Source organism: Geomicrobium sp. JSM 1781026 (assembly GCF_041949955.1).
Classification (GTDB): Bacteria; Bacillota; Bacilli; order Bacillales; family Marinococcaceae; genus Geomicrobium_A.
On sequence record NZ_JBHFQF010000004.1, the window covers coordinates 1 to 115343 of the forward strand.

112 protein-coding genes, 1 tRNA gene, 1 pseudogene and 1 other annotated feature (1 of these 115 running past the window's edge) are annotated in these 115343 nt (G+C 43.8%); of the genes and pseudogenes, 19 read left to right on the forward strand and 95 right to left on the reverse strand.

From position 1 onward, the window contains the following. Window positions 1–159, forward strand: a 159-nt coding sequence (locus ACE1TF_RS07675; protein ID WP_375016289.1) for a transposase, incomplete at its 5' end; no start/stop codon positions are given. A gap of 304 nt (window positions 160–463) precedes the next feature. On the opposite strand, the gene ACE1TF_RS07680 is transcribed toward ACE1TF_RS07675, so the two are convergent. Continuing rightward, complete coding sequence (locus tag ACE1TF_RS07680; protein WP_193744677.1) at window positions 464–634, reverse strand: hypothetical protein; 171 nt, start codon at window positions 632–634, stop codon at window positions 464–466. 297 nt (window positions 635–931) lie between these two features. Between ACE1TF_RS07680 and ACE1TF_RS07685 the strand changes: the two genes are divergently transcribed. Further along, window positions 932–1663: a hypothetical protein gene (locus ACE1TF_RS07685; protein WP_042399031.1), complete on the forward strand. Its 732-nt coding sequence runs from the start codon at window positions 932–934 to the stop codon at window positions 1661–1663. Window positions 1664–1705: 42 nt separating this feature from the next. On the opposite strand, the gene ACE1TF_RS07690 is transcribed toward ACE1TF_RS07685, so the two are convergent. The 11 genes from ACE1TF_RS07690 to ACE1TF_RS07740 form a co-directional block, all read right to left on the reverse strand. Continuing rightward, window positions 1706–2179: a DUF4429 domain-containing protein gene (locus ACE1TF_RS07690; protein WP_375015689.1), complete on the reverse strand. Its 474-nt coding sequence runs from the start codon at window positions 2177–2179 to the stop codon at window positions 1706–1708. Window positions 2180–2290: 111 nt separating this feature from the next. Continuing rightward, window positions 2291–2629 (reverse strand): YxeA family protein, encoded by a 339-nt coding sequence (locus ACE1TF_RS07695; RefSeq protein ID WP_238544578.1) that lies wholly within the window; start codon window positions 2627–2629, stop codon window positions 2291–2293. Window positions 2630–3359: 730 nt separating this feature from the next. Next, window positions 3360–3436: transfer RNA gene (locus ACE1TF_RS07700), tRNA-Arg, on the reverse strand. A 119-nt stretch (window positions 3437–3555) separates the two neighbouring features. Then, window positions 3556–4074 carry a YfcE family phosphodiesterase gene (locus ACE1TF_RS07705; RefSeq protein WP_375015691.1) on the reverse strand — a complete coding sequence of 173 codons (519 nt, stop codon included), beginning with the start codon at window positions 4072–4074 and terminating at the stop codon, window positions 3556–3558. Window positions 4075–4091: 17 nt separating this feature from the next. Beyond that, complete coding sequence (locus ACE1TF_RS07710; RefSeq protein WP_375015693.1) at window positions 4092–4682, reverse strand: XTP/dITP diphosphatase; 591 nt, start codon at window positions 4680–4682, stop codon at window positions 4092–4094. Between the two features lie 17 nt (window positions 4683–4699). Beyond that, window positions 4700–5437, reverse strand: a complete 738-nt coding sequence (gene rph / locus ACE1TF_RS07715) for a ribonuclease PH (RefSeq protein WP_375015695.1) — start codon at window positions 5435–5437, stop codon at window positions 4700–4702. Window positions 5438–5532: 95 nt separating this feature from the next. After that, entirely contained in the window at window positions 5533–6591 is a 1059-nt protein-coding gene (locus ACE1TF_RS07720; protein WP_375015697.1) for a GerMN domain-containing protein, read from the reverse strand. Window positions 6592–6685: 94 nt separating this feature from the next. Next, the gene (gene racE, locus ACE1TF_RS07725; protein WP_375015699.1) at window positions 6686–7504 is read right to left on the reverse strand and encodes a glutamate racemase; all 819 of its coding nucleotides are present in this window, start codon (window positions 7502–7504) and stop codon (window positions 6686–6688) included. A gap of 23 nt (window positions 7505–7527) precedes the next feature. After that, a complete protein-coding gene (locus ACE1TF_RS07730) occupies window positions 7528–7959 on the reverse strand; it encodes a MarR family winged helix-turn-helix transcriptional regulator (RefSeq protein ID WP_042402940.1) in 432 nt (143 codons plus the stop codon). A gap of 80 nt (window positions 7960–8039) precedes the next feature. Further along, on the reverse strand, window positions 8040–9752 hold the full coding sequence (gene ptsP / locus ACE1TF_RS07735) for a phosphoenolpyruvate--protein phosphotransferase (RefSeq protein ID WP_375015701.1): 1713 nt from the start codon (window positions 9750–9752) through the stop codon (window positions 8040–8042). Next, window positions 9752–10015, reverse strand: coding sequence for a phosphocarrier protein HPr (locus tag ACE1TF_RS07740; RefSeq protein WP_042402937.1), 264 nt, complete (start codon window positions 10013–10015; stop codon window positions 9752–9754). Before ACE1TF_RS07740 ends, ptsP begins: the two co-directional genes overlap by 1 nt. 458 nt (window positions 10016–10473) lie before the next feature. On the opposite strand from ACE1TF_RS07740, the gene ACE1TF_RS07745 reads away from it, so the two are divergent. After that, a complete protein-coding gene (locus ACE1TF_RS07745) occupies window positions 10474–10698 on the forward strand; it encodes a helix-turn-helix domain-containing protein (RefSeq protein WP_042359623.1) in 225 nt (74 codons plus the stop codon). 129 nt (window positions 10699–10827) lie between these two features. Here ACE1TF_RS07745 and sdhB read toward each other — a convergent pair whose 3' ends face one another. From sdhB to ACE1TF_RS07760, 3 genes are read right to left on the reverse strand one after another with little or no spacing between them, the layout of a single operon-like run. Continuing rightward, on the reverse strand, window positions 10828–11589 hold the full coding sequence (gene sdhB / locus ACE1TF_RS07750; protein WP_042402934.1) for a succinate dehydrogenase iron-sulfur subunit: 762 nt from the start codon (window positions 11587–11589) through the stop codon (window positions 10828–10830). Next, window positions 11589–13367 carry a succinate dehydrogenase flavoprotein subunit gene (sdhA, locus tag ACE1TF_RS07755; protein ID WP_042426876.1) on the reverse strand — a complete coding sequence of 593 codons (1779 nt, stop codon included), beginning with the start codon at window positions 13365–13367 and terminating at the stop codon, window positions 11589–11591. Before sdhA ends, sdhB begins: the two co-directional genes overlap by 1 nt. A 15-nt stretch (window positions 13368–13382) precedes the next feature. After that, complete coding sequence (locus tag ACE1TF_RS07760) at window positions 13383–14012, reverse strand: succinate dehydrogenase cytochrome b558 subunit (RefSeq protein ID WP_042402931.1); 630 nt, start codon at window positions 14010–14012, stop codon at window positions 13383–13385. 508 nt (window positions 14013–14520) lie between these two features. On the opposite strand from ACE1TF_RS07760, the gene ACE1TF_RS07765 reads away from it, so the two are divergent. Continuing rightward, complete coding sequence (locus ACE1TF_RS07765) at window positions 14521–14928, forward strand: DUF2507 domain-containing protein (RefSeq protein ID WP_375015705.1); 408 nt, start codon at window positions 14521–14523, stop codon at window positions 14926–14928. A 32-nt stretch (window positions 14929–14960) separates the two neighbouring features. On the opposite strand, the gene uvrC is transcribed toward ACE1TF_RS07765, so the two are convergent. The 25 genes from uvrC to ACE1TF_RS07890 all read right to left on the reverse strand — a co-directional run bounded on the left by uvrC (window position 14961) and on the right by ACE1TF_RS07890 (window position 43326). Continuing rightward, complete coding sequence (gene uvrC / locus ACE1TF_RS07770; RefSeq protein ID WP_375015707.1) at window positions 14961–16733, reverse strand: excinuclease ABC subunit UvrC; 1773 nt, start codon at window positions 16731–16733, stop codon at window positions 14961–14963. A 61-nt stretch (window positions 16734–16794) separates the two neighbouring features. After that, a complete protein-coding gene (gene trxA, locus ACE1TF_RS07775; protein ID WP_042402928.1) occupies window positions 16795–17109 on the reverse strand; it encodes a thioredoxin in 315 nt (104 codons plus the stop codon). A gap of 222 nt (window positions 17110–17331) precedes the next feature. Beyond that, complete coding sequence (locus ACE1TF_RS07780; RefSeq protein WP_375015709.1) at window positions 17332–18312, reverse strand: electron transfer flavoprotein subunit alpha/FixB family protein; 981 nt, start codon at window positions 18310–18312, stop codon at window positions 17332–17334. A 13-nt stretch (window positions 18313–18325) separates the two neighbouring features. Continuing rightward, the gene (locus tag ACE1TF_RS07785; protein WP_375015711.1) at window positions 18326–19099 is read right to left on the reverse strand and encodes an electron transfer flavoprotein subunit beta/FixA family protein; all 774 of its coding nucleotides are present in this window, start codon (window positions 19097–19099) and stop codon (window positions 18326–18328) included. 21 nt (window positions 19100–19120) lie between these two features. Further along, a complete protein-coding gene (locus ACE1TF_RS07790) occupies window positions 19121–19882 on the reverse strand; it encodes an enoyl-CoA hydratase (RefSeq protein WP_375015713.1) in 762 nt (253 codons plus the stop codon). A 20-nt stretch (window positions 19883–19902) separates the two neighbouring features. Continuing rightward, entirely contained in the window at window positions 19903–20499 is a 597-nt protein-coding gene (locus tag ACE1TF_RS07795; protein ID WP_042402923.1) for a fatty acid metabolism transcriptional regulator FadR, read from the reverse strand. 155 nt (window positions 20500–20654) lie between these two features. Continuing rightward, window positions 20655–22373, reverse strand: coding sequence for a long-chain-fatty-acid--CoA ligase (locus ACE1TF_RS07800; RefSeq protein ID WP_375015715.1), 1719 nt, complete (start codon window positions 22371–22373; stop codon window positions 20655–20657). 300 nt (window positions 22374–22673) lie between these two features. Further along, window positions 22674–23087 carry a DUF350 domain-containing protein gene (locus ACE1TF_RS07805; RefSeq protein ID WP_375015717.1) on the reverse strand — a complete coding sequence of 138 codons (414 nt, stop codon included), beginning with the start codon at window positions 23085–23087 and terminating at the stop codon, window positions 22674–22676. Window positions 23088–23106: 19 nt separating this feature from the next. Then, window positions 23107–25458, reverse strand: a complete 2352-nt coding sequence (locus tag ACE1TF_RS07810) for an endonuclease MutS2 (protein WP_375015719.1) — start codon at window positions 25456–25458, stop codon at window positions 23107–23109. Between the two features lie 27 nt (window positions 25459–25485). After that, a complete protein-coding gene (gene polX / locus ACE1TF_RS07815) occupies window positions 25486–27210 on the reverse strand; it encodes a DNA polymerase/3'-5' exonuclease PolX (RefSeq protein ID WP_081829363.1) in 1725 nt (574 codons plus the stop codon). Between the two features lie 23 nt (window positions 27211–27233). Continuing rightward, on the reverse strand, window positions 27234–27776 hold the full coding sequence (locus ACE1TF_RS07820; protein WP_375015722.1) for a CvpA family protein: 543 nt from the start codon (window positions 27774–27776) through the stop codon (window positions 27234–27236). A gap of 3 nt (window positions 27777–27779) precedes the next feature. Beyond that, a complete protein-coding gene (zapA, locus tag ACE1TF_RS07825) occupies window positions 27780–28025 on the reverse strand; it encodes a cell division protein ZapA (protein ID WP_375015724.1) in 246 nt (81 codons plus the stop codon). A gap of 185 nt (window positions 28026–28210) precedes the next feature. Next, complete coding sequence (gene pheT / locus ACE1TF_RS07830; RefSeq protein ID WP_375015726.1) at window positions 28211–30625, reverse strand: phenylalanine--tRNA ligase subunit beta; 2415 nt, start codon at window positions 30623–30625, stop codon at window positions 28211–28213. A gap of 29 nt (window positions 30626–30654) precedes the next feature. Beyond that, entirely contained in the window at window positions 30655–31689 is a 1035-nt protein-coding gene (gene pheS, locus ACE1TF_RS07835) for a phenylalanine--tRNA ligase subunit alpha (protein ID WP_042402918.1), read from the reverse strand. Between the two features lie 51 nt (window positions 31690–31740). Beyond that, window positions 31741–31961, reverse strand: a binding site (T-box leader). A gap of 56 nt (window positions 31962–32017) precedes the next feature. Then, window positions 32018–32818, reverse strand: a complete 801-nt coding sequence (gene menB / locus ACE1TF_RS07840) for a 1,4-dihydroxy-2-naphthoyl-CoA synthase (protein WP_375015729.1) — start codon at window positions 32816–32818, stop codon at window positions 32018–32020. A 20-nt stretch (window positions 32819–32838) separates the two neighbouring features. Beyond that, window positions 32839–34461, reverse strand: coding sequence for an AMP-binding protein (locus ACE1TF_RS07845; RefSeq protein ID WP_375015731.1), 1623 nt, complete (start codon window positions 34459–34461; stop codon window positions 32839–32841). Window positions 34462–34476: 15 nt separating this feature from the next. Further along, window positions 34477–35262 carry an SDR family NAD(P)-dependent oxidoreductase gene (locus ACE1TF_RS07850; RefSeq protein WP_375015733.1) on the reverse strand — a complete coding sequence of 262 codons (786 nt, stop codon included), beginning with the start codon at window positions 35260–35262 and terminating at the stop codon, window positions 34477–34479. Between the two features lie 13 nt (window positions 35263–35275). Further along, window positions 35276–36949 (reverse strand): CoA-transferase, encoded by a 1674-nt coding sequence (locus tag ACE1TF_RS07855; RefSeq protein ID WP_375015735.1) that lies wholly within the window; start codon window positions 36947–36949, stop codon window positions 35276–35278. Window positions 36950–36963: 14 nt separating this feature from the next. After that, window positions 36964–38109: an acyl-CoA dehydrogenase family protein gene (locus tag ACE1TF_RS07860; RefSeq protein WP_042402913.1), complete on the reverse strand. Its 1146-nt coding sequence runs from the start codon at window positions 38107–38109 to the stop codon at window positions 36964–36966. A 27-nt stretch (window positions 38110–38136) separates the two neighbouring features. Beyond that, window positions 38137–38871 carry an SDR family NAD(P)-dependent oxidoreductase gene (locus tag ACE1TF_RS07865; protein WP_375015738.1) on the reverse strand — a complete coding sequence of 245 codons (735 nt, stop codon included), beginning with the start codon at window positions 38869–38871 and terminating at the stop codon, window positions 38137–38139. A gap of 40 nt (window positions 38872–38911) precedes the next feature. Then, entirely contained in the window at window positions 38912–39688 is a 777-nt protein-coding gene (locus ACE1TF_RS07870) for an enoyl-CoA hydratase/isomerase family protein (RefSeq protein WP_375015740.1), read from the reverse strand. An 88-nt stretch (window positions 39689–39776) separates the two neighbouring features. Continuing rightward, a complete protein-coding gene (locus ACE1TF_RS07875; RefSeq protein ID WP_375015742.1) occupies window positions 39777–40421 on the reverse strand; it encodes a TetR/AcrR family transcriptional regulator in 645 nt (214 codons plus the stop codon). A gap of 60 nt (window positions 40422–40481) precedes the next feature. Further along, on the reverse strand, window positions 40482–41783 hold the full coding sequence (locus ACE1TF_RS07880; RefSeq protein WP_375015744.1) for a TRAP transporter large permease: 1302 nt from the start codon (window positions 41781–41783) through the stop codon (window positions 40482–40484). Further along, window positions 41773–42276 carry a TRAP transporter small permease subunit gene (locus ACE1TF_RS07885; RefSeq protein ID WP_375015746.1) on the reverse strand — a complete coding sequence of 168 codons (504 nt, stop codon included), beginning with the start codon at window positions 42274–42276 and terminating at the stop codon, window positions 41773–41775. The genes ACE1TF_RS07880 and ACE1TF_RS07885 overlap by 11 nt, the downstream gene beginning before the upstream one ends. Window positions 42277–42297: 21 nt before the next feature. Then, entirely contained in the window at window positions 42298–43326 is a 1029-nt protein-coding gene (locus ACE1TF_RS07890) for a TRAP transporter substrate-binding protein (RefSeq protein WP_375015748.1), read from the reverse strand. Window positions 43327–43635: 309 nt separating this feature from the next. Here ACE1TF_RS07890 and ACE1TF_RS07895 point away from each other — a divergent pair, with 309 nt between their 5' ends. Together ACE1TF_RS07895 and ACE1TF_RS07900 are read left to right on the forward strand one after the other, a co-directional pair. Beyond that, on the forward strand, window positions 43636–44106 hold the full coding sequence (locus ACE1TF_RS07895) for a DNA glycosylase AlkZ-like family protein (RefSeq protein ID WP_375015750.1): 471 nt from the start codon (window positions 43636–43638) through the stop codon (window positions 44104–44106). Window positions 44107–44172: 66 nt separating this feature from the next. Continuing rightward, the gene (locus ACE1TF_RS07900; protein ID WP_375016291.1) at window positions 44173–44658 is read left to right on the forward strand and encodes a DNA glycosylase AlkZ-like family protein; all 486 of its coding nucleotides are present in this window, start codon (window positions 44173–44175) and stop codon (window positions 44656–44658) included. A gap of 319 nt (window positions 44659–44977) precedes the next feature. Here ACE1TF_RS07900 and ACE1TF_RS07905 read toward each other — a convergent pair whose 3' ends face one another. Next, window positions 44978–45709 (reverse strand): TrmH family RNA methyltransferase, encoded by a 732-nt coding sequence (locus tag ACE1TF_RS07905; RefSeq protein ID WP_375015752.1) that lies wholly within the window; start codon window positions 45707–45709, stop codon window positions 44978–44980. A gap of 85 nt (window positions 45710–45794) precedes the next feature. Between ACE1TF_RS07905 and sspI the strand changes: the two genes are divergently transcribed. Further along, a complete protein-coding gene (gene sspI / locus ACE1TF_RS07910; protein WP_375015754.1) occupies window positions 45795–46001 on the forward strand; it encodes a small acid-soluble spore protein SspI in 207 nt (68 codons plus the stop codon). A 36-nt stretch (window positions 46002–46037) separates the two neighbouring features. Here sspI and ACE1TF_RS07915 read toward each other — a convergent pair whose 3' ends face one another. Continuing rightward, complete coding sequence (locus tag ACE1TF_RS07915; RefSeq protein ID WP_375015756.1) at window positions 46038–47123, reverse strand: M42 family metallopeptidase; 1086 nt, start codon at window positions 47121–47123, stop codon at window positions 46038–46040. A gap of 202 nt (window positions 47124–47325) precedes the next feature. Between ACE1TF_RS07915 and ACE1TF_RS07920 the strand changes: the two genes are divergently transcribed. Continuing rightward, window positions 47326–47736, forward strand: a complete 411-nt coding sequence (locus ACE1TF_RS07920; RefSeq protein WP_042426849.1) for a hypothetical protein — start codon at window positions 47326–47328, stop codon at window positions 47734–47736. Between the two features lie 32 nt (window positions 47737–47768). Here ACE1TF_RS07920 and ACE1TF_RS07925 read toward each other — a convergent pair. Continuing rightward, window positions 47769–47950 (reverse strand): annotated as a pseudogene (locus ACE1TF_RS07925) (cytochrome d ubiquinol oxidase subunit II); the annotation flags it as partial. Between the two features lie 676 nt (window positions 47951–48626). Here ACE1TF_RS07925 and ACE1TF_RS07930 point away from each other — a divergent pair. The 4 genes from ACE1TF_RS07930 (at window position 48627) to brnQ (ending at window position 52600) form a co-directional block, all read left to right on the forward strand. After that, window positions 48627–49235, forward strand: a complete 609-nt coding sequence (locus ACE1TF_RS07930; protein ID WP_375015759.1) for a hypothetical protein — start codon at window positions 48627–48629, stop codon at window positions 49233–49235. A 2-nt stretch (window positions 49236–49237) separates the two neighbouring features. After that, window positions 49238–49996: a hypothetical protein gene (locus tag ACE1TF_RS07935; RefSeq protein WP_375015760.1), complete on the forward strand. Its 759-nt coding sequence runs from the start codon at window positions 49238–49240 to the stop codon at window positions 49994–49996. A gap of 74 nt (window positions 49997–50070) precedes the next feature. Next, window positions 50071–50778, forward strand: coding sequence for a hypothetical protein (locus ACE1TF_RS07940; RefSeq protein ID WP_375015762.1), 708 nt, complete (start codon window positions 50071–50073; stop codon window positions 50776–50778). A 499-nt stretch (window positions 50779–51277) separates the two neighbouring features. Beyond that, window positions 51278–52600, forward strand: a complete 1323-nt coding sequence (brnQ, locus tag ACE1TF_RS07945) for a branched-chain amino acid transport system II carrier protein (protein WP_375015764.1) — start codon at window positions 51278–51280, stop codon at window positions 52598–52600. Between the two features lie 372 nt (window positions 52601–52972). Here brnQ and rplT read toward each other — a convergent pair whose 3' ends face one another. The 19 genes from rplT to polA form a co-directional block, all read right to left on the reverse strand. Continuing rightward, window positions 52973–53326, reverse strand: coding sequence for a 50S ribosomal protein L20 (gene rplT / locus ACE1TF_RS07950; protein ID WP_042426839.1), 354 nt, complete (start codon window positions 53324–53326; stop codon window positions 52973–52975). Window positions 53327–53358: 32 nt separating this feature from the next. Further along, complete coding sequence (gene rpmI, locus ACE1TF_RS07955; protein ID WP_042398635.1) at window positions 53359–53559, reverse strand: 50S ribosomal protein L35; 201 nt, start codon at window positions 53557–53559, stop codon at window positions 53359–53361. A 47-nt stretch (window positions 53560–53606) separates the two neighbouring features. Next, window positions 53607–54116: a translation initiation factor IF-3 gene (infC, locus tag ACE1TF_RS07960; RefSeq protein WP_042398632.1), complete on the reverse strand. Its 510-nt coding sequence runs from the start codon at window positions 54114–54116 to the stop codon at window positions 53607–53609. Between the two features lie 278 nt (window positions 54117–54394). Further along, complete coding sequence (gene thrS / locus ACE1TF_RS07965) at window positions 54395–56326, reverse strand: threonine--tRNA ligase (RefSeq protein WP_375015767.1); 1932 nt, start codon at window positions 56324–56326, stop codon at window positions 54395–54397. A gap of 312 nt (window positions 56327–56638) precedes the next feature. Beyond that, entirely contained in the window at window positions 56639–57787 is a 1149-nt protein-coding gene (locus ACE1TF_RS07970) for an AimR family lysis-lysogeny pheromone receptor (RefSeq protein WP_375015769.1), read from the reverse strand. 147 nt (window positions 57788–57934) lie between these two features. Beyond that, entirely contained in the window at window positions 57935–58090 is a 156-nt protein-coding gene (locus ACE1TF_RS07975) for a DUF6019 family protein (protein WP_375015771.1), read from the reverse strand. Window positions 58091–59191: 1101 nt separating this feature from the next. Continuing rightward, the gene (locus tag ACE1TF_RS07980) at window positions 59192–60859 is read right to left on the reverse strand and encodes a sodium:solute symporter family protein (protein ID WP_375015773.1); all 1668 of its coding nucleotides are present in this window, start codon (window positions 60857–60859) and stop codon (window positions 59192–59194) included. A gap of 29 nt (window positions 60860–60888) precedes the next feature. Continuing rightward, on the reverse strand, window positions 60889–61197 hold the full coding sequence (locus tag ACE1TF_RS07985; protein WP_042398621.1) for a DUF4212 domain-containing protein: 309 nt from the start codon (window positions 61195–61197) through the stop codon (window positions 60889–60891). A 19-nt stretch (window positions 61198–61216) separates the two neighbouring features. Continuing rightward, window positions 61217–61396, reverse strand: a complete 180-nt coding sequence (locus ACE1TF_RS07990) for a hypothetical protein (protein WP_042398619.1) — start codon at window positions 61394–61396, stop codon at window positions 61217–61219. Between the two features lie 303 nt (window positions 61397–61699). Further along, entirely contained in the window at window positions 61700–62545 is an 846-nt protein-coding gene (gene ytxC / locus ACE1TF_RS07995) for a sporulation protein YtxC (protein WP_375015776.1), read from the reverse strand. A 150-nt stretch (window positions 62546–62695) separates the two neighbouring features. Beyond that, on the reverse strand, window positions 62696–63820 hold the full coding sequence (mqnC, locus tag ACE1TF_RS08000) for a cyclic dehypoxanthinyl futalosine synthase (RefSeq protein WP_375015778.1): 1125 nt from the start codon (window positions 63818–63820) through the stop codon (window positions 62696–62698). 86 nt (window positions 63821–63906) lie between these two features. After that, entirely contained in the window at window positions 63907–64848 is a 942-nt protein-coding gene (gene dnaI, locus ACE1TF_RS08005; RefSeq protein ID WP_375015780.1) for a primosomal protein DnaI, read from the reverse strand. Between the two features lie 3 nt (window positions 64849–64851). After that, the gene (locus ACE1TF_RS08010) at window positions 64852–66246 is read right to left on the reverse strand and encodes a replication initiation and membrane attachment family protein (RefSeq protein ID WP_375015782.1); all 1395 of its coding nucleotides are present in this window, start codon (window positions 66244–66246) and stop codon (window positions 64852–64854) included. Between the two features lie 54 nt (window positions 66247–66300). Continuing rightward, window positions 66301–66774: a transcriptional regulator NrdR gene (gene nrdR, locus ACE1TF_RS08015; protein ID WP_042398612.1), complete on the reverse strand. Its 474-nt coding sequence runs from the start codon at window positions 66772–66774 to the stop codon at window positions 66301–66303. A 128-nt stretch (window positions 66775–66902) separates the two neighbouring features. Next, complete coding sequence (locus tag ACE1TF_RS08020; RefSeq protein ID WP_042398610.1) at window positions 66903–67931, reverse strand: glyceraldehyde-3-phosphate dehydrogenase; 1029 nt, start codon at window positions 67929–67931, stop codon at window positions 66903–66905. A gap of 98 nt (window positions 67932–68029) precedes the next feature. Then, window positions 68030–68626, reverse strand: a complete 597-nt coding sequence (gene coaE / locus ACE1TF_RS08025; RefSeq protein ID WP_375015785.1) for a dephospho-CoA kinase — start codon at window positions 68624–68626, stop codon at window positions 68030–68032. Window positions 68627–68640: 14 nt separating this feature from the next. Further along, on the reverse strand, window positions 68641–69300 hold the full coding sequence (gene ytaF, locus ACE1TF_RS08030) for a sporulation membrane protein YtaF (protein WP_042398605.1): 660 nt from the start codon (window positions 69298–69300) through the stop codon (window positions 68641–68643). Window positions 69301–69384: 84 nt separating this feature from the next. Further along, entirely contained in the window at window positions 69385–70206 is an 822-nt protein-coding gene (mutM, locus tag ACE1TF_RS08035) for a DNA-formamidopyrimidine glycosylase (protein WP_375015788.1), read from the reverse strand. A 12-nt stretch (window positions 70207–70218) separates the two neighbouring features. After that, on the reverse strand, window positions 70219–72855 hold the full coding sequence (polA, locus tag ACE1TF_RS08040) for a DNA polymerase I (protein WP_375015790.1): 2637 nt from the start codon (window positions 72853–72855) through the stop codon (window positions 70219–70221). A gap of 131 nt (window positions 72856–72986) precedes the next feature. On the opposite strand from polA, the gene ACE1TF_RS08045 reads away from it, so the two are divergent. After that, a complete protein-coding gene (locus ACE1TF_RS08045) occupies window positions 72987–73355 on the forward strand; it encodes a YusW family protein (RefSeq protein ID WP_375015792.1) in 369 nt (122 codons plus the stop codon). A 912-nt stretch (window positions 73356–74267) separates the two neighbouring features. Here the strand turns inward: ACE1TF_RS08045 and pnpS are convergent. From pnpS to dnaE, 13 genes are all read right to left on the reverse strand, one after another. Continuing rightward, entirely contained in the window at window positions 74268–76058 is a 1791-nt protein-coding gene (pnpS, locus tag ACE1TF_RS08050) for a two-component system histidine kinase PnpS (protein WP_375015795.1), read from the reverse strand. Further along, the gene (locus ACE1TF_RS08055) at window positions 76055–76777 is read right to left on the reverse strand and encodes a response regulator transcription factor (protein WP_042398596.1); all 723 of its coding nucleotides are present in this window, start codon (window positions 76775–76777) and stop codon (window positions 76055–76057) included. Before ACE1TF_RS08055 ends, pnpS begins: the two co-directional genes overlap by 4 nt. A gap of 165 nt (window positions 76778–76942) precedes the next feature. After that, a complete protein-coding gene (gene tatA, locus ACE1TF_RS08060; RefSeq protein ID WP_042398593.1) occupies window positions 76943–77164 on the reverse strand; it encodes a twin-arginine translocase TatA/TatE family subunit in 222 nt (73 codons plus the stop codon). A gap of 199 nt (window positions 77165–77363) precedes the next feature. Next, window positions 77364–78308, reverse strand: coding sequence for a malate dehydrogenase (gene mdh / locus ACE1TF_RS08065; protein WP_042398590.1), 945 nt, complete (start codon window positions 78306–78308; stop codon window positions 77364–77366). Window positions 78309–78333: 25 nt separating this feature from the next. After that, window positions 78334–79602, reverse strand: a complete 1269-nt coding sequence (gene icd / locus ACE1TF_RS08070) for an NADP-dependent isocitrate dehydrogenase (protein ID WP_375015798.1) — start codon at window positions 79600–79602, stop codon at window positions 78334–78336. A 59-nt stretch (window positions 79603–79661) separates the two neighbouring features. Next, window positions 79662–80777, reverse strand: coding sequence for a citrate synthase (gene citZ / locus ACE1TF_RS08075; protein ID WP_375015800.1), 1116 nt, complete (start codon window positions 80775–80777; stop codon window positions 79662–79664). A gap of 520 nt (window positions 80778–81297) precedes the next feature. After that, a complete protein-coding gene (locus ACE1TF_RS08080) occupies window positions 81298–81690 on the reverse strand; it encodes an FxsA family protein (RefSeq protein ID WP_375015802.1) in 393 nt (130 codons plus the stop codon). A gap of 27 nt (window positions 81691–81717) precedes the next feature. Continuing rightward, the gene (gene pyk / locus ACE1TF_RS08085; protein WP_375015804.1) at window positions 81718–83472 is read right to left on the reverse strand and encodes a pyruvate kinase; all 1755 of its coding nucleotides are present in this window, start codon (window positions 83470–83472) and stop codon (window positions 81718–81720) included. Between the two features lie 18 nt (window positions 83473–83490). Further along, window positions 83491–84450, reverse strand: coding sequence for a 6-phosphofructokinase (gene pfkA, locus ACE1TF_RS08090; RefSeq protein ID WP_375015806.1), 960 nt, complete (start codon window positions 84448–84450; stop codon window positions 83491–83493). A gap of 34 nt (window positions 84451–84484) precedes the next feature. Next, the gene (gene accA, locus ACE1TF_RS08095) at window positions 84485–85429 is read right to left on the reverse strand and encodes an acetyl-CoA carboxylase carboxyl transferase subunit alpha (protein ID WP_375015808.1); all 945 of its coding nucleotides are present in this window, start codon (window positions 85427–85429) and stop codon (window positions 84485–84487) included. After that, a complete protein-coding gene (gene accD / locus ACE1TF_RS08100) occupies window positions 85426–86310 on the reverse strand; it encodes an acetyl-CoA carboxylase, carboxyltransferase subunit beta (RefSeq protein ID WP_375015810.1) in 885 nt (294 codons plus the stop codon). Before accD ends, accA begins: the two co-directional genes overlap by 4 nt. Before the next feature lie 104 nt (window positions 86311–86414). Further along, window positions 86415–87650, reverse strand: coding sequence for an NADP-dependent malic enzyme (gene ystJ, locus ACE1TF_RS08105; protein ID WP_042398578.1), 1236 nt, complete (start codon window positions 87648–87650; stop codon window positions 86415–86417). A gap of 185 nt (window positions 87651–87835) precedes the next feature. Beyond that, window positions 87836–91159 (reverse strand): DNA polymerase III subunit alpha, encoded by a 3324-nt coding sequence (dnaE, locus tag ACE1TF_RS08110; RefSeq protein ID WP_375015813.1) that lies wholly within the window; start codon window positions 91157–91159, stop codon window positions 87836–87838. Window positions 91160–91274: 115 nt separating this feature from the next. On the opposite strand from dnaE, the gene ytrH reads away from it, so the two are divergent. Both ytrH and ytrI read left to right on the forward strand, forming a co-directional pair. Next, window positions 91275–91613, forward strand: a complete 339-nt coding sequence (gene ytrH / locus ACE1TF_RS08115; protein ID WP_042398575.1) for a sporulation membrane protein YtrH — start codon at window positions 91275–91277, stop codon at window positions 91611–91613. After that, on the forward strand, window positions 91610–92113 hold the full coding sequence (ytrI, locus tag ACE1TF_RS08120) for a sporulation membrane protein YtrI (RefSeq protein WP_042398572.1): 504 nt from the start codon (window positions 91610–91612) through the stop codon (window positions 92111–92113). Before ytrH ends, ytrI begins: the two co-directional genes overlap by 4 nt. Here ytrI and ACE1TF_RS08125 read toward each other — a convergent pair. Beyond that, window positions 92097–93056, reverse strand: coding sequence for a DHH family phosphoesterase (locus ACE1TF_RS08125; protein WP_375015816.1), 960 nt, complete (start codon window positions 93054–93056; stop codon window positions 92097–92099). The genes ytrI and ACE1TF_RS08125 overlap by 17 nt on opposite strands. Before the next feature lie 73 nt (window positions 93057–93129). Here ACE1TF_RS08125 and ACE1TF_RS08130 point away from each other — a divergent pair, with 73 nt between their 5' ends. Next, complete coding sequence (locus ACE1TF_RS08130) at window positions 93130–93453, forward strand: YtpI family protein (protein ID WP_375015818.1); 324 nt, start codon at window positions 93130–93132, stop codon at window positions 93451–93453. 31 nt (window positions 93454–93484) lie between these two features. Here the strand turns inward: ACE1TF_RS08130 and ACE1TF_RS08135 are convergent, their stop codons facing one another. From ACE1TF_RS08135 to ACE1TF_RS08160, 6 genes are all read right to left on the reverse strand, one after another. Then, window positions 93485–94795, reverse strand: a complete 1311-nt coding sequence (locus ACE1TF_RS08135) for a DRTGG domain-containing protein (protein WP_375015820.1) — start codon at window positions 94793–94795, stop codon at window positions 93485–93487. A 122-nt stretch (window positions 94796–94917) separates the two neighbouring features. Beyond that, entirely contained in the window at window positions 94918–95169 is a 252-nt protein-coding gene (locus tag ACE1TF_RS08140) for a hypothetical protein (RefSeq protein WP_375015822.1), read from the reverse strand. A gap of 217 nt (window positions 95170–95386) precedes the next feature. After that, complete coding sequence (locus ACE1TF_RS08145) at window positions 95387–96067, reverse strand: metal-dependent hydrolase (protein ID WP_042398565.1); 681 nt, start codon at window positions 96065–96067, stop codon at window positions 95387–95389. A gap of 66 nt (window positions 96068–96133) precedes the next feature. Continuing rightward, window positions 96134–97252 carry an alanine dehydrogenase gene (gene ald, locus ACE1TF_RS08150; RefSeq protein ID WP_042398563.1) on the reverse strand — a complete coding sequence of 373 codons (1119 nt, stop codon included), beginning with the start codon at window positions 97250–97252 and terminating at the stop codon, window positions 96134–96136. Between the two features lie 69 nt (window positions 97253–97321). Continuing rightward, window positions 97322–97711 (reverse strand): hypothetical protein, encoded by a 390-nt coding sequence (locus ACE1TF_RS08155; RefSeq protein ID WP_375015825.1) that lies wholly within the window; start codon window positions 97709–97711, stop codon window positions 97322–97324. A 78-nt stretch (window positions 97712–97789) separates the two neighbouring features. Further along, complete coding sequence (locus ACE1TF_RS08160; RefSeq protein ID WP_375015827.1) at window positions 97790–98554, reverse strand: SDR family oxidoreductase; 765 nt, start codon at window positions 98552–98554, stop codon at window positions 97790–97792. Between the two features lie 244 nt (window positions 98555–98798). On the opposite strand from ACE1TF_RS08160, the gene ACE1TF_RS08165 reads away from it, so the two are divergent. Beyond that, on the forward strand, window positions 98799–99236 hold the full coding sequence (locus ACE1TF_RS08165; protein WP_042398556.1) for a universal stress protein: 438 nt from the start codon (window positions 98799–98801) through the stop codon (window positions 99234–99236). Window positions 99237–99267: 31 nt separating this feature from the next. Here ACE1TF_RS08165 and argH read toward each other — a convergent pair whose 3' ends face one another. The 4 genes from argH to ACE1TF_RS08185 all read right to left on the reverse strand — a co-directional run bounded on the left by argH (window position 99268) and on the right by ACE1TF_RS08185 (window position 103951). Next, window positions 99268–100647 carry an argininosuccinate lyase gene (gene argH, locus ACE1TF_RS08170; RefSeq protein WP_042398553.1) on the reverse strand — a complete coding sequence of 460 codons (1380 nt, stop codon included), beginning with the start codon at window positions 100645–100647 and terminating at the stop codon, window positions 99268–99270. After that, complete coding sequence (locus ACE1TF_RS08175) at window positions 100644–101849, reverse strand: argininosuccinate synthase (protein ID WP_375015830.1); 1206 nt, start codon at window positions 101847–101849, stop codon at window positions 100644–100646. Before ACE1TF_RS08175 ends, argH begins: the two co-directional genes overlap by 4 nt. A gap of 255 nt (window positions 101850–102104) precedes the next feature. Beyond that, window positions 102105–102938 (reverse strand): EcsC family protein, encoded by an 834-nt coding sequence (locus tag ACE1TF_RS08180; RefSeq protein WP_042398548.1) that lies wholly within the window; start codon window positions 102936–102938, stop codon window positions 102105–102107. A 20-nt stretch (window positions 102939–102958) separates the two neighbouring features. Then, on the reverse strand, window positions 102959–103951 hold the full coding sequence (locus tag ACE1TF_RS08185) for a class I SAM-dependent methyltransferase (RefSeq protein WP_375015832.1): 993 nt from the start codon (window positions 103949–103951) through the stop codon (window positions 102959–102961). Window positions 103952–104172: 221 nt separating this feature from the next. On the opposite strand from ACE1TF_RS08185, the gene ACE1TF_RS08190 reads away from it, so the two are divergent. Next, window positions 104173–104799 carry a hypothetical protein gene (locus ACE1TF_RS08190; protein WP_375015834.1) on the forward strand — a complete coding sequence of 209 codons (627 nt, stop codon included), beginning with the start codon at window positions 104173–104175 and terminating at the stop codon, window positions 104797–104799. 591 nt (window positions 104800–105390) lie between these two features. Here the strand turns inward: ACE1TF_RS08190 and tpx are convergent. The 9 genes from tpx to ACE1TF_RS08235 form a co-directional block, all read right to left on the reverse strand. Beyond that, window positions 105391–105897 (reverse strand): thiol peroxidase, encoded by a 507-nt coding sequence (tpx, locus tag ACE1TF_RS08195; protein WP_042398545.1) that lies wholly within the window; start codon window positions 105895–105897, stop codon window positions 105391–105393. 77 nt (window positions 105898–105974) lie between these two features. Next, the gene (gene ytfJ, locus ACE1TF_RS08200; protein WP_375015836.1) at window positions 105975–106418 is read right to left on the reverse strand and encodes a GerW family sporulation protein; all 444 of its coding nucleotides are present in this window, start codon (window positions 106416–106418) and stop codon (window positions 105975–105977) included. A gap of 6 nt (window positions 106419–106424) precedes the next feature. Then, on the reverse strand, window positions 106425–107102 hold the full coding sequence (locus ACE1TF_RS08205) for a DUF2953 domain-containing protein (RefSeq protein WP_375015838.1): 678 nt from the start codon (window positions 107100–107102) through the stop codon (window positions 106425–106427). Between the two features lie 213 nt (window positions 107103–107315). Continuing rightward, window positions 107316–107882: an RDD family protein gene (locus ACE1TF_RS08210; protein ID WP_375015840.1), complete on the reverse strand. Its 567-nt coding sequence runs from the start codon at window positions 107880–107882 to the stop codon at window positions 107316–107318. A gap of 15 nt (window positions 107883–107897) precedes the next feature. Beyond that, window positions 107898–108890, reverse strand: coding sequence for a signal peptide peptidase SppA (gene sppA / locus ACE1TF_RS08215; RefSeq protein WP_042427635.1), 993 nt, complete (start codon window positions 108888–108890; stop codon window positions 107898–107900). A gap of 14 nt (window positions 108891–108904) precedes the next feature. After that, complete coding sequence (locus tag ACE1TF_RS08220) at window positions 108905–110509, reverse strand: amidohydrolase (RefSeq protein WP_375015843.1); 1605 nt, start codon at window positions 110507–110509, stop codon at window positions 108905–108907. A gap of 74 nt (window positions 110510–110583) precedes the next feature. Continuing rightward, window positions 110584–111786 (reverse strand): tRNA uracil 4-sulfurtransferase ThiI, encoded by a 1203-nt coding sequence (gene thiI / locus ACE1TF_RS08225; protein WP_375015845.1) that lies wholly within the window; start codon window positions 111784–111786, stop codon window positions 110584–110586. Then, the gene (locus tag ACE1TF_RS08230) at window positions 111783–112937 is read right to left on the reverse strand and encodes a cysteine desulfurase family protein (RefSeq protein ID WP_375015847.1); all 1155 of its coding nucleotides are present in this window, start codon (window positions 112935–112937) and stop codon (window positions 111783–111785) included. The genes thiI and ACE1TF_RS08230 overlap by 4 nt, the downstream gene beginning before the upstream one ends. A 171-nt stretch (window positions 112938–113108) precedes the next feature. Further along, window positions 113109–114827 (reverse strand): septation ring formation regulator EzrA, encoded by a 1719-nt coding sequence (locus ACE1TF_RS08235; RefSeq protein ID WP_375015849.1) that lies wholly within the window; start codon window positions 114825–114827, stop codon window positions 113109–113111. Window positions 114828–115028: 201 nt separating this feature from the next. Between ACE1TF_RS08235 and hisJ the strand changes: the two genes are divergently transcribed. Beyond that, window positions 115029–115343: the 5' end (the start) of a histidinol-phosphatase HisJ gene (gene hisJ, locus ACE1TF_RS08240; protein WP_042398522.1), read on the forward strand. The gene runs 519 nt beyond the window's last position; 315 of the gene's 834 nt are visible here — the first part of the coding sequence; its start codon is at window positions 115029–115031; the stop codon falls past the right edge of the window.

Below are 115343 nucleotides of genomic sequence, written 5' to 3' on the forward strand. Positions count from 1 at the left end.
AGCTTTATTTTTGGTCACACGAATGGTCCGATTGAAGGGCTGAACAACCAGACGAAGGTCATTAAGCGCAATGCGTTTGGCTTTCGCCGCTATGACCGGCTGCGTTTGAAGGTGCTATTGCATCACCAATTAAAAGAGCATACAAGTCGAGTAGGATAAACAAAGGAGCAGAGGTGTGTGGCAGTCTCTCAATTTGTGCAAAATGAGAAGGGGTGTCATGGCGGAGACGCCTACGGCGGCCTGCGTAAGCAGGTTGGTTCGACATCATTATGATTCATAATGAATGTCGAACTTCCTTTTCTGTCAGCCGAAGATCCTCGCGCGAAGCGCGATAGCTGAGGCGACGCCCGTGGCAAGCGTAGCCATGACACCCCCTACACTTCTATAAAAACAACATTTAGGTTTTTCAACAGCCTCAGAGGCGTATTGTCTCTACCCCAACATTTGACTTAGAACCCTTTTTTTACATTTTCTTCTTTTTCTGTGTGATTCGTAAAATCATATTTGTAACAGCTAGTGACGCCACAAGGAGAATGGCGATCGCAGCTAAAATGCCAAGCGTTGTTTCTTGCCAGTCAAACGCAATCAAATAGAACACAGCGGCTAGCGGAAACAATACGTCCAACCATTTCATGTCTCGCACCTCATTTATTCCAGATCTAGTTGGCATTGTACCATATCTGCTATCAATGAAGTGACGCACACATACGAAAAATTAAGCCGAGATACCTAAATATCGTTATTAGTGAAGATTTCATGTCCTACGACCCAGTGCTATGGAGTGAAACAACGATTGCCAAACAGAGTACATACCCTTGTTCCATTTATTTGCTAATGCTTTATAACTATATTATGCATGACCTCCCCCTCTTTCTTGGTTTGACGATGTTTTTTCTTTTGCGTATCGTTAAGAAAAAAGGAGGGTGACTGGATGAAAATAAGAATGCATCATACGTTGAAATTTGTTGGATTATTCTCCATTCTCATACTCACTTCTGCGTGCGGAATCCTATCTAGCACGATTGAGGAAGAAGATAACGAAAATACAAGTGTAGACGAACAAGAGGACCAAGAAACGACTGAAGATGAACCCGTCGCGGTAGAACCCGCAACGGAAGAAGAGGATGTAGAACCCGAAGAAGAGCAAACGGACTCGCCTGAAGCAATAGAAGTCACCTCTTCAGAAGATGATTTAGAGGAAGATGTGATTACATTACTAGAGTCCCAAATTGTCGATCCCGACAATCCGCAGAACATGCGTGAACACCCGTACTACTTGAGTGCCGTTTTCACAGCCATGGAGGTAAGAACAACAGTCGACGTACACTACAACCGCTACATGGACAATGTACCATACCAGATTCGCAACCTGGAACGAGCTGAATTTAGCACACCAGAAATGACGTATTACGCTGATGAATTTTTACTCGCAATGGAGCTTCATACCGAAGCAGTCGAGTCATTAGACGGCAATTTTGATGAGATCCACAACGACACTGCTCAAGATGTAGAGGAAGCATTCGTAGAACAAGTTGTAGCCGGAAACGAGCATCTTGCAAACGCCTACGAACAACTCATCCTAATTGCAGATGAATACGATCTTGTGGACCTAAGAGAGCTTCGTGACCTTGAAGACTTTATTGAAGACACACAAACCCTTTAATTAAACGAATCCACCATATGGTGGATTCGTTTAATTGTATTGTTATAGACCTAAGATCTGTTTCTTTTTTGCCTGAAACTCTTCGTCTGTAATGTAGCCTTTTTCCATCAATGAGGCGAGCCTTTCAATCTCATCATAATCGTTCAAGTTCTGGTTCGTAGGCTGAGTGACGGTTGGAGTGGCGTAAAGATCATTGATCCTCTTTTCAATCTCTTCTTTTATTTTTAGGAAATTCTTGTTTTGACCGGGGTTAAACGTAATCGTATTCTCATCACTTACCGCTTGCCACACACCCCCTTGTGCCTCAGTTCCCCCTCTAAACGAGAACTGAATATAGCCGGCAACGAGTCCTGGCTTTTTATATTGAATCGAGGTAATCTCTCTAATGGATATTTCTTTATCCCCTTTGAGCCCATGTAACATCTTATTCGTTAGCCCTTTTCGCTTAATGACCAATTTATGTTCGTGCAACTCTAGTTGGCCATTCGTCCCTTTGCCTTTTAAAATCTCACTCATCAAGATCCTCTCCTAAAACACGTTATAATCGATTAAAGTGTACCACAAGTAAACACGTTTGAGAGAATCTTTATGGTGCAATACATTTATACTTAACATTTAACTACTCGCTTAAGGAACGTCCTCTTCCCCTACCTCTTCATACGTCATCACAAAGCCTTCTTTCATCGTTAATTGAATAAACGCACCTTCTCTTAATTCACTGAGCGCTGTAAACTCAATGTCCATTTCGTCTCCATCTTCATTCATTGCAGGTAGCTCATAATAGACAGTTCCTTGCTCATCTTCAGCAACTATGCCATCTTCATCAACTTGAACATACCAATATTCTTCTTGAATAAACGGGTTGATGTTCGCTCTAGTCATATCACTCAACGAGTAATACAACCCAATAAATGCAGCAATTCCTAGAATCACTGCTACACTAATGCCAATCACTGCTTTTCTCATCATATTGCCTCCTGAACCTATGTCTTTAACACACATTTTACCTCCTTGACGCACGATGCTGAATTGATTGATCTTACGTCAGCTTACGATGTTGTAAGGTAGTGGGCAAACTGAAATGTTCCTCTTTTTACATCGGATAAAGAAAATACATATAAATTGAACAAACAAAATTCCGTTGAATTCCTTACTACTTTATGGATTAGATTTAGATCAAGGTAATTATTAGATTTAACGTGATTTGAATTGTCTTAAGATAAACAGCTTAATATAATTGAATATTGGCACAAAAAAATAACTTCTCATTGGGCGTTCATATTCCCTGTGCTGTATAAAAGCTACGTTTCTCATGCTGCGTACGCCAGCTCACAATCTTCACCCTTGAGGAAGAAGACATCACACTACGTACCGAATGCTTCTGAGATAGGCAAAGATGCAATTGAAAGTAGAATCACCTTTGACGATGATTTATCCTGCCTTTTTACATGTATAAAAAAATAATAAATGCGTTAGGGTGGAAAGATCCAAGCGCTGGGTTTAAACTTGATGTACTATTGAAAAAGCTGTCACTGTCTGTAATTACATCGTTATTGTTCGTATAATTTTAACTTTCCTCACGAGTAGATGATACGGACTGGCATTGCTCGAATTATAAATTTACACACAAAAAAAGGGCTGATATAAATTATCGACCCCGATCCGACCCCATTTTGGGGTTGGTAATTATTATAAATGGCGTCCCAGGAGAGATTCGAACTCCCGACCCACAGCTTAGAAGGCTGTTGCTCTATCCAGCTGAGCTACTGGGACAAAGGTGAAAAAGAGTTAATGACGACAATTAATATAGTACCTAAAAATTGCTAATGAGTCAATCGGTTTTTGTAATTTTTTTTGGGATTGATTGCTGCTTAATGAGCAGCAATCAACGGTTACTTCGCTTGCCACGTTAAATCTTCGATTTCTTTGCCACTGTCTCGTTCCAAAAATCGAATGGACGTCACCTGACCTTCAGCGATTGTCACAATACTATACGTTGGTGGCCGGTCCGTGCGAGGTTGCACGAGACTACCAGGGTTTAGAAACAACGCGCCTTCATGTTCATGTGCTTCAGCGACATGTGTATGACCGTATAGGACGACGTGTGCACCCTTTTCCTTGGCAATGCTATGAAGCGCTTCGTGATTGCCTCGGGTTACACGGAGCAAATGCCCATGTGTTTGCCATATTTTCACACCTTGAACCGTTGTTTCAAGAACGTCTTGAAACGGCATATCGATATCGGTATTTCCGTTTACAATCCGAAACGGTTGCACTAGTGGGTCATTTCCATTAAGTTCCGAGTCGCCACAATGGAACCAGCCGTCCGCTTCAGTGGCATGACGTTCATAGATTCGGTTAAGCCATTCACGATCGCCGTGTGTATCACTCAGTACGACAAGTTTAGTCATCACGATCACCTCCGTTGTTACAGTTTGTTCCACACGTTCTGTAATTGCTCGAGGGCACGTCCTCGGTGACTGATCTTGTTCTTCTCATCAGCACTCATCTCCGCCAACGTTTTACCAAAGGACGGGATATACATAAGCGGATCGTAACCAAAACCATTTTCCCCTTTTGGCTCTCGTCCGATTGTCCCTTCACAATGGCCAAGGATCATCTCTTCGGTCTTTTTGTTTGGGTCGATATAAGCGAGTGCACACACGAACCTCGCCGTACGTTCCGCGTCAGAGACGTCTCGAAGCTCATCGAGTAGTTTTTGATTGTTTTTGTCATCGTCTTTCTCAGGTCCCGCGAACCTTGCAGAATACACACCGGGAGCACCATCAAGGGCATCAACTTCGAGACCGGAGTCGTCAGCGAGAGCGGGTAACCCCGTGTACTGTGCGACAAAATCGGCTTTGAGTTTGGCGTTTTCCGCGAATGTTGTACCTGTTTCTTCAACTTCTGGGCAGTCCGGATAATCTTTTAACGATTGAATTTCGGCCTTTCCTTCGAGCATGCGCTCAAATTCTTTTCTTTTGCCTTCATTGCCGGTAGCTAACACAATCTTTTTCATCCATCTCACCTCTATTTTTAAGATTCTCTAGCTTCTGCAGACTGGAGCACGTCTTGTTGAATATGAAGTAAAGATGAAATCCCCGCTTCTGCATACTCTAACATGTGTGTGAGTTGTCGCGCTGAAAATGTCGCTTCTTCTCCTGTACCTTGTAACTCTACGAACTCACCTTTGCCTGTCATAACGACATTCAAGTCGACAGCAGCAGACGCATCTTCTTCATAACATAAATCAAGAAGCACTTCGCCTTCTTGACTAATCCCGACAGAGACTGCAGCGAGTTGATCAACGAGGGGCTGCTCTTGAATCACTTCATCTTTTAGTAGTTTGGACAACGCTAGGGCTGTAGCAACATAAGCGCCTGTGATCGAGGCCGTTCGCGTTCCACCATCTGCTTGTATTACGTCACAGTCCACCCAAATCGTTCGTTCACCAAGCTTATCAAGGTCAATGACCGCTCGCAACGCTCGTCCAATTAATCGTTGGATTTCCATCGTGCGACCTGTCACTTTCCCTTTTGATGATTCTCGAATATTGCGCTTTTCAGTCGCTCTTGGCAACATGCTATACTCTGCGGTAATCCAGCCTTTTCCTTGACCTCTTAAAAAAGGAGGAACCCGTTCTTCAACTGTCGCTGAACAAATGACTCGTGTATCACCGACTGAGATGAGTACTGATCCCTCTGGATGTTTAATATAATTTGTTTCAATTGTTGTTTTACGAATATCATTCGTTTCTCTTCCGTCGTTCCTCAACTGAATACCCTACTTCCTCTTTGATCATTGCATAACAAAAAGGCAGCAGATGCCGCCTCATTTTCTACTAGTATATCATGAATCGAACAATGCTGCTAAAACTCACCGCGATTTAGCATAACCGGACGTGTGACAGGTTCGGTGAGTGTCTCTCCGTTGCTCCGATTTAACGCCTGGGTTCCATTTACTTGGTACGATACCTCATTCACACCTTCTAGTTCCGTTAACGAGAGCGTTAGCATCGTAAGCGCTTCTTCAGATACGGCTGTTCCGCTATTCTCTGTGAGTAACGCCTCATTAAAGTTTAACGTCAACACTCCATCTTCTAGCGTCGGTTCTTCAATTAACTGCACACCTGACCGGATGCCTGTGAGTAAGTTCGATTGAATCGCCGGACCTTCGAGGAGTTGTTCAACGACAGCTAATGCTTGATTGTCATCCGCATCGGCTCGTCTAGTTACAGGTACAAAATAAACATCTTCCTCTTGTTCACGGATAAAGTATAACGTATTCGCTCTGCTCGCTGTAATATCAACAGGTGCATCCCCTTCAAGGTTAATGCCAATATCTCTCGTTAGAGACTGTACAGGTGTATTGCCTTGTGGCATGTTCTCTTGAGTATGTCCATTAATTTGCAATTCAATCTGCTCAACATTCTCAAATTGTGTAAGTGTCCACGTGAGCGCTTGTAAGATCGCTTCTTCTTGTTCTCTCGGGTATTCTTCAAATGATGGCGAAAAATCAACGACCGCTGTGCCATCCTCCGTAATATTCACTCCTAGAATCTCAGTATCTGCAGGTAATACTGCCTGAAAGCCACTCGGAAGGTGCTCGGTTACAGGCCCTTCAGCGACCATAAATTCCAGCGATTGCTTTAGTACTTCTTCATTTGGGGGAAACCGGAATGTTCGAGGAACAACATACCCGTATTGATCCATTAAGTAAAGCTCACGTTCCGTTACATCCCCTGACCGTTCCCCTTCTTCTGGTTGATTACTCGCTTCCCCTTCACCTTGTTCATCTGTAGTCTCTATTTCTGTAACGACTTGACTTTGGTCGAGGTCTGTTGCCACTTCTTCCTCATCACTACCACACGCCTGTACGACAAGCACGGCCCCAAACAATAACATGGCTTTCATACTCCAGCTTCTCATGCCTCTTCCCTCCTAAATTCACGAATCTCGTATAGTATACGAGCCCTATTCGGAAAATAGACCAGCGGGTTTGGACAAGAAAAATCCGCGAGAATTATTGATTCATCGCGGATGACGCAAAGCTAATCGGAGATATGTTAACACTTGAATCTTCTAACCACGTACTGACCGTTTTTCTAAATGCATGCACGGACCCACTCGTGTAATAGAGATTCTCCTGCTCTTCTTCTGAAGTCGTGGACAACCGGTCGTGTTGTAAAATCATACTCACTTCTCTTGCCGTTTCTGCACCCGAAGAAATCACTTTGACATGCTCACCTACAGCTGATTGAATTACCTCTTTTAGTAGAGGGTAATGCGTACAGCCTAAGATTAGCGTGTCAAAATCTACAGACTCTAAAGGCTTTAACGTTTCTTTTACAACGTTGTATGCCTCTGAAAAGGACGTTCGATTTTGCTCTACAAGGGGCACAAATGGTGGACAAGCTAGACTTGTTACCTCAACTTGGCTTCCTTGAATGGCCTGTATTGCTTCAGGATAAGCCCCGCTAGAAATCGTGCCTTCTGTCCCAATTACGGCGACTCGTTTGCTGACGGTATGATTTAGCGCTGCAATTGCCCCAGGATGAATGACGCCGACGACGGGGATCGATAATTTCTGTCTTGCTTCTTCGAGAATGACAGCCGTTGCGGTGTTGCAGGCAATGACAAGCATCTTAATCTTTTTTTGGAGCAGCCGCTCGATCATTTGCCAAGTAAAACGACGGACTTCCTCGTAAGGCCTCGAACCATACGGGCAACGATCTGTATCTCCGATATAAATCATCTGTTCCTTCGGAAGTTGGAGAGCGATTTCTTTTGCAACGGTTAATCCACCAACCCCAGAATCAATAACACCAATAGGTAAATTCACGCATATTCGCCTCTTTTTATCTGTTACTCTTTCGACATTTCATTATGCAGTGCATGTAACGTCACTTGAAGCTGCTCAACTTTTTCATCGGAAAAATGTTCCAGCACCTCATACAAATACTCCTGGCGTTTTTGGATCACCTCATCAATGATCTCACGGCCTTCCGATAAGATATGCACACGCACGACTCTTCGGTCCTTCTGATCTTTCACTCTTTCAACAAGTTCGTTCTTCTCTAAACGGTCCACCAAGTCTGTCGTTGTACTAAATGCGAGGTACATTTTCGATGATAGTTCACCAATCGTCAAGTCGCCTTTGTCTTTGAGGTATTGGAGCGCGATGAATTGGGGCGGAGTGATTGGAAATTGGTTTAGAATTTCTCTTCCTTTTTGTTTCACTGTAAAAGAAATTCGTCTTAAAGAATGTTCAATTTGTTCCACCTGGTCTGTATTCACACAATTAGCCTCCACTCAATATGTAGTGATGTTACTTATGAAAAAGCCGCCTGGTTTCAAGCACAGGCGGCTTAAGATGATCATCGGTTCTCTTGAACAAGGGACTTCACTTCATCAGCTGTTCCACACAACAAAGCTTCTGCTGAGAGCTTACGTGCTTCTTCATAGTCAAGGGACATGAGTTGCTCTCGAGCCGGGAGCACTGACGACGCACTCATGCTAAACTCATCAAGCCCAAGCCCGAGTAGCAGAGGAATCGCAACTTCATCACCAGCCATCTCTCCGCACATTCCCGTCCACTTGCCTTCGGCATGCGCAGCGTCAATGACACCTTTTACAAGTTGCAAAATTGCAGGGTGGTACGGTTGATAGAGATTCGCTACTTTTTCACTCATTCGATCCACAGCAAGTGTGTACTGAATTAAGTCATTTGTCCCAATGCTAAAAAAGTCAACTTCTTTAGCAAATTGCTTCGCTGCAACAGCGGTAGATGGAATTTCGACCATGATGCCAACTTCCATGTTCTCATCAAATGAAGTTCCTTCTTTTCGAAGCTTCTCTTGTTCTTCTTCAATGAGCAACTTTGCCGCTCGATATTCTTCTAGTGTTGCCACCATCGGGAACATCACTTTCAAATTTCCGTAAGCACTCGCTCGTATGAGAGCTCTTAGCTGTGTGCGAAACATGTCTTGTTTCTCTAGGCATAAACGAATGGCTCGAAATCCTAGAAACGGGTTCATTTCATGAGGAAGATCCAAATACGGAAGCTCTTTATCGCCACCAATATCTAGTGTGCGTATAACAACGGGTTTGCTCTCCATCTTCTCAACGACGGTACGATACGCATCGAATTGCTCTTCTTCATTAGGCAATTCATTACGCTCCATGTAAAGAAACTCGGTACGATAAAGTCCAATACCTTCTGCACCGTTTTGAATCACACCATCTAAATCAGCTGCAGAACCAATGTTTGCCGCAAGTTCAACCGTGTGCCCATCACGGGTCGTTGAAGGCTCGTCAATGAGCTTCGCGCGTTGCTTCTTTCTTTCTTCGAACTGGAATTTCTCAGTTTCAAAGTGTGCAATCGTTTCTTGATCTGGATGAACATACACGTTCCCGTTCATTCCGTCTACAATGATCATATCACCATGCTCGACTTCTTCGGTAATCTTCGATAAGCCCACGACGGCTGGGATTTCTAGGGAGCGCGCCATAATCGCAGAATGCGATGTGCGACCACCGATGTCTGTGGCAAACCCTAGCGCATATGCCTTATTTAACTGTGCTGTATCCGAAGGCGTTAAGTCCTTGGCAATGACAATGGATTGCTCGTTGATTTCAGATAGTGCAGCAGTATTTACACCGAGAAGGTGGCGCAATAGGCGTTGCGACACATCTTTAATGTCTGCTGCCCGCTCTCGCATGTATTCATTGTCCATGTCTTCAAACATAGCAATAAACATGTTCGCCGTTTCGTTTAGTGCAAACGCTGCGCTCACTTCTTCTTCTTGAACCTTTGTCTTGACTGCACCTGTCAGTTCAGGATCTTCAAGCACGAGTAAATGGGCAGAGAAGATCTCGGCGTTTTCCTTGCCTTGATTCTCTTCTGTTCTCGCTTTTAGATCTTCTAACTCTGCCTTTGCCTTTTCGATGGCGTTTTGGAGGGAAGTCACTTCATCCTCTGCACCCTTTTTCGGTGCTTTTTCGATGTCTAATTGCGCCTGTTCATAAACAAACGCTTTCGCGATGGCAATGCCGTTGGAAGCAGCAATTCCTTGAAGGATTTGAGACATTATTCGCCCAAACCTTCTTGAATTTGTGCTGTAATAGCTTCCATTGCTTCTTGCTCATCGTTTCCATTGATAACGACTTTAATTTCTCCTCCTTTACCAACGCCAAGCGACATAACACCCATAATCGACTTCAAGTTTACTTTTTTACCTTTTGCTTCCATTTCTATTTCTGATGAAAATTGGCTTGCTTTATGAACGAGCTGTGTTGCAGGTCTCGCATGCAGACCTGTATCAGCGGTAATCGTAAACGTCTTCTCTTGCATGGGATCCACTCCTCTTTTACGTATAAGTCATCACTCGTTGAAAGCTAAGCTTAGTTATCGCCTAGCTTGTCAATTCATATTTTATCATTACGGAGCGTGTACGCCAATTATTTTCACGCATTCATCACGATTTCGCCCATTTTTTTAAGCTTTCAAGTTTTTTAGTAGAAACTTTAACATTAAAAGAACTTCGTGAATACGATAAGCCGAGAATCTAAAACACAAGTGTGCGTGATTGACACTACTTTTAGCCTGAAACACGTCCAAGTGACCACTACTGCTTTTAGTTGAAAGCGAAACTCCTCGGTATAGTTGTTCGCCGCTTTTCGCTCCATCACTCACCGACGAGTGCATTCTCACATACGATATGGAGACTAAATGCTTTCTTCTAATCGTCCAATTTCCATTGAGAGCCGGACACACAAAGAGGGTGGCCTGGATTAGAAAGGGTGACACGATTGAAGGACTTGGAACGTGGTCCGCGCTCCCTTCTGACGAAAAGGGAGAAGGAGGTCTTTGACCTTCTCGTGCAGGACAAAACAACGAAGGAAATTGCCGGACAGCTCTACATCAGTGAAAAAACAGTCCGTAATCATATTTCTAATGCCATGCAAAAGTTAGGCGTTAAAGGACGTTCACAGGCTGTAATTGAACTGATTAGACTAGGTGAAATCCAAATTTAATCATTGCCTCAAAGCACCAGATCATGGGTCTTTACAGGCGATCATCGTAATAACTGATTGAGGGATCAGGCAGACAAGATCTAAAAAACCGGACGTTCTGATGTGAACATCCGGTTTCGGTCTGTTTGTTTATAGATTGTCGCTTCCAAAGAAGTTCTTGAAAGACTGCAAAGTCATATCGCGGTTAAGCGCTGCAATTGACGTTGTTAGTGGAATTCCTTTCGGGCATGACTCTACACAGTTTTGGGAGTTCCCGCAATTTTGCAGTCCCCCTTCACCCATAAGTGCGTTTAGACGCTCTTCACGGTTCATTTCACCTGTTGGGTGTGCATTGAATAAACGTACTTGCGACACTGGTGCAGGTCCAATAAAGTCCGATTTGTCGTTCACATTTGGGCATGCTTCAAGGCAAACTCCGCACGTCATACATTTCGAAAGCTCATACGCCCATTGACGCTTGTTCTCAGCCATACGTGGTCCTGGTCCAAGATCATACGTACCGTCAATTGGTATCCACGCTTTCACCTTCTTCAATGAATCAAACATACGGCTGCGGTCCACGACGAGGTCACGAACGACAGGGAATGTTTTCATTGGCTCTAGGCGAATCGGTTGTTCAAGTTGATCAATGAGTGCTGTACACGATTGCTGTGGCTTGCCGTTAATAATCATACTGCATGCCCCGCAAACTTCTTCCAAACAGTTCATATCCCAAACGACGGGCGCGGATTCCTTCCCGTCTGCAGTCACTGGGTTTCTTCTGATTTCCATGAGTGCAGAAATAACATTCATATTCTCACGGTGAGGAATATTGAATTCCTCCGTGTATGGACTGGCGTCAGGGGTGTCTTGACGAGTGATGATAAAGCGGACGGTTTTGTGTTCGCTCATTATTTTCCAGCTCCTTGTTTATCAGAGGCTTTTTTCTTTGAGTAGTCTCGTTTTCTCGGTGTGATTAGCGATGTATCGACATCTTCATATTCAAATACCGGCTTGTGATTGGCCGCATCATACTTCGCTTTTGTTGTTTTTAGGAATTCTTCATCATTACGATCAGGGAATTCTGGCTTGTAATGTGCACCGCGACTTTCATTACGGTTATAAGCACCGAGCGTAATGACGCGAGCAAGATCAAGCATTCCTTTCAACTGGCGTGTGAACGGCGCAGCTTGGTTAGACCAACGGCTCGTGTCATGCATATTAATGTTATTCCAGCGCTCCATTAACTCTTGAAGCTTATCATCCGTTTGAAGTAATTTCGCGTTTTCACGAACGACGGTAACATTGTCTGTCATCCACTCACCAAGTTCACGGTGCAACGCATAGGCATTTTCTTTTCCGTCCATTTTCAAGATGCCTTCATATTCATCTTCAACTTTCTTGCGCTCTGCATCAAAAAGTGTCGATGAAAGATCCTCAGCAGACTTATCCAATCCTTGGATATATTCAACGGCCTTTGGTCCAGCCACCATACCCCCGTAGATTGCTGAAAGCAAGGAGTTCGCACCAAGACGATTCGCTCCGTGTTGCGAGTAATCACACTCACCTGCCGCAAATAAGCCAGGGATGTTCGTCATTTGGTCATAATCAATCCACATACCACCCATTGAATAGTGAACAGCAGGGAAGATCTTCATTGGAACTTTACGCGGGTCATCACCCATAAACTTCTCGTAAATCTCCATAATTCCGCCAAGCTTTACATCTAATTCATGGGAATCTTTATGGGAAAGATCAAGATATACCATGTTCTCGCCATTAATGCCGAGCTTTTGCTCTACACAAACGTCAAAAATTTCACGTGTGGCGATGTCACGAGGAACGAGGTTCCCGTATGCTGGGTACTTTTCTTCGAGAAAGTACCAAGGTTTACCATCTTTGTACGTCCATACTCGACCACCTTCACCACGTGCCGACTCACTCATTAGACGAAGTTTATCGTCTCCTGGAATGGCTGTCGGGTGGATCTGGATAAATTCACCGTTTGCATAATATACGCCTTGCTCGTAGAGCTTCGCAGCTGCAAACCCTGTGTTAATCATTGAATTTGTTGATTTTCCGAAAATAATTCCTGGTCCACCTGTTGCCATAATAACCGCATCCGCACGGAAGCTCTCAACTTCCATGGAAGAAAGATTCTGACCCGTGATCCCACGGCAAACCCCATCGTCATCAATGACTGCTGATGTGAACTCCCAGTTTTCATATTTCTTAACGAGACCAGCAACTTCATAGCGGCGGACTTGTTCATCCAACGCATAAAGTAGTTGTTGACCTGTTGTTGCTCCTGCATAAGCCGTACGGTGATGTTGGGTACCTCCGAAACGACGGAAATCGAGTAAACCTTCTGGTGTACGGTTAAACATAACTCCCATACGATCCAACAGGTGAATAATTCCTGGTGCTGCATCCGTCATTGCTTTTACAGGGGGTTGATTGGCGAGAAAGTCTCCGCCATATACCGAATCGTCAAAGTGCTCCCAAGGTGAATCTCCTTCACCTTTTGTATTAACGGCACCGTTAATACCACCTTGAGCACAAACGGAATGTGAACGCTTTACAGGGACGACAGAGAACAATTCAACGTTCTTTCCTGCTTCTGCCGCTTTAATTGTTGCCATCAGTCCGGCAAGTCCGCCACCGACAACAATAATGTTTCCGTTGCTCATTGATCACCGACTCCTTTACATGTTAGCTAAAGCTGGATCTAAAAACGCGATAATTGCGCGAATACCTATAAATGAGAGCACGAGGAATACCCCAATGCTTACGTATGTCATGATTTTTTGTGATCTTGGTGTTACAGTGAGTCCCCAAGATACCGCAAACGACCAAAGACCATTTGCAAAGTGGAACGTTGCAGCTAATACACCAGCAATATAAAATACGAGCATAAATGGACTGCTAAGTATATCCGCCATCATATCATAGTTTACATCTGCACCGAAGGCTGCAGCAATTCTTGTTTCCCAAACGTGCCACGCAATAAAGATGACGAGAAACACACCAGAGATTCTTTGCAATAGAAACATTACGTTTCTAAAATATCCATACTGACGGGTGTTGCTTCTCCCTAAAAAGGCAATGTACAAACCGTAAATTGCATGGTATAGAAGCGGGAGGAAAATCACAAATACTTCAAGTGCATAACGAAACGGAAGGCTTTCCATGAAATGCGCAGCGGCATTAAATGAACTTGCTCCGTATACAGCAAAATGGTTAATGATGAAGTGCTGGATTAAGAAAACACCTACAGGAATGACACCAAGCAGTGAGTGTAATCTTCGATTAAAAAATTCCTTATTCTGAGGCATTGATAAGGCTCCCCTCTTTTTTCTGCTGACCCTTTTTACTCATACCTACCCTACCCAATATTCTTTGTTTTATAAAGCGATGAAACCCTCCCAACAAACATTACACGAACACGGCGCTAAAACTCCCCCGTGTCGTCATAATTTCTTTAACAATAAAACGGAACGCAGTATGTATGACCATTGTCAATACAAGCATACCACTTTATAAAAATGTAACAAAGCGTTTTCAAGATGCTTGAGCATCGTTCCGTCCATTCAAATTTCCGACATATTTATTGTACCCTCGTACACAATCATCGTCAAGAAAGCAGATATTTCGCCTAAACGATGAAGTGGAGATTCGATTGTCATAGAAGAATTGACTGACAATAAAAACTCGGTTCCGTTTCTTGTTTCCGTGATCTTTTTTACATTTTGATACGTGATTTTAACGAACGTATTTTGTGAATCGAGTAGTTTTCTACACGAGAAACGCTTATAATAGAGAAGTGAATTGGGGGAGATTCGGTTGTCTGATACAGAGAGAAAGTATACAGATTTTGGGTACGAGCTCGTCAGGGAGACGCTTCTACCAGAACTTTTGAACGAAGAAGAAGATGAGATTATGTACTGGGGTGGAAAGTTGATTGCCCGCAAGCATCCGCTTGACAGCGTAGATGACATCCCTTCGTTTTTTGAAAGAGCCGGGTGGGGTTCGCTCAGTCTGATTAAGGATTCAAAAAAACAAAGCACGTTTGAATTACATCTAATGGAGGATGAAAAGCGCGCGCTTTTTTCTCGCTACTTGGAAGCAGGTTTCATTGCTGCGCAATATGAATGGCTATTTGGGGTAGCAGCAGAAACGGTCATAGAAAAAAAACGGCGCAAACTTCGCCTGCACGTACATATTGATCCTACGAATGATCGTAGGTCGTAAAGAAGCCATCCCTTTGTTGGGCTTGGCTTCTTTTATTCGCGATTCAATGTTTTTAAAATGTCGTCAGCGACATTTCTTGGAATGGAAAGATTTACATAATCGTCAATCGTCGCTTCTTTCATCTTTTTTATGGAACCGAAATGTTTCAACAACATTTGTTTTCGTTTTTCTCCGACACCATTGATGTCATCCAACACAGAACGGCGAACGCTTTTCCCCCTCGATTCTCGATGAAAGGTTAATGCAAAGCGGTGCACTTCATCTTGAATTCGTTGCAACAAATAAAAGGCGTGGCTATCTCTCGCTAATGGAATGACGCGCGCGTCTTCACCTAACAACAACTGGGAAGTCTTATGCTTCTCATCCTTTGCAAGACCTGCAACAGGTACAGATAAATTCAACTCATCTTCTAACACCGATAGTGCTGCAGACAGTTGGCCTTTTCCACCGTCAATTAAAATTAAGTCAGGCATTGGGGCTTCTTCGCGGAGTAACCGTAAATACCTTCTTCGGATCACTTCTTTCATTGACGCGTAATCATCAGGACCTGTCACATCTTTGACCCGATATTTACGATACTCTTTTTTGTGGGGCTTACCGTCAACAAAGGAAACCATTGCAGATACAGGGTTCGTCCCCTGAATGTTCGAGTTGTCAAACGCTTCAATTCGATAAGGGGCATCCATTTGCATCGCTTCTCCGAGGTGCTCCACTGCTTTTACCGTTCGCTCCTCGTCGCGTTCAAGCAAACTGAACTTCGCTTGCAATGCTTCTTCAGCATTTTGATTTGCCAATTTTACAAGGTCTTTCTTTTTCCCTCGCATCGGAACATGAATCGTTGTTTGCAGGAGCTCTTCAACTTCTTTTTTGTCCACCCCTGAAGGAATTAATATCTCCTTCGGCTTGATATGGGCGCCCTCCCAATAAAATTGACCGACAAATGTTAAAAAGTCTTCTTCAGGATCTTGATAAAAAGGAAAAATTGAAACATCCCTTTCAATCAACTTTCCTTGTCTTACGAAAAAGACTTGTACACACATCCACCCTTTATCGTAAGCATAAGCAAATACATCACGGTCAACGCCGTCAACTTCCGTCATCTTTTGTTTTTCCATAACAGCGTCAATGTGTTGAATCTGATCTCTTAATTCTTTAGCTCGTTCAAAGTTGAGCGCTTCAGAAGCTTGCAGCATATTCTGTTCAACTTCTTTTCGAATCGCTTGATGACCATTGTTTAAAAACCGTTGAATTTCAGAGACGAGCGCTTTGTTTGTCTCCTCGGTAACTTCAAATTCACACGGAGCTAAACATTGACCGATATGATAATACAAACATACACGGTCCGGTAGCGTCCGGCATTTCCTTAGCGGATATAAACGGTCCAGTAATTTCTTTGTTTCATTCGCTGAGAACGCATTCGGATAAGGACCGAAATATTTCCCTCCATCTTTTTTTACATTTCTTGTCGTAATGAGACGTGGATGTTCTTCGTTCGTAATCTTCAAGTACGGATACGACTTGTCATCTTTAAGAAGCACATTGTACTTCGGCTCGTATTTTTTAATGAGGTTCATTTCAAGAATGAGTGCTTCAACGTTTGACGATGTAATAATGTAGTCAAAATCATCGATCTGGCTAACGAGACGTTGCGTTTTTGTGTCATGACTTCCGATAAAATAAGAACGAACACGGTTCCTAAGAACTTTCGCCTTCCCTACGTAAATGATTGTCCCCGTTTTATTCTTCATTAAGTAGCAGCCCGGCTTTGAAGGGAGCACGCTTAACTTTTCTTTAATCGTTTCCATCTGCCCACCTCTTCAATCTAACGTAAAAGAAAAAGCCTGATTTAATCAGGCTTTCACTCGTTTACATGTGCTTTTCAAGAAGTTCTACGAGCGCTTCTTTCGGTTGGAAACCGACGACTTGCTCTACTTGTTCACCGTCTTTGAAGACCATTAGTGTTGGGATGCTCATGACGCCGAATTTACCGGCTGTCTCTTTATTCTCATCAACATCAAGCTTAGCGATCTTAACTTTATCGCCCATTTCGCCATCGATTTCCTCGAGAACTGGAGCGATCATTTTACAAGGTCCACACCAAGGTGCCCAAAAATCTGCGAGCACGACGCCTTCTGACGTTTGTTGATCAAAATCTTGGTCTGTTACATTTACAATTGCCATTGGGTTAGACTCCTTTCTTTACTAGCTTACTCACTCATTAATTATAGCATTCAGCCATTCATGTGAAAAATGATCTGCTCGATCAGCTTTCACCTGTTCCCTTTATACTGGACACATTTCCATTCGTCAATACTTATGCACCGAAGTGTGTTCGAATCATAAGTAAAAGACGGAGGGAGCACCGCTCAACTCTCCGCCTTTTCTACCTTTTGACTGCTGGAATTATGCTCCCGCTTTTACTTTTTTGAATTCATCTGTAAGGATTGGGAGGATGTCGAACAAATCACCAACGAGTCCGTAATCAGCGACGTCAAAGATCGGCGCTTCTGCGTCTTTGTTAATGGCCACGATGACTTTTGAGTTTGACATACCTGCAAGGTGCTGAATCGCTCCAGAAATTCCGACAGCAATGTAAAGTTCAGGTGTGACAACTTTACCCGTCTGTCCAATTTGTAAGGAGTAATCACAATACTCAGCGTCGCAAGCACCACGTGAAGCTCCGACTGCGCCACCTAAAATGTCAGCCAGTTCTTCAAGCGGCTCGAACCCTTCGGCACTTTTCACGCCACGACCACCTGCAACAATGACTTTTGCTTCTGCAAGGTCGACTTTGCCACTCGTCTTCTTCACAACATCTTTAATGATCGAGCGGAGGTCTTTAAGTTCAATACTTACGTCTTTTGTATCTCCACTACGGCTTGCATCTTCATCAAGAGCTGCAATGTTATTCGGACGTACCGTTGCGAACAACATTCCGCCTGTTACACTTTTCTTCTCGAATGCTTTACCCGAGTAGATCGGGCGAGTAAACACCACTTCATCTCCAGCAAGTTCAATGTCGATAATATCTGATACAAGACCTGAGGATAGCTTCGCTGCAAGTCTTGGAGCCAAATCTTTACCAGAAGATGTGTGCGGGATTAGTAGTGCATCTGGGCTTTGCTCTTCAATTACTTGTAAAAGAACTTGTTTATAGGCATCTGTCGTATAGGTTTTTAGATCAGCGTGCTCAGCCACTAGCACTTGGTCGGCACCTTGTTTAATGAGGGCATCGCTAAATGATCCTACCCCATCGCCAACGAGTAGTGCATAAACTTCGCCACCATCACCTGCGATCTTTTTACCAGCAGCAATTACTTCAAATGATACGTTACGCAATTCTCCATCACGAGCTTCTGCGAGTACGAGTACTTTTTTAGACATTAGAAATTCCTCCTTATATGACCTTTGCTTCTGTTTTTAAGAGCTTGATGAGTTCTTCTACTTGTTCAGCAGGTTCGCCTTCGAGCTTTTTCCCTGCTTGTTTTTCAGGTGGCAAAAAGCGATCAACCGTTTTTGTTTTTGCCTCCAGCTCATCTTCATCGAGTCCAAGGTCGTCAAGGTCCAACGTTTCTAACGGCTTTTTCTTCGCTTTCATAATCCCCGGAAGTGAAGGGTAACGTGGTTCATTTAACCCTTGTTGACACGTAACAAGCAGAGGCAATTCAGTCTCAACGACTTCTACGTCCCCTTCCACATCACGTTCGATTGTTGCTTTTGTCCCTTCGATGTCCAGTTTAGTAATCGTCGTCACTTGGTTAATGTCAAGAAGTTCAGCAAGACGAGGGGCTACTTGGCCAGCTCCGTCATCAACCGCTACGTTTCCGCCAAGAATGATGTCATACTCTTTGTCTTTAAAGAATGCATTGAGCATTTCAGAAATGGTATAGTGATCAACTTCGTCTTCTAAATCTTCCGTGTCAAGAAGGACTGCTTTATCTGCTCCCATTGCTAGCGCTGTACGAAGCTCTTTCTCTGCTTCTTCATCCCCAACAGTAACGACGGTTACTTCACCATCATGAGCTTCTTTTAATACGATCGCTTCTTCAATGGCATATTCATCATAAGGGTTGATGACAAACTCTGCACCTTCCTCATCAACACGCCCGTCTTTTATTTCGACTTTCTCTTCAGTATCAAATGTACGTTTCATAACTACATAAATGTTCATAAGGCTTCCTCCTCCATTGGTCTATCGATTGGAAAATTCTGGTTTTCTCTTTTCTAAAAATGCGCCAATGCCTTCTTTTGCATCGGCACTGTCAAACACTTCACTAAAATACTGGGCTTCTTTTTTAAGCCCTTTTTCGAAGTCTTCACCATGATGCGCCTCTTGCACAAGGTCAAGGATACGCTCAGAAGTGAGCCGGCTTTTTTCAGCGATCGTTTTTGCAAGTTTTCCGGCTTTTTCGAGCAATTGTTGCTCGTCTTTCGCCGTGTCATTCACAAGGCGCCACATTAACGCATCAGCCCCTGTAATCGGTAGGCCAGTGAGCATCATTTCTGCCGCTTTGTGAGGACCTACGAGCTTAGGCAATCGCTGAGTGCCGCCGTAACCCGGGATGAGGCCTAAATTTGTTTCAGGTAATCCCAGTTTGGCATCTTCAGTTGCAATGCGGATCGTACATGCCATAGCCAATTCCAAACCACCACCAAGCGCTGCACCGTGGATGGCAGCAACAATCGGTTTGTTAAACGACTCTAGCTTATTAAAAAGGGCTTGTCCGCCGTCAGCGAGATCACTGCCCTTCTTTCCTTCAAATTCCTTAATGTCGGCACCGGCAACAAAGAATCGCCCTTCACCGTGCAATATGATGGCAGAAATTTCATCGTCATGGGAAAGCTCGGTCATCCGCTCATCCAATTGTGTAAGCAGTTCTGTTGACAGTGCATTCGCAGGAGGATGTTTCACCTGAACCCAGGCAACTGACTCTTCCTTTGTTACTCCAATCATTTCGTTAGAACCCCTCTCAATCATGATGTCTTTTGGAATCCAGCCAAAAGCATTCGGTAGGTAGAAGGCGCAAGTTCCGACAAGTCATACTTACCTTCTTTCATTACCCAGTTTGTGACGATCTCATCTAGCGTTCCAAAAAGCATTTGTCTCGCTAGCTTCGTATCGAGCTGGTCTTGAAAGACTCCCTCCTCTTTCCCTTCATCTATAACATTCTCCATCACATGCACATATCCCTTTAATACGTCGTTAATTTTTAGACGTAACTCTCTTGCTGACTGCCGAAGTTCTAGCTGAGTCACTACCGCTAAGTCTGGCTGGTCCGACAATTGCGATAAATGTTTTTCGACAAGATAGCGCAATTTCTCATCTGCTGTCTTGCATGATTTTAATCGCTCTTCAATCGTCGAAATAAACGTACCCATCTTGAGTCGAAACAAGGAAATGAGAATGTCCTCTTTATTTTTGAAATACAAGTAGATCGTCCCATCGGCCACACCCGCTTCTTTTGCAATCTTAGACACTTGTGCGTGATGATAGCCGTGTTTAGCGATGACGCGCACCGCAGCATCAATGATGAGGTGGTACTTTTCGGAATTCTTTTTGTCCACTGCCATAGGCGGCTGCTCCTTCTTCCCTCTGCAGGTTATGAATGATTATTCATTCATAAATTCTACCGAAAAAATAAAGCGCTGTCAACGGGACGAAAAGAAAGGTACAGCCCGGAGTTTCGTGATGACCGGACTGCCGCCTATGGTTGACCATCAGATGTTTAGCTTCCTTCTTGAGCGGAAGCATTCTTTGCTTTTTCTTGTTCTTCTTCAACAAGAACACGACGAAGGACTTTTCCAACCAAAGTTTTCGGCAGCTCTTCCCGATACTCATAAACGCGCGGCACTTTGTAAGCCGCTAGTCGAGCACGGCAAAATTCATTTAACTCATCTTCCGTAACTTCTTGATTCTTTTTCGTCACAACAAATGCTTTTACCGTTTCTCCTCGGTATTCGTCTGGGACACCGACGACGGCAGCTTCTAAGATTGCTTCATGTTCGTACAGAATCTCTTCTACTTCACGTGGATAAATGTTAAATCCACCAGCGATAATCATGTCTTTCTTCCGATCGACTACATAGAAATATCCTTCTTTATCCCGATACCCCATATCTCCACTTTTGAACCAATCTTCATGAAATACGGCGTCAGTTGCTTCTTGTCGGTTCCAGTAGCCTTTCATGACTTGCGGACCCCGAATAATGATCTCACCGACTTCATCTACATCTAGAAATTCTCCGGTATCCGCATTGAGAATCGCAAGTTCTGTATCTGGCCAAGGCAATCCGATACTGCCATTTTTACGGTTTTCCCAAATGGGGTTAGCCGCCGCAACTGGTGATGTTTCCGTCAGCCCGTATCCTTCAATGAGACGCCCTTTTGTCTTTTCTTCAAACTTCTTTTGGATCTCTTTTGGCAAAGGTGCCGCTCCACTCAAGCACACTTTAATTGATGATAAATCGTGCTTATCAATTTCCGGATGATTCACTAGTGCCGTATACATCGTTGGTGCTCCAGGGAAAAGCGTTACCTTTTGTTTAGCAATTGTTTTAATGACTTGTTCAGGATCAAACTTTGGAAGAATAATGAGCGTGTAACCGTTCATCATCGCCAAGTTAAGGGCAACGGTCATCCCGTAAACGTGGAAGAATGGTAATACGGCTAGCACATGTTCATGAGCCCCTTCATCACCCTTTTTGTACGTCCAATTCGTACACATCTCCGTATTGGAAACGAGATTGTGGTGCGTGAGCATAACCCCTTTTGGCACTCCCGTTGTACCACCGGTATATTGAATAAGAGCAACGTCTTCTTTCGGAGAAACAGAAACCTTCTCATACGATTCACTAGCGGCTTTTAGTTTGTCTTTAAGGTTATGTGTTTGCTCGTCGTAATCGACCTCAATTTTCATTCCCATGTTCTTCTTTTGAATAAACGGATAGATCAAATTTTTCGGAAATGGAAGGAAATCTTTAATAAATGTAACAAACACGTGCTCAACCTCTGTGTTCTGTCGTACTTTCTCGACTCTTGGCATTACCATGTCTAAACAAACGAGTACTTTTGCGCCAGAGTCCACCATTTGATGCTCAATCTCACGTTCCACATATAACGGGTTCGTTTGCACGACGACGGCACCTGCAAACAATGCACCGTAATACGTAATGACCGATTGCGGCGTGTTCGCAAGCATGATTGCCACGCGGTCTCCTTTTTTCACCCCTACATCTTGCAGCACTCTCGCAAACTTGGCCGCATAGGTGAAAAGTTCTTTGTAGTTCATGTCTGTGCCCATGAAATGAATGGCCTTGCTATTCGGCTTTTCTTTCGCTGCTGCGACTAAATAGTCCGATAATGCAGCTTCAGTGTAAGAAAAGCTTGGCGCCACCCCTTTTGGATAGTAGTCAAACCAATCATGCTTCACTTGTTCCACTGTCATATTTGGCCTCCTTTATCTATTCCTACTTATAGTCTACAATCATTTCATTGGAAACGCTATCATTAATAAATATATTGTGAATATTTTTGCTGAGGGGTTCAATTTCACGCCTGTAGTACAAGCTTTTTCTAATTTCAGTCTTCAAATTAATACTCTACTAATATAATAAAAAAACCGATGCAAGGAGAATAGTCCCTGCTCGGTTATTTTATACGAGAAACAATAGATAAATCACACCTGCAAGCATGAAACCGATGCAACAGGCAACGAGGATTTTCCAAAGCTTGTCCATACATCCTCCTAAGAATTCGTAATTCCTGCGCCAATGACAAACGACAATCCTACAGAAAGTATGAATGCCAATAAACCAATCGCCCGGTTGTCATTAGCAATCTGTTCATCCACATTGAAAAATGGCGTTAGAAATTCAAAGATTAGATAGCCAACAACGAGCAGGATAAATCCGAAGCTCCCCCACATTAACATTTGCAATAGCGAATCATTATTTTCGATTGAAAACTTAAAGATGTTTGTAACACCAAATATTTTTCCGCCTGTTGCTAATGCAACCGCGAGGTTCCCTTCAGAAATAGCTTCCCAATTTTTATATGGGGTAACCCACTCAAAAATGACCATAAACACAATCAAAGCTAAAATTGAAACGCTGTACTGAGCGATGACCATAACCCAAGTGTATTCTAACAATACGTCCATGGATGAACCCTTCCTCTTTTTATTTCAGATCTGCAACGGTGTTTCCGATTCCACCTTCGCTCATCCCACCATCTCGCGTACTAACGACGCTCGGATGTTTGGCTAGGTACGATTTCACACCTTTACGCAATGCTCCTGTCCCTTTTCCGTGAATGATGTGCACCCGCGGATACCCTGCAAGTACGGCTTCATCTAGATATTTCTCCAAACGTTGCAATGCATTTTCATACCGTTCCCCACGAAGGTCAAGTTCAGGCTTCACTTGCGAACCGCTCGTGTTTACCCGGGTCACTGGACGAATCTCTTTCGCTTTTGGTTGCTCTGTTTTCTCAAGGTCTGCGGCTGAGACCGTCATTTTCATAATACCGATTTGGACGAGATAATCTTTGTCTCCAGACTTCTCAATCACCTGGCCTTTTTGTGAAAACCGGGGTACAAACACCTCTTCACCAGGAGTAAATGTGAACGCTTCTTGTGCTTTGCGCTTTACTTGTTTTTGCTTTTTCGTAAGCGTCGGAGCCGCATCATCCAACCCTTTACGCGCTTCAATCAATTCGTGCTCTTTCACCTGCACACCTTGCTTTTGCAGCTCTCGAAGCTCAGAAACAATCAATTCTGCTTCTTCTTTCGCCCTTGCCACTTCTTTGGCAGCCCGCTCTTCAGCCTCTTGAAGCACCTTCGCTTTTTCTGTTTCCAAGTGAGAAAATGCCACGCTTAACTCCCCGTGAAGCTTTTCAGCTTCAAGACGAATGGTCTCTGCTTCTTTCATCGCGTTCTCTGCCTCTTGTTGCTGGTCTTCAAGGGAGGTGATCATCTGTTCTGCCTGTTTCGTATCGGCTTGTAACTCACTTTCCGCAGAAGTAATAATGTTCTCATCTAGGCCGAGTCGTCTTGATATTGCAAACGCATTACTCCTGCCTGGGATACCGATGAGCAATCGGTACGTCGGGCTTAGCGAAGCGACATCAAATTCGACACTCGCATTTAGCACGCCTTCGCGATTGTATGCATACCCTTTTAATTCCGTATAATGGGTAGTCGCAACCGTTCGCGCGCCACGGGCATGTACTTCGTCTAAGATGGAAACAGCTAAAGCTGCACCTTCAGCCGGGTCGGTCCCTGCTCCTAGCTCGTCAAATAATACGAGGCTTTCATGATCCACATCTCCCAGTATGCTTACGATGTTTGTCATATGGGAGGAGAAAGTACTTAAACTCTGCTCAATGGACTGTTCATCCCCGATGTCGGCATACACATTGGAGAACACCGATGCTTCTGCTTTTTCAGCTGTCGGTAAAAACAAACCTGACTGAGCCATAAGTGTGAGCAGTCCTGTCGTTTTGAGCGCAACGGTCTTCCCGCCTGTATTCGGTCCTGTGATGACAAGCGACGTGTACTCATCGCCAAGTACAAGGTCTGTTGGAACGACCGAATCAGCATCCAAAAGCGGGTGTCTTGCTTCTGGATAAGATAAATAAAACCGCTCGTTTAATTTCGGCTTCACAGCAGTTATTTCATTACTGTACCGGGCTTTGGCAAACATGAAATCAATGCGCCCCAACTGCTCGACATTTTCAAGCAGCACGGCTTCATACATACCGACTTCACCGGTCAATTCTCTCAGAATTTTTTCGATTTCTTGCTTTTCTTTCATACGTGCTTCTCGTAGCTGATTGTTCGCGTTTACGACTGATTGCGGTTCTACAAATACGGTCTGTCCCGATGAGGACTGATCATGCACCATGCCCCCGTAACTATGACGATAAGCCGCTTTTACTGGAAGCACATAACGATCGTTTCTTACCGTGATCACCCGGTCAGACAATTTGGTGTCGGCGTCTTTCGCCCGAAGAAACTGTTCCAAGCGAGACCGTACGGTTGACTCTAATGTTCGGATTTGTTGTCTTGCGCTTCGCAATGCCGAACTTGCACTGTCTAGAACATATCCATCCTCACCGATCGCTTGACGGAGCGTCTGTGCCAACTCTTTTAACGGTGCAATGTCCTCTACGACGGCCGTTAAAATGGGTAGTTTCAATTCTTCCTCTTCAGCGAGTAGCCGCTCTGTAAATTGCCGAATGACGTTGCCTGAGCGAATCGTCTCAGCGATTTCATTAAATGACTTTGCCTCAAGCACACTGCCAAGTGCCGCTCGCTTCACTTCGGAGCGAATATCGTGTAAACCGCCGAGAGGGATGTGACCACGATGACGAAGTACGTTTACACCTTCATCCGTCTCATCCAACCATTCCGTCACTTCATGAAAATCTGCTGATGGCGTAAGCTCAGCGACTCGCTCTTTTCCTAAGGCAGAGCTCACGTGCTCTGCCAAATGGTGTTTCATTTTATCGTATTCTAATGTCTTAAGCATATTCGGTTGTATGACTTTTCACCTCAATCATTCAAAAAGCGTTCGTTTATTATCCGTAAACTGCTTGAATTGCTCATATGTCCATGTATTCATGACTTGTTCTTTTTGGACGAATGCTTTGTTTAACGTTGCCACACCAATCTTCATATGATCCATCATTTCTTGGCGATGGGCATCCGTATTCACCGCAATCACAACGCCACTTGTGACTACCTTTTTTAACTGCTCGGCTGATAAGTCCAGGCGATTAGGGTTTGCATTTAATTCTAGCGCTGTTCCTGTTTCCTTTGCTCTGGCAATGAGCCAATCGATATCCACTTCATAACCGCTTCGTTGACCGATTATTCTTCCTGTAGGGTGCGCAATCATATGAACGAACGGATTGCGAAATGCCGTCTCAAGACGTTCATGGATTTGCTCTTTCGATTGCGAGAATGATGAATGGATCGAAGCAATGACAAAATCTAACGTTTGTAATACATCATTATCAAAATCAAGTGTGCCGTCAGGACGAATGTCCATTTCTGTTCCTTTTAACACTCGAATGCCTGATACGTGCTCATTCGCATCATCAATGTCTTCTGCCTGCCTCGCAAGACGTTCTTCATTCAGTCCGTTCGCTACTTGCAAAAACTTGGAATGGTCGGTAATGCAAATGTAATTGTACCCACGCTTTTTCGCATCGTCCGCCATTTCTTTCACGGAGTTTGCGCCATCGCTCCACACCGTGTGCATGTGCAAGTCACTTTGAATGTCCTCTAGCTGAATGTACGGGTGGTCGTGTCGAGACCGCTCGATCTCCCCACTTCCTTCTCTCGCTTCTGGTGGAATATACGTAAGACCAAAGTGCTCAAAAAACTGACGTTCATCTTTAAATTGCACTAAAGAACCATCTGCATCCTGCTCCACACCGTATTCGTTGATTTTTTTCCCTTGATCTTTGGCGAGCTTTCTCATCAATAGATGATGATCTTTTGATCCTGTAAAGTGATGAAGGGCTGTTGCAAAAGCTTCATCTTCGACTAATCGAAAATCGACGCCAATGCGATGTTTCTTCAGAAGAACAAACGACACTTTCGTATCTCCATCGGCAACAATCTCTTCAATGTCAGTAAGCGTTTTAAGTTGTTCACGTACCGACTGAGCGTCACTTGTACTAATGACGTAATCCACATCTTTCACTGTCTCTTTTATGCGGCGTAGGCTGCCTGCACGTTCAAAACGAAGGATATGTGTAAACGCACGCAATTGCTCCTCAATTTCTTCAGCAACCGACAGCATGTCACTCACTGGCAAACGCTCAGGCCGTTTCCCAACTTCGTTTAACGCTTGGAGGATTTTCTCCTCTGTTTTTACGCCAAATCCTTGCAGTTCTCGAATTTGCTGCTTTTCACACGCTTCTTTTAACGTATCGGCATCCGTAATCCCTAACTCTTTGTAAAGCTTCCCGACTTTTTTGCCACCTAGACTTTGTAATTGCAATAATGGCGGTAATCCTGCAGGAATGCTTTCTTTTAATTCATCCAATACATCGGACTTCCCTGTATCTCGAAGCTGTTCAATAACGCTTGCCGTACCTTTACCGATTCCTGTTAGGCTCTCTGGCTTCTCAATTTCTAGTAATGTCCGCTCTTCTCTTTCTAAAGCAGCGGCTGCTTTACGGTAAGCCGATATTTTGAACGGATTTTCTCCGGCAATTTCCATATATGTCGCAATCGTCTCTAACGATTGTATGACGTTCTTTTTATCCAACGAAACAGCCTCCTGCTATTGAATTAGTCTACGTCCACCGGCGAAATCCATAGCTCTTGCAACCAGCCGGATAGGAACGGGGTATGATCAATGATTAATCGGGCAATGGATGAGTTGCCGATCGTTTGTTGCACGGCATCCACAGGCAGCAATGCTGCAACGATGAGTAGTACAAACACGATAAGATACGCCTCAACGAATCCAAGTGCCCCACCGAGCAAGCGATTCACAGACCTGAGTACAGGTAAGTGACTAACAAAGTCGAGCATTGAAGCTAATATGTGGAGCAGTATTCTTGTCGCAAAAAACAATATCGCAAACGCAATACCGTTATAATAAACCGCTTCAAAGTTAAATGCGGATATAAACATGTTGCTTGGGTCATCTAAAAACTGTGGGTATGGGACCCACAAACGTAAGTATTCCGCAACGTCGCTATAAAATAAGTAAGCGACGATTAATGAACCGAAAAAGCTTACAAGGTGAAACAGCTGGAGAATAAACCCCCGTCTTAACCCAATAAAAAAGTTCGTCACTAAAATGAGTAGGATTAATACACTTAACATTCACTAGTCCTCGTCTTCAGCCGCATCGGCCTGATTCTTTTTTTGAGCTTTAATGTAATCGTCTGCAATATTAACAGCCGCTAACACCGCAAGCCTTGATGTATCTAAAAAAGGATTTACTCTTTTCATTTCTTTCATTTTTTCATCCACGTACTTTGACACATCGTTCACGTGATCTTCTGATTCTTCGCTAACAATGGTATATTGATGTCCATAAATCGACACAGTCGTTCGAGTTCTTCCGTTCATCACCAGTTCCTCCTATCCGTGACCACTCGCAATTGCTCTTTATCGCTATTCTCTCACACTCTAAACTTCATCATATCAAAATCAACTACATAAGAAAATCAATCCTCTAATATTCTCTACGAGTTATGGGGCAAATCGGTTACAAAAAAGAAGCAATCACACCGTTTGTGACTGCTTCTCCTTCTTTACCCTCTTAATGTAGCCCCTAGTCTCGATTGGAGCTTGCTTACGATTTGCTCGTGAACAACTTGAATGTCTTCGTCAGTGAGCGTCTCTTCTTTATTTAAGAACGACAGCGCATACGCAAGCGACTTCTTGCCAGCTGGCAAATGCTCCCCTTCGTATACATCAAATAGTTCAACATCCCTTAACCACTTGCCGCCATTTTCTTCAATAGCCCGTTGTACTTCCGAAGCGGATATTTTCTCATCAACAACGATGGCAAGGTCTCGCCTTACACCTGGGAACTTCGGTAACGGATCATATTTCATTACTGTATCTCGTTCCTTGAATAGTACATCGGCGTTCAGTTCGAACACGTACGTTGCCGCTAGACCACGCTCTTTCGAAACGGTCGGGTGAAGTTCACCGATAAAACCAATGAGCTCATCACCCATGAGAATTTCTGCACTCCTTCCAGGGTGCAAGCCAGCGCGCTCTGCTTTTTGGAATGTCCATTCATGGTGAACGCCTAGCTGTTTCGCTAACCCTTCGACGATTCCTTTAACGACAAAGAAATCAACGCTCGTCGTTGTTTCTGCCCAGCTAGACTCCCCGAATGCGCCCGTGAGTGCACCTGCAATTCTCAACTCTTCATGTGGAAGATTGTCATCTGGCGTTGGCAAGAAGACCGAACCCATTTCAAAGAACGCCACATTCGTTTGTTGACGGTTCTTATTGTACCCAACACTATCGAGAAGGTGTGGAATGAGACTACGGCGAAGCACTTGACGCTCTGCACTCATTGGCATGAGCACGCGTACATCCGCTGCTGTTTCCTTTAACATGAATTGTACAGACTTGGCTTCACTTGTCAGGGAGTACGTAATGGCTTCATTCATGCCTGCCCCTTCTAAGAAACGCCGCGCTTTTCGTTTCAATTTTTGGGTGTTCGTTAAGCTGCCGCCCGTTCGTTCCCCTATAGGATAGGTGCTCGGGATGTTGTCATAACCATGAATCCGAGCCACTTCTTCCATTAAGTCTTCTTCAATATTTAAATCGAGCCTTCTTGCTGGTATGATGACTCGCCAAGACTCACCGAGTGACTCCACTGTGAATCCGAGACGATACAAAATCTGCTCAACTTCTTCAACATGTAAGCTCGTCCCGAGCCGTTGGTTCACTCGGCCTAAATTCACTTCAACCTCTTGTTGATATTGCGGCATTTCGCCCGACTCAACAATGCCATTTAACACCGAGCCTTCGGCATATCGTTCAAGAAGATACGCTGCCCGTTCTGCGGCTTCACTCGTGCCTTGGGGATTAATCCCCTTTTCAAATCGCATACTTGACTCACTACGAAGACCGAGACGTTTGGCGGTCTCGCGCACGTTCAACGCATCGAACTGAGCGGCTTCAAGGAGTATGGTCGTTGTGCTATCCACCACTTCAGATGATGCACCACCCATGACACCCGCAAGCGCTACCGGATCTGTACCGTTCGTTATGACCACATCGGTGCCTGCTAACACACGCTCTGTTTCATCTAGGGTAATCATTTTCTCTCCAGGTTTTGCTTTTCTCGTCACCACTTCATCTGTGCCAAACCGATCGAAGTCAAACGCATGTAGGGGCTGACCGTATTCGAGCATTACATAGTTCGTAATATCAACAACATTATTGACCGGTCGCATTCCCGCACCAATTAAACGCATTTGCATCCATTTCGGTGATGGGCCAATCTTCAACTTTTGGACGACTTTTGCCCCGTAGTATGGTACATCTTCACCGTTCTCCACAGTTACGCTGACAACGTCTGCGACATTTTTGCGCACTGCGCCGTGTTCGATGTCCGGCACATGAATCGGACGGTCCAAGATGGCGGATAGTTCATAAGCAACGCCGATGATGCTGAGCGCATCCGCACGATTCGGTGTTAGATCTAGTTCTAAAATGACGTCATTTAATCCTAAATAGTCAAGAGCGTCGCCGCCGGGTACCGCATCATTTCCAAGTTCAATAATTTGATCTTGTTCTTCTTTTGGAATCATATGATCGGCTACACCTAGCTCATCAAGTGCACAAATCATTCCTTCAGATACTTCGCCACGAATTGTCGTTTTCTTAATTTCCACATTCCCTGGAAGAACGGCTCCGGGTTTCGCTACAACTACGTATTCTGCAGCAACAACGTTCGCAGCACCGCAAATAATTTGCGAAGTTTCTTCCCCCGTATCGACTTGGCAAATCGTTAGTTTGTCTGCATCAGGGTGGGGGGCCGTTTCAATCACCTTACCGATTACCACGTGGTCAATGCCATCATGAAAACGATGGACATGGTCTACTTCTAATCCACCTCGAGTCAATAATTCGGCGACCTCTTCCGGTGTGATGTCTTTTAAATCTATATAATCATTTAACCATTGATAGGAAACGAGCATTGTCTCCTTCACCTACTTTCATCGCGATATTAAAGGTTTTTAAACTGTGAGAGAAATCTCGTGTCATTCGTGTAGAAGTGCCGGATATCATCGATGCCATATTTGAGCATCGCAAATCGCTCAACACCCATTCCGAAAGCAAAACCAGAATACACTTCTGGGTCAAACCCATTCATTTCCAACACTCTTGGGTGAACCATGCCTGCACCGAGTACTTCAATCCAGCCCGAATGTTTGCATACTCGGCACCCACTACCTCCACAGACGCCACAATTCACATCAATCTCAGCTGAAGGCTCTGTAAACGGAAAATAGCTCGGACGTAAACGGATTAAGCGATCATTACCGAAATACTGCTTCACAAACGCGTCAAATACGCCTTTAAGGTCACTCATTCTTACGTTTTTATCGACATACAAACCTTCAATTTGCGTAAACTGGTGAGAATGCGTCGCATCGTCTTCATCACGTCGATACACTTTTCCGGGGCTAACCTTGCGAATCGGCCCTTCCCCTTTTGCAGCTTGTAGCGTTCGCGCTTGTACCGGGGAGATGTGCGTTCTTAGCAACGTGTCATCGGTAATATAAAATGAATCTTGCATATCTCTTGCTGGATGGTCTGGTGGCAAGTTCATCATCTGGAAGTTGAAATAATCCAATTCCACTTCAGGTCCTTCTGTCACTTCAAACCCTAATCCAATAAAAATATCTTCAATTTGCTCAACGACGGCCGTTAATGGGTGCGTCGCTCCTTGTGTCATTTTACGCCCAGGCAAGGTGACGTCGATTTGCTCTTCCGTCAACTGCTCGCGCAGTTTTGCTTCTGCAAACAGCGCAAGCTTCTCATCAATCGCTTGTTGAATCATTTCTCGCACTTCATTGGCTTTTTGGCCGACGACTGGACGCTCCTCAGCTGAGAGCTTTCCCATTCCCCTAAGCACTTCCGTAATCGGTCCCTTTTTCCCTAGGTAGGTAATGCGGACTTGTTCGAGCTGTTTTTGGTCCTCACTATTAGTTACGCCTGTAAGGGCTTCAACTTTCAGCTCTTCTAATCGTGTAATCATTCTCTTCCTCCTTATCTTCACCGTCAATACAAAAAAACCTTCGTCTCCCTAAAAAGGGACGAAGGTTTCGCGGTACCACCCTTGTTACCGACTCATGCAAAGGCTCGAGTCGATCACTCGATCACTGGTAACGGCAGTAAACCGGGGCACCTTGTGACCGGTGCCAACTCCAGAGTGAATTCAGGTGAGCTTAAAGGGAAAGGCTTGCAGTCTTTGGCCCATCCTCCCTAGACATCAGTGTTCACCGTACTACTCTCTATCAACGTGTTCGTGCATGTGTAATTTGTTCTTAGTATAGATGGTTTTCGCTAAGCTTGCAAGGGCTTAATCATGAACTTCTAAATTGGCTGAAATCTACAGGCCTCTTTTCAATAAATGCATTCTTCCCTTCTAATGCTTCATCTGTTTCATAGAACATCGCCAAACTTCCAAGTGCCATTTGATTAATTCCTGCAATGCTGGCAGAATCGGCATTAAAGGAATATTTCAACATTTTTAGTGCTGTCGGACTTTTCTCTAACATTTCGTTCGCCCAATCTCTCGCTTCTTCCATCAGTTGTTCGTGTGGAACGACTTTGTTTACGAGCCCCATTTCATACGCTTCATCCGCTGAATACTTCCGGCATAAATACCAAATCTCTCTCGCTTTCTTTTCGCCAACAATTCGTGCTAAATATGCAGAGCCAAACCCGGCATCATAGCTTCCTACTTTCGGACCGGACTGACCAAAAATCGCGCGCTCTGAGGCAATCGATAAGTCACAAATGACGTGTAAGACGTGCCCGCCGCCGATCGCGTAACCATTCACAGCAGCGATCACTGGCTTAGGGATATTGCGCATCACATAATGAAGAGTTTCCATCTCTAATCCCATTCCGCCGGTTAACCCGCCATTCGTTCCATAACCTCCGCTATCACGATCTTTTTGATCTCCACCTGCACAAAATGCTTTATCCCCAGCCCCTGTTAAGATGACGACGCCAACGCGATTATCATCCCACGCGTCACGAAAGCTGTAGATTAACTCTTGCACCGTACGCGCCCCGAATGCATTATATTTTTCTGGTTTGTTTATCGTAATTGTGGCGATGCCTTCGGATTTCTCATAGATTACTTCTTCTAGTTCCATCATGTTCCCTCCATTTTAAATTAAACGATTTTCGTTTTCCATTGTTCCAACAACCGAAATTTTTGTATCTTTCCTGAAGCCGTTCGTGCGAGTTCGGGTACAAGCTCTATATACTCCGGCCATTTATATTTCGCTACATTTTGTTCTTCTAAATACGTGACCATCATCTCGTACGTAAACGTTCCATTCGGGTTAAGAGTGATGAACGCGCACGCTTTTTCTCCCATCCTTTCGTCTGGTACTCCGACCAACGCAACTTCTTTAATTGAAGCATGCTGAAGCAAAAGATTCTCAACTTCAACCGGGCTAATATTTTGACCACCACGAATAATCATATCTTTTTTTCGGCCGACAACCCGTACGTATCGGTCGGAATCCAACGTGCCTAAATCCCCGCTATAATACCATCCGCGCTCATCTAGATATTGCCTAGTAAGCGACGGATCATTGTAATACCCAATGAAAACGTTTGGTCCTCTCGTTGCTAATTCTCCAATTTCATCGGTTGCGAGAGATTTACGGTCATCGCCGACAACTTTCGCGTCAATTCCTTCCAACACTTGACCATCTGTTTGGCTAACCCATTCTTCAGAATCATGTAAGCAGCTAATCGCATGAGGAGGGCTTTCACTTGCCCCATACACAGACAATAACCGGAACCCATTTTCTTTCGCTTCGTCAACAAGATGTCTTGGGATCGGGGCACCCCCACATAAAAAGAACCTGAGCGTCGATAATGCACCGGGGTTGCCTTGTTGTTGAATCGCTTTTAATATATCGTGGACAAAAGTTGCTGCACCCATTGAAAACGTACATTTTTGCCTTTCGATGACCCGAACGGCTTTTTCACCTTGGAAGTGGTCCATGAGTACACTCGTCGCTCCGGTGATGAGTGGCAAATTCACAGCATGCAAAAAGCCGGTAGCATGAGAAAGAGGAGATGCCATAAAAACGCGATCATCTTCTGTTATGTGTAACGCCTTTTGCATCGCCTTCTCCCCAAATAATACGGTGTTGTGTGTATGCACAACCCCTTTTGGCAATGATTCTGTTCCAGATGTAAACAAAATGACGAGGTGATCATCCGCATGTACGTCAGGGGCATCCATATTTTTATCTACAGGCAACAAATGAAACGGCAAAAACCGACGATCTTGAACGGACTCCCCTTCTTGTTCAAGAAGATACACATCGGGAAGCTTTACCGAATGAGCGACCTCATTAAGCATAGGCTCATACGCTTTTTTACGAAAGTGACGAGCGGATATGTGTAGTGCTGGTCGACTGATCGTAAACATGTTCGCGACTTCTTTTGCCGTTGCGTTCACTGGTATTGGGGTAAAGATAACGCCTATTTTTGTGCAAGCAAGGTAAATCGCTACATATTCAATCCAATTTGGCAACTGAACGGACACGACATCGCCTTTTTTTAACCCTTTTACTAGAAAACCATTAGCGATTTCTGTTGAAAAGGTTCGTAACTGCTCATACGTAATGGATCGATACGGGTCAATCACTGCGACTTGGGTAGGGTTAGATTGAACCGCTTTCAAAAAGGTTTCATAAACGGTACGCGTTTGCCAATGTCCTCGCTCATAGTAGTGGGCTTTTCGTTCTTCATGGATGTGCATCCCGTTGACCACGTTTTACACGCTCCTTTACGTTTTACTTTTCGGTCTGCCTGCCAAGTGTTGTTGTATCGTCCCTAATAATCCACCATCAACGATAAGGCTTTGTCCTGTCATATATGCACTTTTGGCTGATGCTAAAAACAGAATTACGTCGCTAACATCTTTACTCGTACCAATTCGTTTCAATGAAACGAGAGATTCACGCACGACTCGCATTTCTTCATCGTTATAAATGTCCTCGGTGAGCGGGGTGTGAATTAAGCCGGGACTCACACTGTTTACACGGATGCCATACGCCGCCCATTCGGCAGCCATTTGTTTCGTGAGCATCGTTAATGCTGCCTTACTCGTGCTATAAGCCCCCATACCAGGGTAAGCTTCATGTCCTGCCATTGAACCGACATGAATGATCGCACCTGCTTGCTTTTGCAAAAGAGGAACGAGTTGTTTTGATAATAAAAACGGCCCCCGCACATTTGTGCTTAATACACGATCCCAACTGTCGGTTTCCAAATCCATGAGTGGGGCTGGAATGGATATGCCTGCATTGTTTACAAGCACATCCAGATGATCAGTGTAACGCTTCACTTCTTCAGCAAACGTCTCAATGCTGTTCTCACAGCTCAAATCCAGTGGCAAAATCTGTACCCGGTGCTCCTTATATTCTTCTTGAAGTTGCATGATGGCATCTCGATTTGAATGGACAGCGGCAATGACCGTTGCCCCGTCATTGAGAAACGACCGGGCGGTTTCAAGACCGATACCTCCATTTGCGCCTGTAATGACAACGATTTGATTTTCATGTTCAGTCAAGCATATAACCTCCTTACGCTAGAAAAATACGGTCTGGGTCAAACTCACGTAACCACGTAAGTTCTTTGGCGCTCACTGGCCCGGCAACTTCACACTTCTCATGAACGTCAGCTTTCCATGGAATGAGCTGATTAAACCTCGACATGCTATCTTTATGCATCCATTCCACAACTTGAAATGCATCGGCTTCGTCGCCTCGTTCAAGCACACCTTCTGGCGTATAAATTTGATGGACGTGATGCCCTGGGGATGTAACATGAGGGACGGTCGACACAAACTTTCGACCATCCCCATACATCATCGCAACGACCCCGTGAGCAACAGCAGCAATATCATTAGCCCCTCCAGAACCAGTTAGGAACAAATTCTTTTCTGGAATCATCGTCGAGTTGATCTGTCCATACTGATCAATTTGCGCACCAGAGAGAATGGCTAATGTGCGATGGTTTTTGTCACCTACCATTTGACCAAGAATTTCTACGAAACTACTTTGTTTTTTATTATTGTATAAATTATTAAAATTAAAAATATAAGAGTCACCTAAAGCGGGTTTGTATCCGTAAAAACCTGTCTCTGTCAATAGTTGCACTTTCACTCCTTCAGCTTCTAATTGACGGTGGACGAGCCAAGCCGTCAAATGAGAAATGCCAATTCCAGCGAGCAACATCGTGTAATTTTCCGCTTTAATCTTTTGAGCAATCCGGCGACTAGACACGATGATGAATGTTTCTACGTCAGTTAACGGACGATCGTCGTGCTTGATCGTTTCGGTGGTGTTCGGCCTCGCCGCTCGTTCAAGTTCGTGCAATCGCTCTTCCCCTAAATGGCTCAAAAAACGGTTATGACTCACATCCAAATGTTCTCGCTCCATCCACGTTTCAATAGATTCTCCACGTTGTACAGCGTGACGAAACGATGTACGGAACTTATAATCTTCGCTATAACTATGCTCGGAGTACCCGATTGGCGAAACACCAAACGGATGCGCACTATACGGAAGTTCAACGACGGCATCGACGAGATGCGCGGGCACTTTCACGAGGTGAGACAACGATTCGATCTTTTTAGCATTCACGATCTTCTCCGCAATGACCACCACCTTCTTGGCGGCATAGATTCCCCATAAATCTTCACCATAAGGTGGGGTTACGACCGTGTTCCCATCTTCATCAGCAACACTTCCATGCACAATCGCCACATCCGGTACGAGTGAACGAATCATGACCGTATCTTTTCCTGTATTCTCGTCATGTGTATAAAAGGCGACGCCTGAGTTCAAATGTGTTTGTAGCAATGAACTTCCTTGTAAGGAGCGGGTAGGGACATAATCAAAACCGTTTGCAGCCGCCATGAAACGTTGTGGGATCGTAAGGTTCGTCCAGTACTCGAGCGTTAACCGCTCCTCCTTCGCTTGTTTCATAATGACTTTGTTCGGGGCGGAGGAAGGGTATGTTTCCCCGAAGAAAGCCCCAACGAGCTTTCTTACTTGACCGGCCCACACAAGGGCGATGGCGTGTTCGAGCATACCCGTGCCGACTAGCTCAAGTTGAAGTGCTTGGTTTTTATTTTGGCGAATGATTTCCCACGCGTACGCCATTGCCCGATTGTGCGTAAAGCTAAAATGAAGAACACATTCAGGAAAAATAAACTGTTGGACGCTTTCGGATAGACTGATTACTTTTGTCATCTCAGTCATCCTTTCTACTCTGCCATCAGGTAACTGCCAATAATCATACGCTGCACTTGATTACTTCCATCTAAGATCTGGAATACTTTTGCATCCCTCATTAAACGCTCGACTGGATAGTCTTTCATATATCCGTAGCCACCTAGCACTTGGACAGCATCTGTTGTTGCGCGCATCGCCATATCGGTAGCATAACATTTTGACATCGATACCATCGCCATCGTTTGTTTACCGACCTTCGGTGATTCACGGTCCACTCGTTCATTCGTTTCCCGGACGAGGCAACGGGCGGCTTCTAATTCCATTGCACGATCAGCTAGCATAAACCGAATCGCTTGAAAATCACCAATTCGTTTCTCAAACTGCTTCCGCTCTTTCGCATATTCAACGGCTTCATCTAAAGCGTTTTGAGCGATGCCAAGCCCAATCGATGCCGCTCCCCACGAACGCATGCTATTTCCCGTTACCGTGAGCAATTCCCAGCCATCGCCTTCATGACCGACAAGCGCGCTTTCCTCCACTTCGCAGTTCTCAAAGATAATATCCCCGGTCATACTTCCATGGAGGCCCATCTTCTTTTCAATTTTGCCGTAGTGTAACCCTGGGGTATCTTTATGAATGAGAAATGCGGAAATATCTTGTTCTGACGTTTTTGCAAACACGAGATAATAGTCTGCTACTTGCGCTAATGTGACATAGATCTTCGTACCATTTAATGTATATCCGCCTCGTTCATTCTTCTTTGCAAATGTACTTAAAGCTCTTGCATCTGACCCTGCATGAGGTTCAGTTAAACAGATGGCACAGAGGGCATCTTCTTTCGACAACGCTTTGAAAAACCGCTCTTTTTGCGGTTCTGTTCCACCCAAAGCTACCATGCGTATGACCGTATGCGTCGACAGCATCGTCGTTCCCATCATCGCTAACCCACGACTAAGTTCTTCGATTACTTGGGACAACAGCGATGAACTTGCATCAATGCCTCCGTATTCTTCTGGCAACGACATTCTAAGCAATCCATTTTCTGCAAGCGTACGTGCAAGATCATGCGGAAATTCGTCACGCTCATCCACTTCCATCGCTCGTGGGGTAATTTTATCTTTTCGGATTCTCTTTACCGTTTGGATCATTTCTTCTTCAAAGGTTTTTTCGGTAATCATTCGGTTTCCTCCTCGTCAAATTTTCTGTTAGTCAGCCATTGTTAAGCCGCCGCTTACACTCGTTACTTGCCCCGTTAAATAACCTGCCCGCTCAGAAGCGTAAAACCCTACGGCGTAGGCAATGTCTTCTGGCTCTGCCAAACGTTTAAGGGGAACTGCTTTTACGAGTGCTTGTTTCATTTTCTCTGGTTGCGATTGAAATAGTGCGGTATCTGTCGGTCCAGGACATACACAATTGACAGTAATTTGATGTCTTGCCATCTCTCTTGCCAATGATTTCGTGAAACTAATCACCCCCCCCTTGGCTCCTGCATAAACCGTCTCTCCCATACTACCGACACGTCCCGCATCGCTGCCGATGTTAATAATCCGGCCTGAAGAACGCTCAATCATTTGCGAGAGTACCGCTCGACTTCCATACAAAGCTGATTTAAAGTTGATATCGATGATTTTTTCCCAATAGCTTTCGTCGTTTTCAATAAACGGTTCAATAATGTCCCAACCGACCGTATTGACGAGTACTTCTACCGGACCTAGCTCCTGTTCAATGTCACTTACGGTTGCTTTTACGTCACTGAAACTTGTCACATCGGTCTTAAAAAAACGGCTGTCCGTTTTCTTATTCAATTCGTTTGCAGATGCCTTTCCAGTTTCTTCATTCAATTCACATACGGCCACGGAAAACCCCGCTTCAGCCAATTCTCTTGCCACTGCAAAACCTATGCCTTGCCCAGCTCCGGTTACCATTGCTACTTTTGCCATTTCTCTTCACTCCTTTTCATGAATGAACGTACGTTCGTTTTTACTTACTCATAAATTCAGGTGCTTTTTTGGTCAGAAAAGCCTCCATACCTATGCGGGCGTCCTCCGATGAAAACGCATTCAAAGTTTCCGTTAACTCACGCTCAGATCCTAGCGAGTGGGTCTGTTCGCTAGCGGTCTGAATGCAACGTTTTACACTAACAATCGCAGAAAGGGACTGATTGGCAAGCTGTGAGGCGATTTCCAGAACGTCTTCTCTGCCATTGACAACACTTGAAACGAGTCCGTGTTGATATGCTTCATCCGCATTCCACTGTTTACTAAAGTAGATCAATTCTTTTGCTTTCGTTTCACCGATTAACCTCGTCAGTCGTTGCGTACCGCCTGCCCCAGGAATTAAGCCTAGTTTGACTTCGGGTAATCCGACTTTTGCAACCTGTCTATTCATAACACGGAAGTCACAACTCATCGCTAACTCTAAACCACCGCCGAGGGCATGACCTTCAATATAAGCAATTGTCGGCTTACTCATTGCTTCGAGTTGGTCGTACAATTGCTGTAAATCTTTAACGTAGTGAACCATCTCTCTTACTTGCTGTAGCTGGTGAAACGTCTCCATCATCTTAATGTCAGCACCTGCAACAAATGCTCGAGTGAGGCTGCGAATGATGACGACCCGGTCTTGTGAACACGCTTCTACGTCATGAAACGCTTCGCGCAATTCTTCAATTAACTCTTTGTTCAACGCATTTACTGGCGGACGATTTAAAAGAATCTCGACAACCCCTTCGTCACGCAACAGTTCAATGTACTTCAATTGATACCCTCCTCTTCCACGAATGAACGGTCGTTCGTATGACGATAATTTACCATACATATCAGAAAAGTTCAAACTTTTGTGTGTGCTACTCTACAGAAATCATCCGTCTAATGTGCGCTTGTTGTTCGTCAATGTACTCATCAATGGACATTCTCGAACGGAAATACCACTGCTTTAACCCCCACATATGGCCGAGAATAATGATGTCATATGCGACAAGTGACACGTTAATTGAAGACTTAAATACCCCTTCGTTGACGCCCTCTTGTAAAATGTCTTCATAAATCTTATTCGTCTTTAGTTCCAACTCTTTAATGTATTCACGATATTTTTTGGATAGTGATTTTGAAGACACATAGGCGAGTATCACTTTCTCATATTCTTGGTCTATGATGCGATAATAATGATCGATGCCCGCAATCAACTTATCCTTCGGGTTGAGCGTCGAATCAATTCCTGAGTGGAGTTGATATTCATACCTTTTAAGAATGTACTCTAAAATGAGCACTAAAATTTCCTCTTTATTCGTCACGTACTGATAAATTGACCCGATACCAATACCGGAGTGCTTCACAATTTGACGAATCGTTGTTGCGTGATATCCATGTTTACTAAACAATTCAGTTGCTGCTTCAATTAACTTTGTATGGTTTTTTTGGACGAGTAACTCATCTTCCACTTGTGCTTCAATCATTTCAGAATTGAACGCAAACAACGCTTCTTGCTTCATGTTGAAAACCCCTTTTACTTAACTTCTGGAAAGTCCATTATATCACCAATATTTCATAAATTACATGAAGCTAGGTAGAAAGGTGACGAAATGAGGAAACACGATGAGAATGAATAAACAAACAAATACAGCCACGATCATCGGAATGACACCTTTAAATATATCTTCAATGGGAATATCTTTAGCAATGCCTTTTACAATAAATACATTCAAACCAAGGGGAGGCGTCATAAGACCGACGTTTACGACGAGCACCATTACAATCCCAAACCATACCCCATCAAATCCGAGCCCTGTAACTAAAGGGTAAATGATCGGTAATGTTAATACGAGTATTGAAACGCCTTCCATAAACATCCCGAGTATAAACAAAGCGATCAAAATGGCAGCTAAGACGACATACGGGTTGAGCCCCCAGCGAATGATTTCCTCCGACACGAAACTCGGAATGCCTGAGATTGCTAAAAACTGCGAGAATAATGTTGCGCCTATAATTATCATAAAGATCATACATGTAAGTCTGACGGACTCGTCAAGTGATTCCAGCAGTTGCGTCATCTTAAAGCGCCCTAGAATCGTAGCAACGATGAGAGAACTCATCGCACCAACACCACCGGCCTCTGTCGGTGTAAACCATCCGAGAAAAATACCTCCGATACTGACGAGAAATATGACGAGAAAAGGCCACGTGCGTTGCAACGCACTGAAACGGATTCGCCAAGATGAGCGTGAACTTTTTTTACCTTCTGCATCCCGGCTAAATTTCACAATGAGGTAGACCGTTAACATAAATAACACCGTCATTAACGCCCCAGGGAGAATCCCCCCGATGAGCAACTGCCCAACTGATTCCCCCGTCAACACACCGTAGAGAATGAGCACAACACTTGGCGGAATAAGTGCTCCGAGCGTTCCTCCTGCCACGACACAAGCGGTGGATACTTTCGGGTCATATTCATAACGCTTCATCTCTGGCAAAGCGACTTTTGCCATCGTCGCTGTCGTTGCACTCGAGGAACCTGAAATGGCCGAAAACACGGCACTTGCACCAATCGTTGACATCCCAATCCCTCCCGTGAAGTGTCCGCCCCATTTATCAACGGCACGATAAAGATCTTGGGCAAAACCACTCATGGAAAGAATCATCCCCATAAAGATAAACATCGGTATGACACTTAAGCTGTAGCTCATGGCTGTACTGACAGGTGTTCTACCGAGTTGGGCGAAAGCCGCACCCGGATCAGCAAGTACGAAGTATCCGCCTAAACCGACGAGTATGAGCGCTAACCCTACATGAACATTCATGAGAATGAGTAGGAACAGCAAAACGATACCGATGAGTCCAATGATTTCAGGAGCCATGTGCTTGATTCACCACCCGGTAATAAGATTTTAAAAGCTCGACGATTAGCGTCAAAGCAAAAACGATCACAGCAAGCGCCGCTATAATGACAACCAAATAGATCGGTAACCCCAGATCATTCGTAACATGTGCGGCTGTTCGATTTGCAAAAATGACGATATTTACACTGACCAATATGAGCAAAACAAACAATGTGGAATACGTGAAAATCGCAATGATTTGCTGTGTTCGAAATGAAAACTTCCCAACAAAAAAGTCGATTGAAATATGATCCTTTTTTAGTTGTGTAAAAGATAAGCCTAAAAAGATTAACAACGCCAACCCTAACTCAGTGAGTTCGTACGTTCCAAGAACAGGTCGAATAAAATAACGACCGACCACATCAAAAAATGTTAGGAACATCATGCCTAAAAGAATAAACGAAGCAACGTAATGACTCCATTTGCTCACCCTATGAACCCCGTTTTCAAACGACACCACCCATGCAGGCATAAGTTTTCACCCCTTTCATCGTTAGTCGTCATCCAAATTCAGCAGCTCTTCATACATTTGATTTCCAGGAGCGCCGAGGGCATTGGCTCGTTCAATCCATTGTTGTGACACTTCAGACATCGCTTCTTCCCACACTTGCCAATGGTTGTCTCGCACATGGACAACTTCAATGCCATCATCTTCTGCGATCTGCCACGCATCTACTTCATCTTTGTCATATGTCTTTCCGGCAACCATACCCCAATCATCGGCTAATATATTCTCAATCGCTTCTCGATCTTCATCTTGCAAAGCATTCAAGCTATCCTCGTTGTAAACGACAAAATGATTTGCCGTAGAGAAATCCCCTCTAGCAATATAGTTCGTCACTTCATTCGTTTGGTAATTCTTCATCACAGATGCAGGTGCATATGCTCCGTCAATGACCCCTCTTTGCATCGATTCATATACTTCACCGAAAGGCATCGATACAGGAATTGCGCCTAATGATTCAAGAATTTCATTCGCTATAGATGACGGGCTCCTTATTTTCAACCCTTCTAAATCTTCTGGATTTTCAACTTTCGTATTGGATGTGAGAATTTGATAGGGCTCAACGCTAAACAACCAAGCAATGTTCGTTCCCTCATGTTCTTCTTCAATTTCTGGATATTCTTCAAGCAAATGCTGGAGCATGGCCGTTGATTGCTCAGCGCTTTGTGCAATATTAGGAAGTTCAACGACTTCAGTTAGGGGAAAAACACCTGGGGTGTACCCATGCATACCAAGAGCAAAATCGCTCGTACCCGTTACTGCCATGTCATATTGATAATCGGCCGCCCCTAAAGAATCTCCGTAATACACATCAATTGACACTCGCCCATCCGTAGCAGCCTCTACTTCTTCAATAAATGCCGACAAAACGTCCGTATTTTGTGAATGCATTGGCGGTAAAAAAGATGTAAGAACCAATGTTTCGCTTCGCTCTTCCGCGTTCGTTTCTACATTCTGACAGCCTAAAAGGCTCACCATCCCAACGGCGCACAGTGGAATAAACGTTTTGTATTTCATACAACCTCCCAAAGTAAGCGTTTTCAATTTACGAATGAACGGTCGTTCGTAAATAGTTACACTTACTTTATCAAAGGAAGCCCCCGGTGGCAACCCTGTAAATGATAAATATCTATTTCTCTTTGAAGTTGGCAAAAGACGTTGTATGATGTACACATACAATCACTAATTTTGGGAAGCAACACGTCTATTCTTTTTTACGTTGCCAGCAAATCCCCACTACACTCCGTATATCTCGCGAATATATACGAACTTTTCAAATGTAGAGATCCGTGTATGTTTTGATTTAAAATGAGGAGGTCAAATCCTATGAATAAACATTGTGCTGCCTTATTTTTTCAAAACCAACGACTCACTCATCAACATACAACGTGTAACCTACGAGGTGTCATAAAAAAACTCGGTGGTATTCAATGTCAAAATACGGATACCCCTCTCCTATCACTCAGGGCTAGAGGAATAGACCTCTCCTACAATGATTTAATGAACTATTACAAACATGAGAGCATCGAACGTATTTGGACGATCCGAGGTACATTGCACACGATTGTTTCAGAAGATTGGCCAATTTATCAAAAAGCATTCGAAAGCGAGTGGCTGCAGCGCTGGAGTAAATATATGAAAAACCATATCGATCGCGACCTACAAGATCAACTAGAGAAATGGGCACTTGGAGTGCTTGAAGATGGTCCCAAGCTTCAGAAAGAGCTCCTGGATAAAGCAACAAGTACATTTGGTGATAAGGAATTCGTGAGATATGCCTTTCGTTCTTGGGGATGAATATTAAAATCCTTATGTTATCAGAATAAAGTATGCCTATCCTTGAACGGAACTCATTTTATGTACATGTTGAGACGAGATTCCAATAGAAATGAACGTACGCAGTTAAGTTCAGACGCGGCATTGAAAGTCATTTATGATCGTTATCGTGTAAGTTATGCACCTTTTACGATAAACGATTTCGTACACTGGAGCGGCACTACAGTGAAACGAACGAAAAACATCGTTCATGAAAATTCATCTAACAAACAGCCGAGTTCAATTGAGAATAACAGAGGCAGTGTAAACGTAAGAACCATACCAAAATTCGACCCTTTTGTCGTCTCTCATAAGACCAAATTTTATATCGCCGAAGAGAATATACCTCGCATCTATAAAAAGGCAGGTCATATTGAGGCCGCTATTCTCGATAACGGTGTAGTTGTTGGGTTTTGGAAGAAAAAGAACAATCGCCTTGATGACTTTATGCTGTTTGACAACAATGAATGGCTTAAAGATCAGGTGATTCGTGAAGCCAAACGAATGAAGCTGTTAGATTCGACTGAGAAATAAATTCAAAACGCTATAGTTGAATTTGCACTAATCTCTGTTCCATACGCACGGCGCCGGCAAATTGACTGCACACTTGCCGTCCCATCGTGGTCGCGCGTAAAGTCAAACCATGGTCACTTTTATGTAGCCACCAACTGGACACTCTACGTTGCCAACTGCCTCCTAACTTTCTTTGTGTGGCCGTTCAGGTCAAAAGTGATGAATCTTGCTCGACCCATCGCCCGTTTTTAAAGACGAGCTTCCCCCCTCTTTTATGACCGGACATCCACTTGTAGTACATCGTCGCACTCAAAGCCTTCACTACACTAGAAAACTCACTTTACGACCATTGATAAATGAGAATTCCCGCTGCAACCGCTACATTTAATGACTCGGCGTTACCAGAGATGGGGATCGTCACATTGTGATCGGTACGTTCGAGTAAATGAGGTTGCACACCTGCTCCTTCGTTGCCTACGATGAGAGCAAATCCTTCATTATTTGGAGTAACGGCTCTGTAATCTTTACCTTCCATCGCTGTACCTATAATTGTTTTGCCCTCTTCTCTTAATACGGTCATTTGCTCCACAAGGTCTTTATATTGAATAGCAATATGAAAAATGGCTCCTTGCGAAGATCGAATCACTTTATCATTGTAAGGGTCCACGGTGGCATTACTTAATACAATTCCGGCCATCCCTGCGGCTTCGGCTGTGCGGATCATTGTGCCTAAATTTCCAGGATCTTGAACACCGTCGATAAGCAGAACGTTTCCAACTCTTGGCCTTGTTGGCTTTTGCATGATACAAACCGCTATCCATCCTTGAGACGTTTGCGTCGTGCTGATTGCCTGCATCACCTCATCCGTGACATCTAAGATGTCTATGGAGTTGTCCATCCTGATCGATTTGGCGCTTTCACCTTTAATAAGTAAGGATGCTTGATTTGCCGCTACTGCTTCTTCTACTAAATGCGGGCCTTCCACGAGAAATTGTTGTTCTTTTTGTCGGTATTTCTTTTGCCATAATTTCTTGATTTGTTTCATTTTTGCATTGTTCACAGATGTGATCAACCGTCTCACTCCTCAACGATGTATAAGATGACCCTGATCACCTCATCCTATACTGAAGCTAGCTTAAAGTGAAGGAGGAAGAGTGATGGGATTGAATTTACGCCATGCTATCTTGGATAATGTGTCGGGTAGTGATGCTTCACAAATTGAAGCGACCATTACCGATGCGATCTCCAGTGGAGAAGAAAAAATGCTACCAGGTCTCGGTGTATTGTTTGAGGTTTATTGGAATGAAGCCGATGATACCCAAAAGCAACAAGTAATTGACCAGATTAGCTCAGGAGTAAAATGAATGTGGAAAACACCCCAAAATGGGGTGTTTTATTTTTTACTTGAATGTAAGTGTTTTTACCGTTTCAGCGTCTAGCTTCTTAATGACTGAGACGATTAGCTTCGCAGCATTCTCAAAATCGTCTTGGTGGAGAATGCCGGCGTGCGTATGAATGTAACGCGTAGGAATACAAATTGATAGAGCAGGAACCCCATTTGCCGTAAGTTGAATCGCACCCCCGTCAGTACCTCCAGCAGCCATCGCATCAAACTGATAAGGAATGTTCTCAGCTTCTGCTGTATCGACTACGAGATCGCGAAGGCCTTTGTGAGAAATTAACGATGCATCGTAAACGAGAATTTGTGGACCTTTGCCAATTTCAGCTTGGGCATCGGACTTTGATACGCCTGGCGTATCACCCGCAATCCCCACGTCAACAGAGAATCCAATGTCAGGTTCGATGGCTGCCGCTGAAGTTTTCGCACCACGAAGACCAACTTCCTCTTGCACAGTACCTACACCGTACACTTCATTCGGATGATCTACATCTTTAAGTTGTTTGAGCACTTCAATGGCAAGCGCACAACCAATACGGTTATCCCACGCTTTTGCCATGAGCAACTTCTCATTGTTCATTACTGTGAAGTCACAAATTGGGACAACGGAGTCGCCAGGCTTTACACCAAAAGATTCAGCTTCTTCTTTGCTTGAGGCACCGATATCAATAAACATATCTTTCTTATCGACCATCTTCTTGCGCTGTTCAGCTGGTAAAATGTGTGGTGGTTTTGAACCAATCACACCGACTATATTTCCTTTTTTTGTCATAATGTTTACGCGTTGCGCTAACATTACTTGCTCCCACCAGCCGCCAAGTGGTTGGAACTTAATGAATCCTTTATCATCAATTTGTGTTACCATAAAACCAATCTCATCTAAATGTCCAGCGACCATTACTTTCGGTCCGCCAGCCGTTCCCGTTTTCTTTGCGATTAAGCTACCAAGATTATCTGTTGTTACTTCATCAGCAAACGGTGTTATGTATTTTTGCATGACTTCACGAGATTCTCGTTCATTACCCGGAACACCGTTGGCATCCGTTAGATCTTTTAACATTTGTTGTGTGTTTGTTAAATTCGCCATGAGAGAAGCCTCCTATTTTTTTCACAATCTTTCTATAGTATACCTATAATCATGACTTCCCTCAATCCCTAGCGACCTTGAGGTTTGTTTTTTGTCCAGATGTGGAAAAGATAATTAAAACTTCTCTCTTTACTTTTTGAAACATTTTATCCGTTGATAACGTACATTAGGTACTGACCAATGAGAAGAGGAGGGTCAATCGATGAATGTCATTTTCTTTCTATTTATAGCGATCGCTTTCTTCATCCTCGTATACTCCGCTGTTCGATATATACGTGACCCAAAGCACCAGCTTGAGAAAGCTCATAATAAACAGCAACTGTATTTATATGATCACCAACAGGACGCTAGAAAAAACTTTCTCATTACGTATAAAGGTGTCATGTTTGAAGGCGAGAAATACATCGGTACAACAGATGACGGATTTGAAGTCGTACGCATTTCATTAGACCCTAAACGAATTGAGAACATTGAAGGTTTGCATTTTGAAGACTTTCAATTTATTGAAGCAGAGATCACCGATGTGTATCCACATGCCACCATCCAGTGGAGAAGCCCTGTGAAACAATTAATGAACAAGAAAAAGAAAGACCAAGTAGAAGCAAGCCATTAACGGCTTGCTTTTTTGATTGGACGAATTGTGAAAAAGACGATTATCACTTTCCAAACAGGGGATAGATAGCGCTGAATGATTTTCGAGAGGATATGATGCTTTCGCGTCAGTAAACTATAGGTGTTAAAGAAACCTGCAAATCAATCGATCGGACGATGATATAGAGGAGGAGAAACAGCCAAAGTACGGAAATTCCGATGATTTCTAAGTTCATGCCGCCTGACCTCTCGAATTATGCTCCAGATCTTTTTCAGTTGTTACTGAACATCCGCCGTAATACGGTAACCGTTCCGATTCCGAGAATGAGAATGAGATACAGCATAACGAAAAGTACGAAGATGATGCCTGTGCAGGGGCGCGCATGTGTTTAGTGACTAATTATGTTCATATATCTATGATTCTTGTACTCGTACAGAAGGCCAACTCCATTAATAGGCTGCCCTTTATAACTATGAACCTCTGAATATACATTCAATATCTAAATTTTCCAATAAATATCGAAATAGCTTTTTATCGTTAATAGTTCTTCAGCTTGTTAGGTCAAAGAAGGAATTGAATTATTTTGGGCTGTTTTTACAGAGGATAATGGGTGGTGAGGAGAAGAATTTACTAATACTGCTATTAACTCTGTTGTTGTTTCCAAAACTCCTAATATTAATGGTTCCAAACCTTTTTAGTATTAGTCGAACGAGAAAAGACAAGGATACACATTTGTTTATGGCATCTAACCATAAAGTTAAAAAAATGCTTTAAACATCACAAACCTTTTATATACAAGTCAAAAGAAACATTTAGAATTTGGCAATTAAAAACTAATTTGTTGCTATTATCTGTAAATTGTGATATGTTTTTGATACATTGGGCCGATGTAATTACAAAGGAGGAAAAAAATGAAAAAATTCTTATTTATTTCTATTTTAGCAATAATAATGGCAGTGCCTTCCGTATCTTTGGCAGATACATTTAGTAATTCGCGTATCGATGGAGGGCAAGTTCACGCCTATTTTAATGGTTCTGTCTCGAACTATGGCTATACTAATATTTATCAACAATCATTGGAAAGTTGGAATGGTATAAGTTCAGTAGTTAGTGTTACTAGGACACACAGCTCTTCAGCACATCCTTATTATGATAGGTACAATGTTTCGGGTGCCAGACCTTCAGGAAGCGGAGGGGGACTTCTACTAGGAACAATTAATGCTTTTAACATAAGTGGAAATCAAACAACCCACCACAGTCCTTGGGGTCACGCAACGGTGACGCTATACCACAACAATATAATCAATGTACTAAATACATCATATTTTCAAAGAAATGTTGCTATTCATGAAATTGGTCATACTTTAAAGATGGCTCATCCTGAATCTCAGTCAGGGTTTAATTATATGCCATTAAATGGACAAACCTCTATTATGACTCAGACTGGAGACAGGCCTTCACAAGCTACAGCACCACATAACTACGATAGATCAGAACTAAGAAGAAAATGGGGGAATTAGCTATGGGTTGGAATGTAAGGATAATAGTCATTATTTCGAGCATTATTTTGTTAGTATCAAGCGCGTATTCTATAAAAGATAACGAATTATCGGCCTATAGTAAACAATGGTATGAGTATGAATTAATAACTCCTATAACCCACAAAATTTCAGTTGAAGATGAAGCACAGATATTTGATTTAACCGATATGGTTTTGCATGTCAAGGTTCTTGATCCTATCCAAGATAGAGAATCGGTAGTCAAATATAACGAAGATAATATTATGGATGGCGTGGAGTACGCCTATACAAATACGGAGGTTGAAATAATAGATATATGGCATGACCCTTTAAATACAAAAATGGAAATTGGTGACCAAATAACTTTTAGAGAGTTTTATGCAATCATGGAAACTGACAGGGAGTTTTTATATATTCATGACGATTATACACCATTGTTAGATAATAGTGAGTATGTATTATATGTTGGTGTCGATGATTATGAAGAAGAGTTAATCTACTACAATACAGCTCACAATCTTTCAACATTTAATATTGATAGTACTGACCCTTTCGACTTTTTACATCACAATGAAGGAGACTTTAGACTAAGTTCAAGTAATGTCTTGAAACCTCAAGAACTTAATGAAGCATATTTAGAATTAAGTTTGAATAGTATCTCCGATAATCCTGTGGAAAACCTTAGTAGAGTGTCCGAGAAAAAATTCGAAATATTTGAACAGGTATTGGAGAGATTCAATATTGCCCCTGAAGATTTATAATGGGTCGCAGGTTATTTAAATTTAATTGTAACATTTATTCAGGCACACCGTTTATATTTGCAGGAGGTAATAAGATGAAACGTTATGCACTTTTCGGTGTCGTTGCCCTGATACTCGTCGGATGTGGAACGGGAGAGACATCGTCAGATGATGTAGCACAAGCACCGTGGCTTTCGTACGACCTCATTACCCCCGTTGTTAACGTTGCATACACGACAACACCGGATGAGTATGTCGACGAAGCCGATTACGTTCTTCATGTTACGGTAAGCGAAACTTTTGAAGAACGAAAATCTGAAATTTCTTATCATACTGACAGCCCTGAAGATGGAATGGAGGAATTTTTCACCGAAACCGAAGTGGAAGTGCTAAATGTATTAGACAATCGTTCGGAGAATGATATTGCTGTAGGGGACAATCTCCACGTTCGCGAACCATATGTGCTCGAGGGCGATCGAATTCTTCACTTGCTTGATTCACACGCGCCGTTGCAAGCAGAAAGCGAGTACATTCTTTTATTAGAAGACAGCGATGTCACGCTCGGCACCTGGACGACATTCAACGTTGACGGTTCCGACCCTTACAATTTTCTGTTTCATCCGGATGAGAGGGAACGTCTAGCTGAACGTTTAGCGTACCATGATCCAGATGACGTTGTGGAGGCCTATGAAACGTTAATGGCGAAGAGTGAGTCGCATGCGTATTACGCGGAGCAACTTGCGGATCGTATTGATACAAAACTTGACATCTACGAACAGCTGCGAAATCGTTACAGCTGGTAGGGCTAGGGCTGTTCGGCGAACAATTATCTCTAGAAAATAAGAGTAAGGGTACTCAAAATGTGCCTTTACTTTTTCTGGCTCTTACACATGAGAAACTACGTTTTGTTGATCCCATCGTCATTGAATTTACTATGTTTAAAAAAGAGCGACTGACTATCAGTAGTGCGATTTTGAGGAGTGGAGACCCCTAGCATGGAAGCCGTATTTTCGTCGATGCTTATTATTCATGGAATCGGGGAAGTAATAAGAATCCTATCTGCGCGAGTTTTATTACTGAAAATGAAATTGGAGGATTTTTTCTTGTTCATCATTGGGACGGAAGACCACTCAAGAGACTTTTAAACATGAGCGGTTACGCATCCATTGACAAATTAACATGATAAGTGTTGCTAAATTGTAAGATTGAAAGCGCATTACCAACAAATCTGAATTTTTATACGTGTTCATAATGTGCTACACTGGGTCTTATTCAAAATTGAAACAGCTAGGAGCTTCAGAAATGAACACTTCAACACTCTCCACTAAACAGATCTTTTTTATCGGACTTATGCTTTTTTCCTTATTCTTCGGTGCAGGAAATCTCATCTTTCCACCATTCCTTGGTTATGAAGCGGGCGAGAATTTTTGGTTTGCGATGTTCGGCTTTCTTCTCTCTGGTGTTGGTCTACCGATACTCGGAGTCCTTGCGATTGTTTATACAGGGTCTGACGATGCTGAAGCGATAAGTAAGCGGGTGCACCCGTTGTTTGCCACACTATTCACGACTCTTACCTTTCTTGCGATTGGCCCGCTGTTTGCTGTACCGCGAACAGCCGCTGTTTCTTACGAGATCGGTGTGACGCCATTTTTAGATACGATCGGAGCCTTTTCATTACTTGTATTCTCACTTCTATACTTTGCCATCGTCTACTGGCTCGCAGCGACACCTGGTAAATTTATTGATCGGATTGGCAAGATCATTACACCTTTTTTACTCGTTGTCCTCGCCATTCTTTTGTTTAGTGCCATTTTTGGTCCTCTTGGTTCCTTTACAGCGCCAACAAACGTGTATGATCAGTTCGCCTTTTTCTCTGGTTTCACTGAAGGATACTTAACGATGGATACGATTGCTGCATTTGTCTTTGGTATTCTCGTACTCGAAGCCATTCGATCGCAAGGTGTAAATGACCCCATACACACACGTAAAATCACTTGGAAAGTGAGTATTATTGCTGCGCTGTTGCTTTCGATCATCTATACCGGTTTAGGCTACCTTGGCGCGGTAAATGCAAACGTTTTAGGAGATCATGAAAATGGGGGGCAAATTCTGCAACTAAATGCTTTTGAGTATTTTGGACTGCCAGGAAACGTCCTTCTTGCTCTAGCGATAATCTTAGCTTGTATCCCAACAGCCGTTGGATTGATTGCCTCATGTGCTCGCTATTTCAATCGCTGGTTCCCATCGGTTTCGTATCGATTGTTTGTGTTTATCCTTACTCTGTTTAGCTTTTTCATTGCAAATATGGGACTCGACACACTCATCTCCTTTTCGTTACCGGTTCTTACGTTTATCTATCCAATCATTATCGTACTAATTGTGCTCGCATTTACGCACAACCTCTTCGGAGGAAGAACCGCAGTCTATCGCTATTCAGTCACGCTTACAGCCATCGTTAGCGCAATGGACGGCCTAGATGAAGCGAACCTGCTACCGTACTTCCTTGAAGAATTAAGGATGCTTTTACCTCTTTCACAACTCGACCTCAGCTGGGTCGTTCCTGCTTTAGTCGGTGCGGCGATTGGGTATTTAGTGTCTAGAAAACAAAGGAACCATACAACGTAGTTAACACTCGCTACGCGCACTTATAATGAGGGTGAAAACCCGAACAATCGCCGGCAGAACTCATCTTTGATTCTGCCGGCGATTGTGGATTTGGAGTTGTCTCTGGAAGCGTATGCCCTATTTGTCGAGAGCGTGCACTCCTCTGTCGATTGAGTGCACATCTTTGTCATAAGTGTGCACTTCCATGTCGAAAGCGTGCACACATCCAGATCAAGCGTATTTGATGTTCATTTTTTTCTAAATAAAACCGCAAAACGCACGTCTGCATGATGGTGTTATAGCACCGGTGAGTCGTATTCAACTTCACTACGTAGTAACGTACGTGTAATCATTCTTTTATCCATATAAAAAACCAGCCCGTAGGCTGGTTTTTTATAGTTCTGCTTTTGCTTTGTCAGCAAGTGCTGTAAATGCTTCTTTGTCGTTGACAGCAAGGTCAGCAAGCATTTTACGGTTAATATTAATATCCGCAAGTTTAAGTCCGTGCATCAAACGGCTGTACGAAAGTCCGTTAATGCGTGCAGCTGCATTGATACGCGCAATCCAAAGTTTACGAAATTCACGCTTACGATTACGACGATCGCGGTATGCATATTGTCCTGATTTAATAACTTGTTGCTTCGCTGTACGGAACAACGCATGTTTCGAACCGTAATAGCCCTTTGCGAGCTTTAATATCTTCTTGCGACGACGACGTGTGACTGTTCCACCTTTTACTCTTGGCATCGTCAATCCCTCCTCTGGTTACCTGTTTCCGATTATTTTTTGTATGGGAGTAACGGCTCAATGCGTGACTGATCACTTTTGTCCATTACTGCTTGTTTGCTAAGGTGACGCTTTTGCTTTTCTGTCTTGGCAGCAGCCAAGTGGCTTGTGTTTGCATGGCCGCGCTTTAATTTCCCTGATCCTGTACGCTTAAAGCGCTTCGCAGCACCGCGGTGTGTTTTCATTTTTGGCATGGTGTTTCCTCCTTTACACATTACATGTTGAGCAACGCTCTACATATTTACTTCTTATCGTCTGCCTTTGGTGCAAGAATTAAGAACATACTGCGTCCTTCCATTTTCGGATGTGTTTCCACAGTCGAAAGGTCTTTACATTCGTCAGCAAGACGGACTAATACTTCACGTCCTATTTGTGAGTGGGTAATGGCACGTCCACGGAAACGAATTGCCGCTTTCACCTTGTCGCCCTTCTCTAAGAACTTACGTGCATTTCTAAGCTTCGTATTGAAATCATGCTCTTCAATGTTCGGGCTTAGGCGCACTTCTTTTACGTTAATGACTTTTTGCTTTTTACGAGCTTCTCGCTCTTTCTTCTGTTGCTCATAACGATACTTTCCGTAGTCCATAATGCGACAAACCGGTGGGTTTGCATTAGGGGCAACAAGAACGAGGTCTAATTCAGCTTTCGATGCTAGTTCAAGCGCTTCGCGCTTTGGTTTCACACCTAATTGTTCGCCATTAGCGTCGATGAGACGCACTTCACGTGCACGAATCCCATCATTGAGCTTCATATCTTTACGAATCGTGAGCCACCTCCGTCAAATTTAAAGCGATATGAATCTAAACATGCTCACAAAAACAGTTTTGCACACAAAAAAGCGGGGCCGTAAACATACGGCGCCCGCTACTGCCATCACGTTCGATTGCATACCTGGTAACTGCCGAAGACTTCGACGCTTTGCAGGTGAGAAGCGGGCGCTTCTGCTTGAGTGCAACATGTTCAATACTTCATTACTATACAGGAAGGTTGGGCTATTGTCAACGCCCTACACCCATTTCCTACCGCATACTATTTACGAGCTTCTGCTTTCATTTGTTCAACAAACGCATCAAGAGGTTGCGACTCGGTGTCCGTTTCCCCGTATTTACGAATGTTCACTTCCAACGCATCTTGTTCTTTATCTCCTAGAACGAGTGTGTATGGAATCTTCTTCGTTTGGGCTTCGCGAATCTTATAGCCAAGTTTCTCTTCACGTACATCGACTTCGACACGTACACCCGCTTTTTGTAATGCTTCTTTCACTTTTTCTGTGTACGTTTTGTGCACTTCCAAAGAAACCGGAATGAGCTGAACTTGTACTGGGGATAACCACGTCGGTAAAGCGCCCTTGTACTCCTCAATGAGAAAAGCGACAAAGCGTTCCATCGTCGACACAACCCCGCGGTGAATGACGACTGGACGGTGTTCTTTCCCGTCTTCACCAATGTACGTCAAGTCCATTTGATTTGGTAGATGGAAATCTAGCTGAACTGTAGAAAGCGTCTCGTCTTTCCCAAGAGCCGTTTTCACTTGCACGTCTAGTTTAGGACCGTAAAAAGCCGCCTCTCCTTCAGCTTCTACATACTCTGCACCTGTTTCATCCATTGCTTCTTTTAGAAGAGCTTGTGCTTTGTCCCACATCTGATCGTTATCAACATATTTCTCTTTATCTTCTGGGTCGCGGTACGATAAGCGGAAATAATAATCATTTATGCCAAAATCGTTGTACACATTTTTAATGAGGTCAACGACGCGCAAAAACTCTTCTTTCATTTGATCTGGACGACAGAAAATATGAGCATCATTCAACGTCATCCCACGGACACGTTGCAATCCTGCTAATGCCCCGGACATTTCGTGACGGTGCATTGTACCGAGTTCTGCAATGCGTATTGGTAGTTCGCGATAGCTATGCAGACTGTTTTTGTAAACCATCATATGGTGTGGGCAGTTCATCGGACGGAGAACGAGGTCTTCATTGTCCATTTCCATCGGCGGGAACATGTCTTCATGATAATGATCCCAATGCCCTGACGTTTTGTACAAATCTACACTACCTAAAACCGGCGTATACACATGATCGTAGCCAAGTCTCTCTTCAAGATCAACGATGTAACGCTCGATTGTTCTACGAATGGTGGCGCCTTTAGGAAGCCAAAGTGGCAACCCTTGACCCACTTTTTGGTTCACGGTGAAGATCTCCAACTCTTTGCCGAGCTTTCGGTGGTCCCGTTCTTTGGCTTCTTCTAATAAACGCAAATGCTCATCCAGTTCTGCTTGTTTCGGGAAGGCAGTTCCGTAAATTCGTTGCAGCATTTGGTTGTTGCTGTCGCCACGCCAATATGCACCTGAAATGTTCATCAGTTTTACTTTCTTTAGTTTGCTCGTAGATGGCACGTGTACCCCGCGACACAAGTCCGTGAACTCACCTTGTTCGTATAACGAAACCGTTTCGCCTTCTGGAATCGCATCAATGAGTTCCAACTTCAAATTATCACCGATGTTCTGAAAATATTGCTTCGCTTCTTCTCGAGAAACAACTTTTCGAACGATCTCATGATTCTCATCCATAATCTTGTTCATTTCTTTTTCAATTTTAGGCAAGTCTTCCGGTGTAATTGTATGCGAAGTATCAATGTCATAATAAAAGCCACCTTCAATGACTGGGCCGACACCGAAATTCGCATCAGGGTACAAACGCTTTACTGCTTGTGCCAAAGTATGAGCGCTACTATGACGCAACACGTCAAGACCTTCTGGATCTTTATACGTATAAATTGCGATCCGGCCGTCACTTTCAATCGGCGTACGCAGATCGACCAACTGGTCATTCCATTTCCCTGCGACTGCTTGTTTTTTTAGACCCGAGCTAATTGAACTTGCAACTTCTTCCAACGATGTGCCCACATCAAATGACTTCATAGCACCATCTGGAAATGTTAATTGAATTGATTCTGCCATCTTTTCATCTCCTTTAATGTAAACACGAAAAAACTCGTCCCTAAAAAAGGGACGAGCTATACCCGCGGTTCCACCCTCATGCATCAACAAATTAATTGATACGCTTGAGACCGGTTAACGCCCGGGGTACGGCAGCAAATACTCATTACACTTGTTCTTCGCTACAGCTCCGAGGGGGTGAGCATCAAGACCTTGGATGAAAAGCTTTCAGCCGATGGCTTTTCTCTCTGAAATCTGTATCTTGAGCCCGTGTCCTCTTCCGTGCCATTTCAATGTACCGATATTATATAGTGAATGTGAAGAGTTTGCAACCTACACTTCTAACGCCTCTCGTAAGTGAGGATTTAAATGGGTTAATTCCTTTATACATACGCTTCTAAAATGCCATTCATTGCATCGCTTACATTCAGCGATTGCTTGATAGAGGAAGCTGTCATCTTCTGTCATTCTATATTGAAAATAGTACAACGTTGCGCGGTCCCACTCAGATAAAGCGTTCGTATTTAATGATTTAATTTTCTGAACAGAATCATTGTGTTTTTTTTGACTAATTAAATAAATGACATGCGAAAGCTGGTTTACTGGCAATGACTCGTCAAGTGAATAATGTTTATTCACACCCCAATACGAATACAATAAGTTTGCACTTCGTTTATTTAAGCTAACGAAACGTTCTAGTGAATAGGGGTTGTTCATCCCTTCCGTAAAATAGTTCTCTGCTTTTTGAAAATCAGAGAACAAATAAGAACGTCCCATATGTAACGAAAACCAAGATTGTAGCGCCGGTCGATGAATGTCATATAATTGTTTCAAGTAATGCCTAGCTTTCTCAAGCTGATTAAGTTGAGTATAGGATACCCCTAGTAATACGTGTATCCTCATCTTATAGCTCTCCGCCATGTATTCTTCTGTCAAAAAGGCAATGCTCTTATAAGCAAGCTTAGAGCATAGCGTAAACAACGAATGTTCTCCTTCATGGGCAAAAAGATAGGCCATGGAAATGTATTTGAGTGTATACGTTTCATCTGTCGGAGCTGGAAGTTTGGAGATATTCTTAACCATATCTTCATCAGGAGAAAGCTGCACTTTCATCTGTTGCATAATCTTATAGTATTGCGCATAAATTACGCTCTCCGCATTTGAAGCGTCCAACATGCGTTCTATATGTTGATCGTGAAGGTGTTGCATTTCAATAGACGTATACTCTAACGCATAGCGGGCATTTTTGCCGTTTACGTCCAGAGAAGGTATGTACGTTTCCATAAGTTCGAAAATACGATCCGGGAATGCAGCCTCCGTCACTTTCAACAAGGTGGCAAACGATTGAAACTCGCGCGCGGGATGGTTAACAAATTTGTAGATAGGTGTCGGATTGGAATAACCTGCCACCTTCGCTAACGATTGTGCCAACGTGCGATCTTTATCCATCGCTTCTCGTAATGCTTCTTTCAGCTTACTCATTCCCACTCCACCTTCCAAAATTACATACGGCGCACCGATTCAATCAGCCTCTACTCATTAGTTTATTCAGTTCGACGTGAAACGGCAAGTGGTTTCCATCAATGCCAACACAATCCGACAGAACTGCTATCATTTCTACAAAATTCCCTAAGATTTGTCACTGTCAAACGGTTCCTCAAAGTTGTCTTTTTCTTTATTGACGAGTTTTGAAGCATTAATTCCGTGTTCGACTGCCCACTTAATCACATAGTAAAGGGCAATAAAATTAAGAACGATCATTCCAACAACGAATAAAATATCCACAAAAACAACTCCTTTATGTGTGCAGTACCCTCCATTGTTGAACGAAAAACCTATCTGCATTATTTCCCGGGAAACAATGAACAAAACTGAGGGAGTGTTACCCATAAGGTCTTAGAATAGACTTTGGGTACAGCCCCTTTTTCTATTAATGAATTTCGTAACTTAGATCAGTTACAGCTTACCGGATATCTATAACTAGTGGGGTTTTTGATTTCCACTACAGGCGGATGCTAGTCGTCCAGATTATACGTGCGACATTGGCGGCAAGGTGCTGCACCCCTGCCACCGTGTTTACTTGACACTCAGAGTGTAGGGCAACCACCTCATCGTACCGCCCAAGTTGCCCGGTTCCCTGTGCGGAACGGAGGACCTAGTTCCAAAGTTCACTGATTGGAATCAGATTCAATCAAAAGTGATCAATTTGCCTTTTCTGATTCCAATCGAAAGGCATCTACTTCCAAACATTCGTTTATGGAACCAGGTTCAACATTTTAAAGAAAATGAACAGCCATCTAGTTCCAAAGCGATGTTCATTGAGTCGCACGCCTTGTTCCGAACCCTGAATTGAAAACCCAAAATTCAGTCGGCGCGAGTCGCGCCGAATCGAGAACGATTTCGGATCGTTGGCACTTCAGCCTGGAATCTGCGCTCCAGTTGGAACAAACTGCGCAGGAGTTTAGCTGAATGAGCGCTAAAGATCGCTAAAAAGAGCAAACTTGATCGCAGAAAGTGAAAACTCGCGCGGACAATGTGAACCATTCCCTGCCCCACCCAGTATAAACACCATTGGACTGATTCGACTTTTATCATGCCGTTCCATTTGTATGAAATAACGAGGGAAATTCCACATCCGAACGTCCGATGACCTTCATTCTATATAGATTTTATGGCCTGCGAGGGCTCATCCGGCACTGCTCCCGCAGAAGGCACCGCCTTTCGTTCCCATCAGTCGGAATACACCACAATTTAAAGAAATGGAGGGTCTTGCCCGCCAAAACGCTACACAGAAAGAACGTACATACAAAAATTGGAGTACAGATCAAAAACGATTTGTACTCCAATTTTACTTTAGAGGCTTTTGAGACAACCCCCTCAGCAATATTATTTTTGTACGTTGTCTTCTTTATCGAGCCAAATCTCTCCATCTTTATACGTCATTTGTTCAGGGTATCTAAGGTTAATCACTTCTTCTTGGATCTCTTGTGAAGGTGCCTTTGTCATTAAGGAAACAACGATACACGTGATCAAGTTAATCGGTACACTAAAGATTCCAGCTCCTGTATCACCGACACCGAACAACGTGAATCCATTCATGGCCATAAAGATGTACCCGAGCGTTGTGCTCAGACCAATTAACATCCCGGCAATCGCCCCTTGCTTGTTCATACGCTTCCACCACACTCCTAGGAAAAGGACAGGGAAGAACGTTCCACCAGCAATGGCAAAGGCCCAAGCGACAATTTGTGTAATTACCCCTGGCGGGTCAAGCGCCAACAACCCAGCAGCAATCGTCGCTAAGAAGATCGCAATTCGACCGGCCTTTAATCGTTTTTTGTCACTTGCGTCTGGCCGTAATAAGCGGAAGTATACGTCATGAGCAATGGACGAGCTGATTGTGATTAACAGCCCCCCTGCCGTAGATAAAGCGGCTGCCATCGCTCCGGCAGCAACCAAACCGATGACAAAAAGACCAAGGTTTGCAATTTCTGGAGTGGCCATAACGACCATGTCTTGAGAGACGGTAATCTCTTGCCAACTTAGAATTCCATCGCCATCTGTGTCAGCCACGGACAATAAGCCTGTATCAACCCAACGATCCACCCATGCCGGCAATTGATCCATCGGTTGACCGGCAACTTGTGTCATCAGAATAAAGCGCGAAAATGCGGCGTATGCAGGTGCTGATAAATATAACACCCCAATGAAAATCAGCGCCCAGGCACCACTCCATCTTGCTGCCTTCATTGTAGTGACTGTATAAAAGCGCACAATAACATGAGGTAGAGCTGCTGTACCTAGCATAAGTGTAAACATGAGAGCAATGAATTGACTTTGTGTACTTTCTGAGAACGGAGCAAAATATTCAGTGAGCCCTAGTTCTCGGTCTATTGCCCCAATCTCATCGATAACATTACCGTACGTCAACCAAGGAAGCGGGTTGCCCGTCACTTGTAGTGACATAAAAACAATCGGAATGACGTAAGCAATAATTAAAATGAGATATTGGGCAACTTGTGTCCACGTAATCCCTTTCATCCCACCGAGCGTTGCATAAATGGCAATAATCCCCACACCAAGTAATACACCAGCCCAAGTAGGAATTGCAAACAAACGTCCAATTACAACCCCTGAACCGGACAACTGTCCAATTAAGTAAGTAAAACTAATAATACACGTAGCTACAGCACCAATTACCCTTGCTGTATCGCTTCGAAACCGGTCTCCAATAAACTCTGGAACTGTAAAACGTCCGTATTTACGTAGTTGAGGTGCAAGTAAAAAGGTTAAGAACAAGTATCCTCCTGTCCAACCCATGATATATGGAAGACCATCGTACCCAAGTATCATTACCGTACCTGCCATACCAATAAACGAAGCAGCGCTCATCCAATCTGCACCAATCGCCATCCCGTTCCAAAACGGAGGAATCCCTCTTGATGCTACATAGAACTCTGACGTTTCTTTCGAGCGTGTATAAATCGCAATTACAATATATAGAGCAAAGGTAGCTAAAATCATTCCTACAGAAACTAGTGTTTGCGTATCCACATAATCCTCCTCCCGACGTTCACATCACTTTATTCGTCTAATGTTCTCCCGCTTGATGCAACAATTCTTTCATTCTCAGAATCGTCAACACCGTACTTCGCATCTAATCGATCATTCAGTACAGCATTTAAGATAAGCAACACGATAAACACGAGTACTGAACCTTGCGCGCCCATGTAATAGTGAAGAGGCATCCCCATGAAAGAAAATTGCGAGAAGAAATCTGCAAATAGTGCTACACCAAATGAAACCGCACAAGCAACCACAAGAAAAGAAACAATCATAACTATACGAATTTTATAATAATTCTCTGCGTCTTTACTTGATACTTTGATCATCTGAAATCCTCCTCATCGATTACCGTAAACCAAAGATAAAGGTGATTGTTTCACGAAACGAAAGCGGTACTTGGATAATGGAAACGAAAAGGTAGAGACCAATCGCAGCAATGGGCACACCCAAATAGATCGGTTGTTTCCTTCGTACCGTCAGAAAAATACTAGCAATGACAATTCCCCAAAAAAGAATAAGGAGCATCAAATCATTCCCCTCTTTTACAAAAAATGTTAAATAAATTCTACTTTACTACACTCAAGAAACCGCTTACAATATAAGCATGTCCTCCCTTCCAGCAGTGCGAGTTGTACTTAGCTTACATGACAGAAAAATGAGTGTCAATTTATATTATTTTAACTATTTATGAAACATAAATTTCCTCCATAAAAAATACCCGTCGCGAGTTGCGATCGAGTATCGAGCTGTGGCATGTTTTTGCGGCTCACTCGACTACGAGCATGTCCGCCATTTGTTTTTGTAGCAATTTTTTATAAAAGATCTTATCTATACAAACTCCCACTGCTCAAAGGCGCGTAGGTTTATTCTCTCTTGGAAGATGTTACGAAGTGTCAAAATTACACCGTCATCTCGGTCAGTGTAAACGTAAAGTCGTTTTGGAGCGAGACTTGCGATTGGACTTATGATGCGTTCTTTTGGAAGCAGTCCCTCTTCAAAGACAAGGTTGCCATCTGTATGGTGTGTTCTTCTTGCAAGTCCCCACTCTACTCCAGATTGATCACAAAAGCGGAATTCCGTTTGATTCGGATACCATAGATGAACCTCTGTGCATTGTGGTTCTGAACTTTCTACATAAGACCGAAGCTGTTCTACAATCGTCTGATATTCTTGTTCAAGTGTATACTCTTCCAAAACGGCTTCAGTTAAATCATCTAAATAATGAATATAACTTCCAATGCAAAAGTTTAAGAAGGGGTTCCATTGAAATACGGAGTACTGTTGAAGGTGCCGATATACACAATGATAGAGCACATCAACACGTTGATTCACTCGCTTTCCAATGGGAATTTCTGTTCTTTCACCTGATAGTATGGCTTTCATCAATTCCATGACTTGTTCTTGTTCGGTACGGTCTTTCAATGCATGACTTTTTTTAAATTTTTGGATCATCAACTGGCTTTCATAACGCTCGACGATCTCATCGGTTAAAATCGTGGCCACATACGGAATAATCGATTCTAACCATTCATCACTCGTTCCTGAATGTTGAACACGTAATTGCCCTTCATGCTGCTCGACGGAGAAATCCGCGGCGATTTCTCGAATGCTTCCTTTTAGTCTTTCATAAACACTCACACTATTAATGCCATCATTAAATTCAATGGAATGCACACCCAAGCCCCCTCTGTGCCTTACGTCAGTTACAGTACGCGTACCGTTCAGCGCTTCACTCTGATTCATCATATGGCTTATGAGGGACAAACATGCCAATAAATTGGTACAAAAAGAAGAAGTCGCTAGGACTTCTTCTCGATCAAGTGTTTAGTTTTGCATTTCAAAGTCTCGGGATACTCGTTCATCTTCAGCAAATACGTGGCGTGTATTATACTTCGTGTCACGTACGGCAGGCGTTTTACCTGCTTCACGAATAATGTCTAGCGCCCGGTTATTGTTTACTTTGTGTGTAGTCCCTGCTGCAGACACTACGTTTTCTTCGATCATTGTACTTCCGAAGTCGTTGCAACCAAAATGTAAAGAACGCTTACCTGTTTCTGGTCCCATCGTTACCCATGAAGATTGGAAGTTCGGGACATTATCTAGAAACAGTCGACTAATGGCTACGTTTTTCAGATAACCGTTCGGGGTAATTTTCTCCCCTTTCATACGGGTATTATCTGGTTGGAATGTCCACGAGATAAACGCTAAGAAGCAGTTCGTCTCGTCTTGTGCATCTCTCACTCGTTGTAAATGTAGGGCACGTTCTTCATTAGATTCGCCAAATCCGATGACCATCGTAGCTGTTCCGTGCATGCCGACTTTCTTAGCTGTCTTCATACACTCAATCCATTGTTTCCAGTCAATTTTCAGACGGCTTACAGCCTTACGATTCTCTTCTGTAAGAATCTCTGCCCCGCCACCAGGCAATGAGTCTAGCCCAGCATCTTTCAACGCTTGCAACACTTCTTCAAGTTCCATGCCCGAAACATCCATCATCTTATAAATTTCAGCAGGTGAGAATGAGTGCATCGTAATGTCCGGGAAGCGTTTTTTAATGTTTCTTAGCAGGTCGGTGTAGTATGTAAACGGCAAATCTGGATTCGTTCCACCTTGCATAAGAATCTCCGTTCCACCTACATCAACGGTTTCCTGGATTTTGTTGAAGATTTCTTCGTCGGAGAGAACATAGCCTTCCTCATGTCCTGGCGGACGATAGAACGCACAAAAACGACAGTACGTATCACAAAAGTTCGTATAATTTACATTCCGTCCGATGACGAACGTCGTAATCGGATCGGGATGCCACTTTTTCATCATTGTATCCGCAGCTTTTCCGAGCTTCTCCATTTCTTGATCGTTGTTCTCATCAACTTCATATAGCCTAACCGCATCTTCCATTGTCAATCGTTCCCCAGCCGTTGCTCTTTCAAGGATGTGATCGATACTCATGAAGACTCCTCCTAATCCCGAATCAAATTCTATTCAACATCTATCGTAACATAGTGTGTTTCTTTGCTGCGACAATCTTTGCTCATTCATGTGTGGCGTCGGTTTCTTCCCGCTACAAAAAGTTCTGTCGTTTGTGGTCGAATTCGTTCCATTACCCGCTTGGCTTTCAAGCGTTCTTCTCCCCCTTTTTGGGAGAAACTCAAGTGATCTTCTAATTCATCATAATCCCAATTAGACGTAAACACCGTTGGTAACTTTTCTGTCATGCGGTATTGTAAGATCACACCTAAAACATCATCGCGCACCCAACTTGACATCGTTTCTGCTCCTAAGTCATCGAGTAGCAACACAGGTACACGCTTAACCGCTTCTAATTTCTCAGTGACGGTTCCATCGGCAACCGACTGTCGCATTTCTCGAAAGAACTCAGGAACGTAGACGAGCATCGATTGGATGTTTCTTTCTGCAAGCGTGTTCTGGATGGCCGCTGCAATATACGTTTTGCCGACGCCAAACATTCCGTGCAAATAAAGGCCTTCACCTTGCTCACCTGGATGGGTTTCATTAGCAAACCGAAGTGACTGAATGACAGCTTTTCCCCTTGTATCATCTGATTCATCCCAATCAATCGCATTAAAAGAAGCCTTTTTAAACTCTTCGGATACGTACATGCTTTTGACAAGTCCTTCTCGTACTCGCCTGGCATCATGTGCTTTTTTACTCGGGCACGGTAGGTACCGCATTTGAATTTGACCATTTTCAACATAAAGCTCAGGTTGATGCCCACGCATCAAGTTTGTGCAACTATCCAAGCTCGTACACCGATCACAGTCGATACTTGCACTTTTGTATTCATATAGCTGTGAAAGTCCTTGCTGAATAGCTCCATCTTCTAACTCATCCTGATGCGTTTGTAACCATTGCTCAATTCGCTCGTCTTGAAACAAACGTTCACTCGTTTGTTTCAACCTCGAACTCCAGCCACTCTCATTCATATACTTTCTAATTGAATCACGAATCGGTTCCATTGTTTACTCCCCACCTCCTCGTTGATATTGTTCCAATAGAGATTCAAATGCTTGTCGATCTTCTTTCGTTTTCTTTTTCTTTGTATCTTCGCTTGTTTCCTTAGGCTCTTCTGTCAACCACTTCGGTAATTTATCCTGCCTGTTTGACCCTTGATTACGTGCTTTTCTTGGAGTCGCTTTTTGAGCATTGGTTTGTTTATGCTTTGCATCTTTACGGTTTTTGTATTCCTGTTTAGCAAGGCGCATCGCTTCTTCCACGGTTTTAATCCGTTTTCTCGACCAATGACCCGCAATCTTCTGCACGAGAGCAGCGTCAAGCTTTTTATCGTTCGTTCGCATCACATAATCAATGAGTGTGTTCGCTACGCCTGGCGAAAATTGATAATCATGAACGAGTGACTCTGCTAAGCGTAAGTCTGCAGGGGAAACAGAAGCACCATCAGATAGACTAGTAAGAAGGTCCAGTGGAGAGATCCGCTCGTAGTACTGTACCATCTTATCATCTTCACTTACGGGTTGTTTACTTGAATCTTGACTCGCTTTACTCGTACGCATCCCAAGTTTTGGTGGGGTTTGTCCATGGGTCGTCCGGTACCAATCCTTCACTTTCAACCGTAAGCGTTCTGTATCAATCGTGTCGTCACCCACCATTGCCTCGACGAGAAAACGACTCATCGTCTTTTCATCAATTTTGTAGATAAACGCTAGTTGTTGTACAACGACTAACACTTCGTTCGTAAGCAACTTTTCTTGTAAAAAGAATGGAGGCAAAAATGTCTTTAACGTAACCGGATCAAGAGGTTCTCCTGCAATGACCGGCTGTTCAGTCTGTCGACTTGTGGCTGTGTCCACATGCTCGTCAACAGGATCTTGTTGAAGCTCAGAATCTTTTATCGCTTGGAACACATCATTAAATGCCACCGTTTTATCTTCCCATTCACCGGTAAGTTTTGAAGTACTAAATCTTCTTCGAACTTCTTTAAATCGGTTTCTTCCAATGCGATTTTGCAAGAAAACACCGAGCAGCGGATCCTCCAAAAATTCTTTCGCTGATAACGGTGTCTTTAAATCATAAACAAACATCCGGTCTTCACCGTCGTTTTGGTGTTGCATAAGCGTCGTTAACAGCCCAATTGCTTCTAGTTTTTTGCGTGCTTCTAAAATCAAATGCATCTGTTCGCCTAAAGTAACCATTAATTCACGATGCGTGCTTCCTTGACACATATACGTGTCTCTTTCCAACCGATAGTATAACGTTAAATAGACATTAACGGCCAAAGCGCCAATTAAAGGTTGGTATAACAGCACGAGTGCTTTTTGGTCCATTTCCGAAAACGGTCCCATCATGCGCACACGATATCCATCAACGGGCCGAACTTCGCTCCATGTCCAAGACAAAACCAACACCTGCTTTCTCTTTCTACACACAAAAAGGCCCTTCAGCGGAATCGTTCACTTCTTGGCCCCTTCATCACTGCGATTCATAAGATCTTTCAGTTCATCAATAAACACATTAATATCTTTAAACTGTCGATACACAGACGCGAAGCGGACATATGCCACCTCATCGACTTCGGACAGTTGTTCCATGACTAATTCTCCCACTCGGCCGCTTTGTACTTCTAGCGCCGGATCGCTTCGCAATTGCTTTTCAGTTTCATGCACAATCTCTTTAAGCGTATCCATGGATACCGGTCGCTTCTCGCAGGCGCGAATCAACCCTCTAAGCATCTTATCAGGACTAAATTCCTCACGATTACCGTCTTTTTTCACGACGATCATCGGCGTTTCTTCGACCGTTTCATATGTCGTAAACCGATGGGAGCATTCTTCACATTCTCTGCGTCGACGGATTGAACGGCCTTCATGATGCGGCCTTGAATCAAGCACTCGTGTACCATTCGAGTGACATACCGGGCAGATCATTGTTTCACTCCCTATTTCTTTGTCATTTGCATTCTACTCATACTATACCATGTCTTGAACAGCTGTTCCATTCCGAGAAAACATGAAAAAACACAATGAAAACATAACGTCTTCATTGCGCCTTAATGTTATCCTTTAATAGCTGTCGTTTCATTGATCTTCTTACCAATTAACTTGACGAGGTCTACGACACGGCATGCATAGCCCCATTCGTTATCATACCATGCAAACACTTTTACTTGGCGCTTATTCATGACCATTGTCGACATGCTATCTATAATTGATGATCGATCATCTCCGTTAAAATCAATGGAGACGAGAGGGTCGTCACAAACACCGAGAATGCCTTGCATTTCTTTCTCTTCTGCAGATCGAAATGCTTCATTCACTTCTTCTGCAGTCACATCACTTTGCAAGTCGCATACCAAGTCAACAAGCGAAACGTTAGGCGTTGGTACGCGCAGCGACATCCCGTTCAGCTTCCCTTCTAAATGAGGTAACACGAGGGAGATCGCTTTTGCTGCCCCTGTTGTAGTAGGGATAATCGATTGCCCACAGCTTCTCGCTCTGCGCAAATCTTTATGTGGATTATCAATGTTCTTTTGGTCATTTGTATATGCATGAACCGTTGTCATCATACCACTTTCCACACCAAACACGTCATCAAGTGTTTTCACGACAGGTGCTAAGCAGTTCGTCGTACACGACGCATTGGAAATGACGTGATGATGTTCATGGTCATAATCCTCTTCGTTTACACCCATAACGACCGTCACATCTTCATCTTTAGCAGGAGCTGTAATGACGACCTTCTTTGCACCTGCTTGAATGTGCATGCCTGCGGTTTCACCCGTGACAAACTTGCCAGTAGCTTCAATAACGACATCCACGCCAAGCTCTTCCCATGGCAGTTCCAATGGATTGCGGTTTTGAATAAGGCGAATTTCTTTACCATCTACAATAAACGCATCATCAGTTGTATCAATCTGAGCACTAAATTTCCCATGTGTGCTGTCATGTTGTAACAAATGTGCGAGGGTTTTTGGAGAATGCGTTGCGTTCACTGCAACGATTTCAATATCATCTTCGAAAAAGGCGCGTCTAAACGCCATTCTGCCTATTCTTCCAAATCCATTGATCGCAACTTTTGCTTTCATCTCGGTGCCCCCTAATATGATATACTAATCATTCTTCATTCGCTATTTAGTATATCATATAACATATACTTGTACGATGTTTTTCTTCTATTTGTACGTTAAGAACACACATTCCATTTTTTTAGAATCTTCTCTACTTGTTTTTCACTGTCAAGTCTAGATCCTGAATTATCAACAATCTCATCCGCATATTTTTTCTTCTCATCTAGAGGGATTTGCGAAGCAATTCTGGACTTCGCTTCTTCCTCGCTACTGTTGTCACGCTCCATAAGCCTCTCTAATTGCGTCTTTTCGTCCACAAATACGAGAAGTACTTGGTCGACGCTGTCCATGCGATTATTTTCTACAAGTAAAGGAATATCATACACAATCGTCCGATGACCTTTTTCTTCGTAATCTCTTTGTTGCCGCGTTGACTCTTCCTGAATGAGCGGGTGCATAATGTCGTTTAACGCTTGACGCTCTTTTTCATCGTTAAAGATAATAACACCGAGTTTTTTGCGGTGGAGCGTGTCGTCATCGTGAAATACGCCGTTACCAAATCGCTCCTTGATTAGCGCGTGCGCCTTTTCTCCTGGCTCGACAATTTTTTTGGCAATCTGGTCGGCATCAATAATCGGTAAGCCATTTCGCTGTAACAGTTCAGCAATAAAACTTTTTCCACTTGCAATTCCACCTGTAAGACCGATGATCATACGTACCTTGCTCCTTAAATAAAGTTAATGAGACCAATACAAATGAGTAATAAACCTGGGACAAATGCGAGCTTTTCGAACATCTTTACGTTTGCCAGTTTTCGTCCGCTCTTTTTTCCGAGTATTAAAAATGACACACACATCACCGAAACTAACAAAGCAAACCAAATCATGGAATAACCAAGTATCGCGGCACCAAATCCCGCACCAAACGCATCTAAAGACAAGGCAATTCCTAGAAGCACGGATTCTTTCACACCAATACTTCCAGAATTATCCATATCAGCAACGGTCGGTTTTTTTAGAATTTGAATCACTAATCCGAGCTTTTTAAACTCCCACTTGAGCATTTTTTCATCTGCTTGCGGTTTGATTTGCACAGATGGTACTGTTCCTGCTTCGTTAGAGTGGTGTGCGGCTTGGATAATAGCGTACACCCCGATGAGAATGATAATGCCCCCACCAATGTAGTCACCAAACGCAACCGGTATATATTGAAACAAGGCGTTGGCTACCATCCCCGATAATAATACCGCGGAGAACGAGCACAAACCAATGAGCAATATCGGGATCATTGAAATCCGCAGTTTTCTTAATCCATACGTCATCCCAACACCAAAACCATCTACACTTACGGCAAACGCCAATATAAGTATTGCAACAAAGGAATCCAAACGAGTCAGCCCCCTCAAACTACGTACTCACAATAGCCTATGTTTTAGACTTATCCGACGTACGTATTGAGGAGGTACTTTTCGTTACCGCTGACAGTGACTACAAAAATGTGTGCCTCTGCCCGCTGTTACATTTTTTTCGATCGGGGCGGAGCATACTTTACACGGCGCGCCTTTGCGACCATAAACAAACAACTGTTGTTGAAAATACCCCATATCCCCATTGCCATTCAAGTAAGAACGGATGGAAGAGCCGCCCGCTCGAATGGCATCTTCTAGCGTCTCTTTTGCGTGGATAACAATTCGGGCTGCTTCTTCTGCATCGAGCTGAGACGCGATCTTCCCAGGATGGATACGAGCTCGAAACAACGCTTCGTCCACGTAGATGTTGCCAAGACCTGCAGTGATGGACTGGTCGAGAAGCACCGCTTTAATGGACCGAGACGTTGTTTTTATTTTTCCGAGAAGGTACTCGGCTGTGAAATCAGGAAGAATGGGCTCTGGGCCTAGCTTGTTCAACGGTGCATGGATGAGCTCATCACCTTTATCAAACAGATGCATCGTACCAAACTTCCGCACATCTTGGTACTCAAGTGTCGTACCATCGGTAAAAAGGAAACGTACATGTGTATGCTTATCCGGCTCATTCGTCGTCACAAGAGAGTACTTTCCTTCCATGCGCAAATGAGAAACGAGGGTGTAATCACTCAGATGAAAAATCAAAAACTTTCCTTTTCGTTTTATCGTTTCCATACGCTGGCCACGAACGAGCATTTTAAAATGTTCAACATCATCTGGACGCTTAATTATTTTTGGCCATCCGATTTGGACTTCTACAATCTCTTTACCTTCGACGAGCTCGAGGAGCGTTCGTTTGACTGTTTCTACTTCAGGAAGTTCCGGCATACGTCTAGCTCCTTATTTTGCTTCATACCAAGTGTTTCCATGCTCGACATCCACGACGAGTTCAACATCAAGCGGAAGAGTTTCACTCATTAACTGCGTAACCAGTTGTTCAAGATCCGCCAATTCGTTCTTCGGCACTTCAAAAATGAGTTCATCGTGCACTTGTAGTAACAAGCGGCTCTCATAATTTCGTTCTGTCAGTGCATTCGCCACGTCAACCATCGCTTTTTTAATGATGTCAGCTGCAGTGCCTTGGATCGGCGTGTTCATCGCCGTTCTTTCTGCGAATCCACGCAAATTAAAGTTCCGGTTGTTTATGTCTGGCAAATACCGTCTACGCTTTAATAACGTCGTCACATACCCTTCATCTTTTGCATGTGCAATCGAGTCATCCATATACTGTTTCACTTTCGGGTACGTTTCAAAGTATTTATCGATGAAAGACTGTGCTTCTTTTCTCGTAATCCCTAAGTTTTGAGACAGCCCGTAGTCGCTGATTCCATATACAATCCCGAAGTTGACCGCCTTTGCGTTTCTTCGCATTTCACTTGTCACTTCAGACTTCAACACATCAAAAACATCCATAGCTGTTTTCGTATGCACGTCTTCTCCTTCATGAAAAGCCTGCATCAACTTCTCATCACCAGACATATGTGCAAGCACACGTAATTCAATTTGTGAATAGTCAGCAGCTAGAATGACCCAATCCTTTTTTGAAGGGACGAATACTTTTCGGATCTTTCGTCCTTCCTCAAGTCGAATCGGGATGTTTTGCAAATTCGGATCCGCAGAACTTAATCGGCCTGTTTGCGTAAGCGCTTGGTTGAACCGAGTGTGAATCTTGTTCGTATCTTTATGAATCACTTTCAATAAGCCTTCTACGTACGTAGATTTCAATTTGGACACTTGACGGTAGAGCAACAGCTTCGGAATGATCTCATGCTTGTCCTCGAGCTTCTCCAATACATCTGCCGCTGTGGAATAGCCTGTTTTCGTCTTTTTAATGACCGGAAGCTCCAAGCGTTCAAAAAGAATCGGTCCAAGCTGTTTCGGTGAGTTGATATTAAACTCTGTGCCTGCAAGTGTGTGAATGTCCTTTTCTAACGTCGTTAACCGCTCTTCTAGTTCTGTCCCCATCACTTTCAACTGTTCTTGGTCAACAGACACCCCAAACAGCTCCATTTCAGCTAAAACTGTGGACAAAGGAAGTTCTAACGTCTCAAAAAGATCTTTTTGATCGTTCTGTTTGAGTTCTGTTGAAAGCATCGGAACGAGTTTCCAAAGCGTCGCTGCTTTTCTTGCAATATGATCAAGTAGCGCATCTTTTTCTGGCTTCTTTTGCTTTGCACCTTTGCCATACACTTCCTCATCCGTAAGCACGGTATGTTGACCTCTTCGTTCTGAAATGTCGGCAAGGTCGTGACTAGATAATGACGGGTCAATTAAGTAAGAAGCAATGAGCGCATCAAACTCAACCCCCTGGAGTGCAATATCTCGCCAACCTAGTGCTACCGTAGATTTTTTTGCGTCAAACAGATACTTCTTTTTCGTGCTGTCAGCGAGCCAGCCTTTAAAATCATCCGACGCGAGCGCCGCTTCTATCGGCACGGTGAACGAACCTTGTTCATTTACAATTGCCATCCCCCATAGGTCCGCATGATGATAATTATCCATAGGGTCTTCAATGATCAGTGCAGCGGGTGAGACGAGCATTTGACTCGTCACATCGTTTTCATGTTGAAATGTAAAATCGTCCAATTCAGCGCTCGCTTCTTCTGGGTGATCATCGTCGTTGTCGAGATGCTTCATTAAGGAGTTAAAGCCATACTCCTTAAATAGTTTCCGCACAGCCGACGAATCAAAGCCTGAATAAGCCAATGACTCGATGCTCATATCAACAGGGGAATCACGGTCAATGACCGCCAGCTCTCTACTCATAAGCGCTTGATCCCGGAACTCTTTTAATCGTTCCTGCAATTTAGGACCCGACACATCATCTGCATGGTCCAGTACCTCAGTAATATCGCCAAACTCTTTTAGTAGCTTGAGCGCTGTCTTCTCTCCAACTTTAGGAATCCCTGGAATGTTGTCGGACGAGTCACCGGCAAGTCCTTTCATGTCAGGAATGTGTGTAGCTGGGATGCCGTACGTCTCCTTCATTGCCGCCTCATCATACCAGTCAACATTCGTAATTCCTTTTTTTGTAATGGCGACGTGAGTACGCTCGCTTACGAGTTGCAATAAATCTTTGTCACCTGTAAACACACGCACGTCTTGCCCATGTTCTTCGGCCCGCTTAGAAAGTGTTCCGATAATATCATCCGCTTCATATAGTTCAACTTGAACCGATGGAATGCTTAATGATTCTAGCACCTCACGAATGATCGGCATCTGTTCTGACAGCTCTGGTGGTGTCTTTTGTCGATCACTTTTATACGCTTCATATTGTTTGTGTCGAAACGTCGTTTTCCCAGCGTCAAAAGCAATCAGAATGTGTGTCGGTTTTTGCTCTTCAAGAATTTTCATAAGCATGTTCGTAAATCCGTACACCGCATTTGTGTACACCCCTTTATCATTTGTCAGGAGTGGCAATGCAAAAAATGCTCGATACGCAATACTATTTCCGTCTATAAGTACAAGTTTCTCCAATGGAAGACCCCTTTCCGTTCTCTATTGCTGTTCATATTTTATCATATCTCGCTTAGCGTTTCTCTTTCAGTAGTATAGTCATTCATCCATTGGTAAAAAATATGAAATGCATTCACAAAGGAGGGAATTCTGTGAAGAAAGTCATCATCATCCTGCTACTCATTCTGATCTTGTTCAGCGGGTTTGTATCGTCAATCGGTTACGCCAGTCCGAGCATTACCGATTTTGAGTTGGTAGTACATGCAGAAGAAACGTATGAAATAACATACCATTTGTTTGATGAAATGTACGATTATCAGATGAATGACCAGGAGCTTAGCGGTGAAGAAGCGAAACCTAAAATTGAATCGTTTATATTCAGTTTAGGACTCACCCAAGACCTTCAAGATGAGCAAGTTAAATTAAAGGTTTTGGACAAACTTCAGTTATCGGAAAAAGAAGTAAAAGACTTTTCACTAGAACTTACGTTTGATGGCGGGAAATCGCAAACGGTGAAGTAATCGTAAAGGGGCTGATCAATAAGGTCTTAGAATAGACCTTCGGCACAGCCCTTTTTTCTATGCAGTCCAGACGATCAGTGTAACCTCGGTGGCATAAGACGACCTCCGTGTTTTCAAGGTCGCGGAGGCCTCCTCGGTCTAACGATGAGGGCGATGAGAACGAGCAGTGTAGACAGTGCTACGGTTTTAGAGACTTGGCGTTTTACGTAGCAAACCTCGGGGTGGCTTCTGGCTATGGTAAGATTTTTTCTATTTTGGGAGTTGATTCAGCTAAAATCACACCATTGTTTGTTCTATGGTAGGATTTGCCGTTTTTATGGTAGGATCTGCTACACCTGGGTGCGAAAAAGAAGAGAAATCTTACCATAGGAGTTCCTATGGTAAGATTTCTTTCTGAGTTGCACGGTTTTTGAGGCTGGGGCGGGAGAACAGGTTCCAAAGATCACCGATTGGAATCAGATTCACTCATTTGTGCCCGTTTAGCCTCTTTCTGATTCCAATCGATCGGCATCTACTTCCAAACATCCGTTAATGGAATTAGATTCAGCACTTTAACGAGAATAAACGGCAATTTAGTTCCAAAGCGATGTTCACATTCGTCCGCGCAACGCCACGAAGATTGAATCGCACTCCCTGCCCCACCCTGTGTAAATACTCTTGGAGTGGTTCCACTTTTGTCCACAATGGAACCTCCACATGCTAGCACCCCATGAAATTCTTTCGTTCCGATCAGTCGGGATACTCCACACTTTGCAGAAAACGATGGGCCTCGCCCGCCAATACAGTTCATATAAAAAACGTACATACAAAAATCGGAGTACAGATCAAAAACGATCTGTACTCCGATTTTACGTTAGAAACTTTTAGACAGCCCTTTTTATAGTTCTTAAATCAAGTCAACGCACGAGTGCCTCACTCTTCGGAACTCGGTTTGTTTTCATTCGTTACTGAGCATGGTAAGCGAACGGTAAAGGTCGTTCCTTCGTTCACTGTACTTTCTGCAGTAATTGTACCTTGTTGAGCTTCTACAAGGTGTTTGACGATGGCTAAACCTAAACCTGTTCCACCTGAATTTCGACTACGGGCACGATCGACCCGGTAGAACCTTTCAAAGATTCTAGGCAAGGACTGTTCATCAATACCAATCCCGTTGTCTTTTACTTGAATGACGCAACGATGACTCTCCTCGTCTCTAAACGCCTCCACGGTGACATGTCCGTTCTCTGGCGTATACACAATCGCGTTGGTGACGAGATTAATGACGAGCTGTTTAATTCTCGCTGCGTCACCGACCATTTCCATTTCTTCGTGGAATCGTTCCTCAAGTCGAATGTGTTTTTTCTCTGCTTTTTTATGAAGAAGTGTCAATGATTCCGAAATGACTTCAGTCAAAAAGAACGCCGAAGGATGAAGTTGAAACGTATGGTGCTCAATACGTGATAGCTCAAGCAAATCTTCAATAAGGTCTTGGAGTCGACTGCTTTCTTTCCCAATAATTTCTAAAAATTGCTTTCGAATGACTGGGTCCTCATGAGAGCCATCCAACAGTGTTTCAGCAAAACCTTTCAAGGAAGTGACGGGCGTCTTTAATTCATGTGATACGTTAGCAACGAAGTCTTTTCTCATCTGCTCTAATCGCTTTAAATCTGATATGTCATGCAAGACGATTACCACACCTTCTAGTTCACTACGCTCACTCATAATCGGTGTGCCGTACACCTCATAATAGCTCTCTTTGGCTGGCGACGTGACAAGGCGTAATCGATCTTGCTTGTTTTCTTCGGTCATAAACACCGATTGAATAAAGTTTACAAGGGTTTGATCGGATATAATTTCGTAATATAACCCTTCGAATTCTTCTCCATCAGCAAAGATTTCTCTTCCAATTCGGTTTGCTACACTGACGATCCCGTGGCGGTTTATAAAAATGAACCCGCTTCCCATATGATCAATAAGTGCCCGCAATCGGTCATGCTCTCGTTCATATCGCCTAGTTGTTTTGTCTAAGTTCAATGCCAGTAAGTTAACAGATCGAGCAAGTTGACCGATTTCATCGCTAGAATCATCATAGGCTCGAGCTTTGTAGTTGCCTTTCACCAATTGCTTTGACATTTCAGTGAGCTCATAAATCGGTCGAGTGAGCTGATGACCGACCCGGTATCCGAGGATCATGATGATAAGGAGTGCCGCAGAGAAGCTAATGCCAATAAACAGCCAAACCCGACCGGTCGCCTCGTGAATATGCTCAATATTAAGGGCCATTCTAACAAACCCTTCCACATTTTCACCGTTTCCGATCGGCTCTGCGTAATAGAGCATCTCTTCATTGACAGATTCGCTCGTTCTCACCTCAGCCGTATCGTCTACCCCTGCATTTCTAATTTCGGGTCTTTGCAAATAATCAACTGTGCTGGATTCATAACTTGCATGGCTTTCTGCGATGACCGCTCCTTCGTCGTTAATCACGGTAATCCTAGCACCAAGCTGCTTGCTAGCTTCTTCAATATAAACGTCAAGTGACTGGTCTTCGTCTAAAGGGTTGATTTGCAATGCTAGAAGTTTTGTTTCCTTTTGCAACCTGTCCACCGTTTGCTCCATATTCATCTCATTCATCAAAGAACCGAGGAGCAGACCGAGGGCAGTTAGTACCGTAACGATAATGAGTAATAATGCAAACATTAAACGCGCACGAAAGGTATTCATCGGCTTCGTGGATTCTCCATTTTATACCCAAGCCCACGTACCGTTTTAATATAGACAGGTTTTTTCGTATTCGGTTCAATTTTCTCTCGCAAATGACTAATGTGCACATCTACAATTCTTGTGTCCCCGACAAATTCATAATTCCAAATTGCTTTGAGCAACTGATCACGTGTAAGTACACGTCCTTTATTGTTCACCAAATACAGGAGCAACTCAAATTCTTTTGGCGTTAACTCTAGGCGCGATTCATTTATATAGGCCTCATGGTAATCTGGATAAACATCCAAATCTCCAATCGATTGCTTTTCATTGGCATCTTCTTCTGTCTGTTGATTTTGTCCTTTGCCCGACTGCTCTACACGCCGAATAATCGCGCGCACTCTAGCAATTAATTCTCTCGGACTAAACGGCTTCGTCAAATAATCATCAGCGCCAAGTTCCAACCCTAGCACTTTATCAAACTCTTCGTCTTTTGCCGTCAGCATTAAAATAGGCGTTGTAACTTGTTGCTCCCGCAGTCTTCTACACACTTCCAAGCCATCAAACACCGGCAGCATCAAATCCAAAACGATTACATCATACACATGAGCGAGCGCTTGCTCTACGGCTTGTTCACCGTCTACTGCAGCGTCTACGGAATAGCCTGCTTGCTCAAAGTTATATGTGAGTAGCGTAACAATGGATGGTTCATCATCAACAACGAGAATTCGATAGCTCATGAACGTGGCTCCTTTTATGTATAACAATCTGTTCTTATATCGTAATCGAACGACTGACACTGCTCAAGCAAACCTCTACGATCTTTACCAATTCTTCGCAGTCTTTACATTGCCTTAAAACAACACAAAGAAACTGACACAGCGTATGTGTCAGTTATGAGTCCATTATGATTGATGTTGTTTACCGGTTTCTGTCGTTGTTGGTTGCTCAGCAATATCTTTACGGTCCGGCTCATCGTCCATCATCTGCTTCGTAGATTTCTTAAACTCAGAGAGTGTCTTGCCGAACGCGCCACCAATTTCAGGGAGCTTTTTAGGCCCAAAGATTAAAAGCGCAATCACAAGAATGAGAATTAAACTCGGAATGCCAATATTTGGAATGCCCATCGTATTTCCTCCTTCAAAATATGTCGATTACGTAGCGTAAGTATGATTAGTGTGACCTGGAAACTTTGAAATATACTACGGACTCATCATATCATATTGTTACGCTTCGGACAAAAACAAATTAAGACGATTTTCCAAACATAAGAAAGTTAGATTCAAAACAAAAAACCGGCAACGACCGGTTTTTTGTTTTGAATTATTATTGTTGAGGAAGAGCTTCCATGACGTTACGAACAGATGCAATAGAAGTAGCAAATTGTTCTTTTTCATCATCAGTAAGATCAAGCTCAATGATCTTCTCAATGCCATCTCCACCTAGTACCGTCGGTACACCGACATAAACATCTTCATACCCATACTCTCCTTCAAGGTAAGCAATGGATGGGAGAATGCGCTTCTTATCTTTTAGAATCGCTTCTACCATTTGTGTAAGAGATGCTGCAGGTGCGTAATATGCACTTCCATTTCCGAGGAGGGATACAATCTCACCGCCGCCTTTACGTGTGCGCTCTACAATTGCATCGATGCGCTCTTGTGAAAGCAAGCTTGTTAGCGGTACGCCGCCAACACTTGAATAGCGAATGAGTGGAACCATATCATCACCATGGCCACCAAGAACAAATCCTTGCACGTCTTCAACCGAAAGCTTGAGCTCTTGAGCGACAAACGTACGGAAACGAGCAGTATCCAATACACCTGATTGTCCAATGACACGGTTTTTCGGGAAACCGGATGCTTTGTATACAGCGTAAGTCATGGCGTCAGCTGGATTTGTAAGCACAACAATGTACGTGTTAGGTGAGTGCTTCACAACTTGCTCAGTAACAGATTTCATGATGTTCGCATTCGTGTTTACAAGATCATCACGGCTCATGCCTGGCTTTCTTGCAATGCCTGCTGTAATGACGACCACATCTGAATCTTTTGTTTCACTGTAATCAGAAGTACCTACTACGTTCACATCCGCACCTTCAACAGGTGTTGCTTCAAGCATGTCCAAAGCTTTTCCTTTTACAGGACCATCTTGGTCAGGAATATCAACGAGTACAACGTCTGCGAGTTCTTTTTGTGCAACCATTAGCGCCGTAGACGCTCCTGTGAAGCCTCCGCCAATAACGGACACTTTTCTGCGTTTAATAGCCATTCGATTTGCCTCCTAGGAATCTACCTTACATATTTTTAATGAGTTCGTCTGCAAACTCGGAGCATTTCACTTCTTTAGAGTTGTCCATCAGACGAGCGAAATCATACGTGACAACTTTGCTTGCAATTGTTTTGTCCATTGCCGCAGTGATAAGTTCAGCAGCTTCGTTCCATCCAAGGTGGCGTAGCATTAATTCACCAGAAAGGATAACAGATGAAGGATTTACTTTGTCTTGACCTGCATACTTTGGTGCTGTTCCGTGAGTCGCTTCGAAGATGGCATGTCCAGTGTCATAGTTAATGTTTGCCCCAGGAGCAATTCCAATTCCACCTACTTGAGCTGCGAGTGCATCGGAAATGTAGTCACCGTTCAAGTTCATTGTCGCAACAACTTCAAATTCTTTTGGACGTGTAAGAATTTGTTGTAAGAAGATATCTGCAATCGAATCTTTTACGATAATCTTCCCTGCAGCTTCAGCCTCGTCTTGTGCTTTGTTTGCTGCGTCTTTGCCTTCTTTTTCTACAATTTCATCGTATTGGTTCCACGTGAATACGCGATCTCCAAATTCACGCTCAGCAAGGTCATAACCCCAGCTCTTAAACGCACCTTCAGTGAACTTCATGATGTTTCCTTTGTGGACGAGAGTAACACTCTTACGACCTTCATCAAGAGCGTATTGGATTGCAGAACGTACGAGTCTTTCCGTACCTTCCTTAGAAACCGGCTTGATTCCAATACCCGATGTTTCAGGGAAACGGATGTTTTCAGAGCCCATTTCATTGCGGATGAAGTCAACGACTTTCTTCGCTTCAGGCGTTCCTTCTTTGAATTCAATTCCTGCATAAATGTCTTCAGTGTTTTCACGGAAGATGGCCATGTCTACTTCTTCAGGACGCTTAACTGGTGAAGGTACACCTGTGAAGTGACGCACTGGACGAAGGCAAGTATAGAGGTCAAGTTTTTGGCGAAGCGCTACGTTTAGAGAACGAATTCCACCGCCAATTGGTGTTGTTAATGGTCCTTTAATCGCGATGAGATATTCACGAATCGCATCTAGAGATTCTTCTGGCAACCACTCACCTGTTTGGTCATGTGCTTTTCCACCAACGAGAATCTCCTTCCATTCAATTGCTTTTTTTCCGTCATATGCTTTCTCTACCGCAGCATCAAGAACGCGAGAAGCCGCTGCCCAAATGTCAGGACCGATACCATCGCCTTCGATATATGGAATGACAGGTTTGTCTGGAACGTTGAGTACACCGTTATTTACTGAAATCTTTTCACCGTTTGCCATCGTTAAAATGACCTCCTATAAATTGGGTTAGATTAAACGTACGTTACGAATTCGTAAGCTTAACGCTCTTCAAGAGGAACGTAAGAGCGCTTATCTGGACCGACATATTCAGCGCGTGGGCGAATGAGACGGTTGTCACTATATTGCTCAAGAATATGCGCATTCCAACCTGATACTCGGCTTACAGCAAAGATCGGTGTGAATAGATCATGATCAATGCCTAGGCTATGGTACATCGACGCTGAATAGAAATCGACGTTCGGTAAAAGACCTTTACTATCCGTCACTTTCTTTTCAACAGCAAGACTCATCTCATACCACTTATCTTCACCGGTGATGTCGGCAAGTTTTTTGGACATCTCACGTAAATGCTTCGCACGTGGATCTCCATTCTTGTACACGCGGTGTCCAAAGCCCATAACCTTTTCTTTTTTATCAAACATATCTTGAATATAGCTATCGACATTTTCAGGTGTGTCAATTTCAGATAGCATTCCCATTACACGCTCGTTCGCTCCACCGTGTAATGGCCCTTTAAGAGCGCCAATTGCCGCTGTAATACCTGAATAGAAATCTGAAAGTGTAGCTACACAAACACGAGCGGTAAATGTCGAGGCGTTCAGTTCGTGGTCTGCATGAAGAACTAACGCTTTATTAAATGCATCTGTTGCTGTTTCATTCGGCTGCTCACCGTTTAGCATGTACAAGAAGTTTGCAGCGAAACTTAAATCTTTTTTAGGCGCTACTGGTTCTTTGCCTTCACGAATTCTTGCAAAGCCTGTAACGACAGTCGCAATTTTCGCTTGCAACTTCACAGCAATGCGCTTCGCTGTCTCGATGTCACTCGCGTCAGCTTCAGCGTCATACAACCCGAGCTGAGAGACCGCTGTGCGGAGTGCCGCCATTGGATGTACGTCAGCAATCGGATACGCTTTCATATAATTAAAAATCTCTTCGGGAACTTCCATATTCTCAACCAACTGTTGAGAGAATGATTGAAGTTCTTCTTTATTTGGAAGCTGTCCGTTCCAAAGTAAGTACACGACCTCTTCAAAAGAAGATTTCTCTGCTAAATCATCAATGTGATACCCTTGGTACGTGAGTACATCATCAATAATTGAGCTTACACTTGAAGTCGTTGCGACGACTCCTTCTAGACCTTTAGTTTGACTCATTACAATCTCTCCCTTTTGTAACAAGAATCCGTTTTTGAATGATAATCAAAGTATAGAATTTCTATTCCCGACCATCATTATGCGTTTCTCAAGAAAATCTCTCTGCAGACGTGTATAAGCAGACAGATCGTAGAAACGAGAAGGCTGCTGTGACTAGAAAAATTCGCGCACCATGAATGTCTATAAGGTAACTCCGTTTTTTTGCGTTGTTATCCCTATCCGTTTCTTATTCTTAGATAACGATGTCCTCATCGTCGGCCCGAGCACTCATCATCGTATATACTATGGCGCTTTACGATTTCTCCAGTTTTTTCAACATCCTCTATTATAAACATTATTCATCCTTTTGTGAACGAAAACGCACAAATCTTTTTTAATATGTCTTTTTGTATACAAGCATTTCAGAATGGATAACCGTTTGTATACTAGGAATGATGACGTTTTGCTATTTTCGGTTCCCACATATTACTAGCTAGGCGTTTTCGGTTGCCCGCATAAGAATAAGAGGGACTCTGCCCTCTTATCTTTTAATGACGATAAATTTACCGCTCGCCATCAATTTATGGAACGTGTGCGTCAGGAATGCTCTCACATAGTTACGAGTAAACGGAACGAGGAGAATAAAGCCAACGAGGTCGGTGACAAATCCCGGTGCGATCAGTAAAAATCCAGCGAGCAAAATGCACACTCCATCGATTGCCGTACCGGTAGGCACTTCACGATTATTGACTTGCAACATAAACACCTGCCAAGCTTGGCGGCCTTGGCTCCTTGCCATAAGAAAGCCAATAACACTCGTTGCGAGCATTAGAAGGACTGTCCACCCGACACCGAGCCAACTCCCGACCATCCAGATGCCGAGAATCTCTATAATTGGGATGAGTAACAATAACAATACGATAAATCTACCCATCTACATTCTCCTCCTCTCTTCGTTCACCTATAACACACTTGCATGTCCTTTATAAATATCGCCACGCGCACTATCTACGGTAAGTTCCTCACCATCTTCAAAGATCCGAATCGCTTCACTTACACCGACAATCACCGGAATGCCAAGCGTTATGCCTACAACAGCAGCGTGGCATGTGAGTCCACCTTCTTCGGTTATGACAGCGCTCGCTTTTTCAAATGCAGGCATCATATCTTTATCGGTGCTACGCGTAACGAGAATGTCGCCAGGTGACATTCGTTCGTTTGCATCATTTGCCTGTTCAGCCACAACCGCTCGGCCACTAGCCGTCGTTCTGCCAATGCCTTGACCTTTTGCAGCAACTTCTCCAATCACGTGAACTTTCATGATATTCGTTGTACCGACTTTCCCTACTGGAACTCCGGCGGTAATCACGACCAAATCACCATGTTGGATTTCATCGTTTGAGAGGGCAACGGAAACCGTTTCATCAAACATTTCATCGGTCGTTTCGACCTTCGTACCTAGCAATGGATGTACACCCCAAACGAGGTTTAAGCGTCGTTGAACACGCTCATCACTCGTAACCGCAATGATCTTAGCTTTCGGTCGGTACTTCGATACGAGGCGAGCAGTGTACCCACTTTCTGTCGCCGTTAAAATTGCAGAGCTGTTCAGAGCTAGCGCAGTCTTAGATACCGCCTGACTAATCGAGTTTGTAATCGTCGTGCGGCTCTCCTCCGCTACGGCAGTGAGTAATCCTTCGTAATCGAGAGCAGATTCTGTACGTGTTGCAATATTGCTCATCGTTTCTACTGCTTCATACGGATAATCACCAGCTGCGGTTTCACCAGACAACATAATTGCATCAGTTCCATCAAAAATCGCATTGGCAACATCGCTCGCTTCTGCGCGCGTTGGCCTAGGATTTCGTTGCATGGAATCAAGCATTTGGGTTGCGGTTATGACTGGTTTAGCCATCGCGTTGCTCTTCTTAATGAGCTGCTTTTGTACGAGAGGAACTTCTTCAGGTGGAATTTCCACACCGAGGTCCCCCCTTGCAACCATTAGGCCATCTGACACTTCGAGAATCTCGTTAATGTTTTCGACGCCTTCTTCGTTCTCAATCTTAGGGATAATGTGTGTATCTTCTGCACCATGAGCTTCGAGTAGTTCACGAATTTCTAACACATCAGAAGCACGACGTACAAATGAAGCAGCAATAAAATCAACGCCTTGCTCAATCCCAAAGCGGATGTCTGCAGCATCTTTGTCAGTCATTCCTGGTAAATTCACTTTTACTTTCGGCAAATTTACCCCTTTTTTATTCTTTAACAATCCGTTATTCATAACCGTTGCCCGGACGTCCTTGCCTTCAATGGCATCGACAGACAGTCCGATGAGTCCGTCATCTAACAAAATGACGTTCCCTGGCTCAACATCTTTGGCAAGGTGTGGATACGTCACTCCGATGCGCTCTTTCGTTCCTAGCACTTCTTCTCCAGACACAATGATGGACGTGCCTTTCTCTAAGTGAATCCCATCATCTTCCATATTAAAGGTACGAATTTCTGGACCTTTTGTGTCTAGTAAAATCGACACGTTTTTGCCGACTTCTCGAGCTGCCTCGCGAATTTGTAGGATGCGATTCTCATGTTCTTCATGATTTCCATGGGAAAAGTTCAGGCGAGCCACATTCATACCTGCTTCAATGAGTCGCTTCAGCATGGCTTTGTCTTCTGAAGCCGGACCAATCGTTGCTACGATCTTTGTTTTTCGCATACTAGACCTCCTGTTCGGTTAGATTGAAAGTTCTTGGGAAAGCTTGTACATCGTATAGTCAACTTCGTGTTTTAGTTTCAATGCAGCGTCAATTGGCTGGTCGACGAGCTCATTGTTTACGATCCCGACCATCTTTCCAGCTTCACCAGCTAGAAGTAATTCTACCGCTTTGGCTGCGAGTCGGCTCGCAAGCACCCGATCAAATCCTGTCGGGGACCCGCCACGTTGAATATGGCCTAAGACGGTTACCCGTGTCTCAAGCCCCGTTTCTTCTTGAATTTTATTCCCGAAGTCCACACCGCTGCCGACACCTTCAGCAACAATGATAATACTATGCTTCTTTCCACGACGATGACCTCTTAACAAACGCTCAACAACCTCATGAATATCATGGGGTTGTTCAGGGATTAAAATCGTTTCTGCACCATCAGCAAGACCTGACCATAGTGCAAGGTCACCTGCATCGCGACCCATCACCTCGATGACGTACGTACGCTCGTGAGATGTAGCCGTATCTCTGATCTTGTCGATGGCGTTAATGACCGTGTTGAGTGCCGTATCAAACCCGATCGTGTAATCGGTACCTGGTACATCGTTGTCGATCGTTCCAGGTACACCTATCGTCGGGAAACCTCGTGCGGTCAACGCTTCTGCACCTCGAAAGGAGCCGTCTCCACCTACAACGACGAGCCCTTCAATGCCACACTTCTTCAGATTGTCGACGGCTGTCTGCTGACCTTCCGGTGTTTTAAACTCTTCACACCTTGCCGTATAGAGCATCGTTCCACCTCGGTGGATAATATCCCCTACATCTCCAACTTCCAGTTTATGAATATCATTACTAATGAGGCCTGCATACCCGTAGCGCACCCCATATACTTCAACATCATGAAAAATTGCTTTCCTGACGACTGCTCGTATGGCTGCGTTCATTCCAGGCGAGTCGCCTCCGCTCGTTAAAACACCGATTCGTTTCATCTCTCTCACCCCTTATTTTGGGTCACTGTCTGTTTTAGAGGCCGATACGACTAAATTTATCGTACCGTTGTTCCCGTAATTGTTCTCCACTCATCTTCATTAGTTCCGTAAAGTGTTGATCCAATACGCCATCAATGTAGCCCGCTTGTTCCTCAACGTTGTGGTGTGCACCACCTCTTACTTCTCGGATGACACCGTCAATAACCCCTAGTTCACTAAGGTCAGGGGCCGTGATTTTCATCGTCTCTGCCGCACGTTGAGCAAGTGATGCGTCCTTCCAAAGAATCGCTGCGGCACCTTCCGGAGAAATGACAGAGTAGGTTGAGTTCTCCAGCATGAACATACGGTTGCAAACCCCTAGCGCTAATGCGCCACCGCTGCCACCTTCACCAATGACAATGCCAATTGACGGCACCGTAAAACCGCCCATCTCTAATAAGTTTCGGGCAATGGCTTCGCTTTGACCTCGCTCCTCTGCCGCTTTACCAGGGAAGGCCCCTTTTGTGTCGACAAGGCAAATAATCGGTCTACCAAACTTATCGGCCTGTTTCATCAACCGTAAAGCTTTCCGATACCCCTCTGGGTGGGGCATACCGAAATTGCGCTGTATGTTCTCTTTTGTATTACGTCCTCGCTGATGTCCGATAATCGTGACGGGCTGTCCTTTGTAATAAGCTAACCCACCAACAATTGCATCGTCATCGCCAAAAAGACGATCACCGTGGAGCTCAATAAAGTCTGTGAATAAATGTTCAATGTAATCGTACGTAGTGGGTCTCTCTGAATGACGTGCAATTTGCACGCGTTCCCAAGGCTTTAAATGATCATAGATTTGGGACTCTACTTGTTGAAGTCTTCCTTCGAGATAAGAGATTTCATCTTCCAAATCGATATCTTTATCCTTCGTGAAGTTCTTTAACTCGTCAATTTTATTTTGAAGTTCGACAACAGGTTTTTCAAACGGAAGCTTTTGTGTCATTGTGCACTTTGTCCTCCTTGGTTGCCCTGGTGGTCTACTGCGTGCATCTTAATTATGGTTACAAGCGTTTTGTGAATATCTTTACGATCAATGACCCCATCAAGTTGTCCATGATCAAGCAGGAACTCAGCCGTTTGAAAATCATCGGGAAGTTCTTCACGAATGGTTTGTTCAATAATCCTCCTGCCGGCAAAACCGATCAGTGCACCAGGCTCAGAAAAATTGTAGTCGCCAAGTGATGCAAAGCTTGCGGACACCCCGCCAGTCGTCGGGTGGGTCATAAACGAAATAAAAGGTACACGCGCTTCATCAAGCTTTTTGAGAGCAACCGACGTCTTCGCCATTTGCATTAAACTTAAAACGCCTTCTTGCATCCTAGCTCCCCCTGAAGCGCTGAACATGATAAATGGGGTTTTCGTTTCGATCGCGGCCTCGATGGCTCGTTTAATCTTCTCCCCAACGACCGTTCCCATACTCGCCATCCGAAATCGTGGGTCCATCACACCGATGATGACCGGGTAACCATCCATTTCCCCAGCACCGGTAACGACAGCTTCATTCAGGCCAGTCTTTTGCTGATCTTTCTCTAGCTTCTCTTCATAATCCGGGAAATCGAGCGGGTTATGAGAGAGCATTCCAATATCAAATTCCTTGAATGTTCCCACGTCAATCAGGCTATTGATTCGGTCTCTTGCCGTTAACCGGAAATGATGGTTGCACTCAATGCATACATTATGATGCTTTTTTAGTTCTCGAGAATACATAATGGTTTTGCAGCTCGGACACTTCGTCATCACACCGTCATTCATTTTGTTCGGTTGTGTTCGTTCCGATGGAATGGTTGCATACTTTCTTTTCTTAGAAAACAAATCTTTGAACATGCTATCACCTCTCTGCTGCTCTCGCCCGCTCACCCTACGGTCATACAAATGGTTAAAAACGACCGTCTCGTGAGACGATCGCTTCTGTACCTCGTCGTATCGAGCTATTCTTCAATCATAGCCATTTCACGCGTGCGCCTTTTAACTTCCTCTGGATCTGCCTCTTTGCGGGCAACTCCCGTCTCCATTGCCGTCTTCGCAACCGCAGCCGCAACCTCAGGAGCGACGCGTGGATCAAACGGTGCAGGAATGACGTAATCTCGAGTGAGTTCTTGATCAGTAATGAGGTCAGCAATGGCATACACAGCGGCACGTTTCATCTCTTCATTGATATGCGTGGCATTCACATCCAATGCCCCTCTGAATATACCAGGGAACGCTAATACGTTATTCACTTGATTAGGGAAATCAGAACGGCCCGTTCCAATAACACTTGCTCCAGCAGCTTTTGCATCCTCAGGCATAATCTCTGGATTCGGGTTCGCCATCGCAAAAATAATGGCATCGTCATTCATGCTCTCGATCATTTCTTTTGTCAACGCGCCCTCAACAGACACTCCGATAAACACATCGGTTCCTGCAATCACATCTTCCAAAGATCCGGTTTTCTTCGCGGAATTCGTGACTTTTGCAATCTCCTCTTTAATCGGGTTCATTCCACTGGAACGCCCTTCATAAATGGCACCGCGGCTATCGCACATGACAATTTCACGTACGCCCATGCTTTGAAGTAACTTTACAATGGCAATACCTGCAGCTCCTGCACCATTCGCAACGACTTTGATGTCAGATAACTGACGGTTCGTTACTTTCAATGCATTAATTAGTCCTGCAAGCGTCACGATGGCCGTACCATGCTGATCATCGTGGAATATCGGAATGTTCGTTTCTTTCTTCAAACGTTCCTCAATGATAAAACAGTTTGGTGCAGCGATATCTTCAAGATTAACGCCTCCAAATGTCGGTTGCATTAATTTCACCGTTTCGATGATTTTCTCTGGGTCAGACGTGTCTAAACAAATCGGAAACGCATCAACACCAGCAAACGACTTAAACAAAACTGCTTTTCCTTCCATTACTGGAAGAGACGCTTCTGGACCGATGTTTCCGAGTCCTAAAACCGCACTTCCATCAGAAACGACAGCGACCATGTTTCCTTTCATTGTGTACTCAAAAACTTTTTGTTTATCGTTAAAGATTTCTTTACACGGTTCAGCAACGCCCGGTGAATAGGCTAGACTTAGATCTTTGCTATTTCTTACGGGAATCTTGGACTTTGATTCGAGTTTTCCTTGCTTCATTCTATGGATGTGCAATGCTTCTTCTCTCGTTGTTGGCATGTATGTCCACACTCCTTCACCAAGTGTATTATTTTGTACAGTCGTCCGCATAGAACAGTTCCTATTCATCTGTTGAATCCGAGACGCCTGCACGGGTAGGTTCATGTATTCATGTCGTACAGATGGTCTCTATTATAACAAACTGTATCAGTGCAATCATCCTTTTTACATGTAAAACTCTGACTCTATTTTTTGACAACGTTTTCTTCACCAACCACTTCACGAAGTCGCAACAACAGATCGGGATGAATTTTTGTGGCATACTCCGCTGACAACTCATAAAGTTGCTTCTTTTTGTCGTCGTATACAAGTACTGGGGAGAAGCCTGGGAACACTGTGAGGTGTCCTTTAATCGCACGTAACGTTTTTTCTCGATTCATGTGTGCAGGAACTTTCAAGTATAGCGTTTCTGCTTGTTGTTTTTCAGATTGACTCAAATCGAGCACTTGACTAGCAAGAATCTGCTTTTGTTGGCGCCTTTGTTCAACTTTACCTTGGATGAGTATATATTTCCCTTCATGAAGGGCGTCATAGACGTGCCGATACACTTCGGGGAATATAACGATTTCCATTTCTCCAGTCTCGTCACTTAGTTGCAAGAAAGCCATTGTTTGCCCATTTTTTGTCCGAATGGTCGTGACGACATCCGCTCGACCTGCAACCCAAGCACTGTTTGCTACTTCAAGTGCAAGCACTTGAAGTATCGTTTTTGGATGTCGAACACTTGCTACATGAGCATAATGAGACAAGGGGTGTCCACTTAAATAAAAACCGGTCATTTCTCGTTCGTATTCTAGCTCTTCAAGTTTCGTAAAAGGCACTGCATCGGCAAAACGGAAATCCCCTTCCCCGCTATGGAACAACGTGCCAATGTCTTCTGCAAAATCGACAAACTCTAACGCTCGATCGATTGACTGCAAGAGGGTGGATCGGTTCCACTCAAAAGCGTCCATCGCCCCTGCTTTTACTAAGTTTGCGATTGTTTTACGATTCAACCCGATGGACTTTACACGTCGACAAAAATCAACGAACGTATGATAGTTTCCATTTATCATTCGTTCATCAACTATTCGATGAGCCATTTGTTTCCCAATCCCCGTTATGCTTTGGAGCGGAAATCGTATACCTTCTCGTTCCGTCGTAAATTCATAGCCACTTGTTTGAATGGAGGGTGGATAGACTTTCCATCCTCGTTCTTTAATTTCGGCAATCGTCCGTTGCAATCGCGTGCGATCATTGCCAATCGTGTTCAAGTAAGACATGTAAAATGCTAACGGGTAGTTCGCCTTGAAGTACGCAATCTGATAGGCAATGAAACTATAAGCAACCGAGTGGCTTCGGTTAAACCCGTAATCAGCAAATTTAACAATCCATGCAAACAATTGGCCGGCCATTGTCTCGCTAAACCCTTGGTCTTTAGCGCCGTGAATGAAGCGTCCCTCTTCACGCTCAAGTTCTTCTTTATTCTTTTTACTTACCGCTCTTCTGAGCAGGTCGGCATCGGCTAAAGAGTAACCTGCGATCGTTACCGCCACACTCATCACCTGTTCTTGGTAAACCATCACCCCATACGTTGATGAGAGGATTGCTTCCAATGCCGGATGGGGGTAGGACACAGATTGTTGATTTCTTTTTCCGCGGATAAACGTGTCGATTTGTTCCATAGGACCCGGACGATAGAGGGCATTAACAGCAACCAAGTCTTCAAATTGATTTGGCTTTAATTTGCGGAGCACCCGCTGCATGCCCGCGGATTCAAACTGGAACACGCCCGTCGTCTGGGCAGATTGCAATAAAGAATACGTCAACGCATCATCCAAAGGCACTTCTTTCGGGTGAATATCAACGCCCGCATTCGCTTTCACAGCCCTTTGGATATGCTCAAGCAACGTCAAATTCCGAAGTCCTAACAAGTCAATCTTTAAAAGACCAAACGCCTCCAAATCTTCCATTGGCAACTGTGTGACGGTAATACCTTGGTCATTTTTCATCGTTGGAATCACTTCTTGCAGTGGCCTCTCACTTAGAACAACCCCCGCTGCGTGTAAGGATGTATGCCTCGGCAGCCCTTCAATGGCTGATGCAAATTCGTACAATGAATGAGCTTCTTCATTTTCTTCGAGCAGTGCAGACAAATCTTTGCTCTCTTCTCGTGCAGCTCGTAAATGTTGTGCTTGTTGAGGCAAAAACTTCAGCATTCTTTCAAGAAGGGCTTCTCTCACCCCTAATGCTTTTGCCGCATCTCTAAGCGCCGCTCTTTTTCCGAACGTCCCAAACGTAACGATCTGTGCCGTCCGCTCCTCTGAATAGCGAGACATCACATACCTCATTACCTCGTCCCGTCGATGATCAGGAAAGTCAATATCAATGTCAGGCAATGAAACGCGCTCAGGGTTTAAGAAGCGCTCAAACAAAAGATCATAGGCAATAGGGTCAACATCTGTAATGAACAAGCAATAGGCGACAATGGATCCAGCAGCTGAGCCCCTGCCTGGACCTGTTAAGATCCCTTTTTGTCGTGCGTAATCCATAAAGTCCCAAACGATTAAGAAATAATCTTCGTAGTTCATACTCTCGATTACGTGTAGCTCTTTATTTATTCTTTCTTGAACTGAGGCAGTCACTTCTGAATATCGCTTTTTTGCTCCGGTCATCACTAAATTTCTCAACGTAAATTCAACGGTGTCCGGACCGCTTCTATATACAGGCAAAGACGTTTTGATCTGATCGAGCTGAACGTCACAAGAACGTTGAATGTGACGAACATTGTGCAGTGCTTCTTCATCTGAAGGCCAACGCCTGTTCACTTCACTCGGGTCAAACAGATACGACTCATCTCTCCATTCGTAACGATTCACATCATGAATTGGTCGGTCGGTCTTCACCGCAGTAAGCAGCTGTTTTACCCGTTCGTCTTCACGCGTAAGCATCGTTACATTCCCCGTCGCCGCTAGAGGAACATCATGCCCCTTCATCAATTGTCTCCACTGTTCATGGTGATGCAAACTCGCTTGTGTATCAGGTAAAACCCCTGCAAATAGACGGTCACTGTGCACATGTTCACGCCAAAATGAAAGGCTACGGTTCGCTGCTTCATCATCACCGGCTTCTATGTGAGAAGCGATTGGATGCGAGGCTTCAGGTAGGACGATGATCACTCGGTTGCCAGTCATATCTAGCAGTTGCTTAGCCGTGAGTGGCGTCGCTTTCGACATCAAATATGAAGATACCTTTAATAAATCTTCGTATCCCCGATTGTCCATCGCGTATAGGAGCACTGTACCTTTCGTTTCATGACAAATCATTTCTGCTTCCAAACCGATAATCGGTTGGATAGCGTAACGTAAGCACGCATCGTAAAACTTCCGAGCGCCGTGCATGACGTTTAGATCGGTGAGGGCAAGCGCGTCATAATCGACCGCCGCTTGCTTAACGAGTTCCTCAATGCGACACGTACTCGAGAGTAGCGTGTATTCACTTTTTACTTGCAAATGGACGTATGACGGCATTCATTTTCCTCCTTGCAAGAAATACCGGTGATTTCATTCATAACTTGGCCCACTTTTTGATATACATAATGCTAATAGACGTGTTTGTCTAGCTGATCAGAAAGGGGCGCGACAGATGTTCAGCAGAGAGTTTGCCGCAACACTTGTCATTGATTTCTTCGTTGCTTTTGGTGTTGTATTAGGTGGTGCACTGATCGGTGGAATTGGTGCGTTTATTATCGGAAAGCCTCCGCTTACAGCGATTCACGACCTTGCAGGTAGTCTAAAGATTTGGGCGCTTGTAGCAGCAATTGGAGGCACCTTTGATGCCATTACAAGCCTTGAGAGAGGACTTTTTGCAGGTACACACATTGATATTTATAAGACGATATTCATGGTATTGTCGGCACTTTCCGGCGCAAATGCAGGTGCTCTCATTATCCAATGGATCACCCAGGAACAAATGTACCCATGAGAATCCCACCTTTTCATAAACGGCCGAACTGGCAACGTTTTTTGGCGGGCGTGCTCATCGGAATCCTTGTCGGTTGGTCTGTGTTTGTATTTCAATTTGGAAACATTCATGAACGAACCGTTGTAGAACTGCGAAAAAACGAGCTCAAAGTTGCGCAATTGGAAGACCAAATCGAGCTTCTCCTTGCGAGAGAAGAAGAGCAAAATGAAGATGAAGAAACGTTAACGATCGAAGGAATCGAGATTACGTTTGAAAACGAACGGGAAAGCAGACTCAGTGAGTTAACGTTGTTTGATCTTAGGCAACAAGCAATCGATGAGCTCGAACCCCTCTTACATCAAGAGTTATCGAATGTCGCAAGCAATCAAGAACTCGTCATTCGCACGATTGAAAACAAGCGTTTTAGCGTGAATGATCATGAATATATGCTCGTCGTGAACCGGGCAATCTTCTATTCAACCCTTGCCATTCACGCTGACATTGTTACGGTGTCTGATTAGCTTTGAACGAACTGGCGAGTGCATTCAACTCAGAAACGATTGCGGCGATTTCAGATTCATCTTTAGCAAGAGCACCTGCAGCAAGTGGATGTCCGCCTCCTCCGTACCTTTCTGCCAAACCGTTAATGACCGGTGCTTTCGAACGCAATCGAACCCGAAACGTTCCATCACTAAGTTCAACGAACATGACCCAAGCCAGTAACCCTTCAACATCGGAAATTGAATGAACGAGCGCAGATGACTCGTTTACGCTCACATTGTACTTGTCCAATTGGTGACGGCGAATCGTCATGACCGAAACACCTGCTTCACTGAGCGCAACCTCGCTTAATACTTCTCCTTCCAGTTGGACGAGCTGGAGTGGTTTCTTATAAAGATTTGCGAACAGCGTCCGTAGATCAATATTGTTTTCAAATAAAACACTCGCGGCCTTTAGCGTGTCCGACGTCGTATTCGGATGGCGGAAGCGCCCGGTGTCTCCGACAATGCCTGCGTACAATAACGTAGCCGCCGCATCTGACATCTTCCAACCATTCGGCTTCGCTACATCTACATACCACCGAGTCACCATCTCTGATGTGGAACTACACTCGGTATCCACCCATTCTTCATCCGCATATTGTTCAATTGGTGGATGGTGATCAACTTTAAACGTCGCTAAGGCGTCTTCATACTGCTTACCATCAATGCGTTCACGGTTTGCTGTATCACAGATAATGACGAGTGCGCTTTTCCACACGTCTTCTGGAACATTGTCCATCGTTGCAAGAAACGAAAGGGAAGGTTCGTCTTCACCTGCCACGTAAACCGTTTTATTCGTATTTAATTGAATGAGTTCTGCCAACCCTTTTTGTGAACCGAACGCATCGGGATCGGGGCGAACGTGTCGAACGATAATAATCGTGTCATGTTTTTCGATGGTGTCCAATAAGTTTTGCTTCACTGTCACTTCTCCTCTGTTGTGCTTCACATTTTGTTCCTGTACACTAGAATCGAAACTAGAAAGGGGACTCCACATGGCTTTTTTCTCGATTGCTGTCATTCTCATTATTACCGTCGCAATTGCGCTTTACGTCTATTATAAATATAAGCGATTTCGCGTGAATGGAGAACATCTAAAGCAATGGTATCAAACAAAGGCAATGATCGCACTTGGCGTATTCATCCTTGCCCCTGGTGTACTGTTCTTGTTTTCTTTCCGCGGCTGGGTCGACCTCGTTGTTGGTGCAGTATTTGCAATACTCGGCGGGATCTTCGTATACTACGGTGTTCGTTCAAACAAGATCATTCGTCCGTACGCAAAAGAAGAAGTCGAGGCGCTTCGCTCTCAGCAAAACTAAGACGAAAAACAGCTGCTCTTGCGGCTGTTTTTTAACGTTCTAATAGTTGTGCTGTCATTAACCCTTTTCCAACGAGCTCATCTTTGAAGAATAGCTCAACGTCCACTTTTCCACTTTTTCTACTCACTTCTAGAATCTTGCCTTTCATTTCAATAAAGCTCTCAATTTGAACTGGCTTCAGGAAGTATAAAGATAGATTTTCCACAACGACATCTCCACGTTTATGACGACGCAACAGCCGACTACCTACCTCAGTGACGAGTGTCGATAACACGCCGTATGAAATCATCCCAATCGGATTTGTCATTTGCGGAGTGAGATGGCACACGTAATCATAAACCGTCCCTGTCGGCGCTTCTTCCACTTGCCTAGTGACGACGTCGTCCAACGTATCCCCAACATGCGGTTGTCTTTGGGCCATTTGCAACGCTTTGAGCACATCTTGACGGCTAATGACTCCAACGAGTTTCGCCTCATCGTCGATGACTGGCAAAAGTTCAATGCCTTCCCACACCATAATGTGCGCAGCCGAAGCAAGAGACATTGAAGCTTGAACAGTAATTGGATCTTTCGTCATCACTTTTTCCACGGGCGTGCTTTCTTTCATTGAAAGAATATCTTTGGCCGCAACCATCCCTTGTACTTTCATCTCATGATTCACGACCGGGTACCGGCTATGACTCGTTTTGGCGTTTAGTTGATGCCACCGCTCAACCATATTATCTGTTGTTAGAAAGTAGGTTTCTTGTAGTGGAATCAAAATGTCTTCAACGACGACAATCTCTTTTTTAATCAACTGGTCATAGATCGCTCGGTTAATCATGCTCGCTACTGTAAATGTATCATAACTCGTCGTAATAATAGGCAACGACTGCTCATTGGCATACTGAATAATCTCTTCATTTGTTCCAAAACCACCGGTGATAAGCACCGCCGCTCCGGCCTCTAATGCAAGTCGATGCACTTGATAGCGATTTCCGACAATCAATAGATTGCCAGGCTCTACATAGCGCATCATTGCTTCCATTTTCATCGCACCGATGACAAATCGTTGCAACGTTTTATGTAATCCGCCCCTGCCACCGAGAACTTGTCCATCAACAATGTTCACAACTTCTGCAAAGGTGAGATGATCAATGTTTTCTTTTAACTTTTGTTCCACCCGTATCGTTCCGACTCGTTCGATGGTCGTCACAAGTCCTTGATTCTCGGCTTCTTTAATCGCTCGATAAGCCGTTCCTTCACTCACGTGTAACGCTTTGGCAATTTGTCGAACGGATATTTTTTCGCCGATGTTTAATTGCGAAATGTATTGTAAAATTTGTTCATGTTTTGTACTCAAAAGCGCACCACCTCATTCTTTCTTACAAGTTACCATTCCGCGCACCTAGAAAAAACTTGGCCTTGTGCCAAGTTTTTTGTTTGTCTGTTTAATTATATCGATGCGCTAGTCGTTGTTCAAGTTCAAAGGCGAGCACGCCCTCGTTCACTTACGGTAGATTCTTCTTTTGTCCGCCATTCTGTTGGATTACGAAGGACCCTTTTTCGGTTCGTTAACAGCAAAGAGAGGTTTCCCCCGATGACGAGCAAGCAAAATGCAAACCAAAACAAGGAAAACCATCCCGCCAATCCTGCCGTGCCTAAATAGAACTGTTCAATTGCATGATAAAGCAAAAAGCCAGCAACAAGTATACAAATCCATAAGCGTAACCGCATCGCTTGTGCACCTCTTTCAAAAAGTGTCTGTCTTTATCACCTTATGCAAAAGGCAAATGCACTATGCTCGTACACGTGTGTGACCAGAAGGATTGGACGACGTATTTCTAATAAAAACACCCCAACCGTTCTTTTTAACAATAACAGTTGGGGTGTTGAACAAATGAAGCTCCGGCAATCATTCGCACGAAACATGAATTTACATTACGTCGTCACGTTAAATCTCGACAGACTCTCCAGGTTTCAACGCATTCCCTTGAACGGGTGCAATCGAATCGACGAATGCATCACCGTCTTGTTCAATGAGCGGGAACGTATTGTAGTGCACTGGAATGACAAGATCTGGTTTTAACCATTCCGCCGCAAGTTTCGCATCCGCAGGCCCCATCGTGAAATTGTCACCAATTGGCAGGAATGCAGCTTTGAGATCATATTGCTCACTGATTAGCTTCATGTCAGAGAACAGAGATGTGTCACCGGCATGGTAAATGGTCTTGCCTTCGGCAGTAAACAATATGCCTGTTGGCATTCCAAGATAAATAATTTGGCCATCCTCTTCTTGGAATGATGAGCTATGAAACGCTTGTGTCAGTTTCACGTGACCAAATGGAAACTCATATCCTCCACCAATGTTTAATGGATGTGTCTCTAACCCTTTCCCACCAAGATAAGTGGCAAGTTCATGAGTGGCCACGACGAGTGCTCCACTTCTTTTAGCGATCTCCACGGTGTCACCTAAATGATCAGCATGACCGTGTGTTAATAGAATCGCATCTGGGTTCACATCTTCTGGTGAAATGTCGCACGTATCATTTCCGGTAATAAATGGATCAATAAGGACCGTATAGTCTCCTGTTTGAATCTCTACAAAAGATTGTCCATGGAATGTCAGGTTCATCTTCATCACCCTTTTCATAGATTCATCTCTAGTCTATTACCGGTTTGTACGTTGTATAAACGTCGATTACGGTTGCAGTGCCTCTTCCATTGATGTGTAAGGTAAATTCATCGCTTCTGCAACTGCTCGGTACGTCAGTTTTCCATCAATCGTGTTCAAACCTTTACTAAGCGTCACATCTTCTTGGAACGCTTTGACAAGACCTTTGCTTGCCAATGCAGATACAAACGGCGTAGTCACATTCGTCAACGCTATGGTAGACGTACGAGGGACGGCACCTGGCATGTTCGCAACTGCATAGTGTAACACATCATGTTTCGTATACACCGGATCATCATGTGTCGTAATCCGATCAGTAGTTTCAAAAATCCCGCCTTGATCGATCGCAATATCAACGAGTACTGATCCAGGTTGCATCTGCTTAATCGTCTCTTCCTTCACAAGCTTCGGTGCTTTTGCTCCTGGAATAAGCACAGCACCAATGACAACATCCGCTTCTTTTACGGATTGTTCGATCGTGACCGGATTAGAAACAAGAAGGTTTACAGATGAACCAAATAAGTCATCCAATTCCCGCAAACGTTGTGGGCTCAAGTCAAGAATTGTGACACTTGCACCGAGACCAAGAGCAATCTTAGCAGCATTCGTACCGGCTACCCCACCTCCGATGATGGTTACCTTTCCACGCTGAACACCTGGAACCCCTGCAAGAAGAATGCCTTTACCGCCTTTTGTTTTCTCTAAATACTGCACACCCATTTGTGTCGACATTCTGCCCGCTACTTCACTCATCGGTGTAAGCAACGGCAAAGACCCATCTGGAAGTTGTACCGTTTCATAAGCAATCGATGTTACTTCATTCTCTAAAAGAGCTTTCGTAAGTTCTTCTTCAGCGGCAAGGTGAAGATATGTAAACAACAACTGCCCTTTTCTAAAGTACTGATACTCTTCTTTCACTGGTTCTTTCACTTTTACGATTAGATCTTTCGACCACGCTTCTTCTGCCGAATCAACAATTACGGCACCCGCTTCGATGTATTGTTCATCCGTAAACCCTGAACCTACACCAGCAGACTTTTCCACGAATATTTCATGGTTTTGACGTGTAAGAAGGACAACACCGGTTGGTGTCATCGCCACACGGTTTTCTTGATTTTTCACTTCTCTGGGTACGCCAATCTTCATTTCCCCACGCCCCTTATCATTATAGGTTGGCTTTCATTATCTCTCTCAAAGATAGACTATAAGAGGGGATTAATCAACCAGCACTTGGTCATTTTTCCATCGCCACGTGTACAGTTCACTATCTTTATTGCGCCAACGAACATCCATCGACTTTAACTTAGGAAATAACTCCTTAATTCGGGCTGCAAGCTGATCGGAAGTGACTCGTTCATCTACGTGCAGCTGCTCGGACATATTATCCACGTGCACTTTCGCGTCTTCTGCTCTAAGCACATGATCTCCGTCCTGAAACTCATAATAATCGGGATTATCATACTTCCATTGGTACACATTATCCTTTGTTTCAATCGTAACTCTTAAAGAAAAGCTTTCCATTAATTCATCAGCGTGCGCTTCTTCAACAAAGGGCCCCGCAAACAGCAAACATAAAAGCATCAAAAAAGATACGTATCCTCTCACGACTGTGATCACCTCTACTGTATAAGATGACCATTCTTGGTGACTTTATACAATGATTACGACTGTCACTACATCGTTTTATTCGTGCCTTCGTTGATGAAGAACATCGACTCCGCCAGTCACTTCAACGATGCTTCCCGTTACCATATCCGCATCCTCATGAATCAAAAAGGCAATCGTTCTCGCAATATCTTCTCCTGTCCCAGACCGACCTACTGGCGTTTGTTCGTCAGGAATTTGCCGGCTCGCCTCGATTGAGGCTTCTTTCATCTCACCAACAATTTTGCCTGGCACAACCATATTTGCAGTAATCCCGTATGGCGCTTCTTCGAGAGCAAGTGTTTTGATGAATGAAGCGAGTCCTGCTTTTGCTGCCCCGTAGGGTCCACGGTACAGCCACCCAGGGGCATGTCCAACATCTTGAAAGCCGTATGCAATAATTCTTCCATACTGTTGTTTGCGCATTACGGGCAGTGCATACTTCACCATTTGAAACATGCTTGTCAAGTTGCCCGTAATCATTTCATCCCATTCAGCGTTTGTATAGTCATAGATTTTCTTTCGTTCAAATATATACGGTCCTGCATTGTTTACGAGCACATCTAAACGGCCAAAATGATCGATTGCTGTTCTAAACAAACGCTCAATGTCATCGCTCTTTGTCACGTCCGCCTGTACAGCCAACAGTTTGTCGCGATCCACATCGAGGTCTGTTTTTAGAGCGTCTACAGATGCCCGGTCACTCCGGTAACTGATTGTGACAACGTATCCTTCTTTGATGAGCATTTCTGTCACTTTCCGTCCCAATCCCTTTGAACCTGCGGTTACTAGTGCATGCTTCATGCCGTCTTCCTCCAAACTACACATCGTTACCCACGATCTTACTATGTTTCGTAGTAGATAAAAAGCATGAGACCCTTAAACGCCTTCTTTCATTCATTTTCGTCAATTTTTTCACGATTTACCTAAAAACCCTATTGAATAGGTTTAAAATTGGTGCATAAAGGTAACACCTAACATAGAAGAACTGTTATTATTATCTTGCATTGATTTTACGTTTACTTAAGTTATGTGAGGAGGAGTCATTGTGCGTCGCTATAACAGAATACTCGTAGGGGTGGACGGTTCTACGGAGTCGAACTATACGTTTGACCAAGCATGCGAATTCGCTGCAGACCAAGGAGCAAAGCTGTTCATCGTTACCGTCATTGATACAAAATCCTTTGCTACCATCGAACGGTTTGATCGACAAATTGTGAAACGAGCAGAAGAACAAGCGAAAGAAACGTTAGAGAATTACAAAAAGCAAGCAAAAGAAAATGGTGTCGAAGAAATTGAAACGGTTCTCGACTTCGGTTCTCCAAAAGTCAGAATTACACGCTATATCGCGCCAAAGTATGACATTGATTTGATCATGGCAGGAGCTACAGGCGCCAACAAAGTTGAACGAATCGTGATTGGTAGTGTGTCAGAAGCCATCGTTCGACAAGCAACTTGCGATGTGTTAATTGTACGCCGTAAATAAAACGAGTGTGGGCATAGGACCCACACTCGTTTTATTTTAAGCCTAACTCTTTTTTATGAGCGGCAATCGCCTCGCGTACAACAGTAAATCCTGTTCCGCCCTCACTCGTTCTTCTTGCAACCGCCTCGTAAGGATCAAGCGCCGTATAAATATCTGGCTCAAACAACTCACTCATGCTATGGAACGTCTCTAATGGCAACTGATTGAGAACAATGCCTTGCTGGATGCATTGCAATACGAGTTTGCCAACAATTTCATGAGCTTCTCGAAACGGCATGCCTTTGTTTGCAAGATAATCTGCAAGCTCGGTTGCATTCGAGAAATCTGATTGGGTCGCTCGCTCTGTCTCGTCTTTGTTTACAATCATTGAGTCAATCATGCCTGTAAAAATCTTTAACGACCCTTTCACCGTCTTCACAGTGTCAAATATCCCTTCTTTATCTTCTTGCATATCTTTGTTATATGCGAGTGGCAGACCTTTTAACGTTGTAAGCATAGACAATAAGCTTCCGTACACTCGTCCTGTTTTCCCACGAACGAGTTCTGCCATATCTGGGTTTTTCTTCTGTGGCATAATGCTACTTCCCGTCGCAAACGTATCGTCCAATTCAACAAAATTGAACTCTTGGCTCGACCAAAGAATAATCTCTTCTGAAAATCTTGATAAGTGCATCATAATCGTTGAGGCAATGCTAAGAAACTCGATTAAATAGTCCCGATCACTCACCGCATCCATACTATTCGTATACACGTTGTCAAAACCTAATGCTTTTGCCGTTTGTTGACGATTAATATGAAATGTTGTTCCCGCAAGAGCGCCGGCTCCAAGTGGCGAAATGTTTACGCGCTTTAAGCTGTCGACCAACTTCCCTTCATCCCGACTAAACATCGATACATACGCTAATAAATGATGCGCAAATGAGACGGGTTGAGCACGTTGAAGGTGCGTGTAACCTGGTATTAACGTCTCAACGTGTTTCTCCGCTTGCGTGACCAACACTTGTTGCAACTCCTGAACCATTACGATTAATTCATGCGTTTCATTTCTAACATACAAATGCATGTCTGTTGCCACTTGGTCGTTTCGACTTCTTGCGGTATGTAGCTTACCGGCAACGTCTCCGATCTCGTCTCTTAATAACTTCTCGATATTCATGTGAATGTCTTCATATTTCACATCAAAAACAAGTTCGCCTTTTTCCGCTTTCTCTTTTAAAACTGTGAGTCCTTTTTGGATCTGCTCTTCGTCTTCTTTAGAAATGATTTGGCAAGAGGAAAGCATGGCCGCATGTGCCATGCTCCCTTCCAAATCTTGAAAAACCAACTGTTGATCAAAGCCGATGGAAGCTCCAAATTCATCTACCCAAGCTTCTGCTTCTTTAGTAAATCGTCCACCCCAAAGCTTCGTCATACGTTCACACCGTTCTTTACCACTTGACTGTGAACTTTCGTCGGTAAGCCCCAAAGCTTCGTGAAACCAACGGCTGCATTATGATCAAATTCATCTTCGGACGTATACGTGGCCAATTTCTCATCGTAAAGTGAGAACGGAGATTGGCGTCCTTCAACGATTGCATGACCTTTAAATAGTTTTACGCGTACTTTCCCAGTAACATTCTTTTGCGTTTCGTCTAAAAACGCAAGCAATGCCGGACGCAATGATGAAAACCAAAGACCTTGGTAGATAAGCTCTGTTAATTGCTTAGACACAACCGGTTTGAAATGAGCGACTTCACGAGGCAATGTGAGATCTTCTAGCTCTTTATGAGCCGTTAGCAACGTTGTCGCCCCCGGTGTTTCATAGACTTCTCTTGATTTAATGCCAACGAGGCGGTTTTCCACATGGTCGATACGACCGACACCATGTTTTCCTGCTACTTTATTCAACTGCATAATTAATTCATCTAGTTCATACGCTTTATTGTCAATCGCTACAGGTTTTCCTGCTTGGAATTCAATTTCAATAATATCTGGTTGATTGGGTGTATCTTCTAATGGCTTCGTTAAGTCATAAGCCCCTTCAGGCGGCGTCGCCCAAGGGTCTTCAAGAATGCCACACTCATTGCTTCTTCCCCAAAGGTTCTGGTCAATGGAGTATGGATTCTCAAGATCAACAGGAACGGGGATGTTATGCTGTTTTGCATATTCAATCTCTTCGTCACGTGACCAACCCCATTCACGAACTGGGGCAATGACATCAAAGTCAGGATTTAGCGCTTGAATGGAAACTTCAAAGCGGACTTGGTCATTTCCTTTCCCAGTACACCCGTGCGCAATCGTTCCAGCGCCTGTCTGCTCAGCAATTTCCACAAGTTTCTTAGCAATTAACGGTCTTGATAATGCAGAAACGAGTGGATACTTATCTTCGTACATTGCTCGCGCCTGTAAAGCAGGAAGTACAAACTCTTCTGCGAATTCTTTCTTTGCATCAATCGTATATGACTGGGTTGCCCCAACATCAATCGCTTTTTGTTTAACCGTCTCTAGGTCTTTGCCTTCCCCAACATCTAGACCAACAGCAATAACTTCATATCCTTGATCCATCAACCAACGAACGGCAACGGATGTATCCAAACCACCTGAGTATGCTAACACAACTTTTTGTTTATTCATTGTTTACAAGAGAAGTAAGCGCACCACTTCTCTTGTTCACCTCCTTATACGAGCGTTCGCTTTTATTTTTATTCATAATGGGTTAGTAAACATGCAAAACTGTTTGTTTTTTATTCTACTCATACTGTATCATCACGTGCAAAATAACTCAATACTTATACATACATTTTTATAAAAATGTATAAATCAAAAACCGAAACCCTGAATAATTAAGGTTTCGGTTTTTGAGGCTACATATTAATTTGCATAATTAAATCAATCAGCCATGTCTTCTAAATACCGTTTCTCATAATAATGGGCACTGATTTCTGACACTTGCCGACTGAACTGATAGTTACTCATCGCTCCTAAGAAAATGCCCGCAACCGGTATGCCTTGCACCATTTTCTTGCGAAGCATCGTAATGATTGCCAACTTTCCAATTTGCCGAAGAGGCTGTTGTAACCATTCGGTCGTAATCACTTCTTCTTCACCATCATAAAACAGTGGGAAACTGGTAGCGAGTCGTTCTTTCTCATGTTGAAGCTCGATCCAGGCTGCGTGTTGCAACTTCCGGGGCAATGTTGCGGTATGGAATGCTTTCAGTGCAATCATCATTTCCGCAGGGTGCCGCAAATCATAACCAAATGACATCGCGGATAATTGCACAGTTCGCAAATTAATCGCCAACATTAATGGAAGATCTGCCGCAAGTAGCATCGGTCCTCCTAAGCCCGTGAGTCCGCCTTGACCAAAAGAAATAAGCCGTTGCTTCGCTGTACTCTGTTCGAGTAAGAAGCGATTTTGTTCATAGCGCAACTGTTTTAAGTCGGCGATCTCTTGAACGCGATCGTCAAACACTCGAGCCGTTGTGAGCATACGCTGTTCCGTGTCATGCTGTGTGCTGGAATTAAGAATAAGTGTCTGCGTATAAAAAACAAACCGATCTAGTAAATCAATAAGCCGCTTTTCATACCTCTCCGGTATTCTTTTTTTTGTATCTACTGCCCATGGCTCTGAAGTGGTAACGCCACTCGATGATTGTTGAAAATATAAACGTTCCCATTCCGATATAGCAAGCTGTCTTTCATATCGCTGATCTTGGTCCATATCATTTGTCCTCCCGGATATTAGCGGCTGAAATACTTCAAAAACCAATCATTAATACGCGTCATCATGTCAGAAAGTGCATCTGCACGTTGAAATGACGGGAGTTCAGCAAGCAGTGCTTGTGACGGCGCCGTTACCCCCGGCCCCTTCTTTTGAATCATCCATATACTCTTTTGGTGCTTTTCTGCTTTAAACATCGAAGCCGGTAACTGCAACATGCCAAGTGTAATCGCTTCTCGTTTCATGAAGGAGCGAAAATTCTCGGAGTGGTCTCTCGAAAACATGTCATTCGGAATGAGGTACAGTCCAATACCACCAGGCTTTAAAGACTTCAAACTGTTCTCTATAAGCGCATACTCTGCTGGCATCCGTGCTTCGTCAGGTTTCGATTCAAATGATTCGATGACATCATCGTTTGTATAAATGCCGATTGGTAAGTCAGAAAGGATCAGATCTACGTCTGGGATGCCTTGTTCACGAACACTGTCCATCTGTAACAGTTCTAAGTCATATTGTTGAAGATTCGACATCACATACGCAAGGTTGATGAGCGACTCATCGACTTCAGCCCCAATGCCCTTTTGAATATTGTCGGTATGGTTCATAACCGCAGTTAGCAAGTTCCCTGTACCAACTGCAGGATCATAAACCGTCACTTTTTGATCAGCTCCTATGAGGCGCTGAATAAGGTAAGATGAAAATACTGCGATCCCATCAGGGGTCATTGCATGGTGTGGTTGCACCGACTGTTTCATGCCTTTAATAATTGCTAGTTGAAACGCTTTTCTTACCGTTTCTTTCTCTATGCTCGTATCATGTACTTGTTTGAATAAGGCGTCCATCTTAGCAATCGCCCCATCAGAAAGCGGTTCTTGGAGAATTTCTCCTCGAAACAAATTCTCTCCTGTTTGGGCCAACGCCTCAAGGTACTGACCGTGGCCTTCTTCGGTTAAGATTTCCGTCATTGTATCTAGTGTATGAAATAATTGATCTACATCTAATTGTCGTTTCATTACGCCACCTCAAATCTGTCTCACTCGATTCTAGCATGACCCGGCACTCTTTCTCCAGTTCAGTTCCACAAACCGAACATTTTTCCGAAACCATTCATACGATATCTCATCTTGCAACTCGGTGGAAACTGTGACAAGATAATATCTTGTACAACACTCGATGTCGCTTTGGCTCGAACGTCGTTTACTCATGAAATATACTCACGTAAGAGGTGTTCACAATGCTTAGGTCGAATAAAGTTCGTCATCTAATCTTAGGTACTATGAAATCTTCAAAGTCTGCACATCTCATAATGAATGGTCACCAGCTAGACGAACAAGGCAAACGTGTCCTGACTTTAAAGCCTGAAACAGACTTACGGGACGGAGCCTTTGTGTCTTCCCGCGCGCTACATACAAAACGACCTGCTACCGTCATTCCAAAATATGACGACGGAACACTTCTTTTATCCACAATTGAGTCGTTTCAACCCGATGTTGTTCTTGTTGACGAACTTCAGTTTTTTACAGATGAACAAGTAGAAGCGTTATCTGCTGCCTCCATTGCGTATGATTCAACAATTCAAGCATACGGACTGATGATCTCTTACACAGGAATGATGTTTGAACCAGTCAAACGAGCGATGGAATGCGGATTTACCATTCATCACCTGTCGATGCCTTGTGTGCATTGCTCACAAGACGCGACGCACCACTTGCTCTATTTAGATGGACAGTTGCAAACGAGTGGGTCCCCAATAAATGTTGAAGACTTTGGCAATGCTTCACAAGTATATGAATCTGTTTGCTACGAGTGTTACTCCCTTACGACGAATCCTAGCCACGAACGCGTTCAACATTCCAAATAAAATCGCCACCCCCGAAATTGGGTGGCGATTTTATTTGTGGACGATCGATATAGAATGAACGTAATTTTTTCTCATTTGCGCTGTGGTCGTTGCTTTCCTTTACAAGCAGAAACTTATTCTTTAGAGAATAAGGGCGACACGATTCACTTTTTTACCTACTGGCTAAAGTGTGTGGAAAGAAGTCCAAATGCCCCATATATTCATTACTGTGACACTTGAGAAAGAAAAATCATGATTTTAAGCGTGAATTCGCACATAAACGGAGTCAACGGTCACAAAGCGCGATATGTGACCATTGAGGGCCGAAAGTGCCCGGTTTGAGGGTAGAATGGTCACATAAGTGACAGGTTATCACCTGCATGTGCCAGGAGGTAAACGTCAATCACGTCTTTTTACCCTTCGGCAAAGAGCGATGTTGATCCTATCATTGAAATTCTGAAGTTCAACTTGTATACAATTCTCATAAAATTATCGTCTTTCCTGCTACGCCGATGATGTTAACATTTCTGTTTAGCCCCACAACCAAAAACTTTATGACTTCACAATAAAAATCCGAGCAAGAAGTCAAAACTTCCTGCTCGGATTTTCTATTTAGGCATCGACCGTTTGCTTCACCGCATGTAACGCCTTTTCATAATCAGGATGTTCAGTGCCTTCTTTTACATATTCCTTGTACGTAATAACACCGTCACGATCAAGGACGAATACAGAACGAGCCAATAATCGTAATTCCTTCATGCCAACACCGAAGCTTTCTGCAAACGAGAAGTCTCGGTGGTCTGACAGCATCGTTAGATTCTCAACACCCGCTGCTGCACACCAACGCTTTTGTGCAAATGGCAGATCGGCGCTAATCGTAAGTACGTGCACCCCTTCTAATTGGGCAGCTTCTTCATTGAAACGCTTCGTTTGCTGTTCACAAACACCAGTGTCAATAGATGGGATCACACTAATTGCTACAACTTGCCCTCGGTAGTCTTCTAAAGACTTCTCTTCAAGACTTGCATTTAAAACTGTAAAGTTTGGCGCTTTTTCGCCAACGCTTACTTCTTCACCGATCAATGTCATCGGGTTGCCTTTAAAGGTAACTTTTGCCATGATTATTGCTGCCTCCTTCAATCTACTAACTACTACTAGTGTACTGGGTTAGGAGGCAACAATCAACGAATCGTACTTTAAATTGGCGGTTCTTGGTCTTTATGCGTATGTGTGATCACTTCCGTATGGTTTTTCGTCTTCGGATCATCTGACAGTAGATCCTTAATTTTTTCAACCACTTGCGGAGTCAACTCCAACAATTTCTCATAAAAATGTGTCTGGTTATTTAGGTGAATCATTTTCACACCGTGAGTGCCGACAATGAGAAATGCTACTGGCGTAATGGACACTCCACCCCCGCTACCCCCACCGAATGGGTGGCGCTCCTCTTCATCAACGACACGATTTAGCGTGATTTCGCTTCCACCTGCTGCAAAGCCGAATCCGACTTTTGAAACTGGAAGAATGACGCTTCCATCAGGTGATTCTACAGGATCTCCAATAATGGTGTTGACGTCGACCATTTCTTTAATATTTTCCATGGCTGTTTTCATAAGCCCTTGGATTGGATGTTCAGACATTGTAAGTTAAGCCCCTCTCTTTACTGATTGCACGTTAGAATATACTGTGTGTGTGCTCTTCTTCCTATGTTTGAGCACTCGTAAGGCCATAAGAACAGCGTGCCCGACCTGAAAGCGGAGTATGCACGTAAATTCGGTGTGAAATACCGCCGCTTGATAAAATGGCAGCACGCTCATTTTTGGCATTTGCTTAAGTTTCATTCGATTTGAGAAAAAAGAAATCACGGTCGTTTTTACCGTCCAAATCATTCCCGTCATCGTTCCTGTCGTAGCAGCATCACCAGTACCTAACTGGGTTTTCCATTGGATTTCATGAACGTTAACTGTCGCCAAAAACTTTTGTACAATTACATAAAAACCTTTGACTTTGCGTAAGAAAGCTCGTGACGCTTCCCATTGATGTAACAAATCCCCCGGCGTCTCTTCTTCGATTTGCGATTGTTCTGAAGGTTTGAACCAATGATCTTCGTTCTTTTTAAACTTTACCGATAGTTCCTCATCATCCCATTCTACGTTCGGAACTCTCCACGTCTTACTCATCCACCCTTTCAAAAAGGAAAGGCGAATGACGCCTTCGGCATGTAAGTTTGCCTGCATATAGTGAACATGAATTGAAATTTTCATACACCAGAGAGCCGATACGATAATAATGAACAAAACGATGGCAATCACCAGATAGAGCATGTTTGACCACATCTTTCCCGTCTCTTTGCCATCAGTATAGACAAACGATCCAAACCTTAAACGGTACACGAGTGTGGGATAACCCTTCAGCCATGGGATATATAAGTGGTGACCGCTATGCCATGTTCACTTACAGATCCGGTTCTTCTAGCTACACGTTTGACCTCATACAAAAAACGACTTCCCAAAAGGAAGTCGTTTTTTGTATTCTTATTATGCTTCTACGCGGTCTTCATCGTCTTCTTGATCATCTTCACGGATCGGCTCAACATCACGAACGACTCTCGTATCTGCCAACAGGTCATGTACACCCGCTTTTTGAGGGTGAAAACCGACAACTACGTACATAATGTTCGTGATCACGAGCACACGATGAATCATTCTTCCTGGCACTTCTCGTGTGAATACCTCGCCCCATGTTGGCTTAGTAAGACCGACAGACACGACGCGTAACCCAAAGGCCATCTTCCCGAGCGTTTGCCCGAAAAACTTTGTCATTAACAGGAAATACACGTATGCCATAATTGACGTGAGTATTCCATGTACGGTAAAGATCGTTAAGAATTCCGGATTGGCGTCTGATAGGATGAAGATTGGAGAGATCAACAAACCATTTACAGACCCTACAACGATGAGGTCCAATAGGTACGCCCACAAGCGAAGCCAAAAACCACCATACACACTTACTTGATATGTTGAGGGCGGTGCGGTGCGCATCGGTTGCTCATCTTCACGGTGGCGAGATGCCCGATTGTCGTTTTCATCATATGGAATTTCCATTTGACCGTCCCTCCTTTATTCTTGGTAGAGATACATGAGCCTCGGGGCACTAGAATGCGTGACGAGCTCTTCTAAATGACTTAATGTAAGGTTATCACCGGATACAGCTTCTGCCATTAATCCCCAAATTGAACCTGTTCCAAAACTATTTGTATAATGGATAACCGTTGCATCAAGCTCCAACTGTTCTTCCATATGTTCAATGGTATGTTCCAAATCACCTAATCCATCAATGAGCCCATTTTCAAGCGCTTGATTTCCAGTGAAAATTTGACCTTGGGCAAGTTCAAGAACTTCACTTTCTGGCATATCTCTGCCATCAACAATGACTTCCACAAAATCCTCATACATGTCATCAACCATACTTTGCAAGATCGCTTCCTCATCGTCGGTCATTTCTCGTGTTGGACTCCCCATATCTTTATAGTCACCTGACTTAATGACTTCATGGGAAATCCCCCATTCTTCCGCTAACTCAGAGAAATTAATCGAGTCCATAATGACGCCGAGCGAACCGGTCATCGTCGCTGGGTGAGCAGCAATGTAATCAGCAGGCGCAGAAATATAATACCCACCAGAAGCAGCCATTCCTCCCATAGAAATATACACCGGGGTATCATACTCCTCTTGGGCTCTTACAACTCGCTCATGGATCGACGCACTTTCAACGACGCCTCCACCAGGTGTATCCACATTAATAACGATACCGTCGACCATCGTGTCTTCCATCGCGGTTTCTAGCTTTTGTAAAAACGTGCGGTGATTGTAGCCTCCGGATGCGAACAATCCATCATCTGCACCGGTATCCATAATCATGCCATTAAGGTCTATGACCGCAATCTGTCCGTTTGAACCTACTTCCATAATTTCTTGCCTGAAATCTCCGCCGTCCAAGTCAATCATATCTGAAAAGCTTGCGGATGCGACAGTCATTGCTAACTGAAACGCACCGGAGATGACGAGTACTAGAGCAGCAATCCCTAAGGCAATCCAACGTTTAACAGTCAAATTCTCTTCCTCCTCTATTTCTCTTGCTTGTTAGAAAACACCGTCGTGCCATTGACGATGGTATACACTACATTTGTACTAAGAAGTTCGTCGATGTTGTGGAGCTGAAAAGGGTCTTGATCAAGAACTGTAAAGTCCGCAGCAAACCCCGGCTGAATCACTCCATACATATGCGCTTCTCCAGAAGCTTGGCTACTTCCTGAAGTATACAGAGAAATCGCTTCATAGACAGTGAGTTTCTCACTTGGAATGTAACCCGGATGTCGCTCACCTTGTTTGCGTCTTGCGACTGCTGCATGAATTCCTAAAAGAGGATCTGGCGGTTCAATCGGTGCATCTGATCCACCCGCACAAATGATTTCGTGATCCAATAACGTTTTCCATGCATACGAAACGCGAAGCAATGGCTCTGGTACTGCGTCTTGAATCCAAGGAAAGTCTGATACTGTGAACTGAGGTTGAATATCAAGAACAATGGGCATACCTTGCATCTTTTCAATAAGTGATCGACTCGTAATTTGCAAATGAATGAGCCGATCTTTTTTCTCACCGACGGGTGGGTGCTTCCTAAGTACGTCTAATGTTTGTGCAAGTGCAGCGTCACCAATTACATGTACGGCGACCGTCATGTTGAGGTTTCGTGCTTTTTGAACGAGTACCTCTAATTCATGATCTGAATGAATGGGAACCCCTCGGTTCAACCCTTCACCTCGATAAGGTTCTGACAACCATGCAGAATGCCCACCGAGCGAGCCATCTGCAAAGATCTTCATGCTGCTAAATGTTTGCCCATACGAATCTTCGTCTACACTACCGACGCAATTCGCCCAATCGTCAACAGCTTCATGATGAACGAGATGATGCACTCGAAAATGACGCTCTCGTTTTGTTAATACTTCTCGGTACGTATCCAAAACCGCCTCTGTATTTCCATAATAAGCGAGATCTTCCGTATGTACGCCTGTCAAACCGAACGAGGTCATCTGCTCATAAGCGAGCGTTAACGCGTCAGTCATGCTTTCCGAGGTAAAGTTAGGTGTCACAGCATGTATTATATCTTGTGCATTTTCGAGAAGCAAACCATTCAAACCTGTATCGTCTCGACCGATCACACCGCCAGAAGGATCGGGTGTATCCGAGTGAACACCGGCAAGCTCAAGCGCTCGACTGTTTACGACCATCGCATGTCGGCATATTCTCGTAATCATTACTGGACGATCTGGGAAATGGGCATCGAGTTCATTCCGGTGAATACTATGGGGCTGCACCCATTCATTCTCATTCCATCCTTCACCGATCAACCACTCATGCTGAGGCAATCCTTCTGCTTTACGTATGAGTTTTTCAATCACGTCTTCTTTACTCTTTGCACCGCTAAGATCCAATCGTTTTAGGGAAAACCCATACCCAAGCATGTGTGCATGACTATCTACAAACCCTGGAAACATGACGTTCCCATCGAGATCAATGAGCTCAACTTCTGATTGTTTATAGTTATTCATGATTTCATTCGTTGACCCTACCGCTTGAATAACTGCGTCCTTGACAAAAACGGCTTCTTCGATTGAATGTTCAGAAGTCATCGGATATACTTTGCCGTTATAGTAAATGGTTTGCATCGTCAACCTCCTAGAACGTTCACCGCCATCCTAAACAAGGCAAGCATATTTAGGGTGACGGTGTATGAATGAACTTACAATAATTCCGTGAAATTGTTATCGATTGGTGAATCACTTGAAATAAGAGATGGCTCTCGATTGTTAACGGCTTTGTCGACCATCGCATCAATATCGAGTGAGGTTTCAAATTGCAAGGCTTTTTCAAGCTTCGGTTTTGTTTTTGATTGCTCTGGCAAAAAGATCGTACAACAATCTTCATACGGCAAGATGGATGTTTCATACGTCCCAATTTGTTTGGCAATGTCCATCACTTCTATTTTATCCATCGTAATTAACGGACGTAATATCGGGATTTCAGCTGCTTGTTCAATGGCACGCAGACTTTCCAACGTTTGCGAAGCAACTTGACCTAAGCTTTCCCCATTCACTAGCGCAAGTGCGCCTTGTTCTGCTGCAATCTTCTCTGTAATTCTTAGCATCATTCTTCTCGTAATCGTCATTGCATAATATGAAGGGATTTGCCGATGAATCTCTTGTTGAATTTCAGTGAAAGGGACGACATGCAGCCTCACTGCGCCTCCATAGAGTGACAGCTGCTTAGCAAGATCAATAACTTTTTGTTTCGCTCGTTCATTCGTGAATGGAGGACTATGAAAATGGACCGCTTCGACGATCGACCCTCTCTTCATCGCGAGGTATCCCGCCACTGGGCTATCAATCCCGCCCGAAAGCATGAGCATAACTTTTCCAGACGTACCTACAGGCAATCCGCCTCTACCTTGAACTTTACCTGCACTAATATACGTGCCGTGCTCGCGGACTTCAACGCTAATTTCAACGTCGGGGTTATGCACATCCACCGTAATATCGTCTGTGTTTCGTAGCACGTAGGAACCGACTTCATAATTGAGCGCTTGTGAGTCAAGTTCTGTTTTCTTAAATGAACGCCTTGCTGACACTTTAAATGTCTTCGCTGCGGTTTCTTCTTTCATTAGTTGCAGCGCAACTTTTTGGATGTCATGGACGTCATGACTCGTTTTTACTGCCACTGATAGTGAGATAATGCCGAATATATCTTTCAGTCTAGAAATTACAACATTCGGGTCATCGCCGTTCAGTTCAACAATAAGTCGTCCAAACGTTCGTTTCGCTCGAGATGAGCCAATCTTTCTAAGCACACTGTTGATGTTCCCTTTTAATGCCCGTTCAAATTCATTTCTATTTTTTCCTTTTAAGGCAATTTCTCCATACCTTACGAGTATATGCTCAATGTTCACGATTTCACTTCCTTCATTTCTCTCACCTGTGGAACGATTTGACTCAATGCGGCTTTTAAAGCTTCCAGGTCTGCTTGTGAAGTTTGCCATGACATGCTCACGCGCAACCCCGTCGCTGCTCTTTCGTCTTCTTCACCAAACTGTGCTAGGAGTACTGCACTTTTGCTCGGTTGTTTGGAAGCACACGCTGATTTTGATGATACGTGAATGTCTTTATTACTGAGGGCTTGGATAAGCACTTCCGGCATTGTCCGCTCGATGGAAACATTCATAATGTGCGGCGCACTTGTTTCTTTCGGGGTATTCACGTGCACCCCTTCTTGAGCGTCAAACCACTCGAGTAGTTCCTCTTTCATACGAGCAAGCTTACTATTTTGTACTTCCTTTTTCTCCATCGCCATACGAGCCGCTTTCGCAAGTGAAGCAATTGCAGGAACATTTTCTGTACCGGCACGAAGTTGAAATTCTTGCCCTCCGCCAAATACAAGCGGTTGGATGTTCACTCCGCTTCTAACGTATAAAAAACCAGTCCCTTTTAAGCCATGAATCTTATGCCCGGATACAGAACAAAGGTCAATGCCCACAGATTGCAGGTCGAGATCGACCTTCCCGAACCCTTGGACGTTGTCAACATGAAAACGGATCTTCTCAAACTTCTTCAAGTATTCGCCGAACTCTAGTACTGGTTGAATAGCCCCCGTTTCATGATTTACATGCATGACCGACACGAGAATTGTCTCTTCCGTTATTGCCTGTTTTAAGTCAGTTAAAGATACGACACCTTCTTCGTTCACTGGCAAATACGTCACTGAAAACCCAACCGTTTCTAGATACTCGCACGTCTCAAGTACTGACGGGTGTTCAACAGCCGTTGTGATGAGATGCCTTCCCCGCTTTTCTCTCGCCCTTGCGATTCCTTGGATTGCCAAGTTATTGCTTTCACTGCCGCCTGAAGTAAACACAACCTCTGATGGTTGTGCATTCAGCAGTCGAGCGATGGCCCGTCTCGCTTCCCGCAGAAGGTTCTCTGCTTCAGAACCTTTTTGGTGTAATGAAGATGGGTTCCCAAAGTAACGTTCGTTAGCCGTTACAAATGTATGAATAACCTCTGGATAAGGTTCTGTCGTTGCACTATTATCTAGATAGATCATTGAGCTTGACACCTCTTGTTTTCAACTGTTCGCTAGCAACGGAACATTATATCATAAATTCACCTGTGTGCCGAGAAGTGGAGTAAACAAACGAGAAGCACAGCGCGTTATGATCGCACTTGTGCTTCAACGTTAGGCTCGTTTGCCCAGCTCTTCTTGTCACATCTTCATTTAAGCGTTTTGATAAACACTCTCTTCACTTTCATTCCAAGACGATTCTAAATTCCCTAGTGCGACAGGTACAGCTTCGGTTAACGCCTCTGTCAAGTTCTCAACCGCATCGTCATAATAGCCATTCCTAAATTGCCATTCACTCTCTTCAAGAACTTGTCTGAGACTAGGATGTTCGTTGCGATAGCGATTGCCAAACTGAATCAACCGCTCTGCCCAAGCGGAACGCGCCAACGTATCGTCAACCGTATGAGCGGCCTTTCCTACTTGATGCTGACCGAGCTCAATCGCTTCTTTCACCGCTTTCATTTGCAGCGGAGTCACGTCTAATTGAGCCCTCGCCTTTTCCAACTCTTTCTCTGCATCATCCAACTGCGAGAGCAAATGCTCAGGCATAGCAGGGATGTGACTCTTGTGTACTTTCATTTGAATCGACTTCATCCGTCTTCGTAACGTCGTTAATTGCTCATACGCACTTAGCTCCTCACTTCTAAGCTCATCGAGTCGTTCCATTGATGAATCTATATCTTCTTTAACTGTCTGTAGCTTGTCTTGAAGTTTCACCATCGTCTGCTCTAAGTCGATATAAGACTGTCTACGATTGGCGTGCAAATCAGCAAACACTTGCTGGTCCTTCTCCGCATCTTTTAGTTCCTTTTTCATCTGTTCATAGAGATTCGTTTCTTCTTCAGGAAGTTGATAGCTTTCTTTCACCTTCTGACGTTCTTTTTCTAAGTGTTCCAGTTTTGTACGAACCGCTTCGTACTTTTCACCAAGTTGCTTCACGCCATGTTCCACACGTTGCTTGGCTTCGACTTCTTGTTCTAACGTTTGGTACATCTCTTCGATTTGCTCTTTGGAGCGTTCAATTTGCTCTTCCCCGTATTCTACTTGCAAACTTTCAACCGCTTCTTTAATCTTCGGAAGCGACGTTGTCAATTCACGCAAGTCCGCTTCAATCGTAAAATGATCAAAGTTAAACCCTTGTTCTGATAACTCTTCGATTCCACTTCTTAAATTGCGAATTTCTTCTGGCAAGGAGACGCTAACTTCCATGAGCATGCCAGGAATCTTATTCATCAAGTGGTCAAGTCTTTCAATCGTCTCAGAGATCGTTAATAAACGACTCCTTGCACTCATGTAGTTTCCTTGCGCAGTATCTTCGTAATAGTTGTCAAGCTCACTGCGGCAATGTTCCACTTCTTCACGAATCGCTTCCACCGATTCACCCATCGATTTTTGTTGGCGAGACAACATCGCACGTGTATCTTTTAATTTCTCGGATACGGCCTCAATTTCATCGCGATTTTGTTGTTCACTACTAACGAGTTCATCCACTTCTTCACGGATGGAAACAATTTCGTTTTCTACGCTAGTTAATGTTACGCTAACCTTTTCAATCTTTTCTTTCGCTTTCTTGAACTGATATTTATTTGCGGCTTCTTCAATATCAAACAAGTCGAGTTCTATTTCTTGAAAACGATCTTCAACGATGGAATCCCATGCTTTTCGCCACCGCTCGAAGTTCTCTTCTGTTTCCCCAGAAATGGTTAACCCCTTTACACGGCTGATCTCATCCGCAATCGGTTCATTAATCACATTGTTCTTTCTTTTATCTAACTCATCTACACTTTGGTAGACCCGCCGCCTTGACCAGGCACCATACGCAATTCCAGCAACGACAAGGATGCTAACGGCAATGATGATTACAGGAACCATTTCTCTCACTCCAATATATTCCATCGATAATTAGTTTCGTATATAATAATACCCATTTACAAAATTCAACAAATACGTCCAAACTCCTCTAAATTATATCGACATCGCTGACGATTTTTGAAGAGAATTGAACTGGTGTATTACTATATTAACATGTAACCTAATAGAGTAGTGGAAAATTGGAAAGAAGGTGGGAGAAATATGAAATCGATCGTATACGATGGCCACGTTCACAGTCCGTATTGTCCCCACGGAAGTTCAGCGGCAATATCAGAATACATTGAGACCCTCATTCACGACGGGTATGAAGGGGTGACGTTTTGCGAGCATGCGCCTCTTCCTGAAAGGTTTGTTGACCCTACCCCAAACTCAGACAGTGCAATGACACTGGAGTCCCTCGCAAAATACTTGGATGAATTGCAGAAATTGAAAAAAGAATACGAATCGAAATTGACGATAAACGTTGGTTTAGAAGTTGATTATATCGAAGGGTACGAAACAGAAACCAAAGCCTTT

What these genes read in the sequence shown, in the direction of transcription:
- ACE1TF_RS07680 (WP_193744677.1), bottom strand. Translation starts at nt 634, where the DNA reads ATGAAATGGTTGGACGTATTGTTTCCGCTAGCCGCTGTGTTCTATTTG.
- ACE1TF_RS07685 (WP_042399031.1), top strand. Translation starts at nt 932, where the DNA reads ATGAAAATAAGAATGCATCATACGTTGAAATTTGTTGGATTATTCTCC.
- ACE1TF_RS07690 (WP_375015689.1), bottom strand. Translation starts at nt 2,179, where the DNA reads ATGAGTGAGATTTTAAAAGGCAAAGGGACGAATGGCCAACTAGAGTTG.
- ACE1TF_RS07695 (WP_238544578.1), bottom strand. Translation starts at nt 2,629, where the DNA reads ATGAGAAAAGCAGTGATTGGCATTAGTGTAGCAGTGATTCTAGGAATT.
- ACE1TF_RS07705 (WP_375015691.1), bottom strand. Translation starts at nt 4,074, where the DNA reads ATGACTAAACTTGTCGTACTGAGTGATACACACGGCGATCGTGAATGG.
- ACE1TF_RS07710 (WP_375015693.1), bottom strand. Translation starts at nt 4,682, where the DNA reads ATGAAAAAGATTGTGTTAGCTACCGGCAATGAAGGCAAAAGAAAAGAA.
- ACE1TF_RS07720 (WP_375015697.1), bottom strand. Translation starts at nt 6,591, where the DNA reads ATGAGAAGCTGGAGTATGAAAGCCATGTTATTGTTTGGGGCCGTGCTT.
- ptsP (WP_375015701.1), bottom strand. Translation starts at nt 9,752, where the DNA reads ATGTCTCAAATCCTTCAAGGAATTGCTGCTTCCAACGGCATTGCCATC.
- ACE1TF_RS07740 (WP_042402937.1), bottom strand. Translation starts at nt 10,015, where the DNA reads ATGCAAGAGAAGACGTTTACGATTACCGCTGATACAGGTCTGCATGCG.
- sdhB (WP_042402934.1), bottom strand. Translation starts at nt 11,589, where the DNA reads ATGAGCGAACACAAAACCGTCCGCTTTATCATCACTCGTCAAGACACC.
- sdhA (WP_042426876.1), bottom strand. Translation starts at nt 13,367, where the DNA reads ATGAGCAACGGAAACATTATTGTTGTCGGTGGCGGACTTGCCGGACTG.
- ACE1TF_RS07760 (WP_042402931.1), bottom strand. Translation starts at nt 14,012, where the DNA reads ATGCCTCAGAATAAGGAATTTTTTAATCGAAGATTACACTCACTGCTT.
- uvrC (WP_375015707.1), bottom strand. Translation starts at nt 16,733, where the DNA reads ATGGAAACGATTAAAGAAAAGTTAAGCGTGCTCCCTTCAAAGCCGGGC.
- trxA (WP_042402928.1), bottom strand. Translation starts at nt 17,109, where the DNA reads ATGGCAATTGTAAATGTAACAGACCAAGATTTTGATCAACAAACGTCA.
- ACE1TF_RS07780 (WP_375015709.1), bottom strand. Translation starts at nt 18,312, where the DNA reads ATGTCTAAAAAAGTACTCGTACTCGCAGAAGCTCGTGATGGAGAATTG.
- ACE1TF_RS07785 (WP_375015711.1), bottom strand. Translation starts at nt 19,099, where the DNA reads ATGAACATTTATGTAGTTATGAAACGTACATTTGATACTGAAGAGAAA.
- ACE1TF_RS07790 (WP_375015713.1), bottom strand. Translation starts at nt 19,882, where the DNA reads ATGATTGGAGTAACAAAGGAAGAGTCAGTTGCCTGGGTTCAGGTGAAA.
- ACE1TF_RS07795 (WP_042402923.1), bottom strand. Translation starts at nt 20,499, where the DNA reads ATGGCAGTGGACAAAAAGAATTCCGAAAAGTACCACCTCATCATTGAT.
- ACE1TF_RS07800 (WP_375015715.1), bottom strand. Translation starts at nt 22,373, where the DNA reads ATGACAGTGGAACAAGTGAAGCATGATTGGTTTGACTACTATCCAAAA.
- ACE1TF_RS07805 (WP_375015717.1), bottom strand. Translation starts at nt 23,087, where the DNA reads ATGGACGTATTGTTAGAATACACTTGGGTTATGGTCATCGCTCAGTAC.
- ACE1TF_RS07810 (WP_375015719.1), bottom strand. Translation starts at nt 25,458, where the DNA reads ATGCTTAAGACATTAGAATACGATAAAATGAAACACCATTTGGCAGAG.
- ACE1TF_RS07820 (WP_375015722.1), bottom strand. Translation starts at nt 27,776, where the DNA reads ATGTTAAGTGTATTAATCCTACTCATTTTAGTGACGAACTTTTTTATT.
- zapA (WP_375015724.1), bottom strand. Translation starts at nt 28,025, where the DNA reads ATGAACGGAAGAACTCGAACGACTGTGTCGATTTATGGACATCAATAT.
- pheT (WP_375015726.1), bottom strand. Translation starts at nt 30,625, where the DNA reads ATGCTCGTTTCCTATCAATGGTTAAATGATTATATAGATTTAAAAGAC.
- pheS (WP_042402918.1), bottom strand. Translation starts at nt 31,689, where the DNA reads ATGATTACACGATTAGAAGAGCTGAAAGTTGAAGCCCTTACAGGCGTA.
- menB (WP_375015729.1), bottom strand. Translation starts at nt 32,818, where the DNA reads ATGGAACTAGAAGAAGTAATCTATGAGAAATCCGAAGGCATCGCCACA.
- ACE1TF_RS07855 (WP_375015735.1), bottom strand. Translation starts at nt 36,949, where the DNA reads ATGACAAAAGTAATCAGTCTATCCGAAAGCGTCCAACAGTTTATTTTT.
- ACE1TF_RS07860 (WP_042402913.1), bottom strand. Translation starts at nt 38,109, where the DNA reads ATGATTACCGAAAAAACCTTTGAAGAAGAAATGATCCAAACGGTAAAG.
- ACE1TF_RS07865 (WP_375015738.1), bottom strand. Translation starts at nt 38,871, where the DNA reads ATGGCAAAAGTAGCAATGGTAACCGGAGCTGGGCAAGGCATAGGTTTT.
- ACE1TF_RS07875 (WP_375015742.1), bottom strand. Translation starts at nt 40,421, where the DNA reads ATGAAGCAAGAAGCGTTGTTTGCGTTCAATTCTGAAATGATTGAAGCA.
- ACE1TF_RS07880 (WP_375015744.1), bottom strand. Translation starts at nt 41,783, where the DNA reads ATGGCTCCTGAAATCATTGGACTCATCGGTATCGTTTTGCTGTTCCTA.
- ACE1TF_RS07885 (WP_375015746.1), bottom strand. Translation starts at nt 42,276, where the DNA reads ATGCCTGCATGGGTGGTGTCGTTTGAAAACGGGGTTCATAGGGTGAGC.
- ACE1TF_RS07890 (WP_375015748.1), bottom strand. Translation starts at nt 43,326, where the DNA reads ATGAAATACAAAACGTTTATTCCACTGTGCGCCGTTGGGATGGTGAGC.
- ACE1TF_RS07895 (WP_375015750.1), top strand. Translation starts at nt 43,636, where the DNA reads ATGAATAAACATTGTGCTGCCTTATTTTTTCAAAACCAACGACTCACT.
- ACE1TF_RS07900 (WP_375016291.1), top strand. Translation starts at nt 44,173, where the DNA reads ATGTTGAGACGAGATTCCAATAGAAATGAACGTACGCAGTTAAGTTCA.
- sspI (WP_375015754.1), top strand. Translation starts at nt 45,795, where the DNA reads ATGGGATTGAATTTACGCCATGCTATCTTGGATAATGTGTCGGGTAGT.
- ACE1TF_RS07915 (WP_375015756.1), bottom strand. Translation starts at nt 47,123, where the DNA reads ATGGCGAATTTAACAAACACACAACAAATGTTAAAAGATCTAACGGAT.
- ACE1TF_RS07920 (WP_042426849.1), top strand. Translation starts at nt 47,326, where the DNA reads ATGAATGTCATTTTCTTTCTATTTATAGCGATCGCTTTCTTCATCCTC.
- ACE1TF_RS07930 (WP_375015759.1), top strand. Translation starts at nt 48,627, where the DNA reads ATGAAAAAATTCTTATTTATTTCTATTTTAGCAATAATAATGGCAGTG.
- ACE1TF_RS07935 (WP_375015760.1), top strand. Translation starts at nt 49,238, where the DNA reads ATGGGTTGGAATGTAAGGATAATAGTCATTATTTCGAGCATTATTTTG.
- ACE1TF_RS07940 (WP_375015762.1), top strand. Translation starts at nt 50,071, where the DNA reads ATGAAACGTTATGCACTTTTCGGTGTCGTTGCCCTGATACTCGTCGGA.
- brnQ (WP_375015764.1), top strand. Translation starts at nt 51,278, where the DNA reads ATGAACACTTCAACACTCTCCACTAAACAGATCTTTTTTATCGGACTT.
- rplT (WP_042426839.1), bottom strand. Translation starts at nt 53,326, where the DNA reads ATGCCAAGAGTAAAAGGTGGAACAGTCACACGTCGTCGTCGCAAGAAG.
- rpmI (WP_042398635.1), bottom strand. Translation starts at nt 53,559, where the DNA reads ATGCCAAAAATGAAAACACACCGCGGTGCTGCGAAGCGCTTTAAGCGT.
- infC (WP_042398632.1), bottom strand. Translation starts at nt 54,116, where the DNA reads ATGAAGCTCAATGATGGGATTCGTGCACGTGAAGTGCGTCTCATCGAC.
- thrS (WP_375015767.1), bottom strand. Translation starts at nt 56,326, where the DNA reads ATGGCAGAATCAATTCAATTAACATTTCCAGATGGTGCTATGAAGTCA.
- ACE1TF_RS07970 (WP_375015769.1), bottom strand. Translation starts at nt 57,787, where the DNA reads ATGAGTAAGCTGAAAGAAGCATTACGAGAAGCGATGGATAAAGATCGC.
- ACE1TF_RS07985 (WP_042398621.1), bottom strand. Translation starts at nt 61,197, where the DNA reads ATGATCAAAGTATCAAGTAAAGACGCAGAGAATTATTATAAAATTCGT.
- ACE1TF_RS07990 (WP_042398619.1), bottom strand. Translation starts at nt 61,396, where the DNA reads ATGCTCCTTATTCTTTTTTGGGGAATTGTCATTGCTAGTATTTTTCTG.
- mqnC (WP_375015778.1), bottom strand. Translation starts at nt 63,820, where the DNA reads ATGAGTATCGATCACATCCTTGAAAGAGCAACGGCTGGGGAACGATTG.
- dnaI (WP_375015780.1), bottom strand. Translation starts at nt 64,848, where the DNA reads ATGGAACCGATTCGTGATTCAATTAGAAAGTATATGAATGAGAGTGGC.
- nrdR (WP_042398612.1), bottom strand. Translation starts at nt 66,774, where the DNA reads ATGATCTGCCCGGTATGTCACTCGAATGGTACACGAGTGCTTGATTCA.
- ACE1TF_RS08020 (WP_042398610.1), bottom strand. Translation starts at nt 67,931, where the DNA reads ATGAAAGCAAAAGTTGCGATCAATGGATTTGGAAGAATAGGCAGAATG.
- coaE (WP_375015785.1), bottom strand. Translation starts at nt 68,626, where the DNA reads ATGATCATCGGTCTTACAGGTGGAATTGCAAGTGGAAAAAGTTTTATT.
- mutM (WP_375015788.1), bottom strand. Translation starts at nt 70,206, where the DNA reads ATGCCGGAACTTCCTGAAGTAGAAACAGTCAAACGAACGCTCCTCGAG.
- pnpS (WP_375015795.1), bottom strand. Translation starts at nt 76,058, where the DNA reads ATGAATACCTTTCGTGCGCGTTTAATGTTTGCATTATTACTCATTATC.
- ACE1TF_RS08055 (WP_042398596.1), bottom strand. Translation starts at nt 76,777, where the DNA reads ATGAGCTATCGAATTCTCGTTGTTGATGATGAACCATCCATTGTTACG.
- tatA (WP_042398593.1), bottom strand. Translation starts at nt 77,164, where the DNA reads ATGGGCATTCCAAATATTGGCATTCCGAGTTTAATTCTCATTCTTGTG.
- mdh (WP_042398590.1), bottom strand. Translation starts at nt 78,308, where the DNA reads ATGGCTATTAAACGCAGAAAAGTGTCCGTTATTGGCGGAGGCTTCACA.
- icd (WP_375015798.1), bottom strand. Translation starts at nt 79,602, where the DNA reads ATGGCAAACGGTGAAAAGATTTCAGTAAATAACGGTGTACTCAACGTT.
- citZ (WP_375015800.1), bottom strand. Translation starts at nt 80,777, where the DNA reads ATGAGTCAAACTAAAGGTCTAGAAGGAGTCGTCGCAACGACTTCAAGT.
- ACE1TF_RS08080 (WP_375015802.1), bottom strand. Translation starts at nt 81,690, where the DNA reads ATGGGTAGATTTATCGTATTGTTATTGTTACTCATCCCAATTATAGAG.
- pyk (WP_375015804.1), bottom strand. Translation starts at nt 83,472, where the DNA reads ATGCGAAAAACAAAGATCGTAGCAACGATTGGTCCGGCTTCAGAAGAC.
- pfkA (WP_375015806.1), bottom strand. Translation starts at nt 84,450, where the DNA reads ATGAAACGAATCGGTGTTTTAACGAGCGGAGGCGACTCGCCTGGAATG.
- accA (WP_375015808.1), bottom strand. Translation starts at nt 85,429, where the DNA reads ATGACACAAAAGCTTCCGTTTGAAAAACCTGTTGTCGAACTTCAAAAT.
- accD (WP_375015810.1), bottom strand. Translation starts at nt 86,310, where the DNA reads ATGTTCAAAGATTTGTTTTCTAAGAAAAGAAAGTATGCAACCATTCCA.
- ystJ (WP_042398578.1), bottom strand. Translation starts at nt 87,650, where the DNA reads ATGCCAACAACGAGAGAAGAAGCATTGCACATCCATAGAATGAAGCAA.
- dnaE (WP_375015813.1), bottom strand. Translation starts at nt 91,159, where the DNA reads ATGCCGTCATACGTCCATTTGCAAGTAAAAAGTGAATACACGCTACTC.
- ytrH (WP_042398575.1), top strand. Translation starts at nt 91,275, where the DNA reads ATGTTCAGCAGAGAGTTTGCCGCAACACTTGTCATTGATTTCTTCGTT.
- ytrI (WP_042398572.1), top strand. Translation starts at nt 91,610, where the DNA reads ATGAGAATCCCACCTTTTCATAAACGGCCGAACTGGCAACGTTTTTTG.
- ACE1TF_RS08130 (WP_375015818.1), top strand. Translation starts at nt 93,130, where the DNA reads ATGGCTTTTTTCTCGATTGCTGTCATTCTCATTATTACCGTCGCAATT.
- ACE1TF_RS08140 (WP_375015822.1), bottom strand. Translation starts at nt 95,169, where the DNA reads ATGCGGTTACGCTTATGGATTTGTATACTTGTTGCTGGCTTTTTGCTT.
- ACE1TF_RS08145 (WP_042398565.1), bottom strand. Translation starts at nt 96,067, where the DNA reads ATGAACCTGACATTCCATGGACAATCTTTTGTAGAGATTCAAACAGGA.
- ald (WP_042398563.1), bottom strand. Translation starts at nt 97,252, where the DNA reads ATGAAGATTGGCGTACCCAGAGAAGTGAAAAATCAAGAAAACCGTGTG.
- ACE1TF_RS08160 (WP_375015827.1), bottom strand. Translation starts at nt 98,554, where the DNA reads ATGAAGCATGCACTAGTAACCGCAGGTTCAAAGGGATTGGGACGGAAA.
- argH (WP_042398553.1), bottom strand. Translation starts at nt 100,647, where the DNA reads ATGACGAAGCTTTGGGGTGGACGATTTACTAAAGAAGCAGAAGCTTGG.
- ACE1TF_RS08175 (WP_375015830.1), bottom strand. Translation starts at nt 101,849, where the DNA reads ATGAATAAACAAAAAGTTGTGTTAGCATACTCAGGTGGTTTGGATACA.
- ACE1TF_RS08180 (WP_042398548.1), bottom strand. Translation starts at nt 102,938, where the DNA reads ATGGACCAAGATCAGCGATATGAAAGACAGCTTGCTATATCGGAATGG.
- ACE1TF_RS08185 (WP_375015832.1), bottom strand. Translation starts at nt 103,951, where the DNA reads ATGAAACGACAATTAGATGTAGATCAATTATTTCATACACTAGATACA.
- ACE1TF_RS08190 (WP_375015834.1), top strand. Translation starts at nt 104,173, where the DNA reads ATGCTTAGGTCGAATAAAGTTCGTCATCTAATCTTAGGTACTATGAAA.
- tpx (WP_042398545.1), bottom strand. Translation starts at nt 105,897, where the DNA reads ATGGCAAAAGTTACCTTTAAAGGCAACCCGATGACATTGATCGGTGAA.
- ytfJ (WP_375015836.1), bottom strand. Translation starts at nt 106,418, where the DNA reads ATGTCTGAACATCCAATCCAAGGGCTTATGAAAACAGCCATGGAAAAT.
- ACE1TF_RS08205 (WP_375015838.1), bottom strand. Translation starts at nt 107,102, where the DNA reads ATGCTCTATCTGGTGATTGCCATCGTTTTGTTCATTATTATCGTATCG.
- ACE1TF_RS08210 (WP_375015840.1), bottom strand. Translation starts at nt 107,882, where the DNA reads ATGGAAATTCCATATGATGAAAACGACAATCGGGCATCTCGCCACCGT.
- ACE1TF_RS08220 (WP_375015843.1), bottom strand. Translation starts at nt 110,509, where the DNA reads ATGCAAACCATTTACTATAACGGCAAAGTATATCCGATGACTTCTGAA.
- ACE1TF_RS08230 (WP_375015847.1), bottom strand. Translation starts at nt 112,937, where the DNA reads ATGATCTATCTAGATAATAGTGCAACGACAGAACCTTATCCAGAGGTT.
- ACE1TF_RS08235 (WP_375015849.1), bottom strand. Translation starts at nt 114,827, where the DNA reads ATGGTTCCTGTAATCATCATTGCCGTTAGCATCCTTGTCGTTGCTGGA.